Origin of the sequence: Dyadobacter sp. BHUBP1, from assembly GCF_050587785.1 — a bacterium.
GTDB lineage: Bacteria > Bacteroidota > Bacteroidia > Cytophagales > Spirosomataceae > Dyadobacter.
In genome coordinates, this window is sequence record NZ_JBOBIH010000009.1 from 1 (window position 1) to 115,343 (window position 115,343).

General features: G+C 48.7%; 100 protein-coding genes (1 of these 100 running past the window's edge). 32 read left to right on the top strand and 68 right to left on the bottom strand.

The features are described 5' to 3' along the window. Positions 1 to 491: 491 nt before the first annotated feature. Entirely contained in the window at positions 492 to 2,282 is a 1,791-nt protein-coding gene (locus ACQ4MZ_RS26485; RefSeq protein ID WP_430850259.1) for a hypothetical protein, read from the top strand. Between the two features lie 150 nt (positions 2,283 to 2,432). Here the strand turns inward: ACQ4MZ_RS26485 and ACQ4MZ_RS26490 are convergent, their stop codons facing one another. Then, a complete protein-coding gene (locus ACQ4MZ_RS26490) occupies positions 2,433 to 3,035 on the bottom strand; it encodes a recombinase family protein (protein WP_430850261.1) in 603 nt (200 codons plus the stop codon). 257 nt (positions 3,036 to 3,292) lie between these two features. On the opposite strand from ACQ4MZ_RS26490, the gene ACQ4MZ_RS26495 reads away from it, so the two are divergent. Then, positions 3,293 to 4,249, top strand: coding sequence for an Arm DNA-binding domain-containing protein (locus ACQ4MZ_RS26495; protein WP_430850263.1), 957 nt, complete (start codon positions 3,293 to 3,295; stop codon positions 4,247 to 4,249). Positions 4,250 to 5,024: 775 nt separating this feature from the next. Continuing rightward, on the top strand, positions 5,025 to 5,513 hold the full coding sequence (locus ACQ4MZ_RS26500; RefSeq protein ID WP_430850265.1) for a hypothetical protein: 489 nt from the start codon (positions 5,025 to 5,027) through the stop codon (positions 5,511 to 5,513). A 160-nt stretch (positions 5,514 to 5,673) separates the two neighbouring features. Here ACQ4MZ_RS26500 and ACQ4MZ_RS26505 read toward each other — a convergent pair whose 3' ends face one another. The 3 genes from ACQ4MZ_RS26505 to ACQ4MZ_RS26515 are packed head-to-tail and all read right to left on the bottom strand — an operon-like array spanning position 5,674 to position 8,091. Beyond that, complete coding sequence (locus tag ACQ4MZ_RS26505; protein ID WP_430850267.1) at positions 5,674 to 7,152, bottom strand: HesA/MoeB/ThiF family protein; 1,479 nt, start codon at positions 7,150 to 7,152, stop codon at positions 5,674 to 5,676. After that, on the bottom strand, positions 7,130 to 7,504 hold the full coding sequence (locus ACQ4MZ_RS26510; protein ID WP_430850269.1) for an E2/UBC family protein: 375 nt from the start codon (positions 7,502 to 7,504) through the stop codon (positions 7,130 to 7,132). Before ACQ4MZ_RS26510 ends, ACQ4MZ_RS26505 begins: the two co-directional genes overlap by 23 nt. After that, positions 7,501 to 8,091 (bottom strand): multiubiquitin domain-containing protein, encoded by a 591-nt coding sequence (locus ACQ4MZ_RS26515; RefSeq protein WP_430850271.1) that lies wholly within the window; start codon positions 8,089 to 8,091, stop codon positions 7,501 to 7,503. The genes ACQ4MZ_RS26510 and ACQ4MZ_RS26515 overlap by 4 nt, the downstream gene beginning before the upstream one ends. 618 nt (positions 8,092 to 8,709) lie before the next feature. Between ACQ4MZ_RS26515 and ACQ4MZ_RS26520 the strand changes: the two genes are divergently transcribed. Continuing rightward, a complete protein-coding gene (locus ACQ4MZ_RS26520; protein ID WP_430850273.1) occupies positions 8,710 to 9,807 on the top strand; it encodes a HigA family addiction module antitoxin in 1,098 nt (365 codons plus the stop codon). Positions 9,808 to 10,004: 197 nt separating this feature from the next. Here the strand turns inward: ACQ4MZ_RS26520 and ACQ4MZ_RS26525 are convergent, their stop codons facing one another. The 5 genes from ACQ4MZ_RS26525 to ACQ4MZ_RS26545 form a co-directional block, all read right to left on the bottom strand. Further along, the gene (locus ACQ4MZ_RS26525; protein WP_430850275.1) at positions 10,005 to 10,238 is read right to left on the bottom strand and encodes a DUF2442 domain-containing protein; all 234 of its coding nucleotides are present in this window, start codon (positions 10,236 to 10,238) and stop codon (positions 10,005 to 10,007) included. A gap of 102 nt (positions 10,239 to 10,340) precedes the next feature. Continuing rightward, the gene (locus tag ACQ4MZ_RS26530) at positions 10,341 to 11,612 is read right to left on the bottom strand and encodes a TniQ family protein (RefSeq protein ID WP_430850277.1); all 1,272 of its coding nucleotides are present in this window, start codon (positions 11,610 to 11,612) and stop codon (positions 10,341 to 10,343) included. Next, on the bottom strand, positions 11,609 to 12,499 hold the full coding sequence (locus ACQ4MZ_RS26535) for a TniB family NTP-binding protein (protein WP_430850279.1): 891 nt from the start codon (positions 12,497 to 12,499) through the stop codon (positions 11,609 to 11,611). Before ACQ4MZ_RS26535 ends, ACQ4MZ_RS26530 begins: the two co-directional genes overlap by 4 nt. Position 12,500: 1 nt before the next feature. Next, complete coding sequence (locus ACQ4MZ_RS26540; RefSeq protein ID WP_430850281.1) at positions 12,501 to 14,342, bottom strand: helix-turn-helix domain-containing protein; 1,842 nt, start codon at positions 14,340 to 14,342, stop codon at positions 12,501 to 12,503. 1 nt (position 14,343) lies between these two features. Continuing rightward, the gene (locus ACQ4MZ_RS26545) at positions 14,344 to 15,036 is read right to left on the bottom strand and encodes a TnsA endonuclease N-terminal domain-containing protein (RefSeq protein WP_430850283.1); all 693 of its coding nucleotides are present in this window, start codon (positions 15,034 to 15,036) and stop codon (positions 14,344 to 14,346) included. A gap of 63 nt (positions 15,037 to 15,099) precedes the next feature. On the opposite strand from ACQ4MZ_RS26545, the gene ACQ4MZ_RS26550 reads away from it, so the two are divergent. Both ACQ4MZ_RS26550 and ACQ4MZ_RS26555 read left to right on the top strand, forming a co-directional pair. Continuing rightward, the gene (locus tag ACQ4MZ_RS26550) at positions 15,100 to 15,849 is read left to right on the top strand and encodes a YifB family Mg chelatase-like AAA ATPase (RefSeq protein ID WP_430850565.1); all 750 of its coding nucleotides are present in this window, start codon (positions 15,100 to 15,102) and stop codon (positions 15,847 to 15,849) included. Positions 15,850 to 15,891: 42 nt separating this feature from the next. Then, on the top strand, positions 15,892 to 16,566 hold the full coding sequence (locus ACQ4MZ_RS26555) for a Uma2 family endonuclease (protein WP_430850285.1): 675 nt from the start codon (positions 15,892 to 15,894) through the stop codon (positions 16,564 to 16,566). 8 nt (positions 16,567 to 16,574) lie between these two features. Here the strand turns inward: ACQ4MZ_RS26555 and ACQ4MZ_RS26560 are convergent, their stop codons facing one another. The 3 genes from ACQ4MZ_RS26560 to ACQ4MZ_RS26570 all read right to left on the bottom strand — a co-directional run bounded on the left by ACQ4MZ_RS26560 (position 16,575) and on the right by ACQ4MZ_RS26570 (position 19,496). Then, positions 16,575 to 17,390 carry a hypothetical protein gene (locus ACQ4MZ_RS26560; protein WP_430850287.1) on the bottom strand — a complete coding sequence of 272 codons (816 nt, stop codon included), beginning with the start codon at positions 17,388 to 17,390 and terminating at the stop codon, positions 16,575 to 16,577. A 144-nt stretch (positions 17,391 to 17,534) separates the two neighbouring features. Continuing rightward, a complete protein-coding gene (locus tag ACQ4MZ_RS26565; protein ID WP_430850289.1) occupies positions 17,535 to 18,365 on the bottom strand; it encodes an enoyl-ACP reductase FabI in 831 nt (276 codons plus the stop codon). Between the two features lie 111 nt (positions 18,366 to 18,476). Beyond that, a complete protein-coding gene (locus tag ACQ4MZ_RS26570; protein WP_430850291.1) occupies positions 18,477 to 19,496 on the bottom strand; it encodes an alpha/beta hydrolase in 1,020 nt (339 codons plus the stop codon). Between the two features lie 173 nt (positions 19,497 to 19,669). Between ACQ4MZ_RS26570 and ACQ4MZ_RS26575 the strand changes: the two genes are divergently transcribed. From ACQ4MZ_RS26575 to ACQ4MZ_RS26585, 3 genes are all read left to right on the top strand, one after another. Then, on the top strand, positions 19,670 to 20,356 hold the full coding sequence (locus ACQ4MZ_RS26575; protein ID WP_430850293.1) for a response regulator transcription factor: 687 nt from the start codon (positions 19,670 to 19,672) through the stop codon (positions 20,354 to 20,356). Between the two features lie 184 nt (positions 20,357 to 20,540). Next, positions 20,541 to 21,524: a porphobilinogen synthase gene (gene hemB / locus ACQ4MZ_RS26580; RefSeq protein ID WP_430850295.1), complete on the top strand. Its 984-nt coding sequence runs from the start codon at positions 20,541 to 20,543 to the stop codon at positions 21,522 to 21,524. Positions 21,525 to 21,612: 88 nt separating this feature from the next. Continuing rightward, entirely contained in the window at positions 21,613 to 23,133 is a 1,521-nt protein-coding gene (locus tag ACQ4MZ_RS26585; protein ID WP_430850297.1) for a M28 family peptidase, read from the top strand. Positions 23,134 to 23,205: 72 nt separating this feature from the next. Here ACQ4MZ_RS26585 and ACQ4MZ_RS26590 read toward each other — a convergent pair whose 3' ends face one another. From ACQ4MZ_RS26590 to ACQ4MZ_RS26605, 4 genes are all read right to left on the bottom strand, one after another. Further along, on the bottom strand, positions 23,206 to 25,386 hold the full coding sequence (locus ACQ4MZ_RS26590) for a DPP IV N-terminal domain-containing protein (protein ID WP_430850299.1): 2,181 nt from the start codon (positions 25,384 to 25,386) through the stop codon (positions 23,206 to 23,208). A 55-nt stretch (positions 25,387 to 25,441) separates the two neighbouring features. Then, positions 25,442 to 25,624: an Arc family DNA-binding protein gene (locus tag ACQ4MZ_RS26595; protein ID WP_430850301.1), complete on the bottom strand. Its 183-nt coding sequence runs from the start codon at positions 25,622 to 25,624 to the stop codon at positions 25,442 to 25,444. A gap of 1 nt (position 25,625) precedes the next feature. Further along, the gene (locus ACQ4MZ_RS26600; protein WP_430850303.1) at positions 25,626 to 26,489 is read right to left on the bottom strand and encodes an SPFH domain-containing protein; all 864 of its coding nucleotides are present in this window, start codon (positions 26,487 to 26,489) and stop codon (positions 25,626 to 25,628) included. Positions 26,490 to 26,620: 131 nt separating this feature from the next. Further along, positions 26,621 to 28,096, bottom strand: a complete 1,476-nt coding sequence (locus ACQ4MZ_RS26605; protein ID WP_430850305.1) for an energy transducer TonB — start codon at positions 28,094 to 28,096, stop codon at positions 26,621 to 26,623. A 173-nt stretch (positions 28,097 to 28,269) separates the two neighbouring features. Between ACQ4MZ_RS26605 and ACQ4MZ_RS26610 the strand changes: the two genes are divergently transcribed. Continuing rightward, the gene (locus ACQ4MZ_RS26610; RefSeq protein ID WP_430850307.1) at positions 28,270 to 29,136 is read left to right on the top strand and encodes a UDP-2,3-diacylglucosamine diphosphatase; all 867 of its coding nucleotides are present in this window, start codon (positions 28,270 to 28,272) and stop codon (positions 29,134 to 29,136) included. Between the two features lie 2 nt (positions 29,137 to 29,138). After that, on the top strand, positions 29,139 to 30,260 hold the full coding sequence (locus ACQ4MZ_RS26615; RefSeq protein WP_430850309.1) for a glycosyltransferase family protein: 1,122 nt from the start codon (positions 29,139 to 29,141) through the stop codon (positions 30,258 to 30,260). A 19-nt stretch (positions 30,261 to 30,279) separates the two neighbouring features. Here ACQ4MZ_RS26615 and ACQ4MZ_RS26620 read toward each other — a convergent pair whose 3' ends face one another. The 6 genes from ACQ4MZ_RS26620 to ACQ4MZ_RS26645 all read right to left on the bottom strand — a co-directional run bounded on the left by ACQ4MZ_RS26620 (position 30,280) and on the right by ACQ4MZ_RS26645 (position 36,220). Beyond that, positions 30,280 to 30,753, bottom strand: a complete 474-nt coding sequence (locus ACQ4MZ_RS26620) for a hypothetical protein (RefSeq protein ID WP_430850311.1) — start codon at positions 30,751 to 30,753, stop codon at positions 30,280 to 30,282. A 12-nt stretch (positions 30,754 to 30,765) separates the two neighbouring features. Continuing rightward, positions 30,766 to 31,344, bottom strand: coding sequence for a hypothetical protein (locus ACQ4MZ_RS26625; RefSeq protein WP_430850313.1), 579 nt, complete (start codon positions 31,342 to 31,344; stop codon positions 30,766 to 30,768). Position 31,345: 1 nt separating this feature from the next. Further along, positions 31,346 to 32,632, bottom strand: a complete 1,287-nt coding sequence (locus ACQ4MZ_RS26630; protein WP_430850315.1) for an LVIVD repeat-containing protein — start codon at positions 32,630 to 32,632, stop codon at positions 31,346 to 31,348. Between the two features lie 192 nt (positions 32,633 to 32,824). Further along, the gene (locus ACQ4MZ_RS26635) at positions 32,825 to 34,057 is read right to left on the bottom strand and encodes a serpin family protein (RefSeq protein ID WP_430850317.1); all 1,233 of its coding nucleotides are present in this window, start codon (positions 34,055 to 34,057) and stop codon (positions 32,825 to 32,827) included. A gap of 98 nt (positions 34,058 to 34,155) precedes the next feature. Continuing rightward, entirely contained in the window at positions 34,156 to 35,493 is a 1,338-nt protein-coding gene (locus ACQ4MZ_RS26640) for an outer membrane beta-barrel protein (RefSeq protein WP_430850319.1), read from the bottom strand. 157 nt (positions 35,494 to 35,650) lie between these two features. Beyond that, positions 35,651 to 36,220 (bottom strand): RNA polymerase sigma factor, encoded by a 570-nt coding sequence (locus tag ACQ4MZ_RS26645; protein WP_090385172.1) that lies wholly within the window; start codon positions 36,218 to 36,220, stop codon positions 35,651 to 35,653. Positions 36,221 to 36,468: 248 nt separating this feature from the next. On the opposite strand from ACQ4MZ_RS26645, the gene ACQ4MZ_RS26650 reads away from it, so the two are divergent. Further along, on the top strand, positions 36,469 to 36,765 hold the full coding sequence (locus ACQ4MZ_RS26650; protein WP_090149248.1) for a muconolactone Delta-isomerase family protein: 297 nt from the start codon (positions 36,469 to 36,471) through the stop codon (positions 36,763 to 36,765). A gap of 71 nt (positions 36,766 to 36,836) precedes the next feature. On the opposite strand, the gene ACQ4MZ_RS26655 is transcribed toward ACQ4MZ_RS26650, so the two are convergent. Continuing rightward, entirely contained in the window at positions 36,837 to 37,322 is a 486-nt protein-coding gene (locus ACQ4MZ_RS26655; protein WP_430850322.1) for a GAF domain-containing protein, read from the bottom strand. A 146-nt stretch (positions 37,323 to 37,468) separates the two neighbouring features. Here ACQ4MZ_RS26655 and purU point away from each other — a divergent pair, with 146 nt between their 5' ends. Then, the gene (gene purU, locus ACQ4MZ_RS26660; protein ID WP_430850324.1) at positions 37,469 to 38,302 is read left to right on the top strand and encodes a formyltetrahydrofolate deformylase; all 834 of its coding nucleotides are present in this window, start codon (positions 37,469 to 37,471) and stop codon (positions 38,300 to 38,302) included. A gap of 141 nt (positions 38,303 to 38,443) precedes the next feature. Here the strand turns inward: purU and ACQ4MZ_RS26665 are convergent, their stop codons facing one another. The 16 genes from ACQ4MZ_RS26665 to ilvD all read right to left on the bottom strand — a co-directional run bounded on the left by ACQ4MZ_RS26665 (position 38,444) and on the right by ilvD (position 55,000). Then, the gene (locus ACQ4MZ_RS26665) at positions 38,444 to 39,598 is read right to left on the bottom strand and encodes a 2-isopropylmalate synthase (protein ID WP_430850326.1); all 1,155 of its coding nucleotides are present in this window, start codon (positions 39,596 to 39,598) and stop codon (positions 38,444 to 38,446) included. Positions 39,599 to 39,860: 262 nt separating this feature from the next. Continuing rightward, a complete protein-coding gene (gene leuB, locus ACQ4MZ_RS26670) occupies positions 39,861 to 40,931 on the bottom strand; it encodes a 3-isopropylmalate dehydrogenase (RefSeq protein WP_430850328.1) in 1,071 nt (356 codons plus the stop codon). 51 nt (positions 40,932 to 40,982) lie between these two features. Further along, positions 40,983 to 42,545 carry an alpha-isopropylmalate synthase regulatory domain-containing protein gene (locus tag ACQ4MZ_RS26675; RefSeq protein ID WP_430850330.1) on the bottom strand — a complete coding sequence of 521 codons (1,563 nt, stop codon included), beginning with the start codon at positions 42,543 to 42,545 and terminating at the stop codon, positions 40,983 to 40,985. 75 nt (positions 42,546 to 42,620) lie between these two features. Continuing rightward, positions 42,621 to 43,217: a 3-isopropylmalate dehydratase small subunit gene (gene leuD, locus ACQ4MZ_RS26680; protein ID WP_430850332.1), complete on the bottom strand. Its 597-nt coding sequence runs from the start codon at positions 43,215 to 43,217 to the stop codon at positions 42,621 to 42,623. Between the two features lie 27 nt (positions 43,218 to 43,244). Continuing rightward, the gene (locus ACQ4MZ_RS26685) at positions 43,245 to 43,610 is read right to left on the bottom strand and encodes a four helix bundle protein (protein WP_430850334.1); all 366 of its coding nucleotides are present in this window, start codon (positions 43,608 to 43,610) and stop codon (positions 43,245 to 43,247) included. Between the two features lie 51 nt (positions 43,611 to 43,661). After that, the gene (leuC, locus tag ACQ4MZ_RS26690; protein ID WP_430850336.1) at positions 43,662 to 45,065 is read right to left on the bottom strand and encodes a 3-isopropylmalate dehydratase large subunit; all 1,404 of its coding nucleotides are present in this window, start codon (positions 45,063 to 45,065) and stop codon (positions 43,662 to 43,664) included. A gap of 475 nt (positions 45,066 to 45,540) precedes the next feature. Then, positions 45,541 to 45,747 (bottom strand): hypothetical protein, encoded by a 207-nt coding sequence (locus ACQ4MZ_RS26695; RefSeq protein ID WP_430850338.1) that lies wholly within the window; start codon positions 45,745 to 45,747, stop codon positions 45,541 to 45,543. 59 nt (positions 45,748 to 45,806) lie between these two features. Continuing rightward, positions 45,807 to 46,655 (bottom strand): AraC family transcriptional regulator, encoded by an 849-nt coding sequence (locus ACQ4MZ_RS26700; protein ID WP_430850340.1) that lies wholly within the window; start codon positions 46,653 to 46,655, stop codon positions 45,807 to 45,809. A gap of 10 nt (positions 46,656 to 46,665) precedes the next feature. Next, the gene (locus ACQ4MZ_RS26705; RefSeq protein WP_430850342.1) at positions 46,666 to 47,832 is read right to left on the bottom strand and encodes a hypothetical protein; all 1,167 of its coding nucleotides are present in this window, start codon (positions 47,830 to 47,832) and stop codon (positions 46,666 to 46,668) included. A gap of 7 nt (positions 47,833 to 47,839) precedes the next feature. Further along, the gene (gene ilvA, locus ACQ4MZ_RS26710) at positions 47,840 to 49,096 is read right to left on the bottom strand and encodes a threonine ammonia-lyase IlvA (RefSeq protein ID WP_430850344.1); all 1,257 of its coding nucleotides are present in this window, start codon (positions 49,094 to 49,096) and stop codon (positions 47,840 to 47,842) included. An 89-nt stretch (positions 49,097 to 49,185) separates the two neighbouring features. Continuing rightward, positions 49,186 to 50,232: a ketol-acid reductoisomerase gene (gene ilvC, locus ACQ4MZ_RS26715; protein ID WP_430850346.1), complete on the bottom strand. Its 1,047-nt coding sequence runs from the start codon at positions 50,230 to 50,232 to the stop codon at positions 49,186 to 49,188. Between the two features lie 64 nt (positions 50,233 to 50,296). Further along, on the bottom strand, positions 50,297 to 50,830 hold the full coding sequence (gene ilvN, locus ACQ4MZ_RS26720) for an acetolactate synthase small subunit (RefSeq protein WP_430850348.1): 534 nt from the start codon (positions 50,828 to 50,830) through the stop codon (positions 50,297 to 50,299). Positions 50,831 to 50,849: 19 nt separating this feature from the next. Further along, entirely contained in the window at positions 50,850 to 52,610 is a 1,761-nt protein-coding gene (gene ilvB / locus ACQ4MZ_RS26725) for a biosynthetic-type acetolactate synthase large subunit (RefSeq protein ID WP_430850350.1), read from the bottom strand. Positions 52,611 to 52,624: 14 nt separating this feature from the next. After that, positions 52,625 to 53,089 (bottom strand): nucleotidyltransferase, encoded by a 465-nt coding sequence (locus ACQ4MZ_RS26730; protein ID WP_223405924.1) that lies wholly within the window; start codon positions 53,087 to 53,089, stop codon positions 52,625 to 52,627. Next, the gene (locus tag ACQ4MZ_RS26735) at positions 53,089 to 53,301 is read right to left on the bottom strand and encodes a hypothetical protein (protein ID WP_430850353.1); all 213 of its coding nucleotides are present in this window, start codon (positions 53,299 to 53,301) and stop codon (positions 53,089 to 53,091) included. The genes ACQ4MZ_RS26730 and ACQ4MZ_RS26735 overlap by 1 nt, the downstream gene beginning before the upstream one ends. A 13-nt stretch (positions 53,302 to 53,314) precedes the next feature. Further along, positions 53,315 to 55,000, bottom strand: a complete 1,686-nt coding sequence (gene ilvD, locus ACQ4MZ_RS26740) for a dihydroxy-acid dehydratase (RefSeq protein WP_430850355.1) — start codon at positions 54,998 to 55,000, stop codon at positions 53,315 to 53,317. Positions 55,001 to 55,327: 327 nt separating this feature from the next. On the opposite strand from ilvD, the gene murQ reads away from it, so the two are divergent. Then, complete coding sequence (murQ, locus tag ACQ4MZ_RS26745) at positions 55,328 to 56,131, top strand: N-acetylmuramic acid 6-phosphate etherase (protein WP_430850357.1); 804 nt, start codon at positions 55,328 to 55,330, stop codon at positions 56,129 to 56,131. 2 nt (positions 56,132 to 56,133) lie between these two features. Here the strand turns inward: murQ and ACQ4MZ_RS26750 are convergent, their stop codons facing one another. From ACQ4MZ_RS26750 to ACQ4MZ_RS26760, 3 genes are all read right to left on the bottom strand, one after another. After that, positions 56,134 to 57,144, bottom strand: a complete 1,011-nt coding sequence (locus tag ACQ4MZ_RS26750; protein ID WP_430850359.1) for a zinc-binding dehydrogenase — start codon at positions 57,142 to 57,144, stop codon at positions 56,134 to 56,136. Positions 57,145 to 57,241: 97 nt separating this feature from the next. Continuing rightward, a complete protein-coding gene (locus tag ACQ4MZ_RS26755) occupies positions 57,242 to 58,030 on the bottom strand; it encodes an NIPSNAP family protein (protein ID WP_430850361.1) in 789 nt (262 codons plus the stop codon). Positions 58,031 to 58,131: 101 nt separating this feature from the next. Further along, positions 58,132 to 59,163, bottom strand: coding sequence for a PorP/SprF family type IX secretion system membrane protein (locus ACQ4MZ_RS26760; RefSeq protein WP_430850363.1), 1,032 nt, complete (start codon positions 59,161 to 59,163; stop codon positions 58,132 to 58,134). Positions 59,164 to 59,500: 337 nt separating this feature from the next. On the opposite strand from ACQ4MZ_RS26760, the gene ACQ4MZ_RS26765 reads away from it, so the two are divergent. The 3 genes from ACQ4MZ_RS26765 to ACQ4MZ_RS26775 all read left to right on the top strand — a co-directional run bounded on the left by ACQ4MZ_RS26765 (position 59,501) and on the right by ACQ4MZ_RS26775 (position 63,897). Continuing rightward, the gene (locus ACQ4MZ_RS26765; RefSeq protein WP_430850365.1) at positions 59,501 to 62,257 is read left to right on the top strand and encodes a PKD domain-containing protein; all 2,757 of its coding nucleotides are present in this window, start codon (positions 59,501 to 59,503) and stop codon (positions 62,255 to 62,257) included. 100 nt (positions 62,258 to 62,357) lie between these two features. Further along, positions 62,358 to 63,383 (top strand): Holliday junction branch migration DNA helicase RuvB, encoded by a 1,026-nt coding sequence (ruvB, locus tag ACQ4MZ_RS26770; RefSeq protein ID WP_430850367.1) that lies wholly within the window; start codon positions 62,358 to 62,360, stop codon positions 63,381 to 63,383. Positions 63,384 to 63,471: 88 nt separating this feature from the next. Then, complete coding sequence (locus tag ACQ4MZ_RS26775; protein ID WP_430850369.1) at positions 63,472 to 63,897, top strand: (deoxy)nucleoside triphosphate pyrophosphohydrolase; 426 nt, start codon at positions 63,472 to 63,474, stop codon at positions 63,895 to 63,897. On the opposite strand, the gene ACQ4MZ_RS26780 is transcribed toward ACQ4MZ_RS26775, so the two are convergent. Next, positions 63,880 to 65,241 (bottom strand): dihydroorotase, encoded by a 1,362-nt coding sequence (locus ACQ4MZ_RS26780; protein ID WP_430850371.1) that lies wholly within the window; start codon positions 65,239 to 65,241, stop codon positions 63,880 to 63,882. The two genes, ACQ4MZ_RS26775 and ACQ4MZ_RS26780, sit on opposite strands and share 18 nt — an antisense overlap. Positions 65,242 to 65,318: 77 nt before the next feature. Between ACQ4MZ_RS26780 and ACQ4MZ_RS26785 the strand changes: the two genes are divergently transcribed. After that, on the top strand, positions 65,319 to 66,011 hold the full coding sequence (locus ACQ4MZ_RS26785) for a ComF family protein (RefSeq protein WP_430850373.1): 693 nt from the start codon (positions 65,319 to 65,321) through the stop codon (positions 66,009 to 66,011). A 54-nt stretch (positions 66,012 to 66,065) separates the two neighbouring features. Here ACQ4MZ_RS26785 and gldJ read toward each other — a convergent pair whose 3' ends face one another. Continuing rightward, positions 66,066 to 67,322, bottom strand: coding sequence for a gliding motility lipoprotein GldJ (gene gldJ, locus ACQ4MZ_RS26790; protein WP_430850375.1), 1,257 nt, complete (start codon positions 67,320 to 67,322; stop codon positions 66,066 to 66,068). A 122-nt stretch (positions 67,323 to 67,444) separates the two neighbouring features. Then, the gene (gene mfd / locus ACQ4MZ_RS26795) at positions 67,445 to 70,792 is read right to left on the bottom strand and encodes a transcription-repair coupling factor (RefSeq protein WP_430850377.1); all 3,348 of its coding nucleotides are present in this window, start codon (positions 70,790 to 70,792) and stop codon (positions 67,445 to 67,447) included. A gap of 205 nt (positions 70,793 to 70,997) precedes the next feature. Here mfd and pnuC point away from each other — a divergent pair, with 205 nt between their 5' ends. Then, positions 70,998 to 71,612, top strand: a complete 615-nt coding sequence (gene pnuC / locus ACQ4MZ_RS26800) for a nicotinamide riboside transporter PnuC (RefSeq protein WP_430850379.1) — start codon at positions 70,998 to 71,000, stop codon at positions 71,610 to 71,612. Positions 71,613 to 71,836: 224 nt separating this feature from the next. On the opposite strand, the gene ACQ4MZ_RS26805 is transcribed toward pnuC, so the two are convergent. From ACQ4MZ_RS26805 to ACQ4MZ_RS26875, 15 genes are all read right to left on the bottom strand, one after another. Further along, positions 71,837 to 72,283: a barstar family protein gene (locus tag ACQ4MZ_RS26805; protein WP_430850381.1), complete on the bottom strand. Its 447-nt coding sequence runs from the start codon at positions 72,281 to 72,283 to the stop codon at positions 71,837 to 71,839. A gap of 70 nt (positions 72,284 to 72,353) precedes the next feature. Beyond that, positions 72,354 to 73,274, bottom strand: a complete 921-nt coding sequence (locus ACQ4MZ_RS26810) for a sugar phosphate isomerase/epimerase family protein (protein WP_430850383.1) — start codon at positions 73,272 to 73,274, stop codon at positions 72,354 to 72,356. A gap of 136 nt (positions 73,275 to 73,410) precedes the next feature. Continuing rightward, positions 73,411 to 74,919, bottom strand: coding sequence for a c-type cytochrome domain-containing protein (locus tag ACQ4MZ_RS26815; protein WP_430850385.1), 1,509 nt, complete (start codon positions 74,917 to 74,919; stop codon positions 73,411 to 73,413). 47 nt (positions 74,920 to 74,966) lie between these two features. Next, positions 74,967 to 75,287, bottom strand: coding sequence for an L-rhamnose mutarotase (gene rhaM, locus ACQ4MZ_RS26820; protein WP_430850387.1), 321 nt, complete (start codon positions 75,285 to 75,287; stop codon positions 74,967 to 74,969). 35 nt (positions 75,288 to 75,322) lie between these two features. Further along, positions 75,323 to 76,804 (bottom strand): DUF1501 domain-containing protein, encoded by a 1,482-nt coding sequence (locus ACQ4MZ_RS26825; RefSeq protein ID WP_430850389.1) that lies wholly within the window; start codon positions 76,802 to 76,804, stop codon positions 75,323 to 75,325. A gap of 306 nt (positions 76,805 to 77,110) precedes the next feature. Next, a complete protein-coding gene (locus ACQ4MZ_RS26830; protein WP_430850391.1) occupies positions 77,111 to 79,864 on the bottom strand; it encodes a DUF1553 domain-containing protein in 2,754 nt (917 codons plus the stop codon). Positions 79,865 to 80,142: 278 nt separating this feature from the next. Then, positions 80,143 to 81,711, bottom strand: coding sequence for a RagB/SusD family nutrient uptake outer membrane protein (locus tag ACQ4MZ_RS26835; protein ID WP_430850393.1), 1,569 nt, complete (start codon positions 81,709 to 81,711; stop codon positions 80,143 to 80,145). A 26-nt stretch (positions 81,712 to 81,737) separates the two neighbouring features. Beyond that, positions 81,738 to 85,121: a TonB-dependent receptor gene (locus ACQ4MZ_RS26840; RefSeq protein WP_430850395.1), complete on the bottom strand. Its 3,384-nt coding sequence runs from the start codon at positions 85,119 to 85,121 to the stop codon at positions 81,738 to 81,740. A gap of 225 nt (positions 85,122 to 85,346) precedes the next feature. Beyond that, positions 85,347 to 86,459: a FecR family protein gene (locus ACQ4MZ_RS26845; protein WP_430850397.1), complete on the bottom strand. Its 1,113-nt coding sequence runs from the start codon at positions 86,457 to 86,459 to the stop codon at positions 85,347 to 85,349. A 194-nt stretch (positions 86,460 to 86,653) separates the two neighbouring features. After that, a complete protein-coding gene (locus tag ACQ4MZ_RS26850) occupies positions 86,654 to 87,229 on the bottom strand; it encodes an RNA polymerase sigma factor (protein WP_430850399.1) in 576 nt (191 codons plus the stop codon). Positions 87,230 to 87,535: 306 nt separating this feature from the next. Continuing rightward, positions 87,536 to 90,445 (bottom strand): PVC-type heme-binding CxxCH protein, encoded by a 2,910-nt coding sequence (locus tag ACQ4MZ_RS26855; RefSeq protein ID WP_430850401.1) that lies wholly within the window; start codon positions 90,443 to 90,445, stop codon positions 87,536 to 87,538. Between the two features lie 101 nt (positions 90,446 to 90,546). Beyond that, positions 90,547 to 91,431, bottom strand: a complete 885-nt coding sequence (locus tag ACQ4MZ_RS26860; RefSeq protein WP_430850403.1) for a sugar phosphate isomerase/epimerase family protein — start codon at positions 91,429 to 91,431, stop codon at positions 90,547 to 90,549. A 79-nt stretch (positions 91,432 to 91,510) separates the two neighbouring features. Then, the gene (locus ACQ4MZ_RS26865; protein WP_430850405.1) at positions 91,511 to 91,870 is read right to left on the bottom strand and encodes a YraN family protein; all 360 of its coding nucleotides are present in this window, start codon (positions 91,868 to 91,870) and stop codon (positions 91,511 to 91,513) included. Positions 91,871 to 91,889: 19 nt separating this feature from the next. Then, the gene (locus ACQ4MZ_RS26870) at positions 91,890 to 92,222 is read right to left on the bottom strand and encodes a type II toxin-antitoxin system RelE/ParE family toxin (protein WP_430850407.1); all 333 of its coding nucleotides are present in this window, start codon (positions 92,220 to 92,222) and stop codon (positions 91,890 to 91,892) included. Then, positions 92,188 to 92,418 carry a hypothetical protein gene (locus ACQ4MZ_RS26875; RefSeq protein WP_430850409.1) on the bottom strand — a complete coding sequence of 77 codons (231 nt, stop codon included), beginning with the start codon at positions 92,416 to 92,418 and terminating at the stop codon, positions 92,188 to 92,190. The genes ACQ4MZ_RS26870 and ACQ4MZ_RS26875 overlap by 35 nt, the downstream gene beginning before the upstream one ends. Positions 92,419 to 92,599: 181 nt before the next feature. Here ACQ4MZ_RS26875 and lipB point away from each other — a divergent pair, with 181 nt between their 5' ends. From lipB to ACQ4MZ_RS26925, 10 genes are all read left to right on the top strand, one after another. After that, on the top strand, positions 92,600 to 93,322 hold the full coding sequence (gene lipB, locus ACQ4MZ_RS26880) for a lipoyl(octanoyl) transferase LipB (RefSeq protein ID WP_430850411.1): 723 nt from the start codon (positions 92,600 to 92,602) through the stop codon (positions 93,320 to 93,322). Beyond that, positions 93,322 to 93,735, top strand: coding sequence for a hypothetical protein (locus ACQ4MZ_RS26885; RefSeq protein WP_430850413.1), 414 nt, complete (start codon positions 93,322 to 93,324; stop codon positions 93,733 to 93,735). Before lipB ends, ACQ4MZ_RS26885 begins: the two co-directional genes overlap by 1 nt. 290 nt (positions 93,736 to 94,025) lie before the next feature. Further along, the gene (locus ACQ4MZ_RS26890) at positions 94,026 to 94,760 is read left to right on the top strand and encodes a 3'-5' exonuclease (protein ID WP_430850415.1); all 735 of its coding nucleotides are present in this window, start codon (positions 94,026 to 94,028) and stop codon (positions 94,758 to 94,760) included. 10 nt (positions 94,761 to 94,770) lie between these two features. After that, entirely contained in the window at positions 94,771 to 97,158 is a 2,388-nt protein-coding gene (gene rnr / locus ACQ4MZ_RS26895) for a ribonuclease R (protein ID WP_430850417.1), read from the top strand. 54 nt (positions 97,159 to 97,212) lie between these two features. After that, positions 97,213 to 97,584: a GxxExxY protein gene (locus ACQ4MZ_RS26900; protein WP_430850419.1), complete on the top strand. Its 372-nt coding sequence runs from the start codon at positions 97,213 to 97,215 to the stop codon at positions 97,582 to 97,584. A gap of 88 nt (positions 97,585 to 97,672) precedes the next feature. Next, positions 97,673 to 98,572 (top strand): 3-keto-disaccharide hydrolase, encoded by a 900-nt coding sequence (locus tag ACQ4MZ_RS26905; RefSeq protein WP_430850421.1) that lies wholly within the window; start codon positions 97,673 to 97,675, stop codon positions 98,570 to 98,572. A gap of 114 nt (positions 98,573 to 98,686) precedes the next feature. After that, on the top strand, positions 98,687 to 100,339 hold the full coding sequence (gldG, locus tag ACQ4MZ_RS26910) for a gliding motility-associated ABC transporter substrate-binding protein GldG (RefSeq protein WP_430850423.1): 1,653 nt from the start codon (positions 98,687 to 98,689) through the stop codon (positions 100,337 to 100,339). Between the two features lie 109 nt (positions 100,340 to 100,448). Continuing rightward, the gene (dnaN, locus tag ACQ4MZ_RS26915; protein WP_430850425.1) at positions 100,449 to 101,573 is read left to right on the top strand and encodes a DNA polymerase III subunit beta; all 1,125 of its coding nucleotides are present in this window, start codon (positions 100,449 to 100,451) and stop codon (positions 101,571 to 101,573) included. Between the two features lie 185 nt (positions 101,574 to 101,758). Beyond that, a complete protein-coding gene (locus ACQ4MZ_RS26920) occupies positions 101,759 to 102,133 on the top strand; it encodes a BlaI/MecI/CopY family transcriptional regulator (RefSeq protein WP_430850427.1) in 375 nt (124 codons plus the stop codon). 2 nt (positions 102,134 to 102,135) lie between these two features. Next, complete coding sequence (locus tag ACQ4MZ_RS26925; protein WP_430850429.1) at positions 102,136 to 104,028, top strand: M56 family metallopeptidase; 1,893 nt, start codon at positions 102,136 to 102,138, stop codon at positions 104,026 to 104,028. A 53-nt stretch (positions 104,029 to 104,081) separates the two neighbouring features. Here the strand turns inward: ACQ4MZ_RS26925 and ACQ4MZ_RS26930 are convergent, their stop codons facing one another. Both ACQ4MZ_RS26930 and ACQ4MZ_RS26935 read right to left on the bottom strand, forming a co-directional pair. Continuing rightward, entirely contained in the window at positions 104,082 to 105,158 is a 1,077-nt protein-coding gene (locus tag ACQ4MZ_RS26930) for a 2Fe-2S iron-sulfur cluster-binding protein (protein ID WP_430850431.1), read from the bottom strand. A gap of 130 nt (positions 105,159 to 105,288) precedes the next feature. Beyond that, entirely contained in the window at positions 105,289 to 106,503 is a 1,215-nt protein-coding gene (locus ACQ4MZ_RS26935; protein WP_430850433.1) for a pyridoxal phosphate-dependent aminotransferase, read from the bottom strand. 182 nt (positions 106,504 to 106,685) lie between these two features. Between ACQ4MZ_RS26935 and ACQ4MZ_RS26940 the strand changes: the two genes are divergently transcribed. After that, the gene (locus ACQ4MZ_RS26940; protein ID WP_430850435.1) at positions 106,686 to 108,212 is read left to right on the top strand and encodes an RtcB family protein; all 1,527 of its coding nucleotides are present in this window, start codon (positions 106,686 to 106,688) and stop codon (positions 108,210 to 108,212) included. A 3-nt stretch (positions 108,213 to 108,215) separates the two neighbouring features. Here the strand turns inward: ACQ4MZ_RS26940 and ACQ4MZ_RS26945 are convergent, their stop codons facing one another. From ACQ4MZ_RS26945 to ACQ4MZ_RS26960, 4 genes are all read right to left on the bottom strand, one after another. Next, the gene (locus tag ACQ4MZ_RS26945; protein WP_430850437.1) at positions 108,216 to 108,425 is read right to left on the bottom strand and encodes a prevent-host-death family protein; all 210 of its coding nucleotides are present in this window, start codon (positions 108,423 to 108,425) and stop codon (positions 108,216 to 108,218) included. Beyond that, positions 108,422 to 108,682, bottom strand: coding sequence for a type II toxin-antitoxin system RelE family toxin (locus ACQ4MZ_RS26950; RefSeq protein WP_430850439.1), 261 nt, complete (start codon positions 108,680 to 108,682; stop codon positions 108,422 to 108,424). Before ACQ4MZ_RS26950 ends, ACQ4MZ_RS26945 begins: the two co-directional genes overlap by 4 nt. A 28-nt stretch (positions 108,683 to 108,710) precedes the next feature. Continuing rightward, positions 108,711 to 109,958: a hypothetical protein gene (locus ACQ4MZ_RS26955; protein ID WP_430850441.1), complete on the bottom strand. Its 1,248-nt coding sequence runs from the start codon at positions 109,956 to 109,958 to the stop codon at positions 108,711 to 108,713. 114 nt (positions 109,959 to 110,072) lie between these two features. After that, entirely contained in the window at positions 110,073 to 111,284 is a 1,212-nt protein-coding gene (locus ACQ4MZ_RS26960) for an NADP-dependent isocitrate dehydrogenase (RefSeq protein WP_291201438.1), read from the bottom strand. Positions 111,285 to 111,400: 116 nt separating this feature from the next. Between ACQ4MZ_RS26960 and ACQ4MZ_RS26965 the strand changes: the two genes are divergently transcribed. Further along, entirely contained in the window at positions 111,401 to 111,985 is a 585-nt protein-coding gene (locus ACQ4MZ_RS26965) for a 5-formyltetrahydrofolate cyclo-ligase (protein WP_430850443.1), read from the top strand. Between the two features lie 209 nt (positions 111,986 to 112,194). Next, positions 112,195 to 113,205 (top strand): aspartate-semialdehyde dehydrogenase, encoded by a 1,011-nt coding sequence (locus ACQ4MZ_RS26970; protein ID WP_430850445.1) that lies wholly within the window; start codon positions 112,195 to 112,197, stop codon positions 113,203 to 113,205. 72 nt (positions 113,206 to 113,277) lie between these two features. Here the strand turns inward: ACQ4MZ_RS26970 and ACQ4MZ_RS26975 are convergent, their stop codons facing one another. Together ACQ4MZ_RS26975 and ACQ4MZ_RS26980 are read right to left on the bottom strand one after the other, a co-directional pair. Continuing rightward, on the bottom strand, positions 113,278 to 114,495 hold the full coding sequence (locus ACQ4MZ_RS26975) for an NADH-quinone oxidoreductase subunit D (RefSeq protein WP_430850447.1): 1,218 nt from the start codon (positions 114,493 to 114,495) through the stop codon (positions 113,278 to 113,280). Between the two features lie 2 nt (positions 114,496 to 114,497). Beyond that, positions 114,498 to 115,343, bottom strand: partial view of a glycoside hydrolase family 10 protein gene (locus ACQ4MZ_RS26980; RefSeq protein WP_430850449.1) — the 3' portion only. The gene runs 723 nt beyond the window's last position; only the last 846 of its 1,569 coding nucleotides appear in the window; its start codon lies off the right edge, out of view — the gene reads right to left on this strand; its stop codon occupies positions 114,498 to 114,500.

Consider the following 115,343-nt stretch of genomic DNA (forward strand, 5'->3'; position numbering starts at 1 on the left):
TCGATAGGGTAAAGCATGCCGGTGATCTAACAGACACAAACTGGGGGAATTCATTAACTTTATACCTAGAACTGTACTTTCCATAGGCCTTCAACAAAATGGATATTAGAAAGATAGACTTAAATGCAGATCCTTTCGGTTTTGATATTTTTGAAAGTATTGAGACTTTTGAAAGCGTTATGAGCTCGCTTGCAGGAATCTATTTCAGCTCTGGTTCCGCGAGCAGAAAAAGCCACAAGCACTACAAAACCCGAAAGACGCCCAGCAATACAGGAAACGCCACAGCGAAATACTCAAACTTAGCAGGGCGTACCCTATTACCGCTAAGGCAGAACGAGAGAAGGCGATTAATTTATACGCATTAGAGCTCAGAAGTGCTAGAGCATTGCTCGCCGGAGGCTAGCGGCGCTTGCCACCTAAGCCATGGTGAAAATCTTACTCAGGCGCCTCAGGTAAGTTCTTCTCACTTATGTTCCTAATATTTAGCATTGATGCACAATCCCTATCAAATCCCCGAATTTCCCGACGGGGATCAGTACTGGTATTTAGCCTGGGTTGGCAAGGTGTCCCAAAACCAGAATGACTACCTCATTGAGGTTGACTTTGTGGCCATCGACTACGCACTTTATCTGCAAAAGCCCAACTCCCATGCATCCTTTGTTATCAAGGATCAATACGGCTCTTTTCGAAAGACTGCCAAAGTCAATGTCGGACTGGTTGGTCTGCTTGAAATCGGCAGTATATGGTATAAAACAAAAATGGTCACCGCACCATCTTCCAACGCGGGCATTTCCAAGGCGCGGATCAGAATAAGCGATGCCCAAAAAGCCCAGTTATCAACTATTGATCGGGAAATAGATATCCCCCACAAATATTACCCCTATAACCTGGCAAAAAGACACAATCAATCGCCATGCGTCATGATCGGCTCCGACAGCTTTGCTAATTTTAGCGAAGAAAGGCCAGTTCGGAAAATCATCATTCCTACCAGCGAAGTTGTCCGCTTCTTTTACAGCGGTTCTAATAGCCTTCTTAAACAGGTATTTTCAGGTGGCATTCCCCGCGATGAAGTGTATGTGCATTCCAAGAGTCGTTTTGATACTGAAACAAGGGAAGCATTTATCCAAATTCGTAAAAAGATGCTGGATTCGGATGCTGAATACATCGGAAGGTTTGTCTTCTGCCCCATCGCCAACACGCGCGTTATACAAATAAGCCAGGAGCTCCAACTAGCCCATCAACACGCGATAGATCCCTTTATCAAAGCCAATCTTCCCCTCACGGGAAGCGCCGCTATATCCCTTTGTGGAAAATATGTTAAATCATCGGAAGACACTGACCAAACCGGAGGAGAATGGGCTTTTTTAGCCTATTCCATCATTAACGTAAAAGCCGATTACCCATACACAAAACTATGGTTTGACCGGGATAATAATACCGACCAGACTCAGAACGCCTTGCAGTACAAGGATGCCCAGCCCAACTGGCAGACCAGCCCGGAGCTCCCCGCAGCAGACGTGGAGATAAGCTCTACTGAAACTGCGAACCCACAGATCAATAGTGCTCACCTTTCAGGACAGGTCCGGACAAAATTTCTTTTGTCCCCACCAATTGAAAAGGTAAAAAAACATCAACAAAAAGTAAAAACGCTCGGTAAACATTTTGCAATGCCCCAAGACGTACCCAGGGCAAGTGTCTCAGAGAATTCCGGAGGCCACGATGGCTTAACCGCACATACTCAAATAGAAAGTATTCAACCATCTGACGGCATTGATTGGGAAGATCTAAACGAGCTTGTGGAAGAATTAACAAGGATGGGGCTAACATGCAAATACCTCACACGAACAACTCATTGGCAAGAGTCGGATCATCCTGGAAGAAAAGTGAGCTTTCATCAAACTGCACAAATGTCGAAATCGGTGCGAAACTGGTGTACAATCAAAGAAGATGTTGGTGGAAGGCTGCGCTCCCGATCTCGCCTTGCAACGTTCCTGAAAATTTCGAGTCAAAACACGGCATATTACCTTATTGACTGTGAAGCCCGCTCAAACGAGCGGTTCAGTCGTGGGTTGGTTTACATACCATCCAGGCCAATTTTAACGGACACCCACCTGAACTGGATTACCATTAATTTGGCTACGGTCCAGGGCAAATGGAAGCATTGGCGCTCACCGCAAAATATTTATATCCACAAACAGGCCTTTGATCACTTGGGAAAAGACACTCCTCGAAAAGTGGCTGAAAGACTTGTGGCCTACATCAAGCGAGTTGAGAGCAGTTGAACTCCGAGTCAATGCAGGACTGCATCTCTATTTCTTCACGCGATTTCCGCGGTGGTTATAAAGGATATAATAAGACCGTCGTTCAGGAGTTTAAAATCCAGTAAAATCCTGCCTGTACAAAGAAGCCCGTTTCCTCCCAGCGGGCTCGCGCTACTTCCGCTTTTTGAGAAACCCCTTTACTTCTACGCCGGCATAGTCTAGTATCTTATATAGTGTTGGTTGACTTTTGATCTGAAAGATTTCCCGGATCATATCCGTGCTTCGGTTATTACGGAGGTACATCTCCTTCACCTCGGGTGCGATTCTTTGGTAGCGTTCGCTCAGCCCAGCGGGCCTTCCTCCGGTCCGTCCCCTTGCACGGGCCGACGCAAGCCCCGCTTTGGTACGTTCCCTGATAATGTTTCTTTCATGCTCAGCAAGTACACACATAAATTGAAAGAACAGGTTGCCTGTGGCAGAACTGGTATCGATCGATTCGGACAGGGATTTCAAATGGATCTGCCTTTCACGGAAAACTTCCATCAGCTCAATTAGTTTTACAGTACTTCTTCCCAGTCTGTCTAGCTTCCATACGACTATCGTGTCACCAGGCCGCGCATACTCCATCAGCCTTTCAAAGTTAGGTTTACTGGACCGAATTCCTGATACCTTGTCAGTAAAGACCTGCTTGCACCCTTCACCTCGAAGCGCGTCCAATTGCATGTCCAAGTTTTGCTCCTGAGTCGAGACCCGGGCATACCCCAGTTTAATCATACTGTTTACAAAACTTAAAAAATCTTAATAAAATACACTTTGAAAAAATACATAACAAGATAAACAAATTTTTGAACGGTTGCACATGCTCGCATGGAAGTTTAATAAAACGACCGTTTTTGTAAACAGCAGGGCAGAAGGGTGCGCGATATAAACTTAAACGAATAATAATATGTGGTATATTTTTATGGAATTCACATTGTTATTGACTAATATTATATCACATATTATAAAGTAAACCCAAAACAGACTACACAATGAAGATTGCCTACTATCTGAATGCCGAAAGGAAGAAAAACTTATACTGCCGAATCTCTGATGGATCCGAGCGCGTCACTTTTTCTCTTGGCCACAGCGTGGATCCTGACCACTGGGACTCCCGTAAAGAAGAAGGCCCCACAGAGGACCCCTACTATTTTACGCTGCTCAGCTTTAAGAAGTATCTATCGCAGCGATTCCATGAGCTAAAAGCCCAAGGTGCCGAAAATATTCTGGATATGCTCAAGATCGAAGCCGAAAACTTCACTGGCCCCTCAGGCATTGAGGGCATTGCAAGAAAGATGTTCGATGACCAAAACAAGGCCGACGACATTCCATCTTATGAAGAATTTTTGCTCGCCTTTGAAAAACACTCCGGAATACCCAGAGGTGAATACCAACCTGAAACGGTGGATAACATGGTAAATTTCGTCACAAAAGAAGGCGACACGTTTACCATCGACACCTATCAGGGCCTGAGCGCAAGACTTAAATCTTTCATTGATGAAAGGTCCTACGATGAAATCGTAACAATGACCAATGAAAACATATGGAGTCAAATATACATTGATGCCGGCATCCAAAAACACGTATTTCTTCCTGTACTATACCGCGAGTGGGAGATTCTCTGGCAAGAGAAATATTCTGAAATCAAGAAGAAAGTCGGCTCAACCGAGCACCTGGATGAGATGAAGGCCAGATCCTGGCGGGAGCTCAGCGTCTTCATGCAATGCTACAACGACGCTGGCGACATCATTGAGCTAGCCTGGGAAATAGACTCGGACGAGCTCTATGCTATTTCGGTAATCACAATGCTCAAAATCTTTAACCCGGAATCCTGCTACACCGAGTACTGCGAACATGAGCTGGAGAGCGAAGATTACACATCTATAGATATTCGCGAAGACGACGAAAACAGTACTTCAATATTCTATATCAAAGAATCCGATTTCTGAATCGGCACTACTTTCGGCCGTTTGCGACCAAGAGGTTCCCCGGTCACGCCCGGCTGACATATCCGAAGATAGCCCACCTGGTTGTGTAAAGTAACGCACCCATCTATAAAAGCCGGCAAATGCTGGCTTTTATGCATTACCGGCCCCAAAAATAATAACACAAACAAACTGGGTGCAAACGATTTACCACAACGGCCCGATTTCAGCGATCAAACTCTTGGTCACCTTTCCAATCATTTGTACCGAGAAAATCGCCCTGGAAAATAAAAGCGCAGATAAACAACTGGCAGGTAGCAAAAAGAAACGATATCAAATAGATGAGTTTTTTCAATAATGACCCGAATGCGATTCAATAGCGGCACAAATTCAAAACATAAAGTTTTATAATTTTAATTTTTCAACTCTACTAATCAAATTGGCAAAAGCAAATGGTGTTCAAAATATACTTGAATGTCAATCCGTTACATTTCTAGAAAGTGCGATTCGTTCCAAAAAATATGGTTTTTTTGGAAAAACTTAAAAAAACTTAGTCACACTTTTGCCAAAAACATATTGGGTTGCCTTCAATGTCCTTCTCTTATACCTGTTGTATTCAGTATTTATAAAAATACTCTACCATCTATTGCAACGATAATAAAAGAAGCTATATTTGCTGGAACAAAAAAGGGCTCGCGTCTCCAAACACAAAGCCCTTTTCGGAAGAAAAATTACCAACACGGATCGTGCTTTTGGGCGCAGCCGTATTGCATTACAAAACTAACACATATTTTTATTAATGAAAAGAAATCCGGTCGATTCCTTAATTGAATCCTTGGTAGCAACCAGATCGACACTTCTCGCACAGCTTTCAATTGCAGATAGTACGTTGACAAGCCTGACTCAACAAAGCGGCGAATCACCTGAGCAATACACTGAAAATCAGGCAACTACTTCCAAAGATTATGACACTAAGTGGTCATATCCTGACAAGTTTATTTATCTACTGAAACGCGAAAACAGGTTTCTACATTTCCGCGAAGCCGCTGAATTAATTGTTGAAATAGAGGGAGGAGACCCCAGCAGAATTTTAGCAAAGCTTTCCTCGAGTACGCATGTACTCAAAAAAAGGGGAGTGATCATCAAATTCCAAGCATCAAGGAAATTACGGGACACCTTTTGGGGTTCACCAAAATGGATTGATGGGGCCGGAATTATTAAAGAGCCTTACAATTTCAACAAAGAATATCTGTATAAAAACACGCAGAAGTATCTTCTTGAAGTTTAAAACGACTGTTTACCAATATTTTATTATCAAGCTGAGATTGCCATCATTAATTTACTCAGCGCTCACACCGGGAGATGTTAAGCATGTTATTTGCTATACAAACGCCCAGAGATAACAATATCCCTGGGCTCACTATTCTTTGTATTACATAATTCGCAGATTATGTAGTAGCATTTTCTTCCGACCATTCAGGAATACCTTCGCGCTGTCTTAACCGCGCAGCTTCTGCCGAATGGTCGCGGCCGTGAGGGGGGCCGAACTGAGTATCCCCTAATGCGATCCCGCTTTGGAAGTAGCACCCCGGTTCGCAACTCGCCGCCTCGTCCTTTCGTATAAATCCATGAGTATAAGAGAAGCGTTGCGTGCCGAAATAATCCGTACCGCCGATACCGGTGACCTGTGCGATGAATTGCATAATTTCCAATGATGCCAAATTCATGCTGAAAGGAAAGATATTCTCATTCCGCTTGAAACGGTGGTTCTCTGGTAAGCCAGATATATATGACGGGTCGTCTAGCATACCGTCGCGCTCCAATTGCACATCCGCAGCATCGTAGGCTTTCAAGCAATGAAGGCAAGGCCGTTGCGGCCCAACCGACTGTAGTTGCCAGTCTGCCCCTTCGAAAATAGTTGACTCCTTTTTAAACCGGACCCCGATACCTCCGTCGACAACGGGGATCAGATGGCCATATGCCAGGTTGTTCAAAACATAACGGGGCCAGGGCCTGTCAACACAGCTGAAAATAATATCGCAATCCAGTGCCCGGGCATAACCTTGGCGCTCTGTAACCCCAAATGGTACCGGATTCACTTCCTTTACTTCCCCGGTGGCTATCACCCTCACCCGTTCTGCAGCTACGTCCACTTTCAATTTACCCAGATCTGCAAAAGATGCTCCGGTCAGCCTATCAAGGTTATGCTCCCGAATTTCATCGAAGTCCAGCATCGTGATCCGCTCAACACCCATTCGGGCAAGAGCATCCACAACCAGGCTTCCTACACTGCCTACTCCGACGACTCCTACCCTTAAACGGGCCAGGTGCGCATGATTCTGCTCCCCCCAAACCGTTAGAGTCCGTTTGAAAGCTGGCCGGAAATTTGGGCGGAGCCTGATATCGTCGTAGTAGGAAACCTCAAGACGCTTTCCAACCACCCTTACGGTAGACGCGAACTTTGGCTTGTAGGTTTCCCGGTTGTATTCCCAAATCCGCGCGCTCCAAGTGCCATCATTGCCCAAAGTGAGCCCCACCAGCGGCAATTCTGTAACAGTCAAAGAGGAACTGCTGTATGACATTTCGGTAGTTACATCATCGTCGCTCATTGCCTGCCAGCCGCAAGACGGGTGACTATGCAGCAGTACAAGCCCTGAACCCTGCATGGATGCCTCCTTGCACGCCCGTCTGAAAAAAGCCGGGTTGATCGTCACGTTCCCGTGAACTTGCCGCTCTCCTTCCAGCGGGAGCAAGACTTGATGGATTAATGAAGTAAACCGAGTACTACCTGCCGAAGGCTTATAAAGCGCAAAGGCCACATCCTCCTGCCGGTCATCGCGTATCAGGTGCCTGGCCAACGTTTCATTTAGATCAGCAGGTATTGCCACGCTGAATTCCTCCTGTTCAATTTCTTTTAAATACGCCATTGATCTGAGAAATTAATTCGCGCGTGGTATTTCCTGGACGCGCCTGAAAACTGTAACTCCAATATTGCCATTCACTACCCAACGGGCTGTTAATAACATTCCGCAGGCCGGGGACCGATCCAAAATCGACCAGGTGTGGCCTCGCCCTGAGGTGTATCGAGGACGGGCACGCACGTGGATAATCTTGCGGCACAGGAATTGCGAGATCGATCTTCCGACCGGCAAAAGTGCCGGTCGGAATTTCGTAGTCCGCAATCATAACATACGAAGCCCCACCTTCGGTAAGGACCGTCACATTCTGGTAGCCCTGCTCACGCAGGCTTTCCAGAATGCATTCTACTCCTATCTTCATGACACTTGGGTTGGGGCGTTGTCGAACAGCGTAAATGTCTGCCCCTGGTGTAAGCAGATCGCTTCGTCGAGATTTTTATACTCGTGCGAACAATTCTGCTTGTCGGCAAGTGTTTTTTCCGAAGGGTCTACACCTGCGAAATCAACCAGGATTTGACGGACCGTCAAGCAAGGCTCCTGGGTCTGATAGTCCTGTTGATCTATATAGAAGGTAATGGCAATAGCTTCGGTAACAAACCTCTCAATACCAAATCCGCGTAAATCAACCGTCTCATCCAGGGCTATCACTCTGGTGTGATTCTGGTGGCCCGGCCCTTTCAAAAGCTGGATTAGGCGGAATCTGGCTGAATCTTTACCGGAAACAGCCATCAAGTCCGCGCCGGTAACGAAGGGACTGGTGAACGTATTCTGGCTTTGGTCGACTTTCACTATATAATGATAGTGGACTTCCACTCCCGGATCATGCGCCGGGTGGGGCCTTTGATGAAGACCGAAGTCTTCGACATCAATCAAAATGATGTTTGCTTGAACAATGATGTCAGCGTCGCTGTGCGGCTGACCGAGTTTTTCATTCTGTACGTTTTCCATACATTTGTGTTGTTAACGCTCACGGCTTCCCACGGCCTGAGCGATAAGGTGAATAATTAAGTACTCTTGTTGGTCTGCTGGCTTGTTCATTGGTCTGGACGTCAGCAGGCTATTTTTTTGGTATTTTCTCTCGGTTCTCACATGATTGCACCTCCTTTCAAAAATCGATCTATGCAAAGGTTACAGGGTTTTTCCGTATTTCCAAGCGATGACCCAAATTATTTCACGTGAAATTATTCACAAATCAGTGAATTTTTTGAAAAAAAATATTTTGACCGTGTTGGATTTCCGTATATTTTTGTCGTAAATTGAACAAGATAAGCTTTAAAGACCCCTTACTCAGGAGGTTACGATGTTATGACTCGAAACCCGCAGACAGGTTCCCATGCAAAATATCCACACGCAGGGAATTCAATATTGTAATTGCGGAACTGACTATTGTTACGACAATAGAACAGATTTTGAAAACACCCCATTTAAATGCATATATCGTCAAGAACACTTCGATCCTCTCATTGTTGGTAGATAAAGAACACCGACTTGAAATTGAATGCATTACAATTGCCGGAATAATCAACGAAATCATCGTAATCCAACTACGAAAAATAACCGAACGTTATGACTGAAATCGAGGATACCTTTACGCCCGTACATCCGGGACAAATTTTAAAAAGGGAACTCGCCGCAAAAGGCATTAAGCAAAATGACCTTGCAGCCGAAATTGGCATTTTACCATCACTGCTCAGCGAAATCATCAAAGGAAAAAGATCGATTACCCCTGACATGTCCCTGTTATTAGCGGCGTTCCTGGAATGCGATCCCAACAAGTACAACGACTTGCAGGCTAATTTCAATTTATTGAGCGCAAGCAAGGAAACCGCTTTAAAAGAGAAACTTAAAGCGATCAATTGGCTTCGGGAGATAAGGACTTATGTGCCTTTACCCTATTTTAGAAAGCAGGAAGAGCTCGACGGAAATCCCGTAAAGGATTTGAGAAAACTGCAGCTGATATTAAATGCCAACTCACCTGAGGAATTAATCGAAACAGTAGGTGAAAAAACCCCAAATGGGATCCGGTTCAAAAAATCAGGAAAACTGATCGAATACAAACCTTTTGTTAATAGCTGGTTGGCTTATACGAAATATTTATCCGCCGGTTTAAAGGTTGCGCCATTTGATTTTTCATCACGACAACAGGTATTCGATGGTTTGAAACCCATTTTCAAAGGCAAGGATGTTCTCCAAAACCTGACGAAGTTCCTTTCAAAACACGGGATCAAGGTTGTACAAGCCCCAAAACCCGAGCATGCGCCGCTTGACGGCGCTGCTTTCTGGTGTGGTGAAAACCCGGTTATTTGCTTAACGCTACGCCATAAACGGCTGGATAACCTGGTTTTTGTAGTCTACCACGAACTGTCACACGTATACCTGCATTTAAATAAAGATCACGACATGTCATTTGTTGATTCTATTGACGATGTCAGGGAAATCGATATTAAAGAACAGGAAGCGAACACAATGGCGCAAAACGCAATGATCCCAGAAAAAGAATGGGAAAACTTTGTGGCACAGCAGCGTTTTTCTGACGAAATCATTGGCGCTTTCGCTGACAGAATGAATATCCCCGGTGCATCGGTGCTAGGTAGGTTATTCTTTGAAAAACAACTTCCTTATTCTGCTTTTTCTATTTTCAAATCGCAGAATCAAATCAATTGAGCAGTCAGAGTAGTTATTCAAAAGGGTAACTACTCCGACTATTTTACGACTATGTCTTCAACTGCCAGTCCTGCCAATTAAAAGCTACCTGTCCGTTTCTCATTTTCTTTATACTCCGTCTGAAGGCAAGTCTGACCGGTATCAAATTACCGATCTTCAATAATACAATACCCTGAAAAGTGCTGTCGGTTTCAGGGTTAGCCGTTTTGTTTTATGTAAGTAAAAAAGCCTTCAAAACTTAAATCTTCATCCAAATCCGGCCAATGAATGCCGAAAGCGGAAAGTTCAAACTTCTCTCGGTCTGCCTGCGACGCACCCGAAAGTCTGGGAAACCACTTCAGCGGTAAGCTTCGCTGTTCACCGGATACCGTCCGTATAAAAATGCGATCGTTCAGAAACCAAATATCTTCCACATCAATTTCTCCGTCCATTGTCTGTCCTCTTTTATTCATACGGCTCCACACCTTCCATTTCTAACCTAACTTACTACAAAACGCAGCAAAAACCCAGCGAAAGCAACACCTATCCTTGAATTAAAACGCCCTGGTTTTCAACTCAACAAGTTTCAAAACTGGAGCTCCTGGCGCAACCGTCTGGCCGGCGCCACAATTCCGACACTTGATCCTGATATTTCCTGAGCGCTTTCCGTTAAGTATCATCCAGTCAGAATCACACCGCTTACAAATATACCCACGCCCGTATTTTCTTTTCGGGCCTGGTAATCCATTAACCGGGGCTTTTTCCCTACCCAATTCTTCCCGCCTGAATGCCGGGGCAAGAAAAGTCCTGTTAGCATTAGAAACAAAAAAGTTTCTAGTCACCAGCTCGTCGTACCAAAACGGCGCCTGTTTCATATCCCTGAGCAGGTCACTGCTGGTAAGCCCGTGATAGGTGCATATGAAAATCAGGTTTTTGCAGTCCCCTTCCAATAACCAACAAGCTTGCCTGAGCAGCGCCGTACGGGTTGATAACGGCAAGAAATCAAACCCAGGACAATCCCTTTCCTGCTGACTAGGTAAGTTGCAACCAAATCGTAACGACAGGTCATTTTGAACCACTTTGCATTTGGGAGAATTCGATAGAAGTATTTTCAGCACCTGCCCCAACACATCAAAATAAAGGTGGGAATAGATAACCTCTTTTTTCCATCCGTGCCCAAGGATGCTGTAAAGCTTCTTTTGCATCCGGACCAGCCTAACAGGAGCACGACTTGCTTCGCTAAAAGCGAGATCAAAACCGCAGCCCGAACAGGTGGAAATCGGCTTTTCAGGTCCCTGATTGCGATGACCGAGCTCACCCCTGAAAAACATGACCGGTGAATCGCACTGCGGGCACCTGTCATGTAGATAAATATGGCATGTCGGACAGACCACCGAGAAAGATAAACGCCATGATTTTCTGAAATATGGCTGCTCGCCATCTTTTTGCAAGCACATCGGGCAAAATAGCAGCCCGAAGCTTTTCCTGGTCCTGTGGTATATTCCCAGCGGAAGGATCCATTTTGTATTTCCCTGGCTGTTGTGCTTCAAATATACCCGGCCTTCATAGTCCTTTAAACCACATTGTTGTACTCGTAGAAAAGACACGGGCGTTCTACTGGCCAGCACTTGTAAAAGTCCTTCCGGCGCCAGCTTATCAATATCACGGTTCCAAACGCTGGTGCCGGCAAAAGCGAGCGAGCAAAAAGTCTGTACTTTTAAACGCAGGCGCTGGGAAAGCCTGACAAGCCAGCTCGACAGAAGCTCATCTTCTTTGGGGAAAACGAACACAGGCCAGTAAGCCGGTTGGGCACCGCACACGTTCATCCGTTCAACCGGTTGGCCTCCAATTTACGTTGGCTTGGTGCAAGCCATTCCAGGCTTTCCAGCAACTTACGAGTAATTCGCTCCTGTTGGCTGTTTATTGCGTGGGTCGCCGCCAGGCGGATCACCGCGGCGATCTCACCCAAGGTACCTTCGCTCATTGACAATATTTTCAAGCTTATTGCGTCGTCTGCCAGCCCGGATGGATTCTTCAATGGAAGATTGTATTCGAAACTTGCCAACAACCTGCGGTAGTCATCGCAGTCCCGCCATCTGGGCAACACATGCGGCTCGAAACGGTTCGCCAGTTGTGGATCGGTATGAATGGCCCGAAACGCATCCTTTGTCCCGACAGCAACAATCGGTATTTGAAGTTCATTGGACAAATACTTGATCACATTCAGGAAACTGCGCTGCTTGCTCATATTGCCGGCCAGCACATGCTGAATTTCGTCAATGATTATCATTTTCGTTTGAACATCATTAAGAAGATTCATCACCTGGTACTGCTTTCTGTCAACCTTATCGTTAATCTTATAAGGAGTGAAAAGGCGCTCTAAAATACCGTTGTAAAAGCGCCGCTCGTCAGGGACTGGCGGGGCCTGGACCATCAGCACAGGAACATGGATAAAATCTTCCCCAGGAACCGAATATGGTTTGTGCCGCTCAACAAATCTATTGGCAATGACCGTCTTACCGTTATTGGTGTTACCTACTAACAATAGGTTCGGCATCCGGTGGGTTGGCGGGTGGTGAAGCAGGTCCTCCAATCTGTCCAGCGCCTTTTTAGCCAACGGATAGCCGATAATGGGATTACTGGCAAGGTTAGTTATACGATGCTGAGCAGGCCAGTCCACCTGGTGTTGTAAGTCAGGATTGAGGTGCTGCATCCTACAAAAGGTCAAAAGGTTTGAATTGACCAGAAACAGCATGGCTTTCGGTCTGAGCTACGTCCTCTATTTCAGTTCTTGGTAATGATGCCAAAAATGGCTCATGGACAGCGGGACGCTCGGTGTTCTTACGCGCCTTTCTGGTAAGATTGGCTGAATTTGCTTCTATTTGCCGCAGCTGCTCGTAGGCCATAAAAATTCCGTCTTCATTAACCGCGGTTTTTTGCTTTTCAAGCGCCTTGAGTGCCTTGCGATGCTCCCAGATGCTTATGGCAGGCCTGGATGTGTCACGGTAAGGAATCGGAAAGTATTCCTTTAATTCCGGGTCAAAAAAGTAGATGACGCTGATATCGCGCGGATCACGCCTGAATAGTAACTTGCGCCTGTGTTCGTATTTTGTCCAATCCGTTGCTTTTATCCAACGCCTTAAAACATCAGAATAATAGCATATGTGGTCGATCATCACCCCATACTCCTGTACAGTCCGCTCCTGGAACGGCATAAAGTCCAACCGTACCTTATCCTCGTTGGCATAACGAAACGGCAGGCCTATACCCTGCTCGCCATCCTTACCCAAAAGTCCCTGTTTAAAGCGCTCCAACGGCGTGCAGCCGATACCAGAGTGCAGCCGTACATGGTATATTTCCGTAATGAACTTCAACAACCACACTTCCAGTTCTTCCAAGGTCATTGTCGATTTTTCCTCGGAGCGATAGCCGCCTCGTTCCCTGGGATTGGAGAAGGTACTCCCCGATAGCGTATGGATCTCACCCAGGACCGTTCCTAAAAACCGCTCGATGTGCCCTCCATACCTTGGAGCCTTCACTGGGCGCCATTTAAGCGTAATCCCGTACTCTTCACAGGCCCTTTTCAGCATAGTACCTCGAAATTCCTTGGCATTATCCAGGTGGATCGTTTTCATAGTTCCCCAGCAAGGCCATTCTCCGCCCAGATCATATTTTGCCAACCATTGTTCCTTTGGTAAAATACTATTGGCCAGACAAAGACCTGTGCCGATTGCGCCGGGAGGATCGAACGATATATAAAAACCAACAACCATCCTGCTGTAAACGTCGATCGCCATCGTAATCCAGGGCCTTCCGACTGGTCGGCGTTCGACCTTATCGACCAAAATAATATCCAGCTTGGTATGGTCTATCTGTACCACTGATAAAACAGATTCCGCACCAGGGAAACTACCCCTGTGCGGCGCCAACTGTTCTTGCGCTGCATCGGCGCCAAATCTATAACGGAGTCGAGTATAATCCGCTATTTGCAATACCCTATTGCGGATAGTATTGCTGTGAGGTAAGGGCAGTCCTGCCTGTTTGCATACACTTGCAACTGTCTGGTACACCTTGCCAAGAGGCTTTCGTTGCCTGGTCAAATACTGCGTCTTAATCGCATCCTGAATAACTATATCGACCTCTTCGGGAATCCTGGTCTTGCCTTTACCCCCGTCGCGTGAAATGTCCATCAAAGAGGACACCACGCCCATGGTTTCAAAGCGTTCAACCCAGCGGTAGATCGTGGCGACGCTTACACGGTGTTGCTTGCTAAGGCGCTTAACCAGCTCTCCATCCCCACGGTTTTCCAGCACAGGCCGGATAATCCCATATCTTTTGTTGGCCGTCTCCCACGCCTTTTCAGAAGCCTGGCCAATATCTGAAACCCTGGTGCCATTTTCATAGACGGGCACCAGCTCATCAATACCTAATATTTTCAAATCGTCACTCTGCTGCCGATGTGCTAGTACACGGGTGGCATCCAGCACGAGTTTCACCTGGTAAAGCTCTCCCATATGAGAGACTGTCGATCCAGATGTAATATATTTTTGACTCATACTACCTCAATTTCAATGGCTTAACAAATACCGGATTATTTGCTGATTTTGACCAAATTGGCGTTTTCATCGTCAGCTTATAGGTCAGTTCCACCCCAATTAAACCCAGTGACACCATATGCCAAAGTACAAAAAGATAGTGAGCCTGTTGATAAAAGTCACGGGCAGCAATCTGAATAATTTCCTGTGGTGTTGTCACAGGAATCCGGTCAAGCAGATTATCAAGCCTTTCTACATACCCCGGCAGCACGGCCACGTCACGATAACGGTTTAAAAACCGCGCATTCAGCATGTACTCGGTTTGGATTTCCTTTTCTGTGAATATCTTGAATTCCATCCCTCGAGCGGATGCATAGTCAAGTGCCGCCTTGAACCTGGGTTTCAGTGCGTACCACTGCTTTTTGATATCCGCCCGGTACATCACCGCACACAAACGCGGTTTGATTAATGAAGCCGGCTCGAAATCCCAGCGGTACTTAATAAAAACATCCGGGGTGTATTCGCCACGCCCACCGGAATCATCCGAATACTCGATGTTGACCGGGTTCTCCTTAAAGATTTGAACACAATGGTCGAATTTGAGTATCTCCCGAAAATCTTCGAGCAACTCGGACTGTCTTTTACTACGCCTTGGCCTTTCCAAGAAGAGCTGCTGAGCTCCATGTACGTCAAACTGTGCTTGGTTAGTTTCCATAAACACTCTCATCATCTTTTGTAAAAACCCAAACCATTCTCATCATCTCTTGTATATTTTCTCATCATCTTATGTGGAAAGTGCCCGAAATCGCCTGATTATTCTCATCATCTTTTGTATTTGACAGGCGGCGGAAGCTATCCGCAGCCCGGTGAAATATCTCTGGCTCACAATGGCGTGCTGTTCCTGGACGAGCTGCCGGAATTTAAACGCTCAGTACTCGAAGTCATGCGGCAACCCCTGGAAGAAAGAAAAGTGAGTATTTCGAGGGCCAAAATGGCTGTGGAATATCCTGCCAACTTCATGCTCATCGCCAGCATGAACCCTTGCCCCTGCGGCTACTATAACCATCCTGAGAAAGACTGCGTTTGCGGGCCGGGTGTCGTTCAGAAATACCTCAACAAGATCAGCGGTCCGCTCCTCGATCGCATTGATCTGCATGTTGAGGTAACTCCCGTCTCCTTTGAGCAGATATCCTCCACCCGCAAATCCGAAAGCAGCAGGCAAATCCGCGAGCGCGTGATCCGCGCACGTGAGCGCCAGACCGAGCGCTTCAAAAACCGCAGGGAAATCTATTCAAACGCGATGATGACCCCCGAAATGGTCAAGCAGATCTGCATTATCGAGGACGCCGGCAAAATGCTTCTGCAAAAAGCAATGGAACGCATCGGCCTTTCCGCCCGTGCCTACGACCGCATCCTCAAAGTATCCCGCACCATCGCCGACCTCGCAGACAGCGATGACATCAAGGTCGAGCATTTGGCGGAAGCGATTCATTATCGGAGTTTGGACAGGGAGAATTGGGCTGGATGACAGTGCCAATAGTCTATTTTTTCACCTTAAACTTCGTTAAATTTGGAAACACTACAATTGACAGGAGAAATGAGTAATCGTATCGTTTCGGAAATCATGAATGTGCCGGATGCATATCTGGTGCTGGATGCAGTGCAAAAAGCGCTCGATGAAGAGCGGAAGCGTCGGTTGAAATTTTATAATGATATCACGGAGCAGGAGAAAACTGAGTTTATTAATGGTAAGATTGTGGTTCACTCTCCTGTGAAGATGAAACACAATAAAGCTTCGCTACGTTTGGCCCAACTTATGAACATTTATGTTTGCAAACATGATATGGGTTTTGTCGGAATAGAAAAGATTATGATCACGCTGACTAGAAACGATTATGAACCTGACATTTGCTTTTTCCGCAAAGACAAGGCCATGACGTTCACCACCGATCAAATTCTTTTCCCCACTGCCGATCTGGTTGTGGAAGTGCTCTCAACTTCGACCGAAGCTCGCGACCGTGGCGTAAAGTTCGATGATTATCAGGCGCATGGTATTGAGGAATACTGGATCGTAGATCCCGAAAACGAAACACTTGAACAATATCACCTCATCGACGAAAAATATGAGTTGATTCTCAAAGCTTCAAGCAATGACGTTAAAAGCTTTGTAATCGAAGGCTTCCAAATCCCCATCCGCGCCATCTTCGACGACGCTGAGAATCTGAAAGCCATTCAAAATTTATAGTACCCTACTCAAAGTTCCTCTACACTTACCCCCCCCAGCTCCTGGAAGAGCGTCTGCCAGTAATGCGTCACGTGCGGGTTGTTCTCTTTGCTTGAAGCCGTCGGTTCGAATGGAGAAACGATCGTAACCTGTGGTGAGCCAATCGCGTAGCGTTCCAGCTTCTTGGTATCTTCTTTGGCATCCTCTTCCGCTTCGGCGTCGCTTTTAGGCGGATTGGTATGAAAATCGCGGCGATCGGCGCCTTTCACGCTCTCTACCATATCACTGAAATAATATACTTTCACTTCCGAGCCACTTTCGCCGGCTTTGGCAATTACCGGCAAGCTGGCCCAAATGTCGGTCGACAGGTTCGAGGACCCGGTATTCTGCTGGTTGAGCTTCGCAAGCAACTGACGCAGATAAATGCTCTTTTCCTTTTGTAATGTCAGCTGGAATGCGGTTTCGATGCCTTCCCGGTCGGTCGCATTGGCGCCTTCGAGGTTATCGCGTTCACTGCGAACGGTCAGGGACAACGCACGGGCCTTGGAAGTGTTTTCGTGGATGAAGTATACTTCCAGTTTATCGCCCTTGTTCTTCATATTCTGCTCGATAATGTCGGTCAGAGCCTGGCGGTATTTGTCATTCACGTAGCGTTTATCGACATGCACGCTTTGGGTTTTATCCAGAAACACCAGCGTATACACCGGCGGATCGGGAACGGCCTCTTTAGTGGCCTCTTTTTCTCCTCCGCATGAAAATAAAGTCAGGAACATGGCTGCGAGCAAAAGGCGGCTTGCCAATGCCCCGGGTTTGCTGAAAAAGGGGTGATGAGTCTGATGATTCATAAATGGATTTTATTTGGCTAAACTAATTGGTTCTTCAAACATTACACAACGCGAAACGGTGTGTATACGCATTTATTTTAATACAAAAAGAAAACCCTTCAAAACACGTGCCTTGAAGGGTTTTCAAAATATCAAATCGGAATATTACTGTTGCTGCTCCGCCTGTTGCTGGATCATCGTTACCAGTTCTTCGGAAATACCGGTTGAAGAGTAACCGCCATCGTGGTAGAGGTTCTGCATCGTCACAAAGCGGGTCAGATCAGAGAACAGGGTGATCGCATAGTTGGCGCAATCATCTGCCGAAGCATTGCCCAGTGGGCTCATTTTTTCCGCGAAATCATAGAATGCGTCGAATCCTTCGATACCCGAGCCGGCCTTGGTTTTGGTAGGCGACTGTGAAATTGTATTCACACGCACATTCTTGGCCTTTCCGTAGCGGTAGCCGTAGCTACGCGCAATGCTTTCGAGCATGGCCTTGGCTTCGGCCATGTCACTATAGAATGAATAGGTACGTTGCGCCGCAATGTAGGATAATGCCACAACCGATCCCCAATCGTTGATCGCGTCGAGCTTTTCAGCCACCTGCAAAAATTTGTGCAGCGACAGCGCCGAAATATCCACGCCTTTCTGGAACCATTCGTAGTTCAGGTCGCCATAGGAACGACCTTTGCGTACGTTCAGCGACATTCCGATCGAGTGCAATACGAAATCGATCTTGCCACCAAGGATCTCGGTCGATTTGGTAAAAAGGTTTTCAATATCTTCCAGGGAAGTTGCATCAGCAGGGATAATCTCGGCGTCGCATTGCTTCGCCAAATCGTTGATCGCCCCCATACGCATGGCAATAGGCGCATTGGTGAGCACAAACGTGGCACCTTCTTCCTTCGCTTTCAGCGCAACTTTCCAGGCAATGGAGTTTTCGTCCAATGCACCCGATATAATTCCTCTTTTTCCTTTTAATAAACCGTAAGCCATGTTTCCTTTTATTGTTGATTAATTAGGATGTCCGTTCAAGCCGGCAAAGTAAAGCATTTTTAGCGGCTTTAACCACAATATCCCCCGCCCCGATGCCTTTCCTGTACCCGTTCAAGGCTGGGCGACAGACTTTTCTACTGGTTTCAAATGCAGCTTTTCCTGAAAAAACCGGTCTGTGGCCTCGTACACACTCTTTACGTCCTTCGACCGTAACCGCGAGCCGATGACATGGTCGCCGGTCTCCGGAAATGCCATTTCCTCTTTAAGGTCCGCCGGCGTGCCCAATTCCTCAAACATTTTACGGATCGCCTTCACCGACACGACTTTATCCTGGTGCTCCTCATCTTTATAATAATATCCTACAAAAACCGGCATTTTCACTTCTGCAAAAATCTCCGGCCGGGCAATAGCATCGATCATCTGCTGCAACGTCGTGAGCCCGTTGGTATGGTAGCCCTGTAACCAGAATTGCGCCTGCGCGGGAATGGAATCCTTACCCATATTGTGTGTACCCATCACCTTATGCAGGATTTGCTGGCCCCACGGACCGGTCACGAGCTTCATCGCCGGGTTTGCAATGGCCATACACGGCGAGTAAAGCACCAATCCCTTGATTTCAGGATGGGTGGCCGCCAGGTAAACGGAGAGTAGTCCGCCCGCCGAAGTACCGATCACGATAACCGTATCTCCCAGGACCTTCCCGATCGCCAGCGCGCGCTTCGCTCCGGCCAGGAAATTGGCAGGAGTGAGATCGTCGAAGGCATTCGTATCGGCGATACCGGCGTCGTGCATACGCGAGAGGTAAAGATTGGCCCCGTACTTTTTAGCGAGGTCTTTGTGAATAGGATCGCCCTCGGCCCAGCTCGCGCCGAACCCATGGATGTACACGATGCTGTAAGTCGTCTTCTGCTTCAAGCTATCGTTTGCCCACACGATCCGCGCCTCGTTGTCGGGCTTCAAAAGCGGTGTGGCCTTTTCGGTGCGGTTTATTTCCTCTTCCAGCTTCGTAAGGTCGCTGGTAACGGTTGGTAAAACAGGCGTAAGGCGTGCTTCCGGCACTTTTGGCCCGGAAATGTACACGATACCGAGGATCACGAGGATCGCGGCGACCCATAGGATGAACTTTAACATTTTTTATGAATTAAGAAGGTTTCACAGATACGAAAGATCGCTAGTTTTATCGGGTTAATTTACGCAGGATGTAACCATTCAGCAATTTTTACTGAATTCTGTTATTCATGGATCAACCCACCCCACGCAGGGATGTCGTATCTTGCAACCTAAACGATTTACCTCTTTTTCAAATGCCCAATCTTTTACTCGTTGAAGACGACGCCAACCTCGGAATGCTTCTTCAGGAATATCTGACGGATAAAGGCTTTCCTACTGACCTTGCTACTGATGGGCAAAAGGGCTGGCAGCACTTTGTGGATAAAGAATACGATTTGTGCATTTTCGATGTGATGATGCCCAAAAAGGACGGCTTTTCGCTGGCAAAAGAGGTACGTATGAGTGGGCGTGATGTACCTATTATTTTTCTAACGGCGAAGTCGATGAAGGAGGATACGATGCAGGGTTTCCGGGTCGGGGCGGATGATTACGTGACCAAGCCTTTCGACCGTGAAGAACTGCTCATGCGGATCCAAGCCATTCTTAGGCGCTATACCCGGCAGACCGACCAGCCGGAAGAGGTCAAGGCATTCAGGATTGGCCAATATACCTTTGATTATAACCACCAGCAATTAGCCATCGGCGAGACATCCGCACGCCTTACCAGCAAGGAATCGGAGTTGCTCCGGCTATTCTGCCAGAACCTCAACCAGCCTATCAGCCGCAGTTTTGCATTGAAAACCATCTGGGGCGACGACTCCTATTTCAATGCGCGCAGCATGGACGTCTATATTACCAAACTCCGCAAATACCTCCGCGAAGATCCTTCGATCCAGATCATGAATTTGCATGGGGAGGGTTTTAAGTTGATGGTAGGGTAAATGGAGGAGAGGGAGGATGGAGGAAAGGAGAATGGACAAAAGGGCGGCCCGCGTAGAGAGAATGGTTAGGGAAAAAGGGGCGATTGGGAAACTCTGCGTTTCTTTGTGGGGTTTTCTTTAAAGTATTTCAATAAGCCTTTATAAAAGCCGACGGCCGAAAGCCGATCGCCGACTGCCCATTACCATGATCCAATTAGACCGTCGTCCCCGACGCAATAGAAAATCCGCAGGAGTGCGTGACCTGGTTCAGGAAACCAATTTGCAGGTATCCGATTTCATTTTCCCCATGTTTGTCGTAGAAGGAACACAGCAGAAGTCCGAGGTGAAGTCGATGCCCGGCATTTACCGCTATTCGCTGGACAACCTGCTCGAAGAGCTTAAAGAAGTGACTGACCTGGGTATCAGGGCGATCGACCTCTTCCCCAACTATCCCGAAAGCAAAAAGGACCGTTTCGCATCGGAAAGCTATCATGAAGATACTTTTTACCTCAAAGCCATTACCGCGGTAAAGGAGCAGTTTCCCGAGTTGGTGATCATGACCGATGTAGCCATGGACCCGTACAGTTCCGACGGCCACGACGGCCTCGTTGAGAACGGTAAGATATTAAACGACGCTACACTCGAAATCCTCGCTAATATGTCGCTGGCGCAAGCCAAAGCCGGTGCCGACATTCTCGGCCCGAGCGATATGATGGACGGCCGTGTGGGCTACATCCGCCGCCACCTCGATGCACACGGGTTTACCGACGTGAGCATTATGTCCTATTCTGCCAAATATGCGAGTGCGTTCTACGGCCCCTTCCGCGATGCATTGGAATCGGCACCGAAATTTGGCGACAAAAAGACTTACCAGATGAACCCCGCCAACAAGCGCGAGGCATTACTCGAAGCACAGCTGGACTTTGAAGAAGGCGCCGACATGCTGATGGTGAAGCCTGCATTGTCGTATCTCGATATTATCCGGTTGCTGGACGAGAACTTCGACATTCCTATCGCTGCGTACAACGTTTCGGGTGAATATGCGATGGTGAAAGCCGCTGCGCAAAATGGCTGGCTCGATGGCGACCGTGCAATGATGGAAGTGCTTACCAGCATCCGCCGCGCGGGAGCGAAATGCATCCTGACCTATTTCGCGAAAGAAGCGGCCGTGATATTGAACAAACGGTAGCGATTTCCGATTCGGCTAACATACAATGTGGAGATGTCTGATTATCTTACATCTTCACATTCTCTTTTTAAATCATCACAAAACAGTCATGAAACTACCTTTCCTCCTGCTACCGCTCGGGCTGGCTCTTGCAATCCCGGCCGATGCGCAGAAAAAGACATCCTCATTACCTGAATTCCAAATTAAAAAGTCGGAAACCGAAGCGCATATCCGCTTCCTCGCGGGCGACGAGCTTATGGGCAGGCGCACGGGCGAGCAAGGGAACTTCGTAGCAGCCCGCTACATTGCCGAGCAGTTCCGCAAGCTTGGCGTCGTACCCGTGCCAGGCAATTCAGAAACCGGTACTTCGAGCTATTTCCAGCGTGTGCCATTCGAAAAAATGGGCGCTAATGGCCCCGGCGAGATCGCGGCAGACGCCGAGATCATGAAGAGCGGCACCGACTGGCTTTTGATGGCCGGCGATGCGGTAGATTTGAAAGCGCCGATCGTTTACGCGAGCTTTGGTCTGGAAAATGCGGCTAAAAGCTGGGACGACTACAAAGGATTGGACGTGAAAGGTAAAATTGTGCTGGTAGAAAGCGGTACGCCGGAAACGCAGACGCCTTCTGAAATCATCGCTACTTCGACAGAAAAACGCAAAATTGCCCAAGATAAGGGCGCTATTGCGGTTATTGAGCTTTTCAATGCACCTATTCCCTGGAATACAGTAAGCAAGTTTTTTGCAGGAGAGAAAATATCGCTGGCCGAAGCTACCGCTGCCAAAACGATCCCGCATGCCTGGGTGAATGGAAAGGAGGCCAAATTCGCGCGTGCATTGCGTGCGGTGAAAGAAGTCACTTTCAAAACTTCCGGAAGGGTTGCGAAGCCTATTTACAGCTACAATGTGGCCGGCTACATCCCGGGCAGCGATCCTAAATTGAAAGAAGAATACGTCTTGCTTTCGGCGCATTACGACCATGTAGGTGTAGGCAAGCAAGGCGGGCAGTCGTATACGCCCGAGGACAGCATCTTCAACGGCGCACGCGACAATGCATTTGGCGTAACTGCATTGCTCACAGCAGCCGAGGCATTGGCTAAAAACCCACCCAAACGCTCTATCGTCATTGTCGCCTTGACTGGCGAAGAAGTAGGCCTGTTGGGCAGCAAATATTACGCGGCACATCCGATTATGCCTTTGAACAAATGCATTTTCAATATGAATTCCGACGGGGCGGGCTATAATGACACGACCATCGTTTCGGTAATGGGCCTCGACCGTACCGGCGCGCGCGCAGAGATCGAAACAGCCTGTAAGACATTTGGCCTGGGCGTTTATGCTGATCCTTCACCTGAACAAGGTCTTTTCGACCGTTCGGATAATGTGAGTTTTGCCAAAGAAGGTGTTCCTGCACCGACTTTCACACCAGGTTTCAAAGAGTTCAATGGGGATATCATGAAAAACTACCACCAGGTAACCGACCACCCAGAAACAGTGGATTTCAACTACCTGCTGAAATTCAGCCAGGCTTACACATATGCAACCCGCCTCATCGCCGACCGAAAAACGGCGCCGCAATGGAGTGCAGGTGATAAATATGAGCCGGCAGCTAAGAAACTCTACGGTAAATAAGGCTTTTAATACAAAAGAAAAGACCTCCGGAATTGTATTGCTCCGGAGGTCTTTTCTTTTACATATACCACATTATCTGGCTCCCGGAGGGCAATTCTTTCTCAAATAATCCGTAAAGAGCGAACGCAAATGCTGCGTGGTACCTTCACCTTCCGAGATGCTATGCGAACGATTCGGGTAAGGCATAAACTGGAACACCTTGTTGGCCTTGATCAGCTCATTGACGAGCATTTCGGCATTCTGGTAATGCACATTATCATCGCCGGTCCCGTGAATGTAGAGCAGGTTACCACGCAGATTTTTAGCGTAAGTAATCGGAGATCCCTTCACAAAGTCCTCACGATTCTCTTGCGGAATACCCATGTAGCGCTCTTGGTAAATGTTGTCGTAAGTAAGCTGGTTGGCCACAGCCGCTACCGCGATACCAGTTTTGAAATGCTGCGGATATTGGAATAGCAGGTTCAAAGTTGATGAGCCGCCACCGCTCCATCCGTGTACCGCCACACGGCTGGTATCGATGAATGCAAATTGTTTGAACATCGCTGTTGCCGCACCATCCATGTCTTTGATGTTAATGCGGCCAATGTTGCGATAGATCGCTTTGCGCCACTTGGCGCCTTTCGGCGAAGGTGTGCCGCGGTTGTCGATGGAAGCGTAGATATATCCGTCGTCGGCCATACTGCCTGCATATAACCGGTTGCGACCGGTTCCCCAAACGTCCTTAACCGTGCTTCCCGCCGCTTCACCGTACACCATGAATACGATCGGGTATTTTTTGCTGGCGTCAAAGTTGGTCGGTTTCACCATCCAGGCATCAACCTCCACGCCTTCGTCTGTTTTTACCTTAAAGAATTCAATATTGGCTTTCGATGAATTGATCTTGTCTTTGGATTGCGCGATGGAGTTGTTAGGGTCTATCGAAACGTGTTTCGGGAACGAGATCCACTCTACCAGAGGCGACGTTTTTGCATTCGAGAACTGGTGACGTCCGAATTTACCCAGCGGCGAAATGTCATAAGCATGCGTTCCGGCCTGATCAGCCGGGGTAATGCGCACCGGCGTGCCTTTTCCGTCCAGCGAAGTCTTGTACAGATAGCTCTGCGTCGCATTATCGGGCGATGCCATGAAGTAATAGGCATTGTTTTTCTCGTCGATGCGAACCGGGTTAATCATATCGAAATTACCCGCGGTAATGAGCGTTTCTTTCTTCCCGTCGCGGCTCACGCGATAGGTGTGGCGCCAGCCGTCTTTTTCGCTTACCCACAAAAATTCCTTCCCGCCGTTGATCCAATCCCAGCCCATCGGGTCGCTTTCCCAGCGGCTTTTGATATCGATCCAGGCTTCATCCTTTTCACTATAAAATGGTTTCGCGCTGCCGTCGGTGGTATTGATATAGAACAATGTGCTCTCGTTCTGCTTGCGGTTCAACTGCTGGATCACCAACTCATTCGGCATACCCGACCATTCCATGCGCGGAACGTAGGTATTCTGCGGGTCGCCGGGGATATTCATCCATTTCGTCTGTGCAGTAGCAACGTCTACCACCCCGATTTTGTAGGGCGAAGGCGTCTCACCTACCTTGGGATATTCCACCGGCACATTGAACGAGTAGATGGAATCCGTGGTGTTGATCATCAAAAAGTTGCGGATTTTGCGCGCGTCGAGCTGCCAGTAGGCGATGGATTTACTGTCGTCGCTCCAACGGAAACCGTCGCGGCAATCGAATTCTTCTTCGTAAACCCAGTCGAATGTACCGTTAATCACGCGATCGGTGCCGTCGGCAGTAACCTGCTTCACCGTGCTGGTTGCGAGGTCTTCCACATACACATTATGCTTGCTCACGTACCCGACTTTCTTGCCATCGGGCGAAAATTTCGCAAACATCAGCGACGACTCTGGCAATCCTTTTCCGAGTTGTTTCAGCGTTTTGGCAGTGATGTCATACACCCAGTAATCGCCGCGCGTATCGTAGCGCCACACGCGTTTGGTATTGGTATAAACTAAAACCTTATCCCCCGCTTTACTGATCGAATAACTCCGGATGTTCAGCGGCGAACCGCCCTGCGGCGTAAGCTGCGCGGATGATACAATGACTTTTTCCTGGTTGGCGGGCAATGTTACTTCCACGATCTGGCTATCGCTGGCATCGCGGTAGCCGCTGCCGTCGGGCAGCCATTGAAATGTGTCGGGAATCTGCGCAAAAAGCTGAAAGGAAAGGATTGTTAATGAAAGTGTCCTGAATATTTGCTTCATGTGAGCTTTAAAAAATTAGTACGACAACTATATAAGTGCAATGTTAACATTTTAATTAATCTTTTGCACCGTCCCTATCGTTTCCCTTTGATTTTGAGCGCCTTTGTTTTTTCAGCGCCTCGCTCAGTAAAAACTCAATCTGCCCGTTCAAACTGCGGAAATCCTGCTGTGCCCAGGTTTCGAGTTCCCTAAGCATATCAGGATTGATCCGCAAAACAAATGCTTTTTTCTCCGCCATATCATGGATACAAAGTACCGGCGTTCAAAATGGGGGTCGCCGCCTTCTCACCGCACAAAACTACCAACAAATTGCTCACCATCGCGGCCTTGCGCTCCTCGTCGAGTTCCACGATCTGCTTATCCGACAGCATAGCCAATGCCATATCCACCATTCCCACGGCCCCGTTCACAATCTGGCGGCGCGCAGCTACCACAGCCGATGCCTGCTGACGTTGCAACATCGCTCCCGCGATCTCAGGTGCATAGGCAAGGTGACTAATACGCGCTTCCAGGACATCGATACCGGCCCGGCTCAGGCGCTCGGTCAGCTCGGCTTCGAGCATTTCATTGATCTTTCCACTGCCGTCGCGCAACGTCACCTCCTGGGCGTTCGCCTCTTCATCTTCCATCGAATCGTAAGCATAAATGCCCGCTAAATGCCGCACCGCTGCTTCGGACTGGATTTCTACATATTTTACATAATCATCTACTTCAAAAGAAGCCTTGGCTGTATCGCCCACGCGCCATACCACTACTGCAGCGATTTCAATGGGGTTCCCGAGTTTATCGTTCACTTTCAGCTTCTGACCATTCAGGTTACGGGCACGCAGGCTGATCTTTTTCCTGCGGAAGAGCGGGTTTACCCAACGCAAGCCGTTTTGCTTCATTGTACCCATGTAATCTCCAAAAAAAGTAGTCACCACCGCTTCATTCGGGTTAATGACTGTGAGGCCGATGAGAATGATAAATCCGGTAACGGCAATGATAATCCCCGTAACCGGACTGCCAGTAGTTACAAAATATACAAAGCCGCCAAAAAGCAGCGCAAGGCCTATCACAAACAGCAGATAGCCTGAGATAGAGCGTAATTCCTTTTCGATCATAGCTGGTTGGTTTGATATTAAATTGATATCACAATATTATCAAACTCCGCGCAACTTTCTAATGCATTTGGGACAAAAAAATCCCGGAGCTTGTGACCGGCTCCGGGAAAGGATGGATGGTGGTACACCCATTAATATCTGTGAACGATCACCTGAGTACGGGTTTCCAACTGAAAGTTGACGGGTAGGTTGTACTTAACCCTAACCTTCTGACCACGCATCACGCCAGGCTCCCATTTTCCACTCATTAGCTTGACTACCCTCAGCGCTTCCTCGTCTATTCCATAGCCTACCCTGTTTTCTACTTTATAGTCGCACATCGAACCATCTTCACAAACCACGAACGATAGCATTACACGTCCTGCTACGCCGTTTTTAGCTGCATTAGGCGGATACCGGATATTGGACGCAAGGAATTTGTAAAACTCTTTCATACCTCCCTTAAACTCGGGATTGATCAGAGGCTTGGTATATTCCATTTGTGTTCCATTGACCCATGAAACGCCGGTTTTAAACTGGCCTAAATCGTAAACTTCCTCGTAGTATCGGGTACTATCGGCCAATTTGCCAATCCATTTGCCGTCTTTGATGCCATTCACAACAGTTCCCTCCTCAAACAGCCATTTGCCGTTCGGCGTTTCTCCAACCCCGCGCCAATAGCCTTCCCCGCTTTTTACATATTGCGCACCATCCGGCCCCCAGGCATTCAGCAGTAGCGGTTCTTCTTTAACGCCCATTTTGTTAACGGGAAAATCCCTGTGAGCTCTGATCTGACCGTTTGGATCCCAGTAAACGTCTGTCACCAGCGAGTCTGTCAGCAACTGTTGACGTCTTACCATACCATTCAAGTCATAGTCCTTGATCATCGAAGCCTTTCCATCGACGCCATATTCGACATATGAAAGCATTCGGCCAGCGGAATCGAATGTAACTTCGGCAGCGTGGCTAGCCTCATTGAAATCGCGGGCAGAGATACGATAGGCAGGTATCGAGTCCGCATTGGGATTCACAAAACGCGACTTGTAGCGAATCTCCTTCCTGGTAAATTTCGCCTCGCCCAGCTTCTTCCATTTTTTGCCCTTTGCTTCTTCGTAAGCTACGTCACCAGACACGAAGCCCTGGTCATCGACGGGCAATGTACGCCGGTATTTCGCCCGCGCTGAGTCTACCGGGATGAAATCGTTCGTGAAATAATCGACGAAAGCGTGCCGTGCAACGTCATAACTCGGCTTGGCATCCGCTTTGAATGCTACCGGGAAAAAGACCGTTTGCCGGACCCGTTGTCCACCCAGCATAGCCGGTTTCCAGGCCTTATACATCCCCAAGACTCGCACAGCCGCTGCATTGCACAAGGTGTCTATCCCGCGAGTCACTTCGATATTGCTCATGCTGCCATCCGGCTGCACCACGCCTTTGAGATAAACCCGCCCGTTTACACCTTTTACTGCGTTTGGAAGCGGGATCTGGAGATTGGAAGTGATAAATTGATTGAGTACTGTCAGGCCACCTGCCGGCTCTGCTTGTTTCTCTACTTCATGGGGCAAATACACCTGCTGAGCGAAGGCCTGTATACCTGAAAACAACAATAGAGTGAGTAGTTTTTTCATTAGGGCTGCTGAGTTATGCTAACAGTAAAAATGCTGTTTTTCTTTTAAAGAAACTCATAGTTACTCTGTAAATATTTCAAAAACGATTTGTAGAAGTAGTTTTTAGTACAAACTTAACCTACTGATAACCTGCGAATAATATCCAGGTAATATGAAATGAGAAAATTTGTATCATGGGAGATACAACTCACTTTCGGACTATCATCATTTCTGACGTTCACCTCGGAGCAGGAGGATCGAAGGCAGAAGAAGTCACCAATTTCCTGAAAAGCTACACGTGCAAAAAGCTTATCCTGAATGGCGACATTATCGACGCGTGGCAATTGAAAAAGTATGGCGTGTGGAAACGCAAGCATACATTGTTTTTCAAACGCGTGCTGAAAATGATAGAAGACAATAAGACGAAAGTGATCTACATTCGCGGTAACCACGACGATTTCCTCGATCAGATCATTCCTCTGCGCCTCGGCAAGCATTTCCAGATCCGCAAAGATTACGTATTAGCTTCCGGCGCACAACGGTTTTATGTGACCCACGGTGATGTTTTTGACTCTATCACTACCCATTTAAAATGGCTGGCTTACCTGGGCGATATCGGCTATACGTTCCTGCTTTGGGTTAATAAATTTTACAATAAATATCGCGCATGGCGCGGTCTCTCCTATTACTCTTTATCGCAACGTGTAAAACAGTCGGTGAAAATGGCTGTGAACTACATGACCGACTTTGAAGAGAAACTGACCGAACTTGCCCGCTCTCGTAACTGCGACGGCGTCATCTGCGGGCATATTCATCACCCGGCAATTCGTGAAATCGATGGTATCAAATACATGAATTCCGGCGACTGGGTGGAGACCCTGAGTGCATTGGTAGAAGATTTCGATGGAAACTGGAGCCTGCTTTACTACGGCCAGCAGGAGATCATCGAGAAGCCTGTAAAAAAAACGAGTACCAAAAAAGTCGTTGAGAACTTCCCCGGCATCGAGAAGCAGGTGGCGTTCACCAGTTTTCTGACGGGGCGGAATCAGCGCTATCTATAATCATGAGAATCCTTTTTCTGGTTCAGGGAGAGGGCCGGGGGCATTTGACGCAAGCCATTTCGCTCGGCCAGATCCTGCGTAGTGCAGGACACAAGGTGGTGGGTGCGATGGTGGGGACGTCTCCGGGCCGGAATATTCCGTCTTTTTTTCAGGAGCAGATCTTCGCTCCGGTGCATCATTTTGCCGCACCCAATATCATTTACAAAGCACACGGCGGCGGCATGAATGTGGGCAGGACGATCGCCACGCACCTGGCACATTTACCAAAATACCTCAAAAGCCTGCATCGCATCCACGAAACGGTGAAGCAAATCAACCCCGACCTGATCGTGAGTTTTTACGATACTTATGGCGGGCTTTACAATATGATCTACCGCTCAGGCATACCGATGGTCTGCATCGCGCATCAATACCTTTTGCTCCACCCGAAATTTATTTTTCCTGAAAACAGCCGGATCAACCAATTTCTGATCAATCTTAACTCCAAATCAACCTCCTGGCTTTCGGCGAACCGGCTTGCATTGTCGTTCCGTGAAATGCCCTCAGCGCCCGAGTTGAAAATCACGGTAGTACCACCATTGCTCCGCAAGGAGGTGACACGGCTTGCTTCACAAAAGGGTTCGTTTATACTTGTTTACATGACCCATCACAGCCTGAGCACTCAGGTAATCGACTGGCACCGAAAGCACCCGGATGTGCAATTACATTGCTTTTGGGATAATGCGGATGCTTCGGAAGAGTTTGTGTTTGACAATACACTCACTTTCCACCAGATCAACAGCGAAAAATATCTTCGGATGCTCGCTACCTGCCGCGCATTGGTGACGACAGCCGGTTTCGAATCGGTTTGCGAGGCAATGTACCTGGGTAAACCTGTAATGATGGTGCCGGTACCGAACCATTTCGAGCAGGAATGCAATGCGATCGACGGGGTGATATCCGGCGCTGGTGTAATGTCCAAGTCGTTTGACCTGTCGGTGATTTTCGATTATCTGCCGAAGCACATTGACCAGTCAGAGAAATTCAGAGACTGGTATAACCGCGGGCAACAGATGTTTATACGGGAAATCGCGGAGTTTGAGAAATCAATCAATATCAGGCGGAAAATTCAATCGGAGATCTGACATTCTCCGCCTGATGTACCTACTTCTCTTTTTTAAACACCAGCTGTTCGGGGTTTTGATCAAATTTAAGGATCAGTTTATCGGATTGCACGTGATAGTTCCCTTTGCCGCCCGTTGAATCCGATGGCAACCAAGCCTTACTGCTCCATTCCGGCTCGGCTACTTTGCTCCCACCAAAGCTGGTAATTTTGAAGGTGCAATTCGGGCCGAGCGTATAAACCCCGGTAACCGTATTCACGAAAGTATGGCCAGCGATCGTCCCATTTTTCTGATCGTCAGAAAAGGTGAAAACCACGCTCTTCCCGCTGATTCCGGGATCCTTGTCTATCACGCCTGTGGTAGTATTTTGAAAATAATCCAGACGCCAGGCACCGGCTATCGAAGCGACTTCCGAACACGGCGGCATAACGCAGCAATCCTTTCTATTTCCGCACTCAAATGCAGTTAAGGCAATAAAAACGAAACAGATAAGCAAATAGACAATTCTTTTCATGGCATATAAATTTTAAAAACTGACTCCCAACCGCAGCGCAAGCCTGTTATAAACCCTGTCTTCGAACCGCTCTTTTTGATCCCATAACGGCGTTTTGGTGACGTGCGCTTCTTGCCGCTTATAGGTTAATGCGAGCGTAAATGCAGCAGTTCTCGGCTTTCCTACTTTGATGCCCAAGCCCGGGTTAATCATCAACCCACCCTTTGTATCAAAGCCTTCGGAATCGTCGTGAAACCAGGTAAATGCGTAACCTGCATCGAGCGTCCCGAAAAGCTGCACGTTTTTCCTTCCGGCCAAATCATAACGCACGCCTCCGGCGACTGGATTCAGTAAGGCAGCTTTATACCAGTCCATTCCGAGCGTTACACCGGCAGACAGCCGCCGGTCCAATTGCAGCCCGTTGAATGTCTGGATGGTAAGACTTGTCTTGCTATCGACCTGCTCTTGGTTGCCTGAATAAGGATTGTTATATTTTACCCTGCCAAACAATCCGCCAAACTCGGTATGATTCACGAACCTGAGACTTTTGCCCGTTTGCGCGTTCGCGGCCGTAGCAGCGAGCAGCAACCATAAGTACGCGATCTTTTTCATATCAAATCGCTTTTCCAACGGGAATTTTGCTCAATAACCTCAAATCTTTCGGGTTGGAAGAGTCATATTGGTAAAACCCGTCCTCCCCGATCAACAGCAGCGTTTTTCCAAGCGAAATCACGTCATATGCATGCATATCCTTGAAATGTGCCAGCTGATTTTTGTCGACCGAGAAGCGATCGCTCACATCAAATACTTTCAGACCCTGCTCGCCTTCGCAGAGGAAGAGCGTCGGGAAATCGACACTCAGGCCATGCGGGCTTTCCATCTGGTAACTTTTGATGAGTTGCGGCGTGGAGGGATTGCTTACATCCACGAGATCGAGCTGGTTCTGGCCTCCTCCGCACGCGGTACCCGTACGTAACGTCACATAGGCAACACCCTCGTGCACGACCACGGGGTCACACGCGCGGCCGTGTTGAAACATCGATAGCTTCTTGGGCTCCGCGGGGTCAATATTGTCGTAGATAAACATGCCTGACGAGGAACCGATGAACAGTTTGTTGTCGTAAGGGAAAATGGTTTCGATGCCCCAGCCTAGGTCTACCGTTTTAAAATCAATCGGTTGCGAAGGCTTGTCGATCTTAAACAAATGCATTTGGCTCTGGCCGACGGCATAGAGAAAATTACGATCGAGGGCGAAACGAGCCATGGAGCCGCCCTGCCCACTAGTGCTACCCGATGATTGCGGCGAAGCCGACGATGCGCTACTGAGAAACGCTCTGTCTGTAAGCAGCCATCCACCCCACCATGATGACGGTGAAATATTGTCTTCGCAGTTCACCGTCACAGTTTCTGTCACCCACTCTACATCCTGATCGGAAATAGCGCCTATGGTTTCATTCAGTGACCAGCTGCCACCATCGAAAGTACCTGTTTTAAAAACATTCTTGACCCGGCCTACTTCTTTGGGCGCCGCAGGGTCGGTAATGTCGATTGAAACGAGGTCCGAATAGCTGTCGGCATAAAGAATATTATCACGTACCGCTATGTCGCCGTTACCAGGGATATTAATGAATGTTACAAATTTCGGACTGGCTGGATTGCCGTTGTCGATAATGTGAATACCCTTCTTTATTTCATTAACATATAAATACTTCCCTTTGACATACATCTTTCCCGGCTGTACCAAAGCCCGAGGCGATTCCGCTTTGACCTGCGTCCTGAGTTCAAGCAGCGAATACGTTGCGTTATGAAAGCGACGCACAACGCGCGTTTCCTTACATTGGTCGTTACACGACCAGCAAAGCCATGCTACGACACATAACAGTAAAAGTTTAGGTTTCATACGGTTAGGCTTTAGAGGCTAGCAAAAATGATATTTCAACTTGGGTAAATGCAGGACAACGTTTTTCTGTAATTGGTTGGAATACAAAACAAAATCGTCCGAAAGCAAGGCCTTCGGACGATAACGCACCCCGAAAATACCGGCGAACCGGTATTTTTTATCTTTGATATTTTTAAATGCTTTTCGGCACTCTTATTTCGATTCCGGATTCTTGATCCTGCCCATAAAAAGAATGGTATTGGAAGTATTTTCGCTGATCACCAGGCCAAACGGACGATCGCAAATGTATCTCGGTGGCTCAGGTTTTGCCGATGTAGCTACAACCCCAATTGAAGTGACTGCTGCCGCCTCCGTGCCTTGCTCATCAATACCCAGGTAGGCGTCCTGTTTCACAAAATCTACCATAAGCCTTCCCGATTTATTGATCTTTCCGAGTTCCGCACCGGCTTTAAATACCTTATCAATACCCATTTCCTGCAAGGTCGACTTCAATTTTGCTGAGTAATTCAGCGTAAATTTGGGTAGACCTACTGTGACTCCCTGCTGCGTCATTTTTCCCGCATTTAACTGCATCCAGTTGTCACCGGTGATACTTTTCAACACTTCGTCTATTGTAGTTGATCCTCGTGGGATCAACAATGTCATGCTAAACTGCCCATTCGCGTACGGAAGCTGCACGGCTGCATAGTTGCTTCCGCCACCTACTTTGAAATCCGAGGAAGCATACATCATTTTGACCGTCTTGCTCTGCCCGTTTTCAAGCTGGAATGGCGTGTCCTTTGTTTTATTTGATTCAAATTTCGTTTTCCAATCTCCTTTAAAATACAATGCATTCAAAAGGAACATAACCTGATCTTCCTGGATTTGATCCAGAACTTGTTTGATCTTACCTTTCGTTTTATCACTCGCCCATTTGTTAATACGGTCTTTCGCGGCATCGTTGAATGGCAAACCTGTTACTTCTGCTTCAAATGAGTTTTTCAAAACAGATTGAAAATCATTTTCAACTGAAAAATCATTTCTATACCAAACCGAATTTGCTAATCCCAAACTCACTTTGGAGTCGGCAACCGGCAAATCGTTGACCAAAGTTTTATATGCGGCATTCAAGTCGGCCAATGCGACCGTATCCATTTTCAATGTCTTTTGAATCTCAGCGGCGGTTTCCTTTTCGGCGCCATTCAAAAGCATTCCCAAAGCCATGTGCAAGCTGAGCGGGGATACAAAGAAATTTTCATCCGCAGGTTGCGTTTTCTGTAACGCGTGAATGAAGTCAAAAGCAAAAGAAGTGGTCCCGTTCGAAACTGAGGCCGGTATTTCTACCGGATTTACATCATTTCCGGGCGTAACGCTGTCGTTTGTACAACTAAACAGCATTGCTGCTGCCAGCATCGGAAGGGTCGTCGACTTCTTTAAAATTTTCATGGCTAACAGATGCAAGAACATTTTCCTTCTCCACAATCAACCCACAAATCGATAGATTCAAACCAACTGGTAATGGTTGGAATCTTTTTTGAATTATCTCAAAAAGAATAGCGAACAGACCAGGATACGCCGTACAAATAAGGATGTGAATCGAGGCTTTGATTCGATTTAAAACCTGATGAAACAGCCTTTTGATAAGAACCCGTCAGGTTAGCAGCCCAGTTTGAAGAGAGCTTATAATTCAATCTCAACCCAGTTGTTGCCGCCCAGTTCGTACCACGGTAAATATCATCGCTGGCAGTTGTTCGAATAATCTCTCCGGAAGCGGATTCCAGTTCATTCACCAAAAAGAAATTGGCCATCATACCACCGAGCACCGAATAGCTGAATTTCTTATCAGGATTTAAAGTAAAACCTGCCTGTACCGGCAATTGGAGATATTGATAATTGTTACTTACTTTTTTGGCAACGTCAATATATAATGCACCATTATTGAAACCGGCGGCTTTATCGGCAGAAGGGCTACTCAATCCCGCCAATGCATTTTCCAATACATTCGAAGATAGGTTACTGTATGCATTCAGCACATAACCACCTCCTTCATAAGCTGAATTGCCGCGGAGGTAACTGATGCCCGTTTCCACAGACCAATGTTTCGATAACCGCACACCGCCCTGCGTTTGCACCGCATAAGAGGCCCGCGCTTCGCTGGATCCCGTAGTTGCCCGTCTCTGGCTCACCGACTGTCCTGAAAATGCCATAGGTGCCTCTTTCAACTGCACATCCGGGTTAAACGATGCCGGCATGACACCCAGCCCCGCATAATATTCCTTTGGCTTTTTCTCTTTAACAGGCTCCTCTATCTGTATTTGAGGGCGGAAGAAAACATGACGTTTCTGTACATAAACGTCCAGGTCGCTATAAGGCAAAGATGCCAGCAATTGTGCCGAAATCGTTTGGCTTTGATCCGCCAGAGTAGTTGCATGACTGTTTCCGGTCACTTTTGCTACCGCACTTTCTATGGGCTGTATGTTCTCAACAGGTGCGGAGACCGTGCTGATTACTTCATTCAATGAGCTGCTCTCAGCAACCGGTTTCTGAACACGGACAGCAATTGCTACGCCCGGCTGCTCAACCACAGGATTTTTTGTTTTAGCAAATGCGTTCTCGTTTTTTCCAAGTGCATTGCCTTGGCTTGTTGAGCCGATCTTCGATTCAGAAGGCTCTCGCTGTTCTGGTTTTACCGACGAAACTTGGGGCTCGTTTGCAGCCGCCAATTTCTCCGTATTCAAGCTCTCGTTTGCAGAAGTCTTTCTTCCGGTTGCTTCACCTTTTTCACGCTCCGGCGCTCCGGCTGGTTTCGTAGTCACAGCTATTTGTGGCTTATCACTTATTTGGATACCTGATAACCAAAGTCCGCCGCCTACCAGCAGCAATGCGACGATCGACGCGGCAGCGTACCACACTTTCGGAGACTGCCACCACATGGGAACGACCTTTTCCTGCTCCTTATCAAGACTCGCTTCGATACCCTCCCACACAGACGGCGGGGGAGTTTCGGAAGCCGCCTGCAAGGCCTTTCTCCACTGATCCTCAAAATTGTTTATGTTGGACGGATCCATCATCAAATCTTTTTTCTTTGTTCAACTTCTGCTGAAGCAATGTCCTGGCCCGCGAGTATTGCGATTTGGACGTTCCTTCGGAGATACCCAACATCTGGGCGATCTCATTGTGCTGGTAACCTTCAATCGCATAGAGATTGAAGATTGTCTGACACCCGGGCGGCAATTCGCGAATCATCTCCATGAGTTGCTGCATCTGGAAATTCCCCAGCGTGAATTCCCTGTCCGACAAGCCATTATGATGTACATCTATATCGTCGAGCTCTTTCAGGTATTTCTGTTGCCGCAAATGGTTCAGTGCTGTATTCACAACAACCGATCTGAGCCAATATTCCAGCGGGCTGTCGGCCCTGAAAGAATCTATGTTTTCGTAAATTTTGATGAAAGCATCCTGTAACACGTCCTCCGCGTCAGCGCGGTTTTTCGTATAGCGCAGGCAAATAGCGAACAACTTACCCCCAAAAACATCATATAGCTGTTTCTGGGCGATGCGGTTGCGCTGCTTGCAGCCTTTCACCAGTTCTTGTTCGTTAAACGTCATCCGAAGGTTAGGGGTGCTTCGTTCGGTTTGTAATTAAATTCAGCACCTCTATCCATAAGATAGCCGACTACTGCTGCGTTATGATCCGACTTGCGCTTTCGCCTCCGTCGTAAATTGTCTGACACCCTCATTATCAAAATGGTTGGAACACTTGAAAAAACTATTGTCAAATGTTGGGTACTTTACGCCAAGGAACTATTCAGAGGCGCATATCATTTATTAAAGTACAACCTAAAATCTATCGCCCCATGAGCCAATATATGGTTGAAATCCAGCTGCCGGCTGTCATGTCGGAAGATTTCACAGCAAAAATACCTGCTCAGAGAAAAAAGATTAATGAACTGATGGAGCAAGGAAGGCTGATGTCTTATGCTTTGTCCGATGATTATTCCAGACTCTGGTGTGTGGTTCGCGCAGAAACTGAATTTGAAGTAATGTCGCTCGTCTCGGAATTTCCGCTGATCGACTATATGGATCCCAAAATAACCAAACTTATGTTCAACAATGTGGTAGCCCTCCGCTTGCCCATGTTTTCATTGAACTGACACCAATTAAGAGTATTTTGTTGCCTGAAAAAGCCTTGCCTGAATAGACGGCGAGGCTTTTTCATTAATAATCAGAGTTTTCGGGTAATCAGTGCACCAATTCTTTCCAGGGCTGCCTGATCGGTTTCGCTAAAATCATCCAGCTGGTCGCTATCGACGTCCAGTACCATTGCAACGGTTCCATTTCTGTGAAAAACCGGCACGACGATCTCTGAACGCGATGCCGAGCTACATGCAATATGACCCGGAAATTGCTCTACATCCGGGACCAGAATGGTTTCGGCGCGCGTATAACTTGCGCCGCATACACCCTTGTGAAAGGGGATACGCGTACACGCAATCGGCCCCTGAAACGGCCCGAGCACCAACTGTCCTTCCTTAACCAGGTAAAATCCCACCCAAAAGAATCCAAATGCTTCTTTTAACACCGCGGTTATATTCGCAAGGTTAGCTATAAGGTCACTTTCATCGGCAATTAGCGCTTCGATTTGCGGAAAAAGCGCTTCATAAATTTCACCTCGGCTTGTATCTGTCGGTATGAATAAAGTTTCTGCCATAATCTTAAATACTTCTCGATTTCTGGTTAACACACATGCCTTTCGAATAGTTACAAATAATATGAAAATGAACTCTGATTGAGCCACTGGTAGCACGCCTTCTGTTGTATATTTGATGTCCGATTAGTGTTACAAGCAGTCCCCTTATGAGTCAAAGACATATCTTATTAATGGATGGCCCGGATCACAAGGGTTTGATCTATCATGTTACCCGCATTCTTTTTGCCCACAATCAGAATATTATCAGTAACGACGAGTACGTAAGCCCTTCGCGCTATTTCTTTATGCGTACCGAATTCGAAGGGGATACCGATATTCCTGAACTATTAAAAGCACTTCAATCCGAACTACCTGCCGGGCTGAACCTGCGCATTAATCCTAAAAAGAACAAGGATATTGTGCTGATGGTCACCAAGGAGCACCACTGCCTGGGCGAACTGCTAATCCGCTATGCATTCAATGAGCTGGATGCGACGATTATGGCCGTGATCAGCAATTATAATACGCTACAACCACTTGTAGGCAAATTTGGGATACCTTTTCATTTTATTTCGCACGAAAATAAAAGTCGGGAAGAGCATGAGGAGGCGATATTAAGGACATTGGAGATTTACCGACCCGATTATGTAGTACTAGCCAAATACATGCGCATTATCACGCCGCAATTTGTCGAGCGTTTCCCGAATCGGATCGTGAATATCCATCATTCCTTTCTGCCCGCATTTATCGGGGCAAACCCTTACCGCCAGGCTTATGAACGCGGCGTGAAAATCATTGGAGCCACGGCGCATTTCGTGAATAACGACCTAGATGAGGGTCCGATCATCGCACAGGATGTAAAGGAAGTCGACCACAAACTGACCGCTTCGGACATGGCAACTTTGGGAAAAGATACTGAAAAAGCGGTGCTCTCGAAGGCCTTAAAACTGGTTTTTAACGACCGCGTTTTCATTCACCACAACCGCACCATTATCCTGTAAAACAAAGAAAAAGCCCTTAGTCAGAATCACCGAGGGCTTTTTGCAATCTGATGGATGTTATTGAATGTGTAATCTTACAAAAATTTCTTTAAAACATCAAATTCAGATTCAAGCTGTTAACTAATTCTAAGCATATTCTAATTAAACTGCCTCCGCTGTACGTACCAGCTCAACCAGATCTCCGTCGTTTACTTCTTTCTTGATGTCGGCTACTTCGAGGAACCGTGTGTACAGCTCGTCCAACACCGGTTTTTCAAACGAGAAGCCCAGCAATTCGAGGCGATGCTTCAACGCGTGGCGTCCACTGCGGGCAGTCAGTACAATGTCGGATTTATCGACACCCACATCCTGCGGGTTCATGATTTCGTAGTTCAGATTGTTTTTCAGGAAGCCGTCCTGATGAATACCCGACGAATGCGCGAATGCATTGCGCCCAACAATCGCCTTGTTGGCCTGCACCGGCATACGCATCATTTTCGACACCAGCTGGCTGGTCGGATAAATGTGCTGCGTATTGATGCCTGTTTCAAGGCCCAGTTCCTGATGCACTTTCAATGCCATCACTACCTCTTCGAGCGAAGTGTTACCGGCGCGCTCGCCGATCCCGTTGATCGTAACCTCTACCTGACGTGCGCCCTGGTTGATACCCGCGATAGAGTTCGCAGTAGCCAAGCCGAGGTCATTATGGCAGTGGATAGAGATAGTAGCTTTATGAATGTTCGAAACATGTTCGAATATGTATTTGATTTTGTTTCCGTACTCGTCGGGCAGGCAGTAACCTGTTGTATCAGGGATATTTACTACCGTTGCCCCCGCACCGATCACTGCTTCCACCAACTGTGAAAGGAAAACCAAGTCCGCGCGGCCCGCATCTTCGCAGTAAAATTCAACATCCTCCACTTTGGTTTTAGCATATTTCGTAGCCGCTATTGCTCTCTCGATGATTTTTTCACGGGTAGTGTTGAATTTATGCTGGATGTGAATGTCGGAAGAACCGATACCTGTGTGGATCCGTGCCCGTTTGGCATACTGCAGTGCATCTGCAGCTGCATCGATATCGCCTGGCACTGCACGTGAGAGCGCACAAATGATAGGCTCACGCACAGCTTTGGAGATCTCTACCACGGAACGAAAATCTCCGGGACTTGAAACCGGGAAGCCGGCTTCGATGATATCTACCCCCAGCTTTTCGAGTTGTGTGGCAACCACGATTTTTTCTTCTGTGGTCAATTGGCTGCCCGGCACCTGCTCGCCGTCTCGTAAAGTAGTGTCGAAGATCTGAACTCGATTACTCATTGGTGGGTATTAATTTTTTTATGGGACACGAATTTAACAATATTTCAGGCAATATAAAACCCTTTCCTTGTCACGGGAAAGGGTCTGTAACTTATCAAAACATAACCTTTCCCGCCTCACGGTAGCTGTTGAAGATTGAGAATTAGGTTAACTTGCTGGCTCATATTCATGTTGCGAAATTTCGCTCACCGCGATTTTCTTCTGCAAAGAAAGCACAAGTTTTGAATGCAACAAATATTGTTTGGCAAATCTTTGAAATTTTTTAGATTCTTTTCAAAAGCTCTTCGCCAGCCTGTTGGGTATTCAGGATCTTATCAGCAGGAGTACCTGCATCGGCAATGTCGCGAGTTCTGAAACCATCTTTCAGCAACTTATCAACTGCCGAAATAATCGCTTCCGATTCTTCTTTCAAACCAAATGAAATATCGAGGAGCAATGCCGCCGAAAGTACTGATGCCAAGGGGTTTGCAACACCTTTACCGGTGATGTCGTGCGCCGAGCCGTGGATTGGTTCGTAAACGCCGGTGCTATCACCGACAGACGCCGAAGCCAGCATTCCCATCGATCCGGCGATCTGGCTGGCCTCGTCGGTAAGGATATCACCGAACAGGTTAGCGGTCACAACAACATCGAAACGCTTAGGATCTTTGATGAGCATCATTGCTGCTGCATCCACAAATTGGTGCTCAACGGTAATATCAGGGTATTCGGGAGCCAAAGCCTGAACCACTTCACGCCACAGCCGACTCGTTTCGAGAACGTTCGCTTTATCCACAGAGCAGAGACGTTTTCCACGCGTACGGGCAGCTTCGAAGGCTTTGCGGGCAATGCGCTCCACTTCGTACCGGCTGTATTCAGCGAGGTCGTAAGCGGTATTGTTATCGTTTTTGCGCCCTTTTTCTCCAAAATAAATGTCACCAGTGAGCTCACGGAAGAAAAGGATATCCGAACCTTTCAGGATTTCAGGACGGATAGAAGAAGCACCCAAAAGCTCATCGAACAGCTTGATCGGACGAAGGTTGGCATACAAACCCAGTTCCTTGCGCATTTTCAGCAAGCCTTGCTCAGGGCGAACTTTGGCAGTAGGATCGTTGTCATATTTCGGGTGGCCTACCGCACCGAAAAGGATCGCGTCGGAATTGCGCATCTTTTCCAATGTCTCGTCAGGAAGCGGGTTACCCGTTGCTTCGATGGCGACGTGGCCCATCAACGCCTCGTCGTAAGTGAATTCATGACCGAATTTCTCGGCGATTTTTACCAACACTGCCTTTCCTACCTCTGTAACTTCTTGTCCGATTCCGTCGCCCGGAACGATAAGGATATGCTTTTTCATTAAATATTTAATTGATAATCAATAAATTATAAACAAAACAAATGCATTGTCTTACGACAATGCATCCGCTATTGGTTCAATCTTGGTTTCGGGAACGCCGATCAGGTTGAGCATTTTCTGCGTAGCCTTAATCGCCGAAAACGTCTGGTCCGAGTCCAGACCGCGCGTTTTAACCTCCTTGCCATTGATCTCCCAGGTAATGATCGTTTCGCATAAGGCATCGGTCTTACCACCTGGCGGAATCCGAACGGTATAATCGCTCAGCATCGGCAGCTCAATCCCCTTTTTTGCGTAAATCTTTTTCAAGGCATTCATAAATGCATCGTACTGGCCGTCGCCCTGCGCATTTTCCTCAAAAACCTCTTCGCCGAAAGAAATCTGCAATGTGGCAGAAGGTTTCAGGTTTTTGGAATGCGTAAGCACGTAGTTGGTGATTACCACCTTCTCCTCCACGGCACTGCTGTCGAGAATATCGGAGATAATGTAAGGCAAATCCTCCGGCGTAACCACCTCTTTTTTGTCGCCCAGCTCGATAATGCGCTGCGTTACCTTTTTCAAATCGGCATCCGAAAGCGAAATGCCCAGGTCACGCAGGTTGTTCTCAATATTCGCCTTGCCGGAAGTTTTACCCAATGCATACAACCGCTGCCGACCGAAACGCTCGGGCATCAGTTTACTGAAATAAAGATTGTTCTTCTTATCCCCATCTGCATGAATACCAGCCGTTTGCGTAAACACACTTTCTCCTACAATGGGCTTGTTTGCAGGGATACGGATGCCTGAAAACGTCTCCACCAGCTTAGAAATCGAGTACAGCGACTTCTCATTCACCGCCGTCGTACATTCCGGCATCATGTCGTTGATCACCGCGATCGTGCTCGCGAGCGGCGCATTACCCGTACGCTCACCCATGCCGTTCACGGTCAGGTGCAGGCCTTGTACGCCCGCACGAAGCGCTTCCATTACATTCGCGACACCCAGGTCATAGTCATTATGGCCGTGGAACTCGAAATGCTGGTTAGGATAGCGTTCAACGATTTCCTTAATGAATGTATAAGACTCAAATGGTGTCAGAACGCCCAACGTATCAGGGAGCAGAATTCGCTTGACGGGCAAAGTACTCAGAAAATCAAGCGATTGGAACACATATTCTTTCGAATTACGCATCCCGTTACTCCAGTCTTCGAGGTACACATTGCATTGAATACCCTTCGTTTCCGCGAGCTCAATTACATTACGAATATCTTCGAAATGCGCTTCCGGTGATTTTTTGAGCTGGTGGGTCAAATGGTTCAGCGACCCTTTGGTAAGAAGGTTCATCACTTTCGCGCCAGCTTGCACCATCCAATTAATGGACGCATCGCCGTCGACGAACGTGAGTACTTCTATTTTATCCAGAAAACCATTCGCACCGGCCCAATCCGTGATTTTCCTAACCGCCTGAAACTCCCCTTCCGACACACGTGCCGAGGCTACTTCAATGCGGTCGACCTTCACTTCCTGCAACAGGATCTGGGCGATGGTCAGTTTTTCGGATGCGGAAAACGACACCCCGCTGGTTTGCTCACCATCGCGGAGTGTCGTGTCCATAATTTCTATGTAACGGCTGTTCATGGGCTGTCGGCCGTCGGCTATCGGCTATTGGCTATCAAAAAAGTTCGACAGCCGATAGCCGAAGTCCGACTGCCATTAAAATATTCTCTCTGCTTCAAATTCCTTGATCTCTCCCTTCATCGCTTGCAGATAATCGATGTCGTCGAAGCCGTTCATCAGGTTATGTTTTTTATAACCATTGATATCGAAAGACTCGCTTTCGCCCGTCGCAACGATCGTGATTTTCTGCTCCGGCAAGTTCACTTCCAGCTCTGCCTTAGGATCAGCCTCGATTGCTTCGAAGATTTTGTTCAAAAACTCAGGGCTCACTTGTACCGGCAAAATACCGATATTCAATGAGTTGCCTTTGAAAATATCCGCAAAGAAGCTGGAAACCACGCAGCGAAAACCGTAATCGTAGATCGCCCACGCGGCGTGTTCGCGGCTCGAACCGCTACCGAAGTTGTGGCCTCCCACAAGGATTTTGCCGGAGTAAATAGGATTGTTCAATACGAAGTCCTGCTTCGGCGTATCGTCGCCGTTGAAGCGCCAGTCACGGAAGAGGTTGTCGCCAAATCCTTCGCGTTTAGTTGCTTTCAGGAAGCGCGCAGGGATAATCTGGTCGGTATCGACGTTTTCGATCGGCAAAGGAACCGCCGAGCTTTTCAGTATGGTGAATTTATCGTAAGCCATTGTTTTGAATGCTTTATGCCGTAAGCTTTAAGCTTTAGGCTTTTTTGTAATGCTCTTTTCTAGATTGTACAGCATTCTCTTTATCAGGTTAATCCTTTCATTAAGTAATGAATAATCCGCATCTGAAAGGTATTCCAAATCTTTTGAAAGCTGTAAGAGATATTCGACTTCATGAGCAGAGCCCAATGAGATATGTATGAATCTTGCGAACTCTAGGTCTGTTGTCCTGCCACACCCCTCTGCCAAATTCGTTGGAATTGAAACAGAAGCCCTCCTAATTTGTGAGGTTACGCCGTATGTTTCATTTGCCGGAAACGTTCGCGTTTTGATGTAAACATCCAGAACAAACTCATGGCTAATTCTCCATACCTCATACTTCCTGAAATCTCTCATAGTGTGTCAATTGCAATCTGCTTATAGCTTAAGGCCTATCGCCTAAAGCCCTCAAAGCAACGTCCGCGGATCCGTAACCACGCCCGTTACTGCTGCTGCTGCGGCTACGAGCGGACTCGCGAGTAACGTACGCGCGCCCGGGCCCTGGCGACCTTCGAAGTTACGGTTTGAGGTACTTACCGCGTATTTGCCGGCAGGGATTTTGTCGTCGTTCATTGCCAAACAAGCTGAGCAGCCTGGCTGACGCAATTCGAAACCAGCTTCGGTCAGGATATCCAGGATACCTTCTTCTTTAATCTGCGCCTCTACAATATGCGAGCCAGGAACGATCCATGCCGTTACATTATCAGCCTTCTTACGGCCTTTCACGATCGACGCGAACGCGCGGAAGTCTTCGATACGGCCATTGGTACAGCTACCGATGAAAACATAGTCAATAGGCTTACCGATCATATTTTCATTCTCGTGAAAACCCATGTAATTCAGCGACTTGTCATAAGTAGCCTTACCACCTTCCACCTGATCCGAAGTAGGGATCGCGCGGGTGATGCCCTGACCCATTCCCGGATTGGTACCGTAGGTGATCATCGGCTCGATATCCGCTGCGTCGAAAGTATATTCTTTATCGAAAACAGCGCCTTCGTCTGTTTTCAAAGTTTTCCAGTAAGCCAATGCCTTGTCCCACTTCTCGCCTTTCGGAGCTTGCTCCCGGCCATTGATGTAGGCAAAAGTAGTTTCGTCGGGAGCGATCATACCACCACGGGCACCCATTTCGATACTCATATTGCAGACCGTCATACGACCTTCCATCGACATATTTTCGAAAACATCTCCCGCGTATTCAACGAAATAACCCGTTGCACCGGCAGTAGTCAGTTTCGAGATGATATAAAGTGTTACGTCTTTCGGCGTTACACCTTTGCCCAGCTTGCCATTTACGTTTACACGCATTTTCTTGGGCTTGGGCTGCATAATGCACTGCGAAGAAAGCACCATTTCCACCTCCGAAGTACCGATACCGAACGCGATCGCGCCGAATGCACCGTGGGTAGAAGTGTGGGAATCACCGCAAACGATGGTCATACCCGGAAGCGTAATACCGTTTTCCGGTCCAACCACGTGCACAATACCGTTACGGGCGTGACCCAGTCCCCAGTGTGAAATGCCGTATTTCGCAGCATTCGCTTCGAGGGCTTTCAGCTGATTCGCCGAGAGCGGGTCCTGAACCGGAAGGTGCTGGTTGATGGTAGGAGTGTTGTGATCCGCCGTTGCGAAAGTACGCTCGGGATACATCACGCCAATGCCTCTGGTTTCGAGTCCCAGGAATGCAACAGGGCTTGTTACTTCGTGGATAAAATGGCGGTCGATGAAAAAAACATCCGGACCGTCCTCGATTTTACGAACAACGTGGGCATCCCACACTTTGTCGAAAAGGGTACTCGCTTGATTACTCATTTTGATTAAAATTAGAATTTCGCCTCGTCGTTCAGGCTTCAAAGAAAGAGCTGATAATCAACGCCTTTCTCAGAAGGAGAACCGACATTACAAATTACCGCATAATTAAAGGAATATATATAACGGTAAAGGTTCAAAAAATAGTGATTTTGGTTTAGGAGCAGGGTTTGAGCGGAAATCTTTATTCCAATGCATCCGGCTCCATCAATGGCTGCTGTCGGTTGTCCCAAAAGAACAATACGTGTATCTGGCTGCCTGCGACTTCGTAGAAAACAGAACAGTTCTTATGAATCCATCCCTTGCGGATGTTCGGATTTTCGCGGGTGCCCTTGAAGATGAAAGGAGTGCTACTTATCGTGTCTAAGATATGAATACCCTGCGGTGAAATTGGCTAGCTATGTTTTTACCAAACCTGGATTCAATTTGGTCATAAATGGCGTCGAATGTTTCGACCGCCGTAGGAGCCAGGATCACCTCATAATTCACTATCCCGTTTTCTGCTTTTAAATTCGTCCAAAGTCATGTAACGACCAGCCTTTATCTCCTCTCTACCAGCCTGAATGCCTTTCAGCACATGTTCCGGCAGCGCTTCATCCCTTTCAAATTCCACTTCCATTGCTTCCAGAAAAGCAATTACAGCCTCTTCCTGATCTTTGGTTGGATAAACATGAATCGCCTCCATTGTCCATTCAAGTATTAGTGTAAACAAATATAATGATTTGCCTGCATAAGCACAGCCCGTCACCCCTGCCGCTTCGGCGTAGTCCCGTACTTCTCTTTGTATGTCTTGATAAAATGCGAAACGCTCTCATACCCAATTTCCGTACTGATCTCCGAAACGTTCTTCGTACTATTCCTCAACAGAAAATCCGCATAATCCAGCCGCTTGTTTTTCAGCCACAGGGCAGGTGAAGTGTTAAATTCATCCTGAAAATCTCGCTTGAATGCCGAAAGGCTCCGGCCGGAAAGCCGCGCCAGCTCATTCAATGTCAGAGGCTTCAAGTAGTAGCTGTTCATCAAAAACGAAAGATCGACCTTTTCACCTTTATAGAGACTGTACAAAATACCCCGCAACTGGTTTGAGTGATCCAGCTCCATCAAATGCAGCAGCAATTCCTGGAATTTCAGCCGAAGGAAGTGATTCTTCAACTCCGTTCGCGAGCGGAAATAGGGGAATACCGATTGGATGAACTTCTCGAAATTGTCATCCGACTTTAAAAGCAAAATCGGATATTCGACGGCTTCGGCGTTTTTTTGAGCATCAAAAAGCTCCGGGTGCAAGCCTACGAATTCCTTCAGTAACTTTTCGTCAAAAAAGAACACCAAGCTTTTATATGCCTCGTGAATGGATTCCGACATCAAGTAAAAGCCCCGCTGAATGAACAAAATATCCCCTTTTTCGACATGCACTTCCTGCGTCGGACTGGTAAATTTCTTTTCACCTTCCAGCACCACAATCACCGCGTGCTCCTCGAAAAACACGTCGTATTTCGAAGGATATACTTCATTCCGGTAAGCCACGAAAGTCATGTCCTGAATTTTCAGGGACTCGAATTCCTGGGAGCTGATGTCGGATGGTACGCGTAACATTATCGAGCGGCTATTTCCGGCTTTTGAAGAATTTGTTCAAATTCAAATAGTAGTTCAAACTGATGCGCGGGCGATTAAAAAACGTGACCTCGTCTGATACCAATGTCGATAAATTCGCAAAATGTGAGACTTCGAGGCTTAGCTGCCTTCGGAACGAAATACCAATATGAGGCCCCAAAATGAAAGTTCGCCAGCTATCCATGGGAAAGCTGTATTCGATACCTATATTAGGCCTGAAATCACCGGAACCGATGTAAGTCCCCGCACCAACCTCCAGGGTGTTTAAACTGATTTTCTCGTCCGGAATGTAGTTGTACACCTTGCTCACAGAAACGCCTGGCATTGTCGCAAATAGAATTTTGAAATACCGGTTGTGAAATCTTCTTGGCAGGTTTATGCGCAATCCCACTCCGAATGTTGGCGTCGTACCCAGGTTGACATCTGTTTCCTCCCATGCTTCGATACCGCCCATCGCATATGCGTCTATCTCCATTTCCGATTCAGCAGCGGCGCCTTTGCTTTGCTTTTCCGAAGTATTCACTCCGTTATACCGGTCGACATAACGCCCCAATTCCCTTGCAGAATAACCCCGAACAGGACCATTATCGGCACCATCGGCGAGCAATACCGGTAGTTGGCGTACATACTCGTCATATTGAATGAGGTATTTCTTTCCGCCGGAGAGTCTGTAAAATGGATAATTGTATAGTTCCTTCAACTTTCCACCCTTTTTCAGAAAGAAATGCGATTGTTCAGCCAGGTCCAGGTATTCCAGCAAAGTTGCTTTCGGGCCTGAGGTTATCTGTCTTAAATAAACGGTTACCGAGTCCTTCGCTTCGAGAGAGGGAGCCTGTTCGTAGGTTTTGCTCAGATCGATATTCAGTATTCCGATTCTTTTGCTCACATAGCGCTCATTAAGCGGCGCAATGTAAAACTGTGCCGCCGCGTCCGGACCTACTTTTTCCACTATGCCCCCCTTCTCTCTGGCAAAATCAACGGTCATCGGACTGGTGCCCCAGCCGTCGTAACGGATAAATCCCCTGGTCGTGTCACCTTCGGGCGAAACGATGTAACTTTCCAACATTTTCCCCTGACCAAAGCCGCGGGAAACGGCCATCACGGCAACCAATACGCCAATAAATAAGCAATACGGTTTTCTTCGTAAAACTGAGCTCATATAATATTTAAACCATAAACTGAAACAAATCCGGCTGATCATTCAGATACTCATAAACCACCCGGTTCGCATCCATTCGCTCGATCAGCGGCGCAAAATCTTCGCGGCTTTTCAATTCGATGCCTACCAATGCAGGCCCCTGCTCGCGGTTGGTTTTCTTCACATATTCAAAACGTGCAATGTCGTCATTAGGCCCGAGCACATTTAAAAACTCACGGAATGCACCTGAACGTTGCGGAAAGCGGATAATAAAGTAATGCTTCAAGCCTTCATAAAGCAACGACCGCTCCTTGATTTCCTCGGTGCGGGTAATATCGTTGTTGCCACCACTGATGAGCACTACGACGTTTTTACCCTTAATATCTTCTTTAATTAAATCCAATGCAGCTACCGTCAATGCGCCGGCGGGTTCGGCGACGATCGCTTCCTCATTATAAAGCTGTAAGATCGAAGAGCATACCTTTCCTTCCGGAACGAGCAGGATTTGATTCAGGCTCTTACTGCAAATATCAAATGTAATGTCGCCTGCACGTTTTACTGCTGCACCATCTACAAACTTGTCAATGTTATCCAGCGTCACGACATGCCCTTCCTGAATGGATTTGTACATCGTTGGCGAGCCTTCCGGTTCCACGCCAATGAGTTGTGTTTTGGGAGAAAGCTGTTTAAAAACAGTTGAAATGCCGGATGCCAGGCCGCCTCCGCCAATGGCCATCAACAGGTAGTCGATTTTGAAATCAGCATCTTTGAAAATTTCCAAACCAACGGTACCCTGACCTTCGATTACCTGTAAATCATCAAATGGGTGCACAAAAACGGCATTGGTACTGTCGCGATAGGCCATTGAGGCGTGGTAGGCGTCGTCGTAAGTATCGCCTACCAAGTGGATTTCGATCCACTCCTGTCCGAAAAGCCGCACTTGTTTTACTTTCTGCGCGGGTGTGGTGGTAGGCATAAAAATGGCACCTTTCACCTGCATTTTCCGGCACGCATATGCTACGCCTTGGGCGTGGTTACCCGCGCTCGCACACACGACTCCTCCTGCGAGGGCTTCGGGTGCGAGGCTCGCCATTTTGTTATATGCTCCCCGAATCTTGTACGAGCGGACAGTTTGAAGATCTTCTCTTTTGAGATAAATATTAGCTCCATACTGCTCCGAAAGGTGTGCATTAAAAAATATCGGTGTGTGATTGATCACCCCGCGCAGGCGTTCGGCGGCGAGGAATATGTTATCGAGAGTCGGAACGGAATGTGAAGTGCTCATAGGATTCTGAAACAAAAGAGCTTTGCAAAAAGCAAAGCTCCATTTTTCTATCTGTTACCCCGGACTTAAGTCCGGGGCAAAGGATTAACTTAGTTTCTTTCCGGACGCAATCCGCGTACAGTAGAACCAGCTTGCCACATTTCTGATTCGCGCAGCTCAGCCAATTCTTCTTCCAGTTTCACGCGGTAGTCAGGTTGTGAGTTACGGGTGATGGAAATTTTAGCTTGCTCGCCGCTTTTTACAGAGTTGTACAATTGCTCGAAAACAGGCTTGGTAGCGTCACGGAAAGGTTTCCACCAATCCAAAGCACCGCGCTGGGCAGTAGTAGAGCAGTTAGCGTACATCCAGTCCATACCGTTTTCAGCCACCAATGGCATCAACGATTGAGTCAATTCTTCGACTGTTTCGTTGAATGCTTCTGACGGCGTGTGACCGTTCGAACGCAACACTTCGTATTGTGCAGCGAAAATACCCTGGATAGCCCCCATCAAAGTACCACGCTCACCGGTAAGGTCAGAAGTAACTTCACGGTAGAAATCAGTTTCGAACAGGTAACCTGAACCTACACCGATACCCATTGCGATACATTTTTCACGCGCTTTGCCAGTAGCATCCTGGAATACCGCGAAAGAAGAGTTCAAGCCTTTTCCTTCTACGAACAGGCGGCGAAGTGAAGTTCCCGATCCTTTTGGAGCAACCAGGTATACATCCACGTCAGCAGGAGGAACGATGCCAGTCTGATCTTTATAAGTTACACCGAAACCGTGTGAGAAATACAGTGATTTGCCGGCAGTAAGGTGTTTTTTAACAGTTGGCCAAAGTTCGATCTGAGCAGCGTCAGAAAGCAAGTAGCAAATGATGGTTCCTTTTGCAAGCGCCTCTTCGATGTCGAAAAGGGTTTCGCCTGGTACCCATCCGTCAGCAACAGCTTTGTCCCAAGACTTACCACCTTTACGCTGACCAACGATTACATTGAAACCGTTGTCACGCATGTTCAAGCTTTGGCCTGGGCCTTGTACGCCGTAACCAATTACAGCGATGGTTTCGTTAGAAAGTACTTCGCGTGCTTTTTCAAGAGGAAATTCTTCACGGGTTACTACTTCTTCTTCGACCCCGCCGAAATTTAATTTTGCCATTGATTATTGATTGGATTATTGATTTACTACGAATTTAAAAGCAATACTACTAAAAACTGGCCGACTATTGGTAATACTCCCACTCAGCTTCGGGCAGATAATCTACCAGTGTCTGAGGCGATTTGCTCACCGCCACGCGTCCCGAGCGAACGAATTCGAGGATTTCGTGGGGTTTGATATAATCGAAAAATTCAAAGATCTCTTCTTCGGTGCCCGTCTTCTGAATGATCACATAAGTGAGGTGCCAGTATACGACCCACGCTTTGTAAACCTTATTAATCGTCTCGATATCGAGCGGTTTAGCACCGATGGGTGTCGAAACCTTGAACAATGCGATCTCGTTGTAGGCGATGTCTTCATTGAGATACCCGAAAACCGCGAGTACTTCGATGATCTTGCGGATCTGGCGGACCAGCTTCTCCACCGCGTCGCGCGACTCGCTACGAATGACGATCGTAAAGCGGGAAATACCCTTACGCTCGGTCTCCGAAACGGTTAAGCTCTCGATATTGATCCGTCGCCGGGTGAATATCGTCGTGATCTTGTTGAGAATACCGATCGAATTCTCAGTAAAAACACAAATGGTGTATGATGTCATAATTTCTTCCTCGTTTATATTATTCCAAACGGATATCGGCTACGCAAGCACCCGTTGGCACCATCGGGAACACGTTTTCTTCTTTCTCTACCAATACTTCCAAAAGATAAGGCTTGTCGGAAGCCAGCATGGTGTCGAGCGACGCATGCAGATCCTCGCGTTTCGCACAGGTATGGCCGTCAATACCGAAACCTTTGGCAATCGTGATGAAATCGGGGTTTTGCAGCTCCACGAACGAGTAGCGTTTCTGGTGGAAAAGCTGTTGCCACTGGCGTACCATTCCGAGGAAGTTGTTGTTCAGAATGATGATTTTCACCGGCAAACCGCTCTGTGCAATCGTACCCAATTCTTGAATCGTCATCTGGAAGCAACCGTCGCCGATAATCGCAACCACTTCGCGGTCCGGCGCGCCCACTTTCGCTCCGAATGACGCAGGCAATGCATAACCCATCGTTCCCAAACCGCCCGAAGTAATGTACGAGCTAGGTTTTTTGAACTGATAGTAGCGTGCAGCCATCATCTGGTGCTGGCCTACGTCGGCCACGATCACCGCTTCGCCTTTGGTTTTATCCGAGAGGGTGCGGATCACTTCCGCCATTTTGATTTTCTCCGTAGTAGGAGCCAATTCCGGCTGTGTGATCTTCTGATCTTCGATCGCGTCGTATTTCTTGAATTCAGCTTTCCAGGCTTCGTGATTGTTTTCATTGACTAATGGAAGCAGTTGTTCCAGTGCAATTTTCGCGTCGCCCACTACCGGTGCGTCCGCTTTCACGATTTTGTCGATTTCCGCCGGGTCGATTTCAATGTGAACGACCTTCGCTTGCTTCGCATAGCGGTTCAAATCGCCGGTTACCCGGTCGTCGAAACGCATTCCGACCGCAATAATGAGATCGCATTGGTTGGTCAGGACGTTGGTACCGTAGTTTCCGTGCATTCCCAGCCAGCCCATATAGTTAGGGTGGTCCACCGACATGGAGGAAAGCCCCAGCAATGTCGAAGCGGCTGGAATATCTGTTTTTTCAATAAAACGGATCAATTCCTGCTCCGCACCGGCAATCTGCACGCCGTGACCTACGAACAGGAACGGGCGTTTTGCCTGGTTGATCAGCTTCGCAGCAGCCGCCAGCTGCTCTTCTTTCGGTGCGAGGCGCGGGTGGTAGCTCAGCAATGTCTCTACCTTTTTGTGTACGAAAGGCTTCGTCATCAGTTTCTGCTGCGCATCCTTGGTAATATCGATCAAAACCGGCCCCGGACGACCTGATTTTGCTATATAAAATGCCTTGGCAATGATCTCAGGGATTTCATCCGCATTGGTAACCTGGTAGTTCCATTTGGTAATGGGGATGGTGATACCCATCACGTCGGTCTCCTGGAATGCGTCGGTACCGAGCAAATGCGATGCCACCTGACCGATAATACACACCATCGGCGTAGAGTCGATAATCGCGTCCGCGATACCGGTTACCAGGTTGGTAGCACCCGGCCCCGAAGTAACAAGACAGACCCCTACCTCACCCGTAATGCGCGCAAAGCCTTCCGCCGCGTGTGCAGCCCCCTGCTCGTGACGCACGAGAATGTGGTCGATCTGATCCTGATAGTCATAGATCGCATCATACACCGGCATAATCGCGCCGCCCGGATAGCCGAAAATGGTTTTCACCCCTTCCGCAATCAGCGACTGGATCACCGCATGCGAGCCATTGATCAGCTCCGGCCTGGCCACCGAAACCACCGGTTCCGAGCCCTGAATTGTTGCAGTTTGATTTTCATTAAATCCCATGACCTCTATTTTATTTAGTCGGATGAATTTTCAAGATTCTCAATGTCATTTATATCTCTCGGCCTTCCTGCCGCCTTCTTTGCCGTGATCAGATCTTTGTAATGTATCAATCTGATTTTTAAACCCTCTACTGCATGATCAGCGGCATTCTTGTACGCTTCTTCGAATTCCAGCCCTTTCAACTTCGTGATTAAATCGATCGAAACGGGCACCCGGCCAAATGTAAATACATCAAATTGCGGGTTATGCAGGAAGTTCGTCTCTGTCATATCAAATAGCGGCATTCCAAACTGTTCGAATGCATTCGCAATCCTCCGATAGTTTTCACTCGTTTTCCTAACCCATATATCCATGTCGCCGGTTGTTCGGGAATAGCCATGCAGGATTACCGAGTAGCCGCCGACCAGAATATATTCCACTTCACATTCATTGAATGACTTCAAGAAATCCTGAAAATCATCATTGAAAATATTTCCCATTACATCGGGTGTTTTCGCATTGAAAAAACACTTCTGTCCATTCGGGGTGGGTTTTGCAAATCAAACTGAAATGCAATGCTGTTCAGGTAATGCGCTGCTTCCAACCTTTCTTTCAAAGTTTTCGGCTGATTTTTCGCGTAGTACTTCTCAGTCTCCGAATGCGTCCCGGCATGGAAGGCCGTTCTATCCAATTTGAATTTCCCTTCCGACATAATGTTTAGTTTTTTACGCCTCGTCAGTCACGCAACCTTCGCTGGCCGACTTCACGGTTCTGATATATCTTCCCAGCATCCCTTTTGTAAATTTCGGCGCGGGTTGTACCCAGGCTGCTTTGCGGGTCGCCATTTCTTCGTCGGAAATGTGCAGGGTCAGTACGCGGGTGTTGGCATCGATAGAAATACGATCACCGTCTTTCACCAATGCGATGGGTCCGCCTTCGAATGCTTCCGGGGTGATGTGGCCTACTACGAAACCGTGCGTACCACCTGAGAAACGGCCGTCAGTGATCAATGCGATCTTATCGCCCAGACCTGCTCCCATCACGGCAGAGGTAGGTTTCAGCATTTCCGACATCCCCGGTCCGCCTTTCGGACCCGCATTGCGGATTACCACCACATGGCCTGGCAGGATTTCACCTTTTGCCAGCATTTCGATGATCTCCGTTTCATGCTCGCACACTTTTGCCGTTCCGTCGAATGTCAAACCTTCCTTACCAGTGATTTTCGCTACCGCGCCGGTTGGAGCCAGGTTACCATAAAGTACCTGAATATGGCCTGTCTGCTTGATTGGCGTTTCAATCGGGAACACCATTTTCTGTGTTTCAAAATTCAAGTCAGGAGCTTCTGCGAGGTTTTCGGCAACAGTTTTACCGGTTACGGTGATGCAATCGCCGTGGATTAGACCTTTGGAATACAAATACTTGGTCACCGCAGGTACACCGCCGATTTCCAGGATATCCTCCATGAAGTACTTACCGCTAGGTTTCAAATCCGCGATGAATGGCGTGCGGTCCGAAATCGCCTGAATGTCATCCAACGTCAATGGAATGCCGGCTGCGCGGGCGATTGCCAGGTAATGCAATGCTGCGTTGGTAGACCCACCCAGCGCCATTACCACTGTCAATGCATTTTCAAGCGATTTTTTGGTAATAATATCTTTCGGAGTAATGTTCAGTTCGAGCAATTTCTTCATGGCCGCACCGATCTTCTTGCATTCTTCCTGCTTGCCCTCGTGCGTAGCCGGGTAAGAGCTGCTGAATGGCAAGCTCAATCCCATTGCCTCGATCGACGACGCCATAGTATTGGCAGTGTACATACCACCGCAAGCACCCTGGCCAGGGATCGAATTCTGAATTACTCCTTTATAATCTTCGTCAGAAATATTGTTGGCGAACTTCTTACCCAGCGCTTCGAATGCCGAAACGATGTCGAGTTTCTGTCCTTTATAATGTCCCGAACGGATCGTTCCACCGTACACCATAATAGCAGGACGGTCGAGGCGCGCCATCGCCATAATAGCGCCAGGCATGTTTTTATCACAACCCACCACCGCGATCACGCCATCGTACCACTGCGCAGCCACTACGGTTTCGATCGAATCCGCGATAATGTCGCGGCTTGGGAGCGAGTAACGCATCCCGTCGTTTCCGTTGGTCATACCATCCGACACGCCGATCGTGTTGAAAATCAGGCCCACCATGTCGTTCGCATTCACGCCCTGTTTCACGTACACCGAAAGGCCGTTCAGGTGCATGTTGCAAGGGTTACCTTCGTAACCTGTGCTGGCAATCCCGATCTGGGGTTTAACAAAGTCTTCTTCTTTCAAACCAATTCCATAAAGCATTGCCTGGGCGGCCGGATTGGTTACTTCCTGGGTAAGGGTCTTCGAAAATCTGTTTAATTCTGTCGCCATTGGTGAATGATTGTATTTAAAATAAAAACACCCCACTCGGTTAGGTGAGTGAGGTGCCAGTTATGTGCTATCATCCCACTCACGCTATTGCGTGACGATAATTAGGACCGGGACGATAAGAGTCAGTTTCATTTTAGCGGAACATTTAAGTCTAGCGAAATTTCGCTGTTTTTTACTTGGTGTTACAAATTAGAAGCCATTCTTTTTATTTTCCAAACATTCAAACCTTTTTTTGTTATTAATCTATGATAAATACCAAATTTCCTCCCGGTGCAACATCCTTATCGGAAAAGATTTAATTTTGAATTCCAAAAAACACGAACCACAATGCTGACTACCGAATCGTCTTCGAACTATAATGATCTCGAAAAAATGAGTGTCCACGACATTCTGACCTCCATTAACCGCGAGGATCAGACCGTGCCGCATGCAGTTCAGAAATCCATTCCGCAGATCGAAGCGTTGGTAGAGCAGATCGTTCCGAGAATGCAAAAGGGCGGCCGCCTCTTCTACATCGGCGCCGGAACGAGCGGACGATTGGGCGTTGTAGACGCATCGGAATGCCCACCGACATTCGGCGTGCCGTTTGATCTGGTCGTTGGGATCATCGCCGGCGGCGATACTGCCATTCGCAAGGCGGTAGAGAATGCGGAAGACGACTGGAATCAGGCGTGGAAAGACCTTGCGGCTTACGAACCCAATGCAACTGATACATTAATTGGAATAGCGGCCTCAGGCCGGACCCCTTACGTAATCGGCGGTTTGAACGAGGCGCGCAATGCGGGCTTGCTCACGGGCTGTGTAGTTTGCAACGACGGCTCCGCCGTAGCCAAAGCCTGTGAATATCCGGTAGAAATAGTGGTAGGCCCCGAATTTTTGACCGGAAGCACCAGAATGAAATCCGGCACCGCTCAAAAACTGGCCCTGAACATGATCTCAACGTCGGTCATGATCCGGCTTGGTAAAGTGAAAGGAAACAAGATGGTCGATATGCAGCTCACCAATGAAAAACTGGTCAACAGAGCGTTGCGTATGATCATTGATGAGCTGAATATCTCGCCCGACGAGGCGCAATCGCTGCTCGACGAGCACGGGAGCGTCCGCGCGGCCATCGAGTCGGTGCGGAAATAAGGTTATACCGAAAGTACGATCTTGCCGAACTGCTGCCCGGAGTCCATATAGCGGAGTGCTTGCTCGGCTTCTTCCAGCGGGAACACCTTGTCGATAATCGGCACTATCCGTTTTTCGCTTACGAACTGCACCATATCGGCAAACTCCTGTTCGGTACCCATCGTGCTGCCGAAAATATTAAGTTGCTTGAAAAACACTTTCGCAGGCACGATGTCGGTAATATTGCCGGTTCCTCCGCCATAGAAGCAAATGCGGGCACCAGGAGCAGCAATATCGATCAACTTTGCAAAGCCAGGACCGCCCGCGCTATCGATAATGACATTGAAATAACCCGTCTTGGGTCCGCGTGCCTTCACGAGCAAGTCCCGGAACCAGGTCGGGTTTTTATAATTAATTCCGCCTTTCGCGCCCATTTCGATCGCTTTCTGTATTTTCTGGTCGGAACCTGAGGTTACCCACACCTCCGCACCTGCCGCAATGGCGATCTGGATCGCGAAAAGTGCCACGCCTCCACCCGCACCCGTTACGAGCACGCGATCGCCTTCTTTGAACCGGCAACGCGTCATCAGCGAGCGCCAGGCGGTCAACCCGCCCAACGGTAACGCAGCCGCTTCTTCAAATGACAAATGCGCCGGCTTTTCGGCCAGGTATTTCGCCTCCGTTCTGACATATTCCGCAAATGTGCCATTATCGGGCAGACCGAGTATTTTATGATCCTCGCTGTAAAAATCAGGGTTGTCGCCCCAATTTTGCGAGGGGTTGATGATCACCTCTTTCCCGATCCAGCTTTTGGCGACCCCGTCGCCTACTTCCGTTACGATGCCTGCGCCGTCTGAGCCGGGGATTATAGGGGTTGTAATGCGTGGATAAAGTCCTTTTTGTATCCAGACATCGCGGTGGTTGAGCGACGCGGCTTTCACCTCAATAAGCGCCTCTCCCGGACCGGGATTCGGCTTGTGCGTTTCTTCAATCACCAGCGGCTCATGAAGATTTTTTAAAATAGCGGCTTTCATAATGTTGGGTTTTTAAACAAAAAATGATGAACCGGCCTGCCCGAAACGGTACCTGGCCTTGTTCATCATTTCAAAATGATCGGAACCGTTTCGGGTGCTATATATCCGAATATTCGGTGGGATACAAGAAGAAGCTGGTGTTTTTTGAAACGTTGTTCTGGTACTCCGGATTTGTTTTCAGCTTGTTCCATTCAGCGTCTTCACTGAATGATTTCCAATGCGCGTCACGCGATGCCTTGTTCTCGAAAGTGGTCATGTACATGAGGTTCGGCATGTGGCTTCCCACAATCACCTCGCCATAGAATACCGCATTAAAACCAAGGCGTTTGAACAACGGAACTTCCCCCCCGGCATTGAACATCTTCACCTTGTTCTGGTAAATTTTCTCGGTATGCCCTTCGTAGCTACGCAACTCGTACACCCTTTCGCTTTTTGGCCCGGTTAAGTTAGGCTTCATATGCACGGGAGCGTCTGTGAAGGCTTGAAGCACAATCGACTCGAAGCGGGCGTACGGTGGATTTTTATAATTTGCTTCGATGTAGTCCTTTCCTGCCGACACAAAGGCGGCGTCTTTATCCAAAGTTTTAGGCAAAGTCAGCAGCTGATCAAGGGATTTAATAGGTGTAAGCACATAAATCAGCTTCCCGGCCATAGTATCGGTTGCGACAGGCTTGAAAACACCCACATTTTTGATACCTGCACGGTGAGCAGCGGGAACATATGCGTCTTTCAGGAAAGCTTCCACACGCGTTTCCTGATCGGCATTTTTGAGGTGATAGATTTTGATTTCGTAAAATTCCCGCTTGGGAGGCGCGGCTACGGTGCTCAATGCAACCACGAGCAGCAAAAGGGTGAAAAGGAAATTAAGGTTTCGGTAATTGGACATAGTCGTCAAAATGGCATTTAAAAGTGAATTAACCACTAAAAAAGACTTTTGCCGTCTAAGTTTACCCTATCTCAATTCCCACTAATTTTTTTCGAAGTACATCAGAATTTCGGACAGGAAAGCTGCCGTTTCCGGGTTTTCGGGCGCTTCGGTTTCGATTCCAATGGCGCAAAAACGTAGGAGAGCGAAATCTCATGCGCGCCGCCGCTGCCCGCGCCTAATGTAGAAATGGTCAGGTCGTAGCTATAACCGATCGAGAATTTGTCCTGCCGGTAACCGGCCAGGAATATCAGCGATTCGTGGTTATTGATATTCTGTTCGTATTTTTTGAAAGGAATACCACGGTACCAGGCGCCAATCACCAGCGGCTCAATGGTCACGTACATACCGGCATCGAACTGGTCGTATTTACCCTGCTTTTTATACATAATGGCAGGAGAGATAGTCTTTTCCTTATCGATTTCATCGCCCAGGAATGTGTAACCCGCGAATGGAATGCGTAACCCCGCCTGCAAACTGGCTTTTACGGGTAACCGTGCTTCGGTAAGTTCTGAAAACGCCTGATTGGGACGGTTCAGGTGATGTGCCGAAATCCCGGCCCAATACCAGTCGGAATAAAGCATTGCTCCCGCACCAAAGTCGGCGTAGAATACATTAGGGCCACCTTTTGCGAACGGATCTTCAGAAGGCTGGCCGGTTAAGCCGCCATTATTATATTGATCACCAAATGTCAAACCGAAGTAATCGAGCGTCCTGGAAGCAAAGCCGCCCTGGATCCCAAGACGCAGTGAAGTCAGTTCATTGAACTGGATTTGATAGGAATATTGCAGCGCCGCCTCGGTCGATTTAAGGTTGCCCAGCCCCTGGCTGTCCATGGTTACCAGCACGCCCAGCCCGCTGTTGAAATTGGGCAGGAATACGTCGGCCCCTATAGAAGTAGTCACGAAGTTGGCCGATAATGAAGGCCATTGGTTACGGTAATTGATGGTTGCACGCGGCGCCAGCGCCCCTCCTGCCAACGCAGGATTTAAGTACAACGGGTTTGCGTAGAACTGCGAAAATTGCGGATCCTGGCTCCAACCTTTCAGGCAAAGCAGTGTCAGTAGGAAGAGAGGAAGTAAACGCTTGATCATAGATTTATTGGCTTGCCGTTTGCCGAAAAACGGACACGTTCCGGGCTCAAAAAAATTACCTGATTAATTTCACAAATTATCCTCAAATTGCGTATTAATATTCAAATTAGAGTGGTTTTTACGACATTACCGCACAAAATTTTAACATTTTATTTTCGTTAGTAATGTCGGGTAACTTGAATATTCTTTGAGAAGGTAGGGGTGTTTGAACAACTAACGAAACATGGGGCGATTTTATAATAGATACCACCAATTTTTTTATGTCCTCTGCCTGCTCATGCTCCTCGTCGGCGCAAATGCCTTGGCGCAGACGCCCTTCTTGGTAAAAGGACAGTGTATGCAGAACCCGGATTGCGAGGCAGATTCGACATCCTTCAGGGACACGGTAAGCACCGCGAGAGCCTGGCGATGGAGCTTCGGCGACGGTGCCACAGACACCCGCCGCAATCCTCAGCATTCCTATGCGGCTCCTGGTACGTACACCGTTACGCTTGTTCGTACCTTGCAAAACGGTACTCAGGAAACAGTTCCTCAAACAGTTAAAATCGGCGAGCTTCCCCCTGAGTTCCAGCAATGGAGGATAGATACAACCATTTGTAAGGGTGATACTATCACGCTCGACCCCTATCCTAATGGTGCGCCGGAAGGAGCTACGTACCTATGGTATCCAAAAGGGCAAACTACCCAAACTCTGCGCGTCGACAGTTCCGGTTGCTATTCCGTTGAAGTATTTCTACCCAATGGTTGCAGCATTCAGAACAGAATCAATGTCAAGATTTGTATGGAGCCGCAGGCTCAGGAAGGCTCCAAGTGGTATTTCGGGGGCAATGCAGGCCTCGATTTTTCCAATACTCCCCCATCTCCGCTAACCGATGGCAAGCTGAGCACTCCCGAGGGAACTTCGTCGATTGCCAATTCGAAAGGACAACTCCTCTTTTATTCCGATGGTATTAAAATATGGAATAAGAACGGGGATGAAATGACGTGTACTTTCGGGGCCTGCGCGCCCATGAAGGGAAGCCCCAATTCGACGCAATCGGTGCTCATTGTGCCCCAGCCGACTTGCAGAGGGTGCGAGTACCTTTATAATGTGTTCACAACTTCTGACATCAATGGCGAGAAGTTACTAACGGTGAGCGTCGTAGATATGCGCCGCAACAATGGCCTGGGTCAGATCATTGAACAAAATACAACTCTTCAAACACCTACTACCGAGCGCATTGCCGCCGTCCGCAACGACCGCGACAGCACCTACTGGGTCGTTTCGCACGATTACGGCACCAACAAGTTCCGCATTTTCCATGCTACCACGGGTGGGCTCGTAGAAGTGGCGGCTCCCGAACTGGGTATGGCACACGACAGTACCAACAAGGCCGAGGGTTATATGAAGTTTTCTTCACCCGACAGTACTACCGGTTATCGCCAGCTAGCCGTGGTAATTCCTGGTCCTGCAAGAAACTATGTAGAGCTATACAGTTTTGACGACTCAACGGGCACATTAACCTACAAAAAAACCATGGACCTCGGCCCCGCTCCGCCCATTGCATATGGTATCGAATTCTCGCCGACGGGAGAAAAAATGTACGTTTCTTTTCAGGGTGAAAACGGTACAAAATCCTATCTGAAACAATACGACCTTACGTTGCCCGATAGCCTCGTTATAGAAACGGCCATTACCATCGACAGTTCTGCCACGCAGAAATTCGGTGCATTGCAGTTCGGGCCGGACGGACGGATTTATATGGCTATTCAGGGAAGTGAATACCTGGCAACGATCGGCGAACCGGAAGGAAATTCGTTGACCGGTGTCGATTATGAGCGCGATGGAGCGAATTTGGGAGGTAAAAAAAGCCAGTTGGGATTGCCTAATATGGTTCAGGACTTCACGCAGGAATCACAAGGCCCGGGATTTGAAGCCGACGGCTTTTGTACCAATGAACCCACGCAGTTCCAGGCCAGCCCGATGTGTGACCCGATCGAGGATACTTATTCCTGGGATTTCCTTGGGAACGGCCAGTTTACAACCCCTTCCAAAACGCAAACGGCCACATACACATACACCAAACCGGGTACCTATATGGTGGCCCTGCGCGCCACAAACAAATGTACCGACACTACGATCGTGCAGGAGGTTACCATCTACGAAACGCCTTCAAATATCGATCTTGGCCCCCCTAAAGACACTTGTGGCGCCTATGTACCCTTGGATATGAAGGTAAACGCGGAAGTTTACAGATGGCTCTACCGCGGCCGGGTCGTTGGTCGCAGCCGTACTTATAACGCCACTTCAACCGGCCGGTACATCGCCATCGCATTCAACGGCCCGCAAGGCGATTGCTACGCAGCCGATACAATCGAGATTACGTTGCGTAAACCGCCTGCCTTTTCCATCGGCCCGGACACGACCTTGTGCCGTGATAGCTCTGTTGTGCTTCGGGTAGAAAGCGACCGGTGGATTGAATACAAATGGAGCACAGGTGAAACAACCCGCGAAGTGACGATCGGCCAGCCTGGGCAGTATATTGTAACAGTAAAAGACAGAAACGACTGCTACAATTCCGACACAGTACAGATTGGCGAGCGTCCTTCTCCTATTCTGGGATTGGCCCCCGAGAACTACATCTGTATTCCGGACGGCCAGTCCGTCATACTGGATGCCAACGGACGGGAGCCATATGAATATCTCTGGCAGCCTTCGGGAGCGACTACTCAAACAATCACAGTTAACCAGGAAGGGAAATACACCGTGCGAGCAACCAATAAAGAAGGTTGCTCCGTCGAGCAAACCACAGAAGTCATAGACAAATGCGAGCCGCGGCTCTTCATACCGGATGCTTTCACACCCGACGGTGAAGGCCACAATGAGATCCTGCAAGTGTTCGGAGCTTACTATACCAATTTTTCAATGCGTATTTACAACCGCTGGGGCGAAGTTATTTTCGCTACTACCGATATAGAAGCACGTTGGGACGGGACTTATAAAGGTCTGAAAGTGCAGCCGGGAAGTTACCCTTACATCATTTCCTACGAAGCGCTCTATTACCCCGAACGTAACCCGATCACGAAACGTGGATCGGTAATGGTGATCCGCTAGCCTTTCCTTTGCAGATTAAATCAATTATTTTTGGTTAAATAATATCAAACCAGCCGCCATTAAACCGGACGGCTGGTTTTCACTATCTGATCAACCGACTATGCGCCAGGATTATCTGTCCGGAGATAAAGAAAACCTTTCAAATACCGATAAGGATATCGAACGCGCACTGCGGCCGTTGTCTTTCGAGGATTTTACCGGGCAGGACAAGATTCTTGAAAACCTGAGGATATTCGTGCAGGCCGCCCGCCAGCGCGGGGATGCACTCGATCACGTGTTGCTGCATGGCCCTCCGGGGCTAGGGAAGACCACCCTATCCAATATCATCGCAAATGAGCTCGGTTCGGGGATTAAGATCACTTCGGGTCCGGTACTCGATAAACCCAGCGATCTGGCCGGCCTGCTAACCAATTTGCAGGAACACGACGTCCTTTTCATCGACGAAATCCACCGCCTTAACCCTATCGTGGAGGAATATCTGTATTCGGCCATGGAGGATTACAAAATCGACATTATGCTCGATAGCGGCCCGAACGCCCGCAGCATTCAAATCGGCCTGAATCCCTTCACACTCATAGGCGCCACTACGCGCGCAGGCATGCTCACATCCCCGCTACGCGCGAGATTCGGGATCAATGCGAGGCTGGAATATTACGATGCACAATTGCTATCATCCATATTGAAACGTTCGGCCTCGATCCTGGGAACGCCTTTGGAGGAAGATGCGGCGTATGAAATTGCCCGGCGTAGCCGTGGTACCCCGCGTATTGCGAATAACCTGCTGCGCAGAACCCGCGATTTCGCGCAGGTAAAGGGTAATGGCCGTATTACCGTAGCCATCGCCGAAATGGCTTTGCAGGCATTGGATGTGGATCAAAACGGGCTGGACGAAATGGATAACCGCATTCTAAGCACGATTATCCAAAAGTTCAAAGGCGGGCCGGTAGGCTTATCCACCATTGCAACTGCTTGCGGTGAAGAGGCCGACACCATCGAGGAAGTGTACGAGCCCTTCCTGATTCAGGAAGGTTATATCAAACGGACCTCACGCGGCCGTGAAGTGACGGAAAAAGCATTCAGGCACCTGGGTATTTTACCGCGCCATCGCTCAGGCGAATTGTTCTGAGCGTTAACTTTTTAAGAAGTTTAAACATTCACATACAACATAAACCTGAAAATTGTAATTTTGCGGTAAATTAGCGTAACCGCCTCCTATGATCGAAGTACTGGTTTCCGAAAAGTTGGTAGTGAGAGTGCCCTGTGCTGTAATTGAACATGATGGAAAAGTACTCGCCGGGCAAAGAAGCGCAGCCTTGTCCTTCCCCCTTCAATGGGAGTTCCCTGGCGGAAAGCTTGAAAAAGGCGAGACCGACGAACAGGCATTGTTCCGTGAAATCATGGAAGAGCTCAATGTAACCGTTGAAATCGTCGATAAACTTCCCGAAACTTCCAAAGACCAGGGCTGGCGCGAGATCGTACTCGTACCGTTCGTTTGCAAAGTGGATACAACCGATTTTGTCCTCACCGAACACGAGCAAATCCTCTGGCTGGAACCTGACGATCTTCCTACCCTCGACTGGACAGAGGCCGACCTGAACGTGATCCAGAACTACTACGATTACCTAGCGGCTAAAAGTTAACCGCTTTCCTTTTACCGTTTCATCAAATTTCCCGTTTTCATAAACCAGGTGCCCCGACACAAACGTATGGGTGATCCGTGACTGAAACTTTGTACCGTTGAATGGTGACCAGCCGCATTTGGAGTAAATATTGGAAGGGTTAACCTCCGTTGTCGCATTCGGATCCACCAGGATCAAATCTGCCCAGTAACCTTCGCGAATATAACCGCGGTCTTTGATATTGAAGAGGTCTGCCACCGCATGGCTCATTTTTTCAGCTACGCGGTCGATCGAGATTTTGCCCGCCTTGCTCAATTCGAGCATCACATTCAGCGTATGCTGCACCAGCGGCAGCCCTGATGGCGCCTGCCAGTAATGTTGTGCTTTTTCTTCAATTGTATGCGGTGCGTGGTCTGTCGCGATCACATCGATGCGGTTATCGAGCACTGCTTGCAGGATCGCCTCCTTGTGGTACGGCGCCTTAATGGACGGATTGCATTTGATTTCGTTACCCAGCCTTCTGTAATCCTCTGAATCGAACCATAAATGATGTACGCATGCTTCGGCTGTTACGAGCTTCGGTTCTCCGTTCGCGAGCAGGATTTTACCGCCGCTACGGATTCCCGGTTCAAACAAATGAACCTCATCCCCGGTAGAAATGTGCAGGATATGCAGACGTGTCCCGTACTTGTGCGCGAGTGAACTTGCAAAAGTGGATGATTTGAGGCAAGCCTCTTCATTCCGGATCAACGCATGAATGTCGTAAGGCACATCATCGCCGTACTTATCCTTGAAAAAAGCCATCCGGGCCTTCACGGTCGGTTCGTCCTCGCAATGCGTAGCGATAATGCAGGGCGCATTGGCGAAGAGCTTTTCGAGCACTTCGGGCGCGTCCACGAGCATATTACCGGTGGAAGAGCCCATGAATATCTTGATACCACAAACCTGCGTGGGATCGGTACGCATCACCTCATCATAGTTGTCGTTCGACGCGCCCATGAAGAAAGAATAGTTGGCGAGAGAGGTGTTGCCACCGATTTGGTATTTATCTTCCAGCAACTGCTGCGTCAGCGTATTGGGAACGGTGTTGGGCATTTCCATGAATGAAGTAACCCCGCCGGCAACGGCCGCCTTCGACTCGGTGTAAATGCTGGCCTTGTGCGTAAGTCCCGGCTCGCGGAAATGTACCTGATCATCGATCACCCCGGGCATGAGCAAAAACCCCCTTGCATCAATCATCTTATCCGCTTGCACATGCTGCAAATCCCGTTCGATTTTTTTTATGTGACCATTTTCAATTAATACGTCTAAATACTGAACCTGGTTTTCATTTACGACCTGGGCATTTAAGATCAGCGTTGTCATATGAGCGGCGGCGATTGGATTGATGTCGTGCAAAGGTATTCAGACCGGTTGAAATTCACTCATTGAATCATACAAAAATGAACCTGAAACAACTCCTCCGTGACTTCGCCGACCTGCTGTTTCCACGTTGTTGTGAGAGCTGCGACCGGATATTACAAGGCAATGAAGCCACCATTTGCACGCTTTGCCGTATTTCGCTGCCACGCGTTGGCGCTGCCGGCCTGAATAGTGAATCGCTTCAATTTAAATTCGTGAGTCTTCCTGAAGTCCTCTCAACCCATTCATTTTTGTTGTTTACCAAAAGAAGCAAGGTCCAAAAGCTGCTGCACGCATTGAAATATAAGGGTAACAGGGACGTGGGGATATTGCTCGGGCAGATGTTCGGTCAGGAATTAAAAGCATCGGGACACTTACCGGAAGCTGAAATTATTCTGAGCATTCCGCTTCATCCCAAAAAGCGAAAGCAGCGAGGTTACAATCAGAGCGACCTCCTCGCAGAAGGTTTTTCGCGGGCTACAAATATCCCGTGGTCGGGCGCTATGCTCGAACGCGTTAAATACACCGCTACGCAGACCGGCAAGACCAAAATAGAAAGAAGGGAAAATGTGCAGGGAGTATTCGCCGTCAAACAGGATTTTTGTCCCAAAAGCGTGATCCTGATCGACGATGTGCTTACTACTGGTGCTACACTGGAAGAGTGTGCGAGGACATTACTGGCATCGGGTTGCAGGCAATTTCACATCCTCACCATCGCATTGGCACAGCATTAAAACAGAAAAGCCGCCATTCGGAGAACAGCGGCCTTTCAATTGATATCTTAAATCTTACTCTTTGTGCGTTCCGGTAGCGATCATCGCGCAACGGAAACCTACCATTGCAGTCGCAGAATCCTGATCCATGTAACGGCGTGTTCCCGGAGACAACCAGTAAGCTACGTCAGCCCATGAGCCACCTTTGTAAACTCTCAGCTTATCGTCAACCATTGAGTTGTTGTTCTTGCTGTCGTAGTTTTTAGCCTCATCCTGGTAACCGTCGCGACGGAAAGAGTTCAGGTCGTTTACATCGCTGTTTGATAGTGGGCGATATACGTCATAAACCCACTCGCTCACATTACCCGCCATGTCGTAAAGGCCGTTGTCGTTGGCCGGATATGACCGGATTTCCTGTGTGATAATCGCTCCGTCATTGGATTTACCTGCGATACCAGCGTAGTCACCAGGGCCGCGTTTGAAGTTCGCAAGCATTGTTCCCTGCTTACGGCCACGTGGGTTACGCATTGTGGAACCATCCCATGGGTAAATTCTTGAGTTAGCCTGGTTTTCGTCAGAATACTGCGTTCCGATCATCGCCATAGCAGCATATTCAAACTCAGCTTCTGTCGGAAGGCGGTACGGAGGCATTACGTAGCCACTTTCGATACGAAGTTGTGGCGCGGGAGCGTCCGCAGCTGCAACAGCCTCGCCTTCTGCTTTCTTCTTCTTGCCGAAAGAGAATCCCTTTTTCTTACCACCAGCGGCAGCTGCACCCTTAGCGTTATTAGCCTGGCTTACAGCAGCGGTACGCCATGCACAATAATCGTTGGCCTGAACCCACGAAACACCTACCACCGGATAAAGGCGGAAACCTGGGTGGCGCAGATACATTGTTACGTAAGAATCGTTGAATGACAGCTCATTATACCAAACTGTTGTGTCAGGAAGCGCCTTGGCATAGAACTCTTCCGAAGAGTCCTTCTGGATTGCATTCAGGTATTCGAGGTAGTGAACGTTCGCCACTTCAGTCTGGTCCATATAGAATGACTGGATACTGACGGTCCGTTTCGGGTTATCCCGGCGCCCCATCACATCTTCTTCCAAAGATCCCATCGTAAAACGTCCTCCTTCGATGTACACTAGGTCAGGACCGGCCGGCAAAGCTTTGTATTGCTTCACTTCAAACCCGTCTTTGCCGTTGTAAGCCAGGCCTGTTTTGGAGCTGGTCTTGCCAGGTTTCAAGCTGGTCGGCTTCTTTTTACTACACGCAGTTGCCGCTAATAACACTATCAGAATCAGCGCGATCGACCGGGTACCCATCTTTTGCATGCAAATCATTGCTTTAAAGTGACTTAAGTGTTTGGTATTTTATAGTATGCGAAACCGCAAATGTATGAAATCAATCGATATTATTTTTAAAAATCAATTATCAGGTAATGCAAGCCTGTTTGCTACCGGGTCATTTCCATTAGCACCTGGCGCGCCTGATCGATGCTTTTAATGTCCTCGCAAATCAGTATCAGCTTGCCTTTCTGATCTTTAAGCGAAATTTGCTTAGGGTGTTTCTTAATGTAATCTATCACCTGCCCGAACTTCGCCGACTGAAAGAATTCGTCATTCTGCGAAGTAACGAAGTAGCCTTTCATCGTATTGCTCTTCAAAGTCAGTTTTTCGAACTGCAAAGCCTCTGCTTCCCAACGCAAACGAACCGTTTTCAACAAATCCTGCACCTCGTGTGGCACCGGGCCGAAGCGGTCGAGGATTTCCTTTTCAAACTTCCCGAGCTCGTCCTCTGTCGCAATATTATCGAGGCGGGTATATAACGACAACCTTTCGGAAATATTTTTAACATAATCATCCGGGATCAGCGTTGCAAAATCGGTTTCAATCTGCGTATCCGGCACCAGGTTTTTCGGCAGACTGAATACCCCCTCGAACAAATCCTTAAATTCATTGCTTTTTAGCTCCTGAACGGCTTCATCAAGCATTTTGTGATACAGTTCGTATCCGAGATCGTTCACAAAACCACTTTGCTCGGCGCCCAGCAGGTTACCCGCGCCACGGATGTCGAGATCGCGCATGGCCACCTTGAAACCATCGCCAAGATCCGAAAACTCTTCCAGGGTCTGTAAACGTTTCCGCGAATCACTCGCCAGCGTCGATACCGACGGTGTGAGCAGATAGCAGAATGCCTTCCGGTTCGAGCGCCCCACGCGGCCGCGCATCTGGTGCAGGTCCGAGAGCCCGAACATATGCGCGGAATTGATGATGATGGTGTTCGCATTGGCAATATCGATCCCGGATTCGATGATATTGGTCGAAACCAGAATGTCGTACTCGCCATCGATAAAGTTCATCATCACTTTTTCCAGCTTGTCGCCGTCCATTTGCCCGTGCGCCACGCCTATGCGCACATCGGGCACGAGGCGGAGGATAATATTCGCGATGGATTCGATGTCATTTACGCGGTTATGTACAAAGAAAACCTGTCCGCCGCGCTGCACCTCGAAACTGATCGCATCGCGGATGAACTCCTCGCTGAATGTATGTACTTCCGTCGTAACCGGCTGGCGGTTAGGTGGCGGGGTCGCGATTACCGAAAGGTCGCGCGCGCCCATGAGCGAGAAATGCAATGTACGCGGGATCGGCGTGGCAGTGAGGGTAAGTACGTCCACATTCACGCGCATTTCTTTCAGACGGTCTTTGGCTTTGACCCCAAACTTCTGTTCCTCATCGACGATCAGCAGGCCGAGGTCCTTGAATTTCACATCCTTGTTTAAAATCCGGTGCGTACCGATCAGAATATCGATCTTGCCTTCTTCGGCTTGTTTCAAGGTATCCTTAATCTCCTTTGCGGATTTGAAGCGGTTGATATAACCCACCCGAGCGGGGAAATCGGCGAGGCGTTCGCTGAATGTCTTATAATGCTGCATTGCAAGGATGGTCGTCGGCACGAGGACCGCCACCTGCTTGCTATCGCAAACAGCCTTGAACGCCGCACGGATCGCGATTTCGGTTTTACCAAAGCCTACATCCCCGCATACCAGCCGGTCCATCGGGTGAGCCTTTTCCATATCCTCTTTCACATTGGCGGTCGCGGTTGCCTGGTCGGGCGTGTCTTCATATATAAAGGAAGATTCGAGCTCCACTTGCAGGTAATTGTCTTTCGAGAATGGAAAGCCCGGTGCCTGGCGACGTTTGGCATACAATGCGATCAGCTCGTGCGCAATGTCTTTCAGTTGCTTTTTAACCTTCGACTTTTTAGCCTCCCATTCGCCCGAGCCGAGCTTACTCATAGCAGGCGGAGTACCTTCCTTACCGGTATATTTGGCGATTTTGTGGAGGTTATGCACACTCACATATAGCAAATCATTGTCACGATAAATAAGCCGCACCGCTTCCTGCTCCTTCCCATTCACATCCTTTCGCTCCATCCCTGCGAAACGGCCGATGCCATAATCGACGTGCGTCACAAAATCGCCCACCTGCAAAGATTTCAGCTCTTTCAAGGTCATAGCCTTCGATTTGCTGAACTTCTCTTTCAAGCGGTACTTATGAAAACGGGCGAAAATCTGGTGATCGGTGTAGCACGCCACCTTCAAATTGTCGTCTACGAAACCCTCCCGAAGCGAAATGTGCATCGGCCGGAATTTCACGAACGGATCGAGGTCTTCAAAGATCCTTTCCAAGCGGTCGAGCTGCTTGGGCTGCTCGGCTACGATGATATTGACATAGCCTTTGTTCTGATTATCCGACAAATCATCCAACAGCCTTTTAAAATCTTTGTTAAATGAAGGCTGCGGTTTCGAAGAGTAAGGCAGCTTTATTTCAGTCTTGAAATACGATTTCTTCCCGAATTCAACCGTTTTAAACTTCTTAACCTGATTCAAAAACCCGCGCCGCGTTTCGAAAAGCTCATTGGGGTTGGAAACAATTTGCACGCCGCCGCCAGTCACTTCTTCCAACGCCTTTTCAGCCCTTTCGAAGCATTTTTCAATTACTTCCAATGTCAATTCCGCATCTTTAAACCAGATAGCGGTGTCATCACTGAAGAAGCTCAGAAACGAATCTCGCGTTTCGTGCGAGAGCTTTTGCTGAATATCCGGTACGATATTGATCTGCTTCGCACTTTCAATGGAAAGCTGCGTATCCGGGTCGAAGGAGCGGATACTTTCCACTTCATCCCCAAAAAGCTCAATCCGGAATGGGTGCTCGTTAGCAAATGAAAACACGTCGAGGATACCTCCACGTACCGAAAATTGCCCCGCTTCGAACACAAAATCGGTGATTTCGAACCCGTAGCTATTCAAAAACTCGGTCAGAAATGCAGGATCAAGCTTTTCACCTACTTTGACTGAAAATGTATTCGCTTTCAGCGATCGCTTGTTGATTACTTTCTCAAATAACGCCTCCGGGTAAGTCACAATTTGTACGGGCGTATTGCGGCCAGCACTGAGCTTGTTCAGGATTTCACCGCGCATGAGCACGTTGGCATTATCCACTTCTTCGTAATGGTAGGGCCTTTTGTAAGAGGTAGGATAAAACAGGACTTCGGTAGTGCCCAGCAGGTTTTGAAGGTCGTTCTGAAAATAGGCCGCTTCCTCACGGTCGCTGAGGATGTATAATGCTGGTGTTTTCTTTTTATGCTGCACTGCGGCGGCGATTACCGCATCGAGGCTTCCTACCAATCCTTTGACCTGCACGTGCGCCGCCTCGGCATCCTTAGAGGCGATCTGCGCGCTCAGCACATCGAGGTAGCTGTCGCCTCCATATAGTGTTAATAAGTCTTTTACTTCCAATTATATTAAATGCTGTGCAGCTCGGCTGCGATGAAATGTAACGCAAAAAGCCGTTTCGGGGAATTTCCCGACCGGCCAGAATTTATAACAACAGTCGTACCAATTTTGTTGCTACGCTGTTCCAATTGCAAAAATAGCCCGAAATGCCCCAGCACGAAAATCCGGAATATCATTTTATTTTTACCTTTCACACCATCATTCCCTCATGACCGACTGGCTCAACCAACCCGTTTCCCTGGCAGGCCTGCCTACCACAATACTCGAAATCCTGGGTTTCATCACCGGCGCGATCTGCGTTTACCTCAACACCCGTCAGAATGTGCTCGGCTGGTTTTTCGGAATTGTCAATGCAGTACTGTATGGGGTGGTTTTCTGGCAGGTTAGATTGTATGCCGATATGGGCTTGCAAGGATATTATTTCCTGACGAGCATTTACGGCTGGTGGATGTGGAAATTCGGCGGGCAAAATCACGACGGCGTGCGTGTCAGCCACACACCTGTGAAGCTATACCCGGTTTTTGGACTGATTTTTATCGCGGTAACGCTTTCCTGGGGATTCCTGCTCGGCAAATTCACCAACGCCAGCCTCACCTACGCCGACTCTGCATTAACGATCGCCAGCTTGATCGGCCAATGGATGATGGCACGCAAATACCTCGAAAACTGGATCATCTGGATCGTCGCCGACGCGGCTTACGTGGTCGTGTATTTCTACAAAGACCTACACCTCACCGCGATTCTCTACGGCGTCTTTCTCATACTTGCGGTCATCGGGTTCGTACAGTGGCGCAGGGATGTTGTCAGGGATGGTCAGATGTAACCAGGAATTGTCATTGGTAGTCAGGTATGGTCTTTTATTGTCATGAGTTGTTAAGTGTGGTCATGAATGATCATTGGTAGTCAGGGATTGATATTGTTTAAATCTCCTCCACTCAGGATATACTTGGCAACAAATGACAATACCTGACCATTTCTGACTATTCTTGACCGCGCGGCGTACCGCAACACATGACAACAACCGACGTCCCAATTATAAGCGACGTATCAGTCGAGCGTATCGAACGGGATTTCTTGGTCTTCGAGCAATGTGCGGATGCGTGGCGAGTCCTGGAAAACGATTTGCAGTTCCTTTTTCGCTACGCCTTCCTCTTCTTCGTCGAGCCATTTCCAGTCTTCGGCCGTAGCGTCGAAGATATCGATGATCGTCAGGAGCTTATCTTCGGATTTTTCCTTCGAAAGCCACTCGCCTGAGCTCCCTATGTAAATAATAACCTTCTTTTCATCGATCCATTCGAGGTCGTTGAGCATTTCGTCGAGCGCGTCGAGGTTTTTGCCGGAATAGTCGGGGAAATGCATCGCGGCGGCGATCGCTTCGTGGAAATCTTTGACGGACGTTGCCTTACTTCCGTCAATATGGGCTACAAATGCACCCAGGAACGTTTTACGGACATCGGATTCTTCCCGGGCCAGCAGGAAGTGTGTGTTTTTCATAGAGTCGTTGATTTAAAACACTGCAAGTTAGAGAAAAATGGACGTGCAAGTCCAACCTTTCAATAGTGTTTTATTTCAAATACCGCTTTCTTAACAAATGCATCATATGTACGTTGATTCCCCACTGATCTGATAGCGGCTGATGTGTAAACGGCACGGTTGGTTGATAATTCGGCGGCCCGAATTCCGTCAGGACGGTCAGCGTTTCACCGCTTTTGACCTTGTATTCTACCACTTTGTCCCACCACGCCAAATGCGCCTTCACGGCCGCCTCCCATTCAGGTGCACGCGGGTCGTTCACCTGCGGCCCTTCCTCATGCCCTACACGCGAGTGTATATGCCCCACGCGTGCAAGTGCAAGCTGAACGGTTTCTTCCTGGTCCTGCAAAAGACTTTCGTGCACATTACACCAATGCGAAATATCGAGCGTAAGCCGCAATGCGGGGTTTTTCTCAATGAAATTCCGGGCCACGTGCGCCGCGAAAAGCATACGTCCGCGGTGAGTTTCGTGGTAGATGGGAATGCCGCTTTTGGTCGACGCCTCGGTGGTATGGTCGATGAATGCCTTATTTTGTTCGTAGGTAAAATGGTCACGACCGCTGTGGCAGTTGATGTAAAGCGGCTTCACGGGCCATTGCGTCGTAGCGGCATCGATCTGCGATCTGAATGCATGCAAATGCGTTTTGTAATCCCGCTCACCCGAGCCGCAGAGGAAGCCTACTTCGAGATTATGCTTTTTCAATGCGTCAAAAAGCTCTTTCCGCTTGTCTTCCGAGCCCTGCCACCACATTTCGATGCCGTCGTAACCTTCTTTTTTGACGGCTGCACAAAACTGGTCGGTAGTCCCCTGGAAGCCCCAATTGGTACCGAGTACTTTCAATGACAGTTTATTTTCAAACTGCACGGCAGCTTTGTTCGCGTCGGCGATGGATTCGAAGGTCGCTAATGCTCCTACTGCTGTGGCGGTGTTAATGAAATTCCGGCGGTTCATTTTAATTTTGAATGAGTGAATGGGCGATGTTGGTCATGTGTTGTCATGGATAGTCATTGGGTCAGATATTGTTCCTGTCATTTAATGCCTTCCTCACCATCCTTGACAATTCCTGACCACACTTGACAATTCCTGACTATTTTTTCGTCGCCGCAACCGGCTTGGTAGCTGTACTATCGCCTGCTTTGAGGAACTGTGCGACCTCCGCTTCGCTGAAACCGTTGACGATCTGCAAACCCGGGGACTGCTTCGCCGCTTGGGCTACCGCACTATCGGTAACCCCTGATTGCCAGACGTAAATGGAACGCAGGCCTTTCATAGAGGCGATATTTTTCAATCCGGCATCCCCCATTTTGGTATCGATTACATTCAGGTATTCAAGGTGCGGCAAACTTTTGATCTGCGCGATGCCCTGGTCGGTAACGCCGGAGTGCTCCAAATGCAGCTTGGTAAGGTTTTTCAATTTGGCAATTTCCTTCAACCCGCTATCGGTGATCTGGGTACCGCCCAGTTTCAGCCAGGTTACCTGCTCCGCTACGGGCAAAAGCAATGCAATATCCTTATCACTGAATTGCGGGGCATTCACCGCGCTCACTTCCAGCAAATTCTGATCTTGCGATAATGTATTGACGATAAGCCCTGCCTTCCGCAAAGCCTGGATATCACTTTCTTTCGCCGGTGAAACTTTCAATGTAGCGATAGCCGATTCTTTCTGTTTTGCACCACCGGATCCGCCTGCCGCTGAGCCACCGCCGAGCGATGCCAGGGCTGGTTTCACCTGATCGAGTACGGTCAGCTCTGACACTTTTTTGTCCGCAGGTGCTCCCTGGTCGATCCACCAGGATAGCAACGCAATCTGCTCGGTACTCAATTGCGGTTTACCCTTCGGAGGCATATGGTTGTCGTCGCTTTCGTCCAGCAGACAGCGTTTGATCATATCGCTCTCAGCGCCTTTTCCCGCCACCAATGCAGGGCCGTTTTCCCCGCCTTTCATGAGCAATGCAAGCTCGTCCATACGCAAATCGCCCTTTTTCTTGCTGGCATTGTGGCATTGGGTACAGCGCGCTTCGAGGATCGGCTGGACAATATCTTTATACACAACCGCCTGCTGCACATCGGTTATGGGCTTGATTTCCTTCGCTTTTTCTTCGATAGGGTCCATCCCCGCGAGGCTGCGAAAGGGCTCGGGTGTGTACTGGGTGAGGTAGCCATCGCCGTGTGTGAGCGAGCCGCCATCGTGACCTGCGGTCATGGTAAGTAACACCGCCACCGCAAATGCAGGGAGATAAACGGCTTTTCCAACGGAAATTTTTCCTGCAAACCGGTCCGATTTCACGAGCCAGGCCACCCATGCAAATACCGCCACGCCAATGCCTTTCCACATGTGCGCGCCCAGCAAGTCCTCGTCATAACCTCCGCCCAGCGACAACAGATAGCCCGCAATACAAGCAAAAGTAGCGCTCACCGCCGACCAGAACAGCACGAAAACCACGGTCGATTCACTTACCGAAATTCTTCCGGTCCTGCGCCCAATCTCGATAAGCGCTGCGATCAACAAAAAACCAATGGGTAAATGCACCAACACAGGGTGAAAACGCCCGATAAAAAGTACCCAGGGCGACGCCTGAAGAAGAGGAATGAGCATACCGGCAATCAATATTAAAGGGTTAGGATTATTCAAAAATCAATGCATTACAACCTGAAAACTTCCGGGCATGGGATCGCCACGGGAGAATTGTCAGAGTTTACTTCCATGATGTCGGCCATATGGTCCCACCACTTCTTCATGATAGGCAGCGCGGGAAGGCTGGCGGTTGTATCGTTAGCATCCAATTTTTGAAATGCGAAAAGCGCAAGCGTGGCTTCGTCGAGGAAAATGTAATATTCCATAATGCCGGCCTCTTTCAAAAGCTGGCTCAGTTCCGGCCATATTTCGTCATGTCTCTTTTTGTATTCCGCTTCAAATCCGGGTTTGAGCTGCATTCTGAATGCCTTAACTGTTTCCTGCGCCATGGTTTGGATTAAATACTGCTAAAAAATGCTGTCACTTATGCGATCACTTGTTTTACAACTTTGCCTTCGGTATCTGTCAGTCTGAAATTCCTTCCCTGGAATGGGTAAGTGAATTTCTCGTGGTCGAAGCCCATCAAATGCAGGATAGTCGCCTGTAAATCGTGGACGTGTACCCGGTCTTTCACGCCATAATAGCCCAATTCATCGGTCTCGCCATGGCTGTAACCTTGCTTCACGCCGCCACCCGCCATCCACATGGTGTAGGCTTCCAGGTGATGGTCGCGGCCCATATAAGGCATTACCACGCCATTACGGTTTTCCTGCATGGGCGTCCGGCCGAATTCCGCTCCGAAGACTACCAGCGTTTCTTCCAGTAACCCGCGCATTTTCAAGTCTTTGATCAATGCGGCAATGGGCTTATCGGAAATCTGGCATTTCGCACGCAACCCTCCCTCCACATTATCGGTCGCGTTGGTTCCATGGCCGTCCCAGCCCCAGTCAAACAGCTGTACAAACCGTACATCGTTTTCGATGAGTTTGCGGGCAAGCAGACAGTTCATACCAAAGCTTCCTTCTCCGGCTTTTACTCCATACATATCCAGAATAAATTGCGGCTCCTTGGCCACATCCATCACTTCGGGCACCGACATCTGCATCCGGAAAGCCATTTCATACTGGCTGATCCGCGTCAAAATCTCGGGGTCCTGGACTTCCTCGTAAGTCTGTCGGTTAATTTCGTTGATCGCATCGATCGTCTTTTTACGGATATTCCGGTTCATTCCATTGGGATCGGTCACGTACAGAACGGGGTCGCCGCCGGTACGGCATTGCACGCCCTGATAAACCGATGGCAGAAAACCACTTCCGTACACACTTTTACCCGCATCGGGCTGGCGACCGCCGGAAGCCAGCACGATAAAACCTGGCAGATTGCGGTTTTCGGAACCCAGGCCATACACCGCCCATGCACCTAAACTAGGACGCCCCAATCGCGGGCTGCCCGTGTGCAGGAGTAGCTGTGCAGGCGCGTGGTTGAACTGGTCGGTGTGCATCGCTTTCAGGAATGTGATCTCGTCAGCGACGGTCTGCAAATAGGGCAGGTAATCCGATAACCAGGCACCGGACTGGCCATATTGTGCAAATTTCCCCTGGGGCCCGAGCATTTTAGGCACGCCCTGGATGAATGCAAACTTCTTACCTTCCAGAAACTCGGCAGGGCAGTCCTTTCCATGATATTTGACGAGCTCGGGCTTGTAGTCAAAAAGTTCGAGCTGTGACGGTGCGCCGGCCATGTGAATGTAAATCACCCGCTTGGCTTTCGGCGCAAATTGGGGGATACCGCTCGCAGCAAGCGATTCCGAAGCACCCGCAGCGTCGCCGGCTTTCGACGAGCCGCAAGAGCCCAGCAGCGAGCCAAGGCCTAATGCTCCCAGTCCAAAGCCAGCCGATTGCAAAAAGTGGCGGCGTGTTTGACGCTGCACGTCAGCGTATTGTAGTTCTTTTAGTAGTTTTTCCATTGCAGACTTGGTTACCTTGCCCCCAGGGTTGAAAACCTGGGTTAGGAAATGTGGTTACGGGCCGATGACCCTTTCTTTGCCTTTTTTAAGCCGTCGACTAAAGTCGACGGTTATAGATAGGTTCCTTCTATTCCACGCTCGCCTGGCGAGTCGCCTTGCTTTTCTCCTTATCAATTCACCGAGGTAATCTCTCCGACCCTCAATCTATTACCGTTGACTTCAGTCAACGGAAAAGGGCCGAAGCCTAGTCCGAAGTCGGGCCTTAGTTCGAAACGAAACCCGTAACCGGATAGCGTCTACGCAGTTCTACTCCTTCGTTACTACGTTATCCAGATTCAGCAATACGTTCGCTGAAACGGTCAACGCGGCCAGCTCCGGTGACTTCTCTTTTCCATACACCAAAATACTATCCACCTCCGAGGGCCTCTGCCGGTACTCGTTGAGCGCATCTTTATATACTTTCATCAATACATTTAAACTCTTCTGCTCAATAGGTTTGAACGTGAGCAAGCGGTAACCTTCTTTGAGCTGCTGCTCGGGCGTCTTGCCGCGGGTCTTCATCTTGGATGCCAGTTTTTCAGCCGCTTCGAGATACACTGGGTCGTTCAAGGTTACCAATGCCTGCAATGGGGTATTGGTAATGATTCGTCTCGATTGGCAGAATTCACGGCTTGGCGCATCGAAGGTCGTCATCGACGGATACGGGGCCGTTCTTTTCCAATAGGTATAAACTCCCCGGCGGTATTTGTCTTCTCCTTCGCTTACTACCCAGCTCTCGCCGCTGTATGGCGACTGCCAGATTTTGTCGGGTTGAGGCGGCATTACACTCGGACCGTACATTTTATTGGAAATAAGCCCGCTGCATGCGAGTGCCTGGTCGCGCACCTGCTCGGCACTCAGGCGTACACGTGGGCCGCGCGAGAGCCACACGTTGTAAGGGTCTTTTTCTTTCCGGTGTCCGTCGGAGCGCGAATCCTGCCGGTACGTGGCCGACATGACGATCGTTTTAAGTAATTTCTTGACGCTCCATTTATAATCATCCATAAACGAGACTGCCAGCCAGTCGAGCAGCTCGGGGTGAGAAGGCTCTGCACCTTGCGAACCGAAATCCTCCACGGTTTCCACAATTCCTCTTCCAAAGAGCTGTTCCCAGAAACGGTTCACGATGACGCGCCCTGTTAATGCATTGTCGCGGCTCACGATCCATTTGGCGAGACCAAGCCGGTCGCGGGAGGCATCTTTTGGGAAAGGAGCAAGGAGTTTAGGGACATCAGGTTTCACTTCAGGACCTTTCACCATCCAATTTCCCCGAACAAACACATTGGTTTTCCGTGCAAAATCACCTTTCCCTTCCCACAGTACAGGCATACTCTCTGTCGGCCGCGTCAATGTGGTGGCGTAGTCGGAGACGATCTGCTCATAGCCCGGCTGACCGGCCCCCGGCAATGCTTTTTGAAATGCTGCCCAGCTAATACGCACCCACTCTTCGGGGGCCTTGGGGCTACTTAATGAGAGGTAAATGTCGTGTTTTCCGCTGGTCTTCGTGATCGGGGCCACGATTACCGTGTCACGGGTTGGCACTTTGATGGTCGAAAGAACAGGACCGTCGAGCTTATCCAAATGCAATGTCAGCACCGCGTTTTCTGCCTTTGTACCGATATTCATCAACACGTTGTCTGCGCTGGTTAGATTTACCTGCGGAATGCGCGCATTGCCCTTGTCTTTCACGCCATAATACGAAATCACCAGCACGGTCGATTGGTCGCCTTTCACAAAGTTGTGCGCATTGATTTTCGGCTCCACCACCTTCATGAACTGCGTTTTCGCTTCCAATTCTTTCGGGTCGTATTTCCGCACCCATTCTTTTACCCGCTCGAAACGAAGAGAATCGTCCCCCTTGTAAAACCGAAGCTTCGGCCATTCGTCCCAAACATCCTCGTCACGCGAGTTGTTGAAGAAGGCTGCGTACTTGTAATATTCGTCGTGCGGAATAGGATCGTAAGGGTGGCTGTGACACTGTATGCAGGCAAATGTAGTTCCTTGCCAAACTTCCCAGGTAGTATTCACCCGGTCAATCAATGCAGCTGTACGAAACTCTTCGTCGTCGGTTCCGCCCTCGTTGTTCGTCATCGTATTCCGGTGGAAACCAGTGGCTATCACGTTTTGCTCAATGGGAAAGCCATCTTTCTTTTCCGGCAAGAGGTCCCCCGCTAGCTGTTCGATCGTGAACCGGTCGAACGGCTTATCTTCATTGAAAGACTTGACCACATAATCGCGGTAACGCCACATCGTGCGGCCGCCGTCACTTTCGTAGCCCTTCGTATCGGCATAGCGTGCAAGGTCCATCCACATCGACGTCCACTTCTCCCCGTATGCAGGTGATTTAAGCAGTTTGTCCACCACTTTTTCGTAGGCATCGGGCGATTTGTCATTCGAGAAGTCCTGAACGTCTTTTTCTGTCGGAGGGAGCCCGGTAAGATCGAGGCTCACGCGCCGGAGTAGTGTGGCTCGATCAGCCTCTGGCGAGGCTTTCAAGCCTTCTTCTTTCAGCTTTTTGGCAACAAAATGGTCGATTTCATTCTTTGCCCACGCTTTGTCACCGCTACTAAGCAAACCAAACAGGTTGGAAAACGTATTCAGAGATGGTACATCCGGCCTTTCTATCTTCTTATAAGCCCAATGTGTTTCCCATTTCGCGCCCTCATTAATCCATTGTTTCAGGATAGCGATTTCCTTGTCGTTCAGCGGCGTGCCGTTTTTGGGCATTTTCTCGTCGGGATCGTCCGTTAAAATGCGTCGGATCATCTCGCTGGCATCCGCGTCTCCACGCACAACGGGTATCTTGCCCGATTTCCCGGGTTCCAGCATTTCGTGCTCGAATAGAAAACTTACGTCGCCCGCTTTTTTCACGCCGCCATGGCAGCCCATGCAATGCTTGTTAAGAATCGGCTTCACATCGGCATTGTAATCCACCTTCTTTTCCCATGGCAAGCCATTCCACGAAAAGTACATTACCGGCACCGCCACCACCACTAAACCGATCAAAAATCTGGTATGCATTGGTTTAATTTTAAATAATTATTCCCACAAGAATTACAAAAATACCAAGAGGCTTATCAATCCGGAAACAATTGTTTATACAAACTTTTAAAATGTTTACACAAATTGTCATATAACGATTGATATCCCTTAAAAAACTATTCAATATAATCGAAAAACCCCGTCGCGACACGACTTAATGAACAAGCAGCACATTTGAGTTATCCTGCTGATTTCATGGCCAAAAGATTGAATTTAAATAAAATTACCCACTAAATCTGGTCAGCGACGGGTATTCGTTATTGCCAAATGGCATTCTGCTTTACATTGGGATTACCCTGCAGTTCTTTTTGCGGCAGCGGCAGCACGTAATCGCGCTCCTTGGGCGCACGGTCGAGATTGTACTTCTCCGCAAAATGCCTGATTTCCTTGCCGAGATAATCTACCGCCCCCCCCAATTTGCTTTTCCGGCGCAGCTCAGGGTACATTACCTGCTCGAAAACAAATTCCTGCATCCGCTCGTGAATGATGGCATCACGTAAGGCCGATTGACTGAGACCCTTCAATGGAGCCAACCCGGCACGGGCACGTACCTTGTTAATCGAAGCGAATGCGTCGCCCTGACCGCTCTCGTTACACGCCTCCGAGTGCCCCAGCAGGATATCGGCCAAACGAATGTAAATCGTGTTTTTCTCGGTGGCCGCATTGCTTTTATCGAGCTCGACGATCTTTGCCGCCCACGCTTTTCCGAAGATCATCTGTGCCGGATCGTTGGGATTCGCATCCGATTTCACCACGCCCCCGAAGCGCGACAGGTTGTAATCAGCCTTTTCGCTCCAATGTACGATCGGATAAGCGCCGCTGATTTTACCGAAACGGCCCGTCGGGTAACTCTCGATAAACGTTCCCTCAATGCGTTTGTCCTTTGGATCATAACTTGCCCGGAACTCCTGCGTAGCGCTGATCCAGCTCCAACCCGATCCGCCCAGTTCGCTGGGGAAATCTTCCGGGTTGAAATGCATCGAATGTACATTGTATTCGTTCGGGTTGGCCGTAGCCGAAACTTGCGCTTCGAAGATCCTTTCGCCCTGATTCTCATGGGCAAGATCAAAATTGTGGGAGAAATCGGTGAACAGCGTGAGGCCACTGTTGTTAATGATATCCTCGCCGGTAGCCTTTGCTTCGGCCCATTTTTCATCCCAAAGCTGGGTTTTCATTAAAATGGATTTCGCAGCCCATTTCGTCGCGCGGCCAATATCCGCGCCGGTGTAGCTGGCAGGCAATAATTCGGCCGCCGCTTTGGTATCAGCATAAATTTGCGCGATCACCGCTGCTTTCCCTCCGCTATTGGATGGCAGTTCCGAGATATTCTGTGTCGATTTCGCCGTCAACGGCACATTATCGAAATAGCTCAACAAGCTGTAATAGTAGAATGCACGTAAAAACAGTGCTTCCCCTTTCACGCGCTTGATCAAAGCCTCATTCGACGGATCTTTCATAGCATCGGCAGTTTCGATGATCGCATTTGCCCGGTTAATCGAGCGGAAGCAGATGCCCCAGTAGGCCTCGATGTATTCGTCGGCCGGATTGACATTGCCCAGGTTGTATTGCAGCGGCCCTTTCTCCCATCCCACCTGGTAACCTATCAGACATTCAAATACATAACGATCGTAGAAGTAGCCCGAGTATTGCGAATTGAGGTCGTCGTAAACCGCATTCACGCCCAGCACCAGCTCCGCTGCCGTCTTATAAAAGGTACCGGGATTGATGAAATCGGGCTTCTCCTTCAAGTCCGAACAGCCTGCCGCAGCAAACAGTAATGCCGAAAGTCCCGTCAATCTGATTTTATATAAAAATGACTTTTTCATAACAAACTGATTTTCAATCTGAAATATTAAATACCAAGATTAACGCCCACTGTGAACATGCGCGACCGCGGGTAAGCATCGTAATCATCGCCCCGGTTGAGGTTATTCTGCCCCTGGTTGTTCACTTCGGGATCGAAACCTTTATACTTGGTGATCAGGAAGAGGTTTTGCCCGCTCACATACACGCGCGCACTGCGGATATAGGCACTCTTGACGGGGACCGTATACCCGAGCGAGAGGTTTTGCAGCCGCACGAACGAGCCGTCCTGAATGAAGAATGACGACCGGCGGAAAGAAATGAAATCACGGCGGCCATCGATTACCGGGCGGGGCGCATTCGGGTTTTCAGGTGTCCAGGAATCGGTCAGGATATTGGCGATCTGATTGATTTTCTGCACACCATCGCCCATTTCGGATTGTTGCAGGTTGCGAATCTTGTTACCATGCACGCCGCGGAAGAAAACCGCCAGATCGAAACCTTTGTATTTCAGGCTGGTATTGAAGCCCCAGGTCAGTTTCGGGTTCGGGTCGCCGATGATCTTGAAATCGTCAGTAGTGTATTTACCGTCGCCATTCACGTCTTCATATTTGGGGTAACCCGCCTTAGCTGAATAGCTTTTACCTTCTTCGTCGGATTGGAACAAACCGACATAGTTGTACCCGCTCCAAACGCCGATCGGGTTGCCGCCCTGCACCCAACTGCCAAGCACCCCAAGGTGGCCGCTGGTACTGTTGGAAAAGAATGGAGTGCTCATGCCCAGGTCAAGGATTTTGTTGCGCAGGATAGACACATTACCACTCACATCCCACGTCAATGCGTTGGAACTGATCAGCTTATAGCTCGCGGAAAATTCAAGACCCTTGTTGCTGAGTGAGCCGGAATTCAGCATAATGGTACCAAAACCGGTACTTTGCGGAATGGAAACGTCGAGCAACAAGTCGGTGGTTTTGTTTTTAAATGCGTCGATCGTCAGGCTGAGACGGTTGTTCAGCAATGTGAAATCCAGGCCGACATTGAGCATCGAAGTGCCTTCCCACTTCAAATCCGGGTTCGGGATGCGGTTAGGCCCGTAGCCTGAAACAAGCGTAGGTACACCTCCAAAAACGTAATTGTAGGACACCAATCCAGCTACCGAACGGTAAACGGGTATTTGTGAATTACCCGTCAAGCCATAGCTCGCACGGATCTTGAAATCATCAAAAACCTTCCCTAACCCTGAATTTTTGAAAAAATCTTCATTTACCACACGCCAGCCAATTGCCGCCGAAGGGAAAGTGGCCCATTTGTTGTTAGGCCCGAATTTCGACGAACCATCGCGGCGCAGCGTCACAGTAAGCAGGTAGCGGTCTTTCAAATTGTAATTGATCCGCCCTAGCATCGACATCAGCTCCCATTCCAGGCGTCCTGAATTCGGCACCAACGGCCGGCTGCCGTTTTGCATATTCACCGCGTCAATATCGTCGGACGGAAGCCCACGGGTAGCGTTGGATTCAAAATAATTGATTTCCTTTTGATAGGTATAGCCGAGTGTAACGTCGAGGTAATGTCCTTTGGCAACTTCCTTATTATAAGTTAAAATATTCTCATTCAGGATGTTATTTGAATTTCGGTTTGCTTTCTGCAACTCGCGTCCATTCTGGCGGCCGATGTAAGTATAGTTGTTGTAAAAAGTCGTACGGCGCGCATTGACGATGTCCAGCCCAAGGCTCGTGCGGAATTTCAGGCCTTCCAGAATATTCACATTCAATGCCGAAGTACCGAAAAGTCGGTTGGTAAAATCTTTATCATAACCCTCCACGGCCTCTGCCAACGGATTGGTCATGAAACGTTGGTCGTAGCTCGCGTACTGGTATCCTCCGTTCTGATCGTAAACCGCGCCGGTAGGGTCGAGGCCCAAAGCTGTGATGACGATACCACCCGGTCCGCCGCGATCGGTAGGCACATTGCTGCTGCCCGAGCGGTTGAACGACCAACTGTTGGAAAGCGTAGCCTTGCCTTTGAGGAAGTCGTTATCGAGGTTCATCCGGAAACCATAGCGGTTGAAATCCGTATTCTTGATAATCCCCTTGTTATTCAAATAATTACCTACAAATGCATAGCGCATTCCCTTGTTGCCGCCGGTGAACGAAAGTTGGTGATTGGACAACCCGCCGGTACGCGAAATCACATCCCACCAATTGGTACCCGCCCCGATCTGTCCGATTTGCGCGTCGGTGTACCGCGGGTTTCCGCCCTGGCTGCGTTCCAGCATGTTAATGTAACGTGCATAATCGGCACCGTTGAGCACTTCCACTTCGCGTGCGATGGTTTGAAACGAATAGGAACCGTCATAATCCACGCGGCTCTGGCCTTCCTTACCGCGTTTAGTAGTAATCAAAATCACACCATTCGCGCCGCGGGAACCGTAAATGGAGGTCGCCGAGGCATCTTTCAGTATTTCAATAGATTCGATTTCGTTGGGGTTAATAGTCGCCATGGCATTGGTAGGCTGCCGATTGCCGCTCGTACCCAACGCACCATTGTCGGGGTAAATAGGAAAGCCGTCGATCACGTAAAGCGGCTCGCTTCCACTGTTAATGGAGTTCGCGCCGCGCACGCGGATGGAAATGCCGCCTCCCGGCGCGCCCGACGTTTGCGTCACCTGCACGCCCGGCGCCCGCGACTGGATCGCCTGGTCCACCGACGTCACCGGCATTTCGCGGATTGCGTCGCCTTTAATGCTCGCCACAGAGCCCGTCAGATCGCTTTTCCGCACCGAGCCATAACCCACTACTACCACTTCTTCCAGTGCCTGATTATCCGGCTGCATGATTACCGACAAATCCGTTTGACCTCCCACGGTTACCTCCTGCGGCTTGTAGCCCACAAAACTGAAAACCAGCACCGCATTCTGCTCGGACACATCGAGCGCAAAAGTGCCCTCCTGGTCAGTAGTAGTTCCTTTTTGGGTCCCTTTAATGATCACGCTAACGCCCGGCAGGCCCGCATTGTTTTCGTCTACCACTTTTCCTTTGACCAGCGCGACATCTGCGGATTTTCCTGGTTCCATCGGCTCACGCGATTCCAATGGCTCAGGAACCGCGCCGGTCTCGGCCGTCAGCAAAATACGGCCTGCCGTTAGTTCATAGGTTATGTGCAGGGGGTCGAGCAGCGTGCTCAATGCGGTCGACAGCTTCTGCCGGTTGATATGTACATCAATAGTCCGCTCGGCACGGATATTCTTCTGACTGTACGCAAACTTCACGTCGGCCTGCCCTTCGATCTCACGCAGGACATTTCTCAATTCCGCATTCTGTGCATGGATCGTCACCATTCTCTCCATAATCTCCTGCGCTCGCCCCTCGCTCGCAGCGTGGGTAAGCGTCGTGAAAACCACTGCAAAAAGGATTTGAGCAAATGTTATTTTCATGATCATGCATAGTGATGCACACCATTTTAACTGTTGGGTTTTTTGCATATTTTTGAAGGTTCTATTTGTGAAAAACAGGACATCCGCCCGCTTACCGTCTGTCCAGGATCTCGTAAGCAGGCATTTCCGAAGCCGGTAGTGGTGGTACACTATCGGTTTCTTTGTTTTAAGTCGGTGGGGTAGCTTTTATAGTTTCATAGTTAAGGGTTTAGGATTTGCAAAAACTTAGTCACAGCCGCGGCCGTTGATGAGAATGCGTGTTCCTTTCACTTCGTAATCGGCGCCATTGGATTTGCAAACGAGTGCCAGTTTGTCGTACAGCTGCATGTCGGTAAGGTCGCCGGTGAAGCTGCAATGCGCGATACGGTCGTTCGCGAAAACGATCTCTATTCCGTAGGCTTCCTGTAATGCGGCTGCTATCTTTTCCAGCTTTTCGTCGTTGAAAATCATTTTTGCCTCCTCGGCAACCTGCGATGTTTTCACGGGCTCCGGTACGAGACCGGTCATGAGGTGCCGGCTTTCGGCGAAATAGGTTACCCGCTGGTTCGGCGTGAGCACTACGCCATTGTCCTGGTTATCAACGGAATTTTCTTCGCTGAATGCCTCGCGGTTTTCAAAAACCGACACTTTCCCGGTCACAACTTCCACTTCCAGCGCTTTATCCTTCGCATTGTTTTTGATTCTGAAACTGGTTCCGAGTACGCGGGTGATGATTTTGCCGCTGTACACGAGGAAGGGCTGGTCGGGATTGCGGGTGATCTCAAAAAATGCATTGCCTGTAAGCTGCACCGTGCGCTTGTCGCCGGTGAAAGTCACCGGGAACACGATTCTGGCTCCCGGTTCGAGGGTTACTGTGCTGCGATCGCTTAAAATCAATCGTTTCGGAACACCGGTCGTGTTTTCTTCGGTGATCAACCGGCTTTGGGGCGCCTGCACAAACATCTTTTCCTGCATTACACCTGGCCTGCGGGCGCCTTTACCCAGAAATGCCCAGAAGCCGACCACCAGGAGCACCGCTGCAGCTGTGGCCACGTATACCGTAGCCCTGCGCCACCATTGCTTCACAACAGCCCCCTCTTCGTGATCCGCGGCGGGCGTTCCCGCGGCGGGCGTTCCCGTGGCAGGCGTTCCCACGCCGGGCGCTCCCGCAACAGAAGTCTCCGCAGCCAGTTTACCCAGTATTCTCTCCTCCATTTCGCGCTTTTCCTCATCGCTGAGCACCGCCATCCCATCGGCATTGAGGCTTTCATACCACCGGTGAATTCTCAGCTTTTCTTCCTTCGTGCAATTCCCTTTCCGGTATTTCAGAAGCAGGGCTTGCCATTCCTTATTGTTCATTGATGTTTAAATCAGGTCTTCGGAATGATAAGCCGGGAAAATGACGCTATTCCCTAAATAAATTTAGAAAATATTTGAATTGTACAATTGAAAACGCGCTTTGCTCGAAAAGTCCTTGGAAAAAGATAATGAGGGGAGAATGGAGGGAAGGGAGCATGGCGGAAGGGAACTGGGTGCTTTCGATGCGCGGGGTGCTAGATCAATCCGGAGACGGCCAGCATCAGGATCATCACTTCCTTTAAATGCGTCCGCACTACCCGCACGGATTTGGTCAGATGGTATTCAACGGCCTTCTCGGACAACCCGTAACGGGTAGCAATGCGTGAAATGGGCCAGTATTCGAGCTTATGCAAACGGAAAATTTCGCGTGTCTTTTCCGGTAAAATGTGCAAGCATTCGTCGATTACCCGCAGCAGCTCATCCAATGCAAGCTGGTTTTCGGTGTTCAAATCCTGCATGCTTTCGAAAGTGCCGTAGTCGTCGAAGTATTCAAAAGTCCGACCTTTGGTGCGGATATAGTCGATGACCTCGTAGCGAACGGCGGAAAAAAGGTAGTAATTGAGGTTTTCTATGCGTAGGGTATCCCGCTCCCGCCAGAGCCGCAGAAAAATGTCCTGCACGATCTCTTCAGCCGCTTCCTTGTTGCGGAGCTTGCGGTATGCGACCAGGAACATATCGTACCAATAGGCTTTATAAACCGCCGTAAATGCTTCCGCATCCCCATTTTGCAATGCGAGGAGCAGGTGGCCGGCCTTGTCGTTATCCACCATTACAGCTTGTTTTTGTTAAAGATCAGGAAACAGGATTCTGGCAAAGTTATATTATTTGCTCTTATTATCCAGTAATTAAAACTTGTAATAAAACGGGAACCGGTTGATAACGCGGAGCAATTCGATTGATCATTTCTGGCATAACTCGCTTGAATTCTACTACAAGTCTTTCGGTGCTCTGCACCTTTGGTCTTCGGTATGCGCTCAGCATCGAAGGCACAGAGCGCCGAAAGACTTGTTGCACATGCGGTATTTCATGTGCCCTAGGTGCACCGCAGGATTTGTTTGAATCCCGTACGTTTGTTTTTATTTAAATTTCAACAAATACCCCGTCAAATCAGCCAAATCCTGCTCATTGAGACCCAATGCGGTAGGTTCCGGCATGAGCGACGACGGCATTTTCTCCCTTGTTTTGATCTGATCCGCCTTGATCGTGTGCTGCTCGCCGGCCGCATCTTTTAACACCACATTCGCGCCGTCGCTCATGAGGAAGCCAAAATAGGTATCGCCTTTTTTGGTCACGATGGTGTAGCTTTCATAACCAAAAACCATGCTCGCCGAGGGGTTCACAATGGCATCGAGTAATCCCGCTTTATCGAATTTTTTGTGGATGGTGGTCAAATCCGGTCCGATTTCGGCACCGGTTTTGCCGTGTTTATGGCAGGCGGCACAAGTTGTGAAGAAGATTTTTTCGCCGTGCTCCGGATCCGCATTCATTCTGGATATGAAATCCGTTTTCAAAACTTTGCCGTTTCTGGGAAAAAACTGGCTTGCGACTACGCGCACATTCTGGTCGGGGTTTTTGAAAATGATCTCGCTCACCGATTTGGCAATCGTGTCGGGCAACTGGCCCTGCACACGCATATCCACGAGAATATTCCCGCCATTCATGTCCGACGCCATTTGGCGGGCGGTTTCAATGCGCTGCAGCATCGGTTGCGTTTTATCGCCGACGGTCTTTTTCAGGTCGAGCATGCGCTTATATGCAGGCGTCATCACCTGCACGGTGGCTTCTTCCCAGTTCATCAGATCGGCCCAATCGTTGCTCTTCCGGAAGTTGATCCAGTAAGATGCCTGCGAAGCTACATCGGGCAAAGTGGATTTGGACAGTGCGATCATCGCCTCTGCCGCTTTTTTGTCTTTGATAAAACCAATGGCGGTCAGCGCCTTACGCCGCTCCGATTCCGGAACTTCGGGCGAGCCCGCACGTACTTTTAATTCCTCCACCGCGGAAATAGGGTGTAAGCGCCACGCAAGGCCCGAGCGCTGCGGGTTCCAGTTCGGCGGATCGGCTTTGAATGCCTCACGCACGTATGCGTACACCTGGGTCTCCTTCCCGTCAGCCGCGGTCCCGATCGCTTCCAGCATCCAGGGATCTTCGCCGTCGTAGTTTTTAATGAGGTTTGAAATACTGCTCATTGCCTGGTCATAAGGAACGTCCCGCAATGCTATCCCCACTTCACGTCTAACAGACGGATCAGCATCTTTCGACATTTTTTCGAAATAGGCGTTTGCTTTTCCGGTGGATTTCAATGCACGAAAAGCCGCGAGCCGGTGCATTGCATTCGGCGAGTCGAGCAGTTTGATCACTTCCGCATTACCCTGCTCGCCTAATTGCGCTAAAAGCCAAATGGCCCGTGCCTGATGGTATGGATTTTCAACCGTCAGTAACTGTTTAACCTCCGGTACCGCCACCTCGCCTTTTGCCCTTAGCCCTTCAAAACCCAATGCACGGACATTAATAGCAGGGTTTTTCAATGCATTAATTAAACCAGCAGTAGTAGTAAAATCCAATTTTGGCGTTGCGAGCTTCCTGCCTTTTGGCGTAATGCGATAAATGCGTCCGTAACCCTTTTTGTCCTTCATAGCATGACCGCCTACGACGGGATCATACCAATCGGCTACGTAAATGGCCCCGTCGGGTCCGACAGCCACGTCCGACGGCCGGAACCATTTGCGGTAATCCTGGTCGGTTTCATACCATTCATACCGCTCCGAAACTTTCGGAAAAGAGCTGATTAAATCCTGGCGCTTCAACTCAAAACCTGCACCCTGTGGCTTCGGCTGGTAGGCAAATATCACATTGCGCCCGGCCTCGCAGCTCAGCAATGTGCCGCGGTAATTTTTACCCAATTCATCTCCTTCATAAAACACAATTCCTGTGGGCGAACCTGCGCCGGAATTGTCTCCGGCCGGCATTACGCCGGGATCTTCCTGGTGCCAGTGCGTGGCGAAAATATCCTGACCGGGACGGCGATCGGCCTGCCAGTAACGAGTGCCATCCGCCGAAAAGTAGCCCGCATTTCCATTTTCTTGTAAAAAAGAGACCCGGCAGGTGATTACCTGGTCGTCGTTATCGTTCTGCCACATATTGCCGTAGCTGTCCAGGCAGACCTCGTAGCTGTTACGGAAGTTGTGACCGAGCACTTTCAGGCCGGTACCATCCGGATTTATGCGTAATGCAAGCCCACCGACCCAAATGCGGCCGTCGTCCGACTTCTGATTGCCTTCATTTTTCTTGTTGTAGGGCGTCCCTCCAACGTAGAGGCTGCCGCTTCGCAATGTCCAGCCACTTTTGTCAGTGACGTTATGCGGACCTGCATTGCCTGTATTGAAATAGTACTTCCCATCCGGCCCGACGATCAGCGAATGCAACGAATGGTCATGATCGAAACCGCCAAAACCGGTCAGGAAAACCTCCCGCTTGTCGGGTTTATCGTCGCCATTCGTGTCCGTGTACACGAGCAGGTTAGGCGCGCAGGAGACGATTGTTTTATTTCCAATGACCGCAATGCCGAGCGGCGCCGTCAGCAACGAATCTTCGACATATACTTTGAAAGACTCCGCCTTACCATCGCCGTCCTTGTCTTCCAGGATCATCACCCGGTCGCCTTTTTGCCTGTGGCTGAGGCGCTCGGCGGGTTTGGTATTAAAATCCCTGTAATTGACCGCCTCCGTGATCCATACCCTGCCTCTGGCATCAATATCCATGTTCGTGGGATTGTAGAACATCGGTGCTTCGGCCCATAATGTGGCTTCGAGGTCGTCGGGTACATACAGGCGCGAGGAATCTTCGCCAACGGACATAGGGGCAGCGGACTGCTTCGGTGGTTCCTGCCCGTTTGGAATCAGAACAATGCTGAAAGTGGAAGCGAGCAAAATGCTTCCTGCTAAAATAGTGCTGCTATTTAGCGGTAATGCGCTGCTAATGTTCATAGTGTTGAAATAAAGGGGGAAAAGGAGAAGAGGAGAAAGGAGGAAAGGGAGAAAGGGTAGCTAATTCGAAGAAGAATCCCTTTCTCCATCCTCCATCTATTCTATTTTAAAAATAACCTTTTGAGGTAATCGAGATTATGCTGGTAACAGGGGATAATTTCGGCGCCTTGCGGCGTGGCACCTTCGATCTGCATCCAACCCTCGTAACCGATGTCTTTTACCGCTTTGGCAACACGAGGCCAGTCGAGCGGACCCTCGCCGAGACGCTGGCCGTTTTCTTTCATATGGATTTCACAGATCAGGTCCTTGCCGAGCATGGGTATTTCCTTGAAAATATCATGGCCAGCGTCGGTCGAATTACGGAAATCGTAATACACTTTCACCGCCTTCGAGCCTACCGCATTGATAATATCCAAATGCTCCTGTCCGCTCAACCACGATTCGATACCCAGGGTAATGCCCTGCTTTTCGGCGTGGGGGGCTACTTTTTTCAGGCGTTCGATCACTACTTTTTTACCGGCATCGTCATTTCGTAAGTCGCCCTCCGAAAAGAACGCAAGCAAAATCACCTTCACGCCCAAAGCTTTGGCTGCACCTACGCTGTTCCATACCCACTCTTCTGTTTTCGGCTGCGATTTGTAAGGTACCCGGTTCAACTCGCCAATAGCCAGGCTCGACACCTTCACACCCGTGCGTGCAGACGCGTCGTGGATCGCCTGCAAGGTTTCCGGCGCCGAGAGGCCTTTTTCGTCCTTTCCGGTATTATAGCTCACCTGAATGCCGTGCAAACCGATCTGCTTCGCCCGTTCGAACGCTTCCGGGCTCAGCTGCCGTCCTACCGACCAGTCGCAAGCGCCGATCTGGAATTTCGGTGCCGCCGAACGGTCTGTTTGAAGTGCATTGTTCTCATCAAATGCCGCCGACGCCAACAGCAGCGCACTGCTTTTGAGCATTTCCCGCCGGTTAAGCACCAAATCATCTATCATTACAGTCAGATTTTGAAATACTTAAAGAATATCTTCAAAAATGTTTGTGATTTGGTTTCTACTTATGCTGTGGGTAACGTTACCGGCTGAATGCGTCTTCGATATGCCGGATGTCGGTCGAGCCATCGGGTAATCTGAGGATCGAAACAATGTCAAACCGGACATCATTTTCCCAATCGGTATCAAAAATGTACTGTTCGGCGGCACGCATAACGAGCTTTGCCTTGGTCGCATTCACGAATTCTTCGGGCATCCCGAATGCCGTACCGGTGCGTGTTTTTACCTCGACGAAAATCAGCATATCATCTTTTGACACGATCAGGTCGATTTCGGATTGCCAGCTGCGATAGTTTTTTGCGATGATTTTGAAGCCCTTTTCGAGCAGGAAAGATGCCGCGGTAGCTTCGCCCCAGCGGCCGAGGTCGTTGTGTTGTGCCATATTGTGTGTGTTTAGATGTTTAACTGAGATCAAGAGTAGATAGGAGCTCTTTCAACTCTATCGGAGACAAAGATTCGCGTTCGCTTTTATCGAAGATTGTAAGTAAATAAATGGTGGTCTTTGAAACATGGACGTAATAGATCACACGCGCGCCTCCTGACTTCCCCTTCCCTTTGGAGGCGATAGAAAGCCTTTTCTTGTAACAACTCTGCCCTAATGAAATTCCATTTCCAGGATTCTGGGCGAGGAGCAATACCAGATCCCTGAATTCACCGGACAATGAAGGGTATTTCTTTAGACGCTTTTTAAGTCTGGAATCAAACTCCGGCGTCGTTTTTACAAAGTATCTCATTTAGCAACTCTTCTGCGTCCCGGGCTTCGAGTTTGCCTTCTTTGATCAGTTGCAATTCCTCCAATGCAGTTCTCGTGCTGTCTATCACTTCAAACTGAAATGGCGTAAAAGGCTTTACTTTGACATACGGAAGCCGTCTGAGCAAGCCTAAAACAAACTGCGCTTTTTCGTCTTTAATATCTAGTAAAACCTTCATAACCACAGAATTTAGTTGCACTAACAAATTTAACGAACATTTAGCTAATAAATTAGCGTTGTGAAACCGGGACATGTGTGTACAATATGTTTCATAAACCGGATGCTGCCGGCCTGAACATTTAGACGTCACATCTATAAATTGGTAACGCCCTCGTCCCAGAAATTTTTTGAGCATTGAAATGAATACCCTGATCAATAAAAAAGTAGCATTCCGGAATCTCGGCCTGATCGACTACCAGGAGGCCTGGGACTACCAGGAAAAGATTTTTGCCGAGACGCTGGCGATCAAGACCCAAAATCGCTCGCTCGGTGCGGAAAACCAGCAACTGACACCGAATTTCCTGCTTTTCTGCCAACACCCACATGTATATACGTTGGGCAAAAGCGGTAAGGCTGACCATTTGCTGCTGGCAGAAGATGATTTGGCTGCCAAACAAGCGAAATACTACAAAATCAACCGGGGCGGAGATATTACCTACCACGGGCCGGGACAAATCGTGGGCTATCCAATCCTAGACCTCGATAATTTCTTTACGGACATACATGTGTACATGCGTACGCTCGAAGAGGCGATTATTCTCACATTAGCAGAATACGGTATCCAAGCGGGACGCATTGCTGGACTAACGGGTGTTTGGATTGATTTTGAGGAACAGAAAAACCCAAGGAAGATCTGCGCATTAGGTGTGAAGGCCAGCCGTTGGGTGACGATGCACGGTTTTGCGCTGAATGTCAACACGGATTTATCGTATTTCGGGAATATCGTGCCGTGCGGGATCGATGATAAGGCAGTTACGTCGCTGGCGGCGGAGTTGGAAAGGGAGATAGATTTGGAAGAAGTTTCAGTAAAATTAAGAAACCATCTGGCACATTTGTTCAGCATGGAGTTGCAAATAGCATAATGAAGAAGGATATTATTTTTCACCCTGTGAAGGGTATACAAGTCGCGATTGTGCGGAGTACCAACGAGTTGAATGCCGAAGAATGGAACGTGATTGTGATTAACCGCAACGACGAGCCGGTAACGAGCGTCTTCGTGACTTCCAAGGGTTACAGTAACAGTGAATCGGGGACGAATACCGATCAACGGACGTCCACATTAAGGCATTTTTTCCCTGAAATAGCGCCCGGCGGGCACGTGGTAGTCGAGCCCATCATGCCCGATGTCTTTCATTTGAATAATGAATTTTGGGTGAGCTATTTTATTGGCAAGCAGATATTTGATAAGAAGTTTATCTTCGTACCGGACAGCATCATCGAGGAAAACATGATGACGATCGATCCGCTTGGGCTAGAAGGGGTTTTGCACGAGTGATCGGTGCGCGGTATGGCGGCATTGGTTGATGTTCATTGATGGTCAGGTATTGTCATTGGTAGTCATGTATTGTCAATTGTTGTCATTGGTTGCCGATCCAGGTTAGTTTGATAAGTTAGCTGGACTACTGGGTAATAAGTGTGCTGGTTTGGTGTATAGCACCTTGCCATTCTCGGCGTTTTCTATAATATTGAAAATCAATATAGAACTACTTCCTCTCCTGCATATCAAACTACAAATGACTATACCTGACAACACCTGACCACTCCGACAACCAAACGCCACGCACTATGACAGAAGATTTCAAACGCCGCGCTAAAAATTTCCTGCTCCTCGACATTGAAACCGTTTGCTCGCACGCCAGCTACGAAGAGCTCCCCGAGCGGATGCAGAAACTTTGGGACAAAAAGGCCCTGACGCTCAAAAAAGGCGACGAAACCATCAGCAATGCTGATTGCTTTTACGACCGCGGCGCGATTTATGCCGAGTTCGGGAAAATCATTTGCATTGCCTTCGGCGCTTACTATTGGAACGAAAAAGATCAGATTGCGTTTAAGGTGAGTAGCTTCGCCGGAAACGACGAAGTTCAGTTGCTGCTGCAATTCAAGGCGCTGATTGAAAAATATCCCGCCGACCAGCTGATTCTCTGCGCCCACAACGGCAAAGAATTCGACTTCCCGTTCATTTGCCGACGGATGCTGATCCACCGCATCGAAATCCCCAAAGCATTACAGATTACGGGTAAAAAACCCTGGGAACTTCTCCACCAGGACACGATGGATCTGTGGAAATTCGGTGACTACAAAAGCTACACCTCCCTCGATTTGCTCGCCGCCGTTTTTGACATTCCCGGAAGCAAAAACGAAATGAGCGGCGACCAGGTAACAAAGGTTTACTACGAAGAAAATGATCTGGCTAAAATTTCGCGATATTGCAGAGAGGACGTAGTAGTGCTGGCACAATTGTATCTTCGGCTACATTGCTTTGATCAAATACCCGAGGGAAATATCCTGCGGGTTGAATAATATTTAATACATGAGAGATAAAAAGAGTAAAAAGAAACTGCAACCCGAAAGAAGAGAGGCCACAACGCCTCACCATATTGTTTCTTACATAGATAATTTGAAGGCCGATATTGCCGCATTCTTCGATCTGAATGCCGAGCACGCATTCCGACCCTTCGATGTGCACGACCATTTCGGGGTGCACGACAAAAAAGTGCGGCTCCTGTTCAATGAAATCCTGCACGAGCTGGAACAGGATGGCCGATTGATGTACCATAAAAACGGCACCTATACGGCAGTTCCGCTCAAAACGAAACCTGCCGGGCTGACCGGCCGGGTGGATCGCGTCAACAAGGGCTTCGCATTCGTCATAATCGACGGCCGCGACGACGATATTTATGTGGATGTGGAATTGCTGAATGGTGCCTGGGACGGTGACATCGTGCAGATACAGCCGCTTTCGAGGAATACGCGTAATTCCCGTTCACGCAATGACTCCGGTCGGAACCGGACTGAGGGACGTGTTACCGAAATCGTGGAACGTTCGAATGCGGAGATAGTAGGTATTATTGAGATTAACCCACGTTTCGCAGTTGTTCAGCCTGATAACAAGAAGCTTTTCGACCCTATATTCCTTGAACCGGACGAAGTAGGTGAGGCACATCACGGCGACAAAGTGATCGTCAGAGTTACCGAATGGCCTACGCGCAGGAGCCAGGCAGAGGGTGAAATCGTATCCGTGCTTGGCAAAGCAGGCGACAATGACGTGGAAATGCACGCGATCCTGGCCGAGTTTGGGCTGCCCTACCACTTCCCTGAAATCGTGGAAGCCGAGGCCAAAAAAATTCCCGATAAGATTGCCAAAAAGGATATTGCCAAACGACGTGACATCCGCGATGTGCTGACGTTCACGATCGACCCTGTCGACGCCAAGGACTTTGACGACGCATTGTCGGTAAGATACCTGGATGAAGATGTAGTAGAAGTGGGCGTGCATATTGCCGACGTTTCGCATTACGTTCTGCCTGGTACCGAGCTTGAAAAAGAGGCATTTCGTCGCGCCACCTCCGTTTATCTGGTAGACAGAACCGTGCCGATGCTGCCCGAAAAATTGTCCAACAACCTTTGCTCGCTGCGCCCAAATGAGGACAGGCTGGCATTTTCTGCGATTTTTGAGATTAATTCAAAAGGTAAGCTGCTAAAAGAATGGTTTGGAAGAACGGTCATCCATTCCGACCGCCGTTTTACCTATGAAGAAGCCCAGGCCGTGCTCGACACCGGCGAAGGTGATTTTCCGAAAGAACTGGATACGCTCAACAAATTGGCGAAAATTTTCCGGAAAGAACGCTTCAAAAAAGGAGCTATCAATTTCGAAACACCGGAAGTACGCTTCCGGCTTGATCCGGAAGGCCGTCCCTTGGGCATTTATACGAAAGAACGCCATGATTCGAACAAACTGATTGAGGAATTCATGCTGCTCGCCAACAAGCGCGTGGCGGAATATGTCTACTCGCTTTCCAAAGGCGAGGATAAAAACACGATGGTGTACCGAATCCACGAGGCACCAGATCCAGATCGTTTACAGACCTTCGCCAATTTTGTGGCCAAACTGGGTCTGAAACTGGAAGTAGAAGAAGAGGGTAAAATTGCCAAGTCGATGAATGCGATGCTGGCAAAAGTGGAAGGGAAGCCCGAGCAAAACCTGATCGAATCCCTGGCTGTGCGTACGATGGCCAAAGCGCGGTACAGCACCGAGGATATCGGCCACTTTGGACTGGCGTTCAGGCGATATTCACACTTCACGTCACCCATTCGTCGCTATCCTGACGTGATTGCGCACAGATTGCTACAACATTACCTGGATGGCGGCGGCAATGTGGATAAGGAAGCATATGAAATAGCGTCGAAGCATTCATCAGAGCGCGAGCGACTGGCTTCCGAGGCGGAACGGGCTTCGATCAAGTACAAGCAAGTCGAGTTCATGAGCATGATGGATCCCGAGAAGGAATTCGACGGTATCATCACGGGCGTAACCGAGTTCGGCATTTTCGTGGAAATCACCGAAACTGCTTCCGAAGGCCTCATTCGCATGACCGACCTGGGCGACGATTATTACGAACTCGATAAGGATAACTACCGCATTATCGGCCAGCATACCAAAAAGATTTATGCATTTGGCGATGCTGTGAAAGTGAAAGTGAAGGAGACTAACCTCGCGCGCAGGAGTATGGATTTGTACCTTGCAGGAACCAAGCCGGGGCGTCGGAGCGAATTCAGCCGCCCGAGTTACGATCGGGATGGCGATCGCCGGCCGCGGGAGAGGAAGCCGAGGGAGCCGCGAGGTTCAGGGCGCGTAAAGCGGGGCAGTAGCGGTACTGAAGGTGGAAGCTCAGCTAAGGTAAAGCGGCGGAGGCGGTAGGTGTTACCTTTTCGACTTTTTTACGTCTAAATGGGATTACTAATCCTATTTAAGATGGAAATCATTTACATAGAAGAGTCTTACGCTGTTATTGGCAAATGCATTGAGGTGCATAGAGAGCTGGGGCACGGCTTTCTCGAAATTGTGTATAAGGATGCGCTGGAAATACTTTTCCGGCAAGCGTGCGTATTTTACGAGCGGGAAAAGGAGTATCCTGTGTTTTTCCGAGGAATTCTATTGCCGCATAAGTTCTTCGCCGACTTCGTCGTATTTGACAAAATTATTCTTGAAATCAAATGTGTTTCTTGCCTGACTGACGAACATGTTGCGCAGACTTTGAATTACTTGAAAGTTTCAGGGAATAAGTTAGGGCTTTTGGTGAATTTTGGACGCGGGAAGTTAGAATACAAGCGGCTTGTACTTTAATTTCATGCCACGAAGACACGAATTAAACACGAAGAGCATTCGTGAATATTCGTGCCTTCGTGGCATTCAAAATAAACGAAGCTACTCAATGATTCGAAAACTAAGCTACCTGCTACTTACATTCGCTATTTCATTTGCCACCAAAGCCCAGAAAAGCAACAAAGACAAAGAAGAATGGCAATCCCTCTTCAACGGCAGGGACCTCACGGGCTGGGACGTGAAGATTGCAGGGCACAAGGTGAATGACAACTACAAAAACACCTTCCTGGTCGAGGATAACATGATCCGCGTAAACTACAAGGAATATGATAAGTTCACGACCGAATACGGCCATATGTACTACAACAAGCCTTATTCACATTATAAAATCAGACTGCAATACCGCTTCACCGGCAACCAGGTACCCGGCGGCGCGTCGTGGAATGTGCGGAACAGCGGCATTATGTTGCATTCGCAATCCGCAGCCAGCCTCGGGCTCGATCAGGATTTCCCGATTTCGCTGGAAATGCAGTACCTCGGTGGCCTCAATGCGGGCGAGCGCAACACGGGTAATCTCTGCACGCCCGGTACGATCGTGGATATCGACGGCAAGCTGGCCGAAGCGCATTGCATTAATTCCTCTTCCAAAACCTACAATGGCGATCAATGGGTGGATGCGGAAGCAATTGTACTCGGCGATTCGATCATTTATCACATGATTGGCGGCGATACAGTACTGGTTTACACCAATCCGCGCATTGGCGGCGGCTATGTCGGCAAAACCCATACTTTTAAGGATGGGAAAGTAAGTAATGAGGCCGAATGGATTAAAAAGGACGGGACAAAACTTGGCAGCGGCTATATTGCATTGCAGGCGGAAAGCCACCCGATCGATTTCCGGAATATCGAATTGCTTAATCTGAAAGGCTGTATGGACCCGAGGGCGACGAATTACAAATCGTATTACGTAGCGGCCGACAATTCAACTTGTAAGTATAAAAAGAAATAACCGGCGTCACGAAGGCAATAAAACCTGATTGATTTTCGGTTTTTTATATTTTTGCAGGAATGGACGGTTCGTCTGAATCGTCCATTCTTCGTTTATAAATCAGCCTTTGTGCTAATGAAAAACACCATTACCCGGTTTGCACTGCTCGTGGTTGTCCTGGCCGGGATCAACTGGCTTGCGTCATCTTTCTTTTTCAGGTGGGACCTTACGGAAGATAAGCGGTACAGTATTTCCGATGCGACCAAGCAGCTTCTCGGAAGCCTGGAAAAGGATGTAATCGTGAATGTGTACCTTAATGGCGACTTTCCTGCGGGCTTCGAACGCCTCGAAAGTGCTACCCGGGAAACCTTGGAGGAATTTAAAACGTACGCCAACGGCCACCTGATTGTCAATTATTCCGATCCTTCGGATGCCACAAGCGAAGAGCAGCGTCAGAAACAATACATGAGCCTGATCGACCGTGGGCTGAACCCCACCAATGTTTTCGCAAACGAGGATGGCAAACGCACCGAAAAAATCATTTTCCCTGGTGTAATCGTGCAGGCGGACACGCTGTCGGTGCCAGTGCAGCTGTTAAAAGGGAATAAAGCGAGTACGCCGGAGGAACAATTGAACCAATCCTACGAGGGCGTGGAGTTTGAACTCGCATCCGCGATACGTGTACTCGCGAACCCGCAGCGCAAAAAAGTAGGGTTTGTCGTTAGCCATACGAAAATTTCTCCTGCCCGTTTGAGCGATATTATTGCCACAATCCAGCAGAGTTACGATGTATTTCTAGATATGAACAATCCGGAATCATACGAAGGACTGGATGCATTGATCGTGATGAAACCCGACAGCGCATTTTCGGAGGACGAAAAATACAAGCTCGATCAATACGTGGTAGGCGGCGGCAAAGCGCTGTTTTTCGTGGACGGCGCTCGCGTGGATAGCGTGAGCCTCGACGGCAATTACGCCCAGCCACTCGACCTGAACCTCGGTGATCTATTTTTTAAATGGGGTATCAGGCTGAATACCAATCTCGTAAAAGATTTGAACTGCGCGCAAATCCTGCTGAATGTGGGTAATGTAGGCGACAATCCCGAAATCCGCCCAATGCCCTGGCGCTTCTTTCCGCTACTAAATAACTTCGGAAAACATACCGTTACCCGTAACCTTAATGCGGTTTATACCCGGTTTCTGAGCTCGATCGATACCGTAGGAGGCGCGAATAGCATTGCTAAAACGCCTTTGCTGATGACCTCGCCTTACACGCAGCTTGTGAATGCGCCCGCGCTCGTAGGCTATAACGAGGCGCGCAAGGACCCGCAGCCGTCGGAATACCGTTCGGGTATTAAGCTTGCCGGCGTTTTGCTCGAAGGATCATTCACATCGCTTTTTCAAAACCGCATTCTGCCCGGTGATCCGCGGGCGGCGAAGTTCAAGGCGAGTGGAAATGCCGGAAAGGTGATTATCTGCTCCGACGGTGACCTGATTGTCAACGATTATGATTATAAAAGGAATGCACCGTTACCGCTCGGTTACGACCGGGTAACCAGGCAAACCTACGGCAACAAGGATTTCGTGCTGCATGCGCTCGATTACGTGACCGACGCCAACGGTTTGATCAATGCCCGGAGCAAACAGATTGCCATCCGGGCTTTGGATAAAATTCAGATCCAGGAAAACAGGAAGTTCTGGCAGGCGCTTAATTTGCTGCTGCCTGTGGTGCTAATCGGCCTTTTCGGCGTAGCGAGATATTACCTTAGAATCAGAAAATTTGGGTGACAACGCGGCTGGCGCTTCCGTAATTTTTTATACTTTTGTTCCCTACATCAAAGTTTTTCCGGAATCTTCCGCATATAAATCTATCAACTAAACACTTACGTCACGAATTATGAAGTTTGTCGTTTCGTCATCAGTTCTACTCAAACAGCTGTCAGCTATAAACGGTGTCGTTTCAACGAACCCAATTGTGCCAATCCTTGAAAATTTCCTTCTTACACTGGAAGGAAATTCACTGACCGTGACTGCATCCGACCTTCAAACCGTAATGATTACGGAAATTGAAGTGGAATCATCCGAAAAAGGAGCTATTGCCATTCCCGCAAAGTTGCTGCTCGATACCCTCCGCGGCTTGCCCGAGCAACCAATTACCTTGCAGGTGAATGCTGAAACATTTGGTACCGAGATTATTTCCGATAACGGCCGTTATAAATTGTCGGGCGAGAACCCGATCGATTTTCCTAAAACACCGGTTGTGAACCGTGGCCAGTCCGTGGATTTCTCCTCAACTGCGTTGGGATCGGCTATTTCAAACACACTGTTCGCAACCAGCACCGACGATCTCCGGCCTGCTATGACGGGGGTTTTCGTGCAAATGGGGGCCGAAAGCGCAACTTTCGTAGCCACCGACGGTCACCGCCTCGTGCGTTACCGCCGTACCGACATTAAATCGGACATTGATACGTCGATGATCATCCAGCGCAAAGCGTTGAACCTGCTGAAAAGCTGTCTGCCTTCCGACGATGTTCCCGTAAAAGCGGAATTCACTTCTTCAAATGCATTTTTCAGCTTCGGTAATATCCGCATGATCTGCCGGTTGATCGACGAGCGTTTCCCGGATTACGAAAACGCGATCCCGACCAACAACCCGAATACGCTCACCATTAACCGTCTGGAAATCCTCAGCTCGCTGCGTCGTATTTCCATTTACTCCAACCGTACTACCCACCAGGTGCGTATGAAAATGTCACTGAACGACCTGGTAATCTCGGCAGAAGACCTCGATTATTCGAACGAAGCCAACGAGCGCTTGATGTGCGAGTACAATGGCGACGATATGGAAATCGGTTTCAATGCCAAATTCCTGATTGAAGTACTGGGTAACCTTTCGAGCAAAACCATCACCTTCGAACTTTCCGCTCCTAACCGCGCCGGACTCATTATCCCGGTGGATCAGGAAGAAAACGAAGACATATTGATGCTCGTAATGCCGGTAATGCTGAACACTTACGTTTAGGATCTAATCATTAGCTATATCAAGTCCGGCCTCTCCGCCGGACTTTTTTTGTTTTATAATCTACTCAAATACAATATATTAGTTAACATCAAGCGTTAACTACGAAAAAAATCGTAATAAAGGTTTGCAAGTACGATTTTTTTCGTAGACATTTGGTACGAAGATTATCGTAATTAACTAATAGCATGTATATCAAGCCCACCGACTCCGAACTGGAAATCCTGAACTACCTCTGGCAGGCAGGTCCAAGTACCGTCCGTGCCGTGCATGATGCCCTTTCCGAAACCAAGGATGTTGGCTACACCACCACCTTGAAGCTTATGCAAATCATGCATGACAAAGGGCTGCTCTACCGCACGGAGCAAGGACGGTCGCACATTTACGTCGCGCTTCTCGGCAAAGAGGAGACGCAGCAAAACTTGGTAGGTAAAATGGTTGAAACCCTCTTCCAGGGTTCTGCTGCACAGATGGTGATGCAAGCGCTGGGAAATCACACTACCTCCAAAGAAGAACTGGATGAAATTCGCGCGTTATTAAATAACCTGGAAAACAACCGTTAGCCATGAAATTCTTCTCAAATCTGTTGCCCAGTCCGGCCGTTTCCGCATTTGGCTGGACGCTCATTCATTCGATCTGGCAGGGAACACTGCTGATGCTGGTTGCTGTCGCCGCATTCTATTTTTTGAGAAAAAAATCAGCCAACATGCATTACCTGGCGGGTGTTGGCTTCCTTTTCGCACAGGTGATCGCTTCTGTCGGAACATTCATTTACTACTATTCTAAAACCACCAGCGCGGTTTCCAATGTAAAAGCCCTGGCGCGCTACACCGCATTATCCACATCCCGCACGTGGGCGGAAGTCTCCCGGGACCTGCCCATTACATTTAAAATACAAATGTGGCTTACCGCCCATTTACACGAGTTGGTTATTTGTTGGCTCATTGGCTCAGGCATTCTGTTACTGCGTTTCGCCGGCGGCTGGGTGTTTACGGAAAGGCTTCGCATTAATGCCAAAATCGTCATGGACAAAGAATGGCGGGCACGTTTCGGAGTGATTATTGCCAAAATGAATATTTCCAAGGCCGTGGAATTCCGTGAAACGGCCAAAGTGCTCACGCCGATGGTGATAGGAACTTTCAGCCCGGTGGTATTGATCCCGGTTGGTTTGCTTTCAGGTTTTTCTACCGCGCAGGTCGAGGCGATCCTCGCACACGAGCTCGCGCACATACGCAGGAACGACTACCTCATTAATATGCTGCAATCGTTCGTGGAAGTGATCTTTTTCTTCCACCCGGCTATATGGTGGCTGTCCGAAAAAGTGCGTGCCGAACGGGAGCATTGCTGCGACGACATTGCGCTGGCCGTTTGCGGCGACAAAATGTCTCTCGCCCACGCCCTCGTGAAAGTGGCCGAATGGCAGGCTACGCCTGGACTTGCTATGGCATTTGCTTCCAAAAAACCATTGCTTTTGCACCGCGTACAGCGTGTTTTAGGTTTAAATCCCAAACCTGTACGCACATTTTCAAGCCTTCCTGCAATGATTTTCGCTATCGGACTAGTGATCGGCATTTCAGCCTATGCAGTGGCGCAAAAGGTTGAAAAGGATAAAGAAAGAAAGGCCGCCAAACACATGACCGTGAAAAAACGGAAGCCAGTGAAAACAGATATCCGCGAGGAACATGAAATGGACGAAATGGCGGAAGTTACTGTGGATGAAGGCGTTCTTGAAAGTATCGAAGCAGATTTGGCCCATGTGGAGATCGATATGGAAGCCCCTGAGATGGATTTCGGCCAAACAGGCAGCGACAAGCTATGGGAACTTAGTCACAAGATCAGGGCAATGGAGGACGATTTGAAACCCTACCATGCCAGATTGCAGGAACTACATCGCGAACGGGAAAAATACCTTTTTGAAATAGAGCGATTTCAACGCGAAATTGAGAAAATTGAGTGGAAAAAACGCCGCGCGGAAGAAATGAGGTCCGATTTGATGGAAAAAAGATCCGTCATCTTCAATCAGGATGGTAAGGAATCGAAGCTCAGCGATGCGGAGTTAGACAAGCAGCTTGCCGATTTTGAACAACAAATCAAAACTCAGGAACAAGCTATTTCAGAGTTCAATAACCAGATTTCCAACACAACAAAAGAAGTGCTGAAAGCCGAAGAACCCGAACGGAAAATCCAAAGGGAAATCGAGGAGGTAAATTACAAAATCAGCGAGCTCGGAATGAGTATCGGGCAGGAAAACGCGATGTATATGAAAATGCGAGGCGTGGAAGAGCCTCCGCGCGCACCACGCGTTGCACGCAGCAGTCGTCTACGACGTGCAGGAACGCCCCCTCCTCCCCCACCTACTCCAATTGCAGCACCAGCCAAGGTAGTTCCTGCTGTGCCTGCGAAACCCGTACCAGCTCCGAAGCCTCCGCTTCCGCCGAAAAAGGCGCTTAAAGATTAAGCAAAACAGGCAGCGACTGGATCGCTGCCTGTTTCATTTTATATATCGAATCGTTATTCCACTTCAATTACCACGTCGTCACTCATCGGGTGCGTCACGCAGGTAAGGATAAACCCTTCCTTAATCTCCGCTTCCGACAGCGCATCCTCCTCATCCATTTGCACCTTCCCGGACGTACACCGGCCCATACACGCGGTACACATACCCGCCTGGCACGAATACGGCAGGTCGATATCCATATTCAGTGCTGCTTCCAGCACTGTTTCGTGTGGCTTAATGGGTAATTTATATTCAGTTCCTTCGTAAAACAGCGTGATTTCACGCGTTTTAGGTGAATCGTCGTCTTCTATCTCTGGTTCCACCGTCACCTCACCTGGCTTAGCCGAGGTTGCTGTCGCAAAGCTTTCCTTTCGAATCTTGCTCTCCGGCACTGCCAGGATCGATAACGCGCGATGCGCTTCTTCCATCATATCCTCAGGCCCGCACAGGAAATATTCGGCTTCTTTTTTATTCAGCGTAGGAAGCTTTTCGATGATTTTAAGCACATGGCTTTTATTCAATCGCCCGGTTTCACCTTCCCAGCCTTCGTTTGGCTGGCTCAATGTGTGTACAACCGTGAAGCGTTCGCCATATTTAGCCTCCAAAGCCGCGATTTTGTCTTTGAAAATAATGCTATCCTCTCGCCGGCTTCCATAGATCAGGAAAACTTTGCTTTCCGGTTCCACCATCAGGACGGACTTCAAAATCGAAAACAACGGGGTAATGCCGCTTCCGGCGCCGATAAATACTACCTGGCGCGTCTGATCATCGGCCTGTTTTGGGAAAAAATGGCCCATAGGCTCCAATGCTTCCAATACGTCACCTTCTTTTAGCGTATCGAGCAGCAGGTTCGAGGCGTAACCGCCTGGTACCCGCTTAATGGTTATCGCCAGCGATACATCGGTATAAGGCGAGCTCGACATCGAGTACGACCTTCTGATTTTTTTATCCTCAAAAGGTAGCAACAAAGTCAGGAACTGCCCCGGCCGGTACTGAACGACTTCGTTGATCGGATGCCAGAAATGGATGGTCGCAGCCTCCTCCGTTTCTTTTTCTATCTCTTTTACTTTTAAAAAATAATATTTGCTCATTGTTGGCTGTAAGCTTTAAGCCATAGGCCCTATGCTTATTTGTTCAAAAACCGGTGCACTAATGCGATGCAAAACAACACAAAAGCCTCACAGGTAACACCTATGAGGCTTTTATGATTTCATATTTGTACTATTTCAAAGTCGCAACGGCGTCTTTGATGCGTTTTACCGCTTCTTCCAATGCTTCATCAGCAGCGGCGGTCGAGATACGGATACAATTTGGTGCACCGAAACCTGAACCTGCTACGGTCGAAACATAAGATTTGTTCAGAATCCAGTTCGCGAAGTCATCCGAGTTATTAATGGTCGTTTCACCATCCGATTTTCCGAAGTAATAGCTCACATCCGGGAATGCATAGAATGCACCTTGCGGAACATTCACCTTGAAGCCCGGGATCTCTTTCAGCAAACCTACCACGAGGTCACGACGGCGGTGGTATGCCTTTGCCATCTCGATAGAAGGCTCTTTCGGGCCGTTGAATGCGGCCGTTGCCGCTTTCTGCGCGATAGAGTTAGTTCCCGAAGTAACCTGGCCTTGCAGCTTCTCAACGCCGTCGGCAATCCATTTTGCCGCTGCGATGAAACCGATCCGCCAGCCTGTCATCGCATAGCCTTTTGCAACACCATTCACGGTAATCACGCGGTCCTTCAATGCAGGGATAGATCCGATGCTGAAATGGCCTTCCTCGGTGAAGTTAATGTATTCGTAGATCTCGTCGGCCAGCACGTACACACCTTCGTGTTTTTCGAGCACCGCCGCAATTTCTCTCAATTCTTTTTCTGAATAAACAGCGCCTGTCGGGTTGTTCGGCGAAGCGTACATCACCACTTTCGTACGCGGTGTGATCGCTGCTTCCAATTGCGCGGCGGTTACTTTGAAATCATTTTCAAAAGCACCGTCGATGATCACCGATTTACCTTCCGCGAGCTTTACCATTTCGGAATAGCTCACCCAGTAAGGCGCGAAAATCACCACTTCGTCGCCCGGATTAACCAGAACCTGGATCACGTTCGCGAGTGAATGCTTGGCACCGGTCGAAACCACGATATTTTCGGGTTTCCAATCTATATTATTGTCGCGCTTTAACTTATCAGCAATAGCCTTTCGCAGATCAGGGTAACCTGCTACGGGTGAGTAACCATGAAAACCATCATCGATGGCCTTTTTAGCGGCCTCGCAAATGTGTGCGGGCGTCTTGAAGTCTGGCTCTCCAACGCTCAGACTGATCACTTTGTGGCCTTGGGCGGCCAGTTCACGGGCCATTTTGGTCATCGCCAGCGTCGAAGATTCTTCGAGGGCGTTGATCCGGTCGGCCAATTGAGTTTGCTCTGCTACTGCGGACATTGCAACGTTTTAATTAAGTTAAAGAAGGTACTGCGAACTGTATCAACAAATTGCCCGCAAAGGTACGGGTTTTTTAGCAGTTGCATTGTATTATGTCAAGAAAGATTTAATGGCATCGCATCAATTAGCAGGCGGCAAACCCGATCTACTTGAAATAGTCGCTTATTCAACGATATTTGTTTATGAACACACCCATCACCATTGAAGAAATCACCTATCTGGCCAACGTGCCGGAAAGCCTGCACTCCGCATTCCTGCGCGTAGCGAACGGCCTGCACGAACGCGCAAAATACCCGAAAGAGAAGGTATTGCTGATGCTGGTTAAAATGCTGAACGACCCTAAAAAGTACGCTTACTCCAAAAATAAGGTCACAAATCTGGCCAAAACGGTTTATGATCTTAGAAAGGCAGGCACCGAAATTTCCCTGACCGACGACGGTAAGGAGCTCATCTATAATGAAGAGGCCGTTCTCACTTTGGAAGAAAAAGAACCACAGCAAAAGAACACCTTCAACCTTCGCGAAGACAAGCTGCATTATGCCGTTTTTGGCAAAGAACACATCGAAGAGGGAGCATTGGCACAAATGGAAACGGCCGTTAGCTTACCCATATCGGTCGCTGGTGCATTAATGCCTGATGCACACCAGGGCTACGGTTTACCCATCGGCGGTGTACTCGCCACGGAAGCCGACAAGGTAATCCCCTATGCCGTGGGCGTCGACATTGCCTGCCGCATGTGCATGTCAGTCTTCGATATTCCCACCGATTACCTCAAACGCGAGCCGCATTTCCTGAAAAAGATACTCACCGAAAACACCAAATTCGGCATGGGCGGCGAAACGGCACGGAAATACGACGAAAGTATCATGGACCAGCCCGAGTGGGATGCCACCAAAACAATCCGCTCGTTGAAAGACAAGGCTTACCGGCAGCTAGGGACTTCCGGAACCGGCAACCATTTTGTTGAATGGGGCATTGTAGAAGTATTTGAAAACGACCCACTTTTAAATTTACCCAGAGGCGAATACCTCTCATTACTCTCGCATTCCGGCTCACGCGGTTTTGGCGGGACCGTTGCTAACTATTATTCCAAACTAGCCATGCAAAAAACGGTGCTTCCGAAGCAAGCCGCGCATTTAGCCTGGCTGGATTTAAACACTGAAGAAGGCCAGGAATACTGGATCGCGATGAACCTTGCTGGCGACTATGCCTCCGCCAACCACCACGAAATCCACAACAAAATGGCCAAATCGTTGGGAGAGAAGCCATTAAAAATCATCGAAAACCACCACAATTTTGCCTGGAAAGAGCAGTTAGCAGACGGTCGCGAAGTGATCGTCCACCGTAAAGGCGCCACACCCGCCGGTAGCGACGAACTCGGCATTATTCCCGGCTCGATGAGCCAGCCAGGTTACGTTATCCGCGGTAAAGCCAATGCAGCTTCCATTAACTCCGCTTCACACGGCGCCGGGCGTGTGATGTCGCGCACGAAAGCATTCACGACCACGACACGCAGCCAGATGAATAAAATTCTGCAAGATAATGGTATTCAGCTCATTGGCGGAGATCTGGACGAATCGCCGATGGTTTACAAAAATATTGATGATGTGATAGCGGCGCAATCGGAGCTGGTGCACGTGCTGGCGAAGTTTTCGCCTAAGATTGTCAGGATGGCGGATGCGAATCGGAAGGAAGGGTGGGAGGATTGAGGATTAGTCGATGCCCAATTGTGCTTTTACCTCTTCCAAACTGTGCCAAGTTTTGGTTTCCGCCGTTATCCTAACCGCTCTCATATAATCTGCAAAGTCTTCAAGGCTGTCAAAACCGGAAAGCTCTCGTAGCAATGTCTCGTACTCGTGAATAGGAAGCATAGCAAATTTAGGTTTGCCATCCTCTTCTATAATTTGTGCATTTAAGTTCATAAGTATATATCTCTTCTATGCCCTACATCAACCACTTCTAAAACTTCCAACTCCTTATATTTATTGAAGAGAACCCGGTAGTTACCTATTCTTAAACGATATACCGCCCGCAGATGGTTTTGAAGGCATTTGACGTTGCTGTTTGAGTTCGGAGATTTTGCGAGTTCTTGCAGTTGTTCGATGACCTTTTCAGCGTCTCGCTTTGGGATAGATTTAAGACTCTTCAAAGCCCGATCTGTGAATATCAGTCTGTACATCAGGGAGCATAGTGTGTTTTCTATAAAGTTAAAACACCTCCCCCAAATTCACAAACAACCCCCTAGACCCATCCATTCCAAACCCATAATCAATCGCAATATTAGCACCCGAAGTCTTATTCACCTTAATGCGGATGCCCACGCCCCCCGCAGGGGCGATTTTTCGGAAGCTTTTCGATGGCCAGTCGGAGACACTCTGTGCATTAGCGAATAGCACCCCGCCGAAAAGCCCGTTTTTGGTTAATGCAAAGCGGTATTCGGATTCAAAATAGAGCAAATTGGTACTGCGGAAACGACCCTGGATGTAGCCCCGGCCAATATTGGTGGTAGGATCCCAGCCGGTCGCAGGGAGGTCGAGGTAGGGAGGCTTGCCGATAGTGAGCCAGTTGTAATTCCAGAATGCCAGGGTATTCTGGCTGCCGCGTGGCAGGTTGAAGTAACGGCGGACGTCGATCACGACGGATTGCCAATTGTTGGTGCTGCCGAGCGAAGCCATGTTCGGGCGAAATTGTACATTGCTGTAAAAGCCTTTCAGCGGGTTAATCGAGTTGGTCCGGCTGTCGTAAGCAACCGTAACCAGCGGCCCGACTGACGACGATTTGTGGCCCAGTCCATAATCTTTAATGTCCTGGTTCATCTTTTCTTCCTTATCTGTCTGCATGATTTGCCATCTTTTGTCATAGGCAAAACCCAGCCCGACGAAAAACGACTTGCCTATTTTCTTCAAAATCGTCTGATGCAATCGCAAATGTTTGTATTTCAACCCCGTAGCATCACTAAGCTTTGAATCCGAACCCAAGCCGTAGGTATCCTGCGGATATTTGAAAAACCGCCAGTCGACGACGAAATTATAGTTATTATGCCGTGTCCAGATGTTGGCCTGCACGGGAATAGTCATCTGCTTGTATTCGGTGTAAATGAAATTGGTGGTAATGCTGGAAATGTTCGTCGTTTTAGGGTTGCTCGTGTAGAATGCGATGTTCGCATTGAGCGAGCCCGTGAGTCCGGACGAGAGCGTATACCCGCCCGCGGGCACGAGGGAGAAGATCGGCTTGCCGGAACGTATCTTCGGAACGCGTACCGAATCCGATTTGTCCTTCGATTTCCACTGCCTGAGTACGTCGATCAGGTCTTTTTGCATCACTTTTTGCGCGGAATCTGCGATGGTTACCGTGTCCTGGGCGGCAATCTGCCCGGCAATTACATAATTTCTGGCTTGCAAACCATTCACGGTCAGCACAATGAGCGCAGTTACGATGTAAAAAGCCTTGATCACTGGGTCGGGTTCATTAAGTACATTCCCAGTAATATATATTAAAATAGTACCTGCCACAAAAAAAGCCATCGGCTTCTCACGAAACCGATGGCTTTGTACCACTAAATGTGGTTGTTATGCCAAAGCAGCTTTCAGGTTAGCGTCGATGGCTTCCAGGAATTCCTCTGTGTACAGGTAGTGCTCACCGTGTTTCACATCGTTTCCGTAGATACCCACCGCCAAATCTTTGGTCATTTTTCCGCTTTCTACGGTCTCGATACACACTTTTTCAAGCGCTTCTGAGAAGTCTATCAGCGGTTGGTTGTTGTCCAGCTTACCACGGAACGCCAAACCACGGGTCCATGCGAAGATGGAAGCGATCGGGTTAGTGGAAGTAGGCTTGCCTTTCTGGTGCTCACGGTAGTGGCGAGTTACAGTTCCGTGTGCGGCCTCGGCCTCCATGGTTTTGCCATCCGGCGTAACCAATGTAGAAGTCATCAGACCCAGTGAGCCGAAACCTTGCGCAACGGTATCCGACTGAACGTCACCGTCGTAGTTTTTACAAGCCCATACGAAGTTACCTTCCCATTTCAATGCGGAAGCTACCATATCGTCGATCAGACGGTGCTCGTAATGTACTTTTCCTTTGTATTCGTTTTCGTACACTTCCTGGAAGATGTCCTTGAAGCGGCCGTCGTATTTTTTAAGGATCGTGTTTTTGGTAGACAGGTACAAAGGCCATCCTTTGTCCAAAGCCACGTTGAAGCATGAACGCGCAAAGCCGCGGATCGACTCGTCGATATTGTACATACCCATCGCCACACCTGCACCTTTAAACTGGTACACTTCGTGCTCGATTACTTGTCCGTCTTCACCTTCGAATTTGATCGTCAGTTTACCTTTTCCCGGTACAACAAAGTCGGTAGCACGGTATTGGTCGCCGAATGCGTGACGACCTACGATAATTGGCGCCGTCCAGTTAGTAACCAGGCGAGGCACATTGCTCATTACAATCGGCTCACGGAACACAGTACCATCGAGGATGTTACGGATCGTTCCGTTGGGCGATTTCCACATTTGTTTCAGGCCGAATTCTTCAACACGTGCTTCGTCAGGTGTGATAGTCGCACATTTGATACCCACGCCGTACTCTTTGATAGCGTTGGCTGCATCGATAGTCACCTGGTCATTGGTCTCGTCGCGGTACTCGATACCCAAGTCGTAGTATTTGATATCTACGTCAATGTAAGGGAGGATCAGTTTTTCCTTGATAAATTTCCAGATGATGCGGGTCATTTCATCGCCATCCAGTTCTACGACGGGATTGTCAACTTTAATTTTGCTCATGTCTTAAATTCTATACAATAGTTAAAGATTTTGAAATCAGACCGTGAAAGTACGAACAATAGAATAAAAAGGCGAAATTTCCTCCGATTACATCCCCAAAAAGAAGACATTACCCGATGAAAAAGGCCGCATTGCGCAAGGAGTTTTTACAAAAAAGAAAGGAAGCAGATGAGCGCTCGCTGACCGAAAAACATGCCCTCATCAGGCAGAATCTTGAAAAATACCTTCGGAGCAAGACGTTTGGGGTGCTGCACACTTTCCTGCCGCAGCTCAATGCGCGGGAAGTGGATACGTTCGGCATTATCGATATGTTAAGAAAATCGTTTCCGACAATACGCATTGTCGCGCCGTATATCATCCCCGGAACGCGGGAAATGGAGCATTTCCTGATAACTCCCTTCACACATTTGGTCACGAACCAATGGCGGATCCCCGAGCCTGATCCGTTGACTTCTGAGAAAATTTCGCCGGACGAAATCGATATTGTCCTCGTTCCACTCCTTGCGTTTGACCGCAAAGGTTATCGCGTCGGCTACGGCGGCGGCTATTATGACAGATTTCTGCCTCAAACACGCCTTGACTGCATCAAAGCAGGCCTTTCGCTATTTGAAGAAGTGGATGAAATAGAGGATATTGATCAATATGACATTCCACTCGACGCCTGCATTACACCTCAGCGTGTGTATGATTTCAGTGATTGATAAGCGAAGTTATTAAAGCCGAAAAGCCTAGTAAACAACTCTGAAATGTCGGCTTTAACCGTTCCTTCCTGAATTTTAATGCATTAATGGTTGATTTTCCGGTATCATTCTAAAAAACTGCGTAAATTTGCGGCACTTTTCGCAAGGGCGTTGTATGTCTGTCGCCAAGAGTAAATCATATTCTATCCATTTTTAATCTTAATGCAAGAATGAAAATCGCAGTAGTAGGCGCTACCGGTCTGGTGGGCGGCGAAATCCTCAAAGTGCTCGAAGAGCGTAATTTCCCGGTGACGGAGCTATTGGCCGTCGCATCTGAAAGGTCTGTTGGCAAGGAAGTTACATTCAAGGGTAAACAGATAAAGGTGATCGGCTTCGAGGATGCGATTGCTGCCAAACCGGAGATCGCGATCTTCTCGGCTGGCGGTGGCACTTCCCTCGCCCTTGCACCGAAATTCGCAGAAGCAGGTATCACCGTTGTAGATAACTCTTCGGCCTGGCGTATGGACCCTACCAAAAAACTGGTGGTTCCGGAAATCAATGCAGGCGAATTGACGAAAGAAGACAAAATTATTGCCAACCCGAACTGCTCGACCATTCAAATGGTCGTGGTGCTGAACCCGTTGCACAAAAAATATAAAATCAAGCGTGTGGTTGTTTCCACTTACCAATCGGTAACCGGAACCGGTAAAGCAGCCGTAGATCAACTGTTCTCGGAACGCGCCGGCGACCACAGCAAAGGTAAAGTATACCCGCACCAGATCGACCTGAACGTATTGCCGCACATCGACGTGTTCCTCGACAATGGTTATACCAAAGAGGAAATGAAAATGACCAACGAGACGAAAAAGATCATGGGCGACGACAGCATCGCGGTAACCGCTACAACGGTTCGTATCCCTACGATCGGTGGTCACTCTGAGGCGGTTAACATCGAATTTGAAAACGAATACGACCTCGATGAAGTACGCCAGATCCTGAGCGAAACCGAAGGCGTAATCGTACAGGACGATCCGAAAAATGCATTGTACCCAATGCCATTGACGGCGCACGGCAAAGACGAAACTTTCGTAGGCCGCATCCGTCGCGATGAATCTCAGCCTAAAACACTGAACCTCTGGATCGTAGCGGATAACCTGCGCAAAGGAGCTGCCACCAATGCGGTTCAGATCGCTGAGTTCCTGGCGAAACACGATTTAGTTGGCGTTGCCGCAGAAGCGTAATTTTAAGAGTTATCGTAAATGAAAAGAGCCGCGGTCATGCGGCTCTTTTCATTTATATACAAATCTAAAAATCTACCTGTCGACCTCGCCCATTACCACATCAATAGACCCAATCACAGCGACAAGGTCAGCCAGCAATGCCCCTTTTGATATTTCACCAATTACCGAAAGGTTATTGAAAGAACAAGCCCGCGCCTTGCAGCGAACGGGAATGTCTGAGCGGCCGTCGGTACGGAAATAAAAACCCAGTTCTCCTTTCGGATTCTCCGCACGAACATAGAAATCCATCGCCTTCGGTCGTATTTTCTTAGGAACGATGGCTTGCGGATCAAAATCGCGGGTCCTTTTATGGTCTCCCTGTAATTGTACCAAACTCTGTTCAATGATTTTGACCGATTCCCAGCATTCCACCACGCGCACCCAGGTACGGTCCCAGCAATCGCCTGTTTTACCTAGTTTGCCTTCACCAATGGGTATTTCAAAATCCAGCTCAGGATACACGGAGTAGCCATCGACTTTTCTCAAATCATATCTCAAACCCGAACCGCGCAGCATTGGACCGGTGCAACCATAATTGATGGCCACGTCCAGCGGCAGCACGCCCACATTGGCAGTTCTTTGAATAAATATCTTGTTATCCACTACGAGCTGCTGCAATTCGGTCAGCTTGGGCTTCAAATATTTGACAAACTCCGAACAACGCTCCTCAAAGCCGACTGGCAAGTCATAAAATAGCCCACCTATCCATATATAATTGTACAACATCCGCGCACCGCACGTCCATTCGAGGAGGCGCAGGATCTGTTCGCGGTCGCGCATCATCCACAGGAAGGGCGTATACGCGCCTATGTCCATCGCGTACGTCCCCAGCGCGACGAAGTGCGAGGCCAGGCGGTTCAGCTCGGCCACGACAACACGGATGTATTCAATGCGTTTGGGAATGTCGTTTTCAATGCCCAGCATTCGCTCCACACCCATCACATAAGCATGCTCCGAGTTCATCGCGGCCACGTAATCCATGCGGTCTACATATGGAATGATCTGGTTAAATGGCAATGACTCGGCGTGCTTTTCAAAACACCGGTGCAGGTAACCCAAATGCGGCACCACATCAATCACCACCTCACCATCGGTCACGACTTCGAGCCGCAATACGCCGTGCGTCGACGGGTGCTGCGGCCCCATATTGAGCACCATCTCCTCTGTACGAAGATTTTCGGAGTTGTATTTGGTAGGCGCCGAAGCAATGAAATGCCCGGGTTTATATTCGTATTGGATAGAGTTGCTCATACCTAAAACCTGACTAGCTTCTGATCGTGTACTTCCACCCGCAACGGACCGATGGGCCGGCCTTCGTTGTGCAGACGATCCACCGCCGTAACATAATAAACGTATCTTTTGCCCGATTCCGCGGTCATATCCACAAATTTCTCCCCTGTATAGCACATACCGAGAATCCGGCGTGGGTCGTGGGCAGTAGCCTTTTCATCGGGTGGGAAGCGATAAATGACATAATACCAAGCCTTATCGCCGTCCGCAGCTTCATCGGGTTGCTCCCACGTAAGTTCAATGCCACGGGAAAGCAATGTGGCTTTCAGGCTTTTCGGGGATAATGGCGGAATTTTATCCTTCCACGGCATGGTAGGAATCAATGCAGGGTATTTGAAAAGGTCCCGTTTCAATGAGTCCACAAAACCGAGACTGTTGGCCCGTAACGATCTCGAACTGAAAAAAATCGACCCATCTGCCTCGCTATCGCGGAAGTAACGGACCTGGTTAGGTATTTCGGCAGGATTTGACCAATGCGAGTCTCTGTCCTTATACCCGACGCGGTAGGCGCCCATACCAATATATAAATGCCTTTCGAAACAGTTCTCGGTCCACCAATCCACCAGGTTTTTATAAGGTACCCTGTTGAACCCGGAAGAGAAATAGACTTGCGGAGCAATGTAGTCGATCCAACCCTCTTTTACCCAGCGGCGGCTGTCGGCGAACAAATCGTCATAAGACGCCAGCGCTCCGAATGTTTTGGAGCCTTCGGCGTCACGGTCCTTATTACGCCACACACCGAACGGACTGATCCCGAATTTAAGTCTCGGATTCAATGCTTCGAGTGCATCGTGGATTTGTTTTACTAA

Bases quoted from the DNA above. Each gene is read 5' to 3' on its own strand.
- ACQ4MZ_RS26950 (WP_430850439.1), bottom strand. From the start codon at position 108,682: ATGTACAGACTGATATTCACAGATCGGGCTTTGAAGAGTCTTAAATCT.
- ACQ4MZ_RS26565 (WP_430850289.1), bottom strand. From the start codon at position 18,365: ATGGCTTACGGTTTATTAAAAGGAAAAAGAGGAATTATATCGGGTGCA.
- ACQ4MZ_RS26575 (WP_430850293.1), top strand. From the start codon at position 19,670: ATGCCCAATCTTTTACTCGTTGAAGACGACGCCAACCTCGGAATGCTT.
- hemB (WP_430850295.1), top strand. From the start codon at position 20,541: ATGATCCAATTAGACCGTCGTCCCCGACGCAATAGAAAATCCGCAGGA.
- ACQ4MZ_RS26780 (WP_430850371.1), bottom strand. From the start codon at position 65,241: ATGACAACGCTGATCTTAAATGCCCAGGTCGTAAATGAAAACCAGGTT.
- rhaM (WP_430850387.1), bottom strand. From the start codon at position 75,287: ATGGCGCAGGAAACAGTTAAGGCATTCAGAATGCAGCTCAAACCCGGA.
- ACQ4MZ_RS26655 (WP_430850322.1), bottom strand. From the start codon at position 37,322: ATGGCAGAAACTTTATTCATACCGACAGATACAAGCCGAGGTGAAATT.
- ACQ4MZ_RS26615 (WP_430850309.1), top strand. From the start codon at position 29,139: ATGAGAATCCTTTTTCTGGTTCAGGGAGAGGGCCGGGGGCATTTGACG.
- pnuC (WP_430850379.1), top strand. From the start codon at position 70,998: ATGACCGACTGGCTCAACCAACCCGTTTCCCTGGCAGGCCTGCCTACC.
- ACQ4MZ_RS26905 (WP_430850421.1), top strand. From the start codon at position 97,673: ATGATTCGAAAACTAAGCTACCTGCTACTTACATTCGCTATTTCATTT.
- ACQ4MZ_RS26730 (WP_223405924.1), bottom strand. From the start codon at position 53,089: ATGGGAAATATTTTCAATGATGATTTTCAGGATTTCTTGAAGTCATTC.
- ACQ4MZ_RS26645 (WP_090385172.1), bottom strand. From the start codon at position 36,220: ATGACGTTTAACGAACAAGAACTGGTGAAAGGCTGCAAGCAGCGCAAC.
- ACQ4MZ_RS26620 (WP_430850311.1), bottom strand. From the start codon at position 30,753: ATGAAAAGAATTGTCTATTTGCTTATCTGTTTCGTTTTTATTGCCTTA.
- ACQ4MZ_RS26520 (WP_430850273.1), top strand. From the start codon at position 8,710: ATGACTGAAATCGAGGATACCTTTACGCCCGTACATCCGGGACAAATT.
- ACQ4MZ_RS26485 (WP_430850259.1), top strand. From the start codon at position 492: ATGCACAATCCCTATCAAATCCCCGAATTTCCCGACGGGGATCAGTAC.
- ACQ4MZ_RS26585 (WP_430850297.1), top strand. From the start codon at position 21,613: ATGAAACTACCTTTCCTCCTGCTACCGCTCGGGCTGGCTCTTGCAATC.
- ACQ4MZ_RS26900 (WP_430850419.1), top strand. From the start codon at position 97,213: ATGGAAATCATTTACATAGAAGAGTCTTACGCTGTTATTGGCAAATGC.
- ACQ4MZ_RS26545 (WP_430850283.1), bottom strand. From the start codon at position 15,036: ATGGAAACTAACCAAGCACAGTTTGACGTACATGGAGCTCAGCAGCTC.
- ACQ4MZ_RS26755 (WP_430850361.1), bottom strand. From the start codon at position 58,030: ATGTCCAATTACCGAAACCTTAATTTCCTTTTCACCCTTTTGCTGCTC.
- ACQ4MZ_RS26665 (WP_430850326.1), bottom strand. From the start codon at position 39,598: ATGAGTAATCGAGTTCAGATCTTCGACACTACTTTACGAGACGGCGAG.
- ACQ4MZ_RS26495 (WP_430850263.1), top strand. From the start codon at position 3,293: ATGAAGATTGCCTACTATCTGAATGCCGAAAGGAAGAAAAACTTATAC.
- ACQ4MZ_RS26845 (WP_430850397.1), bottom strand. From the start codon at position 86,459: ATGAACAATAAGGAATGGCAAGCCCTGCTTCTGAAATACCGGAAAGGG.
- ruvB (WP_430850367.1), top strand. From the start codon at position 62,358: ATGCGCCAGGATTATCTGTCCGGAGATAAAGAAAACCTTTCAAATACC.
- ACQ4MZ_RS26515 (WP_430850271.1), bottom strand. From the start codon at position 8,091: ATGGAAAACGTACAGAATGAAAAACTCGGTCAGCCGCACAGCGACGCT.
- ACQ4MZ_RS26570 (WP_430850291.1), bottom strand. From the start codon at position 19,496: ATGTTAAAGTTCATCCTATGGGTCGCCGCGATCCTCGTGATCCTCGGT.
- ACQ4MZ_RS26765 (WP_430850365.1), top strand. From the start codon at position 59,501: ATGCAGAACCCGGATTGCGAGGCAGATTCGACATCCTTCAGGGACACG.
- ACQ4MZ_RS26850 (WP_430850399.1), bottom strand. From the start codon at position 87,229: ATGGTGGATAACGACAAGGCCGGCCACCTGCTCCTCGCATTGCAAAAT.
- ACQ4MZ_RS26530 (WP_430850277.1), bottom strand. From the start codon at position 11,612: ATGAACGTGTGCGGTGCCCAACCGGCTTACTGGCCTGTGTTCGTTTTC.
- leuD (WP_430850332.1), bottom strand. From the start codon at position 43,217: ATGGCTTACGATAAATTCACCATACTGAAAAGCTCGGCGGTTCCTTTG.
- ACQ4MZ_RS26805 (WP_430850381.1), bottom strand. From the start codon at position 72,283: ATGAAAAACACACACTTCCTGCTGGCCCGGGAAGAATCCGATGTCCGT.
- ACQ4MZ_RS26815 (WP_430850385.1), bottom strand. From the start codon at position 74,919: ATGCTCATTCCTCTTCTTCAGGCGTCGCCCTGGGTACTTTTTATCGGG.
- ACQ4MZ_RS26760 (WP_430850363.1), bottom strand. From the start codon at position 59,163: ATGATCAAGCGTTTACTTCCTCTCTTCCTACTGACACTGCTTTGCCTG.
- ACQ4MZ_RS26610 (WP_430850307.1), top strand. From the start codon at position 28,270: ATGGGAGATACAACTCACTTTCGGACTATCATCATTTCTGACGTTCAC.
- ACQ4MZ_RS26860 (WP_430850403.1), bottom strand. From the start codon at position 91,431: ATGATAGATGATTTGGTGCTTAACCGGCGGGAAATGCTCAAAAGCAGT.
- ACQ4MZ_RS26825 (WP_430850389.1), bottom strand. From the start codon at position 76,804: ATGGAAAAACTACTAAAAGAACTACAATACGCTGACGTGCAGCGTCAA.
- ACQ4MZ_RS26540 (WP_430850281.1), bottom strand. From the start codon at position 14,342: ATGAGTCAAAAATATATTACATCTGGATCGACAGTCTCTCATATGGGA.
- ACQ4MZ_RS26930 (WP_430850431.1), bottom strand. From the start codon at position 105,158: ATGAGCAAATATTATTTTTTAAAAGTAAAAGAGATAGAAAAAGAAACG.
- ACQ4MZ_RS26630 (WP_430850315.1), bottom strand. From the start codon at position 32,632: ATGAAACCTAAACTTTTACTGTTATGTGTCGTAGCATGGCTTTGCTGG.
- ilvN (WP_430850348.1), bottom strand. From the start codon at position 50,830: ATGACATCATACACCATTTGTGTTTTTACTGAGAATTCGATCGGTATT.
- murQ (WP_430850357.1), top strand. From the start codon at position 55,328: ATGCTGACTACCGAATCGTCTTCGAACTATAATGATCTCGAAAAAATG.
- ACQ4MZ_RS26535 (WP_430850279.1), bottom strand. From the start codon at position 12,499: ATGCAGCACCTCAATCCTGACTTACAACACCAGGTGGACTGGCCTGCT.
- ACQ4MZ_RS26675 (WP_430850330.1), bottom strand. From the start codon at position 42,545: ATGAACAGCCGTTACATAGAAATTATGGACACGACACTCCGCGATGGT.
- gldG (WP_430850423.1), top strand. From the start codon at position 98,687: ATGAAAAACACCATTACCCGGTTTGCACTGCTCGTGGTTGTCCTGGCC.
- ACQ4MZ_RS26685 (WP_430850334.1), bottom strand. From the start codon at position 43,610: ATGAGAGATTTCAGGAAGTATGAGGTATGGAGAATTAGCCATGAGTTT.
- ACQ4MZ_RS26840 (WP_430850395.1), bottom strand. From the start codon at position 85,121: ATGAAAATAACATTTGCTCAAATCCTTTTTGCAGTGGTTTTCACGACG.
- ACQ4MZ_RS26500 (WP_430850265.1), top strand. From the start codon at position 5,025: ATGAAAAGAAATCCGGTCGATTCCTTAATTGAATCCTTGGTAGCAACC.
- ACQ4MZ_RS26865 (WP_430850405.1), bottom strand. From the start codon at position 91,870: ATGGCACAACACAACGACCTCGGCCGCTGGGGCGAAGCTACCGCGGCA.
- ACQ4MZ_RS26940 (WP_430850435.1), top strand. From the start codon at position 106,686: ATGAACACACCCATCACCATTGAAGAAATCACCTATCTGGCCAACGTG.
- ACQ4MZ_RS26965 (WP_430850443.1), top strand. From the start codon at position 111,401: ATGAAAAAGGCCGCATTGCGCAAGGAGTTTTTACAAAAAAGAAAGGAA.
- ACQ4MZ_RS26695 (WP_430850338.1), bottom strand. From the start codon at position 45,747: ATGGAGGCGATTCATGTTTATCCAACCAAAGATCAGGAAGAGGCTGTA.
- lipB (WP_430850411.1), top strand. From the start codon at position 92,600: ATGAATACCCTGATCAATAAAAAAGTAGCATTCCGGAATCTCGGCCTG.
- dnaN (WP_430850425.1), top strand. From the start codon at position 100,449: ATGAAGTTTGTCGTTTCGTCATCAGTTCTACTCAAACAGCTGTCAGCT.
- ACQ4MZ_RS26505 (WP_430850267.1), bottom strand. From the start codon at position 7,152: ATGGCGTATTTAAAAGAAATTGAACAGGAGGAATTCAGCGTGGCAATA.
- ACQ4MZ_RS26595 (WP_430850301.1), bottom strand. From the start codon at position 25,624: ATGGCGGAGAAAAAAGCATTTGTTTTGCGGATCAATCCTGATATGCTT.
- ACQ4MZ_RS26810 (WP_430850383.1), bottom strand. From the start codon at position 73,274: ATGAACCGCCGGAATTTCATTAACACCGCCACAGCAGTAGGAGCATTA.
- ACQ4MZ_RS26885 (WP_430850413.1), top strand. From the start codon at position 93,322: ATGAAGAAGGATATTATTTTTCACCCTGTGAAGGGTATACAAGTCGCG.
- ACQ4MZ_RS26590 (WP_430850299.1), bottom strand. From the start codon at position 25,386: ATGAAGCAAATATTCAGGACACTTTCATTAACAATCCTTTCCTTTCAG.
- ACQ4MZ_RS26935 (WP_430850433.1), bottom strand. From the start codon at position 106,503: ATGTCCGCAGTAGCAGAGCAAACTCAATTGGCCGACCGGATCAACGCC.
- ilvD (WP_430850355.1), bottom strand. From the start codon at position 55,000: ATGGCGACAGAATTAAACAGATTTTCGAAGACCCTTACCCAGGAAGTA.
- ilvA (WP_430850344.1), bottom strand. From the start codon at position 49,096: ATGAGCACTTCACATTCCGTTCCGACTCTCGATAACATATTCCTCGCC.
- ACQ4MZ_RS26855 (WP_430850401.1), bottom strand. From the start codon at position 90,445: ATGAACATTAGCAGCGCATTACCGCTAAATAGCAGCACTATTTTAGCA.
- ACQ4MZ_RS26945 (WP_430850437.1), bottom strand. From the start codon at position 108,425: ATGAACTTAAATGCACAAATTATAGAAGAGGATGGCAAACCTAAATTT.
- ACQ4MZ_RS26560 (WP_430850287.1), bottom strand. From the start codon at position 17,390: ATGAATCATCAGACTCATCACCCCTTTTTCAGCAAACCCGGGGCATTG.
- ACQ4MZ_RS26510 (WP_430850269.1), bottom strand. From the start codon at position 7,504: ATGAAGATAGGAGTAGAATGCATTCTGGAAAGCCTGCGTGAGCAGGGC.
- ACQ4MZ_RS26975 (WP_430850447.1), bottom strand. From the start codon at position 114,495: ATGAGCAACTCTATCCAATACGAATATAAACCCGGGCATTTCATTGCT.
- ACQ4MZ_RS26960 (WP_291201438.1), bottom strand. From the start codon at position 111,284: ATGAGCAAAATTAAAGTTGACAATCCCGTCGTAGAACTGGATGGCGAT.
- ACQ4MZ_RS26920 (WP_430850427.1), top strand. From the start codon at position 101,759: ATGTATATCAAGCCCACCGACTCCGAACTGGAAATCCTGAACTACCTC.
- leuB (WP_430850328.1), bottom strand. From the start codon at position 40,931: ATGAAAAAGCATATCCTTATCGTTCCGGGCGACGGAATCGGACAAGAA.
- ACQ4MZ_RS26705 (WP_430850342.1), bottom strand. From the start codon at position 47,832: ATGAGCTCAGTTTTACGAAGAAAACCGTATTGCTTATTTATTGGCGTA.
- ACQ4MZ_RS26635 (WP_430850317.1), bottom strand. From the start codon at position 34,057: ATGAAAATTTTAAAGAAGTCGACGACCCTTCCGATGCTGGCAGCAGCA.
- ACQ4MZ_RS26970 (WP_430850445.1), top strand. From the start codon at position 112,195: ATGAAAATCGCAGTAGTAGGCGCTACCGGTCTGGTGGGCGGCGAAATC.
- ACQ4MZ_RS26700 (WP_430850340.1), bottom strand. From the start codon at position 46,655: ATGTTACGCGTACCATCCGACATCAGCTCCCAGGAATTCGAGTCCCTG.
- rnr (WP_430850417.1), top strand. From the start codon at position 94,771: ATGAGAGATAAAAAGAGTAAAAAGAAACTGCAACCCGAAAGAAGAGAG.
- ACQ4MZ_RS26625 (WP_430850313.1), bottom strand. From the start codon at position 31,344: ATGAAAAAGATCGCGTACTTATGGTTGCTGCTCGCTGCTACGGCCGCG.
- ACQ4MZ_RS26650 (WP_090149248.1), top strand. From the start codon at position 36,469: ATGAGCCAATATATGGTTGAAATCCAGCTGCCGGCTGTCATGTCGGAA.
- purU (WP_430850324.1), top strand. From the start codon at position 37,469: ATGAGTCAAAGACATATCTTATTAATGGATGGCCCGGATCACAAGGGT.
- ACQ4MZ_RS26600 (WP_430850303.1), bottom strand. From the start codon at position 26,489: ATGATCGAAAAGGAATTACGCTCTATCTCAGGCTATCTGCTGTTTGTG.
- ACQ4MZ_RS26605 (WP_430850305.1), bottom strand. From the start codon at position 28,096: ATGAAAAAACTACTCACTCTATTGTTGTTTTCAGGTATACAGGCCTTC.
- ilvC (WP_430850346.1), bottom strand. From the start codon at position 50,232: ATGGCAAAATTAAATTTCGGCGGGGTCGAAGAAGAAGTAGTAACCCGT.
- ACQ4MZ_RS26785 (WP_430850373.1), top strand. From the start codon at position 65,319: ATGAACCTGAAACAACTCCTCCGTGACTTCGCCGACCTGCTGTTTCCA.
- ACQ4MZ_RS26490 (WP_430850261.1), bottom strand. From the start codon at position 3,035: ATGATTAAACTGGGGTATGCCCGGGTCTCGACTCAGGAGCAAAACTTG.
- leuC (WP_430850336.1), bottom strand. From the start codon at position 45,065: ATGAGTAATCAAGCGAGTACCCTTTTCGACAAAGTGTGGGATGCCCAC.
- ACQ4MZ_RS26830 (WP_430850391.1), bottom strand. From the start codon at position 79,864: ATGCATACCAGATTTTTGATCGGTTTAGTGGTGGTGGCGGTGCCGGTA.
- ACQ4MZ_RS26525 (WP_430850275.1), bottom strand. From the start codon at position 10,238: ATGGACGGAGAAATTGATGTGGAAGATATTTGGTTTCTGAACGATCGC.
- ACQ4MZ_RS26875 (WP_430850409.1), bottom strand. From the start codon at position 92,418: ATGAAGGTTTTACTAGATATTAAAGACGAAAAAGCGCAGTTTGTTTTA.
- ACQ4MZ_RS26775 (WP_430850369.1), top strand. From the start codon at position 63,472: ATGATCGAAGTACTGGTTTCCGAAAAGTTGGTAGTGAGAGTGCCCTGT.
- ACQ4MZ_RS26925 (WP_430850429.1), top strand. From the start codon at position 102,136: ATGAAATTCTTCTCAAATCTGTTGCCCAGTCCGGCCGTTTCCGCATTT.
- ACQ4MZ_RS26890 (WP_430850415.1), top strand. From the start codon at position 94,026: ATGACAGAAGATTTCAAACGCCGCGCTAAAAATTTCCTGCTCCTCGAC.
- ACQ4MZ_RS26735 (WP_430850353.1), bottom strand. From the start codon at position 53,301: ATGTCGGAAGGGAAATTCAAATTGGATAGAACGGCCTTCCATGCCGGG.
- gldJ (WP_430850375.1), bottom strand. From the start codon at position 67,322: ATGCAAAAGATGGGTACCCGGTCGATCGCGCTGATTCTGATAGTGTTA.
- ACQ4MZ_RS26870 (WP_430850407.1), bottom strand. From the start codon at position 92,222: ATGAGATACTTTGTAAAAACGACGCCGGAGTTTGATTCCAGACTTAAA.
- ilvB (WP_430850350.1), bottom strand. From the start codon at position 52,610: ATGGGATTTAATGAAAATCAAACTGCAACAATTCAGGGCTCGGAACCG.
- ACQ4MZ_RS26750 (WP_430850359.1), bottom strand. From the start codon at position 57,144: ATGAAAGCCGCTATTTTAAAAAATCTTCATGAGCCGCTGGTGATTGAA.
- ACQ4MZ_RS26835 (WP_430850393.1), bottom strand. From the start codon at position 81,711: ATGAAAAAGTCATTTTTATATAAAATCAGATTGACGGGACTTTCGGCA.